Raw genomic sequence first — 111,608 nt, 5'->3', positions numbered from 1 at the left:
TATGCCCGCGAGGATCATGCGGGCGCTTTACCCGCCAAGAGCATCTCGAACCACACGGTGGAACCGCGGACCGTCGGGTCGGTGCCCCACGAGTCGCTCAGCTCCTCGATCAGGCCCAGGCCACGGCCACGGCTGGCGAGGGTGTCGGCGTGCGCCCGGATCACACTGCCTCGGGTGCCGGTGTCGGCGACCGAGACCAGCAGGCGCTCCGCGTTCAGGTCGATCTGCACCTGGGCCGGGGTGCCGGCGTGCAGCAGCGCGTTCGTGGTGAGCTCGCTGGTGCACAGGATCGCCGAACCGATCACCGGCTCCGGCACGCTCCACTCCCGCAGCCGGGCCGTCATCCACTGCCGCACCCGGCTCGGCCCGGTCGGCTCCGCCGCCACCTGCATCGTGGCCGACCGGCTCATCGCCAGGGCGTGCTCGACCGCGAGCACCGCCACGTCGTCGTCGGTGGTGCCCGGCACCGCGGCCGTCGCCAGCGAGCACAGATTGCGCGGATCGCCGCTCGGGGACGCGCCCGCGGCGGTGACCAGCGCGTCCAGGCCGTCGTTGAGCGAGCGGCCCCGCCGCTCCACCACGCCGTCGCTGAACATCAGGATGGTGTCGCCGCGCTCCAGCCGCAGCGTGCCGGTCTGCCAGCGCCCGCCCAGCCCGAGCGGGGCGCCGGGCGGCACCTTCACCAGCTCGGCGGTGGCCGGCTCGCCACCCAGCCCGGCCCGGCGCAGCACCGGCGGCGGATGCCCCGCGCTGGCCATGGTGATCGTGCCGTCCGACGGGTCCAGCACCCCGTAGACGACGGTCACGAAGATCTCCTCGTTGCGTGACTCCGCGCCCAGCGAACCGACCAGCCGGTCCAGCCCGGCCAGCACGCTCGGCGGCGACGGGTCGGTCAGCGCCAGCGCCCGCAGCGCCGCCCGGACCTGGCCCATCACCGCGGCGGCCCGGACATCATGGCCCGCGACGTCGCCGAGGACCATCGCCAGACGGCCGTCGAGCAGGTGGAACGCGTCGTAGAAGTCACCACCGGCCGCGTTGCCGTCGACGCCCACGTCATAGCGGGCGGCGATGCGGAACGTGTCCAGCTCCGGCAGGTGCTCGGGCAGCATGCTGCGCTGCAGCAGCTGCGCGGTGCCGTGCTGAGCCTCGAAACGGCGGGCCCGCTCGGCCGCCTGGGCCACCAACTCGGCCGCGGCCCGCAGCAGCGCGCGCTCGGCGGGCAGCCAGGTGTGCGCGCGCCGGAACCCCACGGTCAGCGCGCCCCGCAGCGACGGCGTGCGCAGCGGCAGCGCGGCCAGCGCCCGCACCCGGGTCTCGTGCCGGTCGGCGGCGACCGCCCGCAGCGGCTCACCGTCGGCCACGAACGTCGCCCGCCCGGACTCGGCCGCCGCCACCGCGGGCGCCGCCGGATCGGCGGGGATCCGCCGCCAGACCGGGGGCAGGCGCTCGTCGGCCTCGTCGAGCATCTCGCCACGGATCCGGCGGACATAGCGATAGGCCAGGCCCTCGTCCACCAGCAGGACGCAATGATCAAGATCGAAAGAGGCCATCGCGTACGTCAGGACGACGCGCGTGACGTCGTCGAGCGTGAGAGCGCCGGCCAGGCGTGCGGTCAGCTCGCCGAGGCTCTGCAACCGGTGCACCACGTGCGTGGTCTCGGCGGCCACCGTCAGGACACCGGCCACCGCGCCCCGCGACGTGCGGATCACCGAGTGACCCCGGGTGTAGAAGGCGGGCTCGGTGCGGCCCGGCGCGAACTGCACCTGACTCTCCGGCTCGAGGATCGCCCGGCCGGTGCGGAACACCTGCTGGATCACGTCGCCCAGACCCGGCTGCTCCCACGCCGTGCCGAACGCCCGCGCGGCCGGCCGGCCCAGCGCCACCGGATGCAGGGCGTCCAGCGCCTCCGCATAGGCGTCGTTGTAGATCACCAGGCAGTCCTCGCCGACCGTGAGCAGCATCGGCACCGGGGAGGCGAGCACCAGCTCCACCGCGGCGCGGACCGCGGGATCCCACCCGGTGATCGGGCCCAGCGAGGTGCCCGACCAGTCGAAGGAGTGCACGAGAGCCGCGCAGCCCATGGCGGTGGGCTGCGCCGCGGCCGCCTGCACGGGTGGCATGGCGGCCGGGAGCGAAACCCTCCCCGATCCGAAACCTGCCGACCCGACCATGCGGAAAGCCTATCCCGAGTGGTCCGTTTGTACGATGCCCCACCGGCCGACCGTCCGGTTATTGACCGTTCTCCGGTATCGCGGTGCGGGACGATCCGAGAATGCTTCGCGCTCAGAATAACCGTACGTGATCCATCGGTCCGCTGGCGGTGGCGGTGCGAGAAGCGGTCGTCAACCTATGGTCGCCGCTGTAGTCGAACCACCGAGCGGCCTCGCAGAGCCCGGACGGATGGAGGAAACCGCCGGTCAGTCGACCTACGGCTGGGTTACCGGAGATGCTGCGGCAGGCGGGGGCGGGCATCCGGGACCGTACCCGCCCGCGCAGTGGTCCGGGCCGTCCCGACCGCCCACCATCACCCGCAGTCATCACATGGGCTTCCGGCACGGCAGCCGTCGACGACTCACGGATACCGGACGGCGGATCTGCGCACCATCGGTACGAGGCGCTCGAAGCCTGGTCCGAATCGGCGGAGACGATCACGATGGCGGCGGTGGAGGCGGCGGGGCCCACCGCGTACGCCCAGCGAACCGGAACCCCGAAACCGCGACACGCGGCACCGCCCGGCGCGGAACCACCTCGCGGCCCCCGGTCCCGCCGCGCACGGACCGCGATGCTGATCGCCGCCGGGATCGCGCTGTCGGCCGCCGGAGTGGCCGCGATGTGGGGCGGCGGCGAACAGCCCGCCCCCGGTGTGCGGGCGACCGCGGCGGCCGGCGCCGGGAACACCACGGCCGTGGAGGTTCCGGCCGGGACACCGCCGGCTGGACCGTGCCCGGTACCGAGAGCGTGACCGTGACCGGCGGCGACGTCGCCGTCAGCCGGTCCGGGAACAGCGTGACGTTCCACTCGTCGGGGATCCTCCCGGCGGCCGGATCGGTGTCCGTCTCCTTCGGCTCGACCCGGCGCCGGTGGAGCCGCCGACCGGATGCCTGCCGCTGGACGACGACGGCATGGTCCCGGCCCGCCTCGACGGTCACGCCGTACCCCTGCTCGGCGATATGCGCCGTCGACGGTCGGCCCTGTTCCTTCCGTACATTTTCATAGGACTAGCTCTGTTAGATCCTGCTGTGTCGTGTTGTGCGTCCGCCGGTGGCCACGGCCCCGCGGAGCGCACTCGCGACCGCTCCGGCGCACGAGAATGTCAGGGGCCCGTGGTAATCCAGAGGTTCTGAGTCGGCGGGCGCCGCGCGCTTCAGGAGGACGGATGACCGGAGACGAACTGAGCCGTGGTCTGAGCGACATGTGGCGGTCGATGCTGCTGTTCCTGCCATCGGCCCTGGCATTCCTCGCGATCCTCCTCGTCGGCTACCTGCTGGCCCGCCTGGCCCGCACGGTCACCGCCAAGACGCTGCGCAGAGTCGGGTTCGAACGGGCCGTCCAGCGCGGACCCGCCGGGCGGCTGCTCAAACCCGGCGCGCCGAGCGTCACCGACGTCTGCGCCCGCCTCGTCTTCTTCGTGGTGCTGCTCTTCACGCTGCAACTCGCCTTCGGGATCTGGGGGCCCAACCCGGCCGGCGACGTGGTGAACGCGCTCATCGCCTGGCTGCCACAGGTCTTCGTCGCCATCGTCATCGTGGTCGTCGCGGCCGCCATCGCCGGTGCCGCCCACGACCTGATCCTGGCCGTGCTGGGCGGCCTCGAGTACGGCCGGGTGCTGGCCAAAGCGGCCGCCGCGGTGATCGTGACGCTGGGCGTGATCGCCGGCCTCGACCAGATCGGCATCGCCACCTCGGTGACCCGGCCACTGCTCATCACCATCCTCGCCACCGTCGCCGGCGTGATCATCGTCGGTGTCGGCGGAGGTCTCATCCGGCCCATGCAGCAGCGCTGGGAGGGATGGCTGGACCGGGCCGCCACCGAGTCGACGGCGATCCGGGAACAGGCGAGGGCGTACACCGAGGAACGCGCCCGTCAAGCGGCCGAGGAGGAGGCGCGGCAGGCCGAGGAGGTCCGCAAGGCGGAGGAAGCGCGGCTCGCGGAAGAGGAACGCCAGGCCGAGGAGGCACGGCGGGTCGAAGAGGCCCGCCGGGCGGAGGAGGCCCGCAAGGCGGAGGAGGCACGGCTCGCCGAGGAGACACGCCAGGCCGAGGAGGCCCAGCGTGCCGAAGAGGCCCGCCGCGCGGACGAAGCCCGCCGGGCCGAAGAGGCACGCCGCGCGGAGGAGCACCGCCGGGCCGAAGAAACCCGCCGCGCCGAGGAAGCTCGTCAGGTCGAGGAGACGCGCCGGGCGGAGGAGGTCCGGGCGGCTGAGGACGCCCGCCGGGCGGAAGAGGATCGTCTGGCCGCCGAGGTACGGGAGGCGGAGGAGGAACGCCGCGTCGAGGACGCCCGTGCGGAGGTCAACCGCCGCCTCGCGGAGGGACGCCGGGTGTCACCGTCCCCGGATGCGCCCGGGGCTGTCACTGCGGCGCCCGGAGCCGGGGGCGCGGGCGGGCCGGATGTCTCCCGTCCTGATGCGGTCGATCCCGGTCCGGCCGGGGGCGATGGCGGAGCTCGCCTGCCCGGGCGTGCTGATGCGGACGACGCCGAAGATCAGGCATGGGAGACGCGGTGGGCCGAGGAGGAACGCCGGGCCCGTGAACAGGACGGGGACGAGACCCAGGTCATCCTCACCCCGGTGCGTGCGGACGACCGGCCGACATTCGTGCCCGGCTTCGGTGACGACCGGCCGACATTCGTGCCCGGCTTCGGTGACGACCGGCCGTCTTTCGTGCCCGGCTTCGACGACGACCGGCCCGCCTTCACTTCCGGGGCCGGTGACGACCGGCCGGCGTCTGTTCCCGGGGCCGGTGAGGACCGGACGACGGAATTCCGGGCCGCCACCGCGGACGACACCATCTTCCTGACCGGCGGCGACGCGGAGACCACTCTTCTCACCCCCGGGGTCCGGCCTCCCTCCCATCCCGCCGCCGACGACGGGTCCGCCCCCACCCACGTGCTGAACGCTCCCGGGAAACCGGAGCCCGCCGGGGGAGAAGGCCCGGCGCCGAGTCCGCGGTCATCCGCCCCGGAGCAGCCCGCGAAGGACGGACAGACTGGTCCGCGCCCGGACCAGCCGGACGAGCCGACGACAACGATCATCACGGTGGGGGCCGCGGGGGATGACGCGCCGGTCAGCCGGGGGCCCGGCCAGGACACCACCGTCGTGATCGACGAGAGCCGAGGAGCCGACGACCCGCGGACGGTGGATGCCGATGAGGCGCCCACTGCCGTGGTCATCGCAGCAGAGCCCGACGGTGACCGCACCGTGCCGACCGTGGCCGGCGCGGGGGACCAGGGTGATCGGGCCGGGGTCGGCGTGGGTGATGTGGGTGACGTGGCGGCTTCGGGCGATCGGGCCGGGGTCGGCGTGGGTGATGTGGGTGACGTGGCGGCTTCGGGCGAACGGGCTGGGGTCGGCGTGGGTGATGTGGGTGACGTGGCGGCTTCGGGCGAACGGACTGGGACCGGCGAGGGTGAGGCGGGCCGGGGCGGACGGGCGGGAGGCGATGTCGCCGAGCTGCGGGATCGCGAGCCAACGGATCGGGCTGAGCTGGCCGCGGGGGATCAGGATGATCCAACCGTGGCCAATGTGGCTGACGCGGTTGATCAGGCCGGCGGCAACGGCGTGGGTGTGGCGAGGGAGGGCCGTCGAGAACCGGGCGGCCGGAAGCGGCCGGCCGGAGATGCGGATCCGGCCGTGGAGAAGCGGCAGGGGACGGCCGGTGAAGGGAACGACCGGTAAGGGGACTGGCAGCAGACGGACGTCCGGCAGGGGATATCGGTGAGGGCCGACCGACAGAGCAGGCCGGTAGGCGACCGCCACGGGCTGACCGGCCGGGTAGGCCGGTAGGTGACCGGCAGGGGCTGACCGGCGAGGTAGGCCGGTAGGTGAGCGGCAGGGGCTGACCGGCGGGGCAGGCCGGTAGGTGAGCGGCAGGGGCTGACCGGCGGGGCAGGCCGGTAGGTGAACGGCAGGGCCTGACCGGCGGAGTAGGCCGGTAGGTGAGCGGTTTGATCGGGCGGTGCGGGCGATGACGAAGGGCCGGCACCGGGAGTCCGGTGCCGGCCCTGAGGGTCGGGATTCGGTTGCGGGGTGGCCGAAGAGCCCGGCCTGGGCTTCGAGGTCGCGGACCCGGGACTGTCACGTCGCGGGCCCGGGACCGGGTGGGTCAGATGGTCAGCGCGGTGCCGGGAGGGAGCTGGCCAGCGTGCAGACGGCGAGGAGACGGCGGAGGACCCAGTCGTTGTCGGACCAGTCGATCGGGCCCTCGGGGGCGGTCCAGCCGTGCTGGAAAGCGGCGTCGCGGACGCCCTCGGCGTAAGCGGCGAGCAGGATCGCGGTCAGCGGGCGGGAGTCGGCGTCGAGGCTGTCCCGGATACCGGCGGCGTGCTGGTCGACGATCGACATCAGGCCGGGGTTCGCCTGGGCGGCGGCGAGACCGGAGACCCCGATGGCGGCGGTCAGGTCGGCGAGCGAGGCGTGGGCGGAGCGCTGAGCTGCACGGGCGGCGGCGTTGCTGAACAGGCCATTCATGAGAAGAACGTTAGGGAGCGCAGGGTGACCGACGGGTCCTTCCACGTTGCAGGCCGGTTGAAGTCGCCAGGGCCGGGAAATTGCTGGTTCGCCAGAGCAAGCGGGCCTGAAGGAGGGGCAGTCCGGTGACGGTCACAGGGCAGGACGATCTCGGGAAGCGGAACGGCCGGCCGGCCGAGGACGGGCCGGACTCGGCGCATCAGCCGCCGGACGGGGTCGACGACGTGACAGTGGAGGCACTGGGGAAGCTGAGTGAGGCGCTGGAGACGGTCGAACGGGTGCGGGGGCATCTCTACAGCGCGCACCAGCTGATCGGGACCGCGGATTTCGCCCTGGACGAGGCCGTGTCGCTGTTCATGCAGGCGGGGCACAGCGAGATGGCGGAGCGGATCCAGCGTGAGCTGATCGGGCGCAACGTCATTCCGGGCCACTGGACGTTCCAGATCGTCGAGGAGTTCGACGACGGGTACTACAGCGAGTTCCGTGAAATGGAACGGGAGGCGCGGGAGCGGCTCGTCGGCGGGCGGCGGCACCTCTACGAGGCGCAGTTGAAGGAACGCCGTCGCACGCACGGCCGCCGCGGCCACGAAGCGCGACCGGACGACCTCGGCTGAGCAGCGGCCAGGAGCACCCGCGACGCCACGCGACGAGATCAACGTCGGCTGGCCTCCGCGGTGCCGTCGACGGGAGAACCGGTGCCGTTGATCAGGGGAAGGCGGGGCGCTGCCGGTGGAGAACGCCCGATTCCGGCGGTGGCGTCGCCGGGAGGCAGGGCCGATCCCGGTCGTCACCGAAGCGTGGCGGCGCGGTGATGGCGAAGCGCCGAGAGGCCTCGGCTGGGGCCTGGTGCGGAATCCTGGCCACGCCGAGAGGGCTGGCCGGGACGGCGCACCATCGGGGCCGCGTCGAAACGGCGCGGTGCGCTGCGGAATGCCGGTGGCGCGGAAAGGGCGTGGTGCGGCAGGGCCCGGGATGCCGGTGGCGCGGAAAGGGGGCGGTGCGCCGCGGAATGCCCGTGGTGCCGAAGGGCGCGCTGCGGCACGCGATGCCGGTGGTGCCGAAGGGGCGCTGAGGCGGCGCGGAGCCGGTGAGCCCAAGGTCGGCTGAGTAGGGACCCGGGAGGTCCCCGGCGGCGATGAGGTGGTGGAGGATTACTCCACGTAGTCGGCCGGTTCGGGCCGGCGACGCTGGGCGTCATCGGCGATGATCACCGTGGCGACCACGAGGGCAACCACGACGGCGAGGAACCAGGAAGCGTCATCAACGAGTTTCGCTGCCAGGGGTGCCTGGAAGGAAGCGAGGAGAAAACCCAGCCACGCGAGGCGGCGTTGACGCTCAGAGAGGAAACCGACAGATCGCACTCGGACAGTCTGGCTCGATATGGACGGATCGCCGTCACCCGTTCGGCCGATTCTCCGTTGTCCGATGGTGCCCTCGGACTTGCGTCTCCACCGCTCAATCGTCGTGGTCGCCGGGCTCGCGGTACTGGCTGCCGGAGGGTTGACGGCTCTTCATATGGTGCCTGAGCCGGTTCCGCCGGTCTCCCCGGTAGCGCTGGCGCCGCGGCCGCCGGAACGGGTCGCCACCGGTCCGCTGCTGAACCGGAAGGTGGCGTGGCTCACTCTCGGTGACGCCGCTAGCCGGGTTCGGGTGAGGTTGGCTCCGCTGCCGGGCCTGCTCTACCGGATCAGCACCGCGCCGGATGCCGGGATCGCCCCGGTGGTGAGCCGGCGTGGCGCCCGGGTGGTGGTGCGGTTGGCGGCGACCGGGGACGCCGGGCTCGACGAGGTGTGGATCGTGCTGAACCGGAACGTCCGCTGGGACATCCGGCTTCCCGCCGGTGCCGGTGAGCAGCATCTGAATCTGCGGGAGGGCCGGGTGCGGCGGGTCGTGGTGGGTTCGGCGGGCCTGTCCCGGCTGTGGTTGCCGGAGCCGCGCGGGACGGTGCCGGTCACGTTCGCCGGTGGGGTCGGCACGGCGACGGTGTCGGTGCGAGGGCGGGCGCCGGTGCGGATCCGGTTCGCGCACGGCGCGGGATCGGTGGAGACGCCGTGGACCGCCAACAACGGCACCGCGGCGGGTGCCGTGCTGCGGGAGCCGGGTTTCCGGCAGGCCGCCGACCGCTACCTCATCCGCGCCCACGGCGGCCTCGGCGCACTGATCATCACCCGGGTCCGGGCCTCCGCCGACGAGTGAGGCGCTGGGAGAGGCGGTCTCCGCCGCCGATCCAGGCACCCGGAAAGGGAGCCGTGTGGTGAAAGGCGAAGCGGCGGGCGCTGAGGTGACCGCCGTGAAAGGCGAGGCCGCGGGCGCTGAGGCGGCCGTGGCGAAGGTGAGGCGGGGGTGCTGGGGTGACCCGCCGTGAAAAGTGAGGCGGGCGCTGAGGTGACCGCGGTGAAAGGCGAGGCTGCCCCGCAAAGGCGACCGTGGTGAAGCAGAGGCGCTGGGGAGAAGAGCGCGGCGGGGTCGGAGCGGGGAGGAGCCGGGCGGGCTGAAGCGGTGAGAGCCGCCTCAGCCCGGAAGCCGGGCTTCGGTCCGGTGTCACGCGGACCGGGCCGTCGTGGTCACGGGACCTCGCGTAGGTCGTACAAGATCAATGGGGTCCGGTGTGTCCGGTGGTCGAAGGCCGCTCGCTTGTCGCAACCGAGGCTTCCTGGCCGCTGTCGTTGTCGCTAGGGTCGTTCTGGCCGTCGGTGTCCCAGCTGGCCATGGCTTGGTTGAGTTGGTCGAGCGGGAGCCGCTCCTCGTCGCGCCACACACCGTCGTTCTCGTGGGAATCGGTCATACCGGGTGGGTACCCGTTCCGGGGAAGCGGAAACGGCCGCCTACGGGCGGCCGTTCCATGAGTGGTGAGAAGGCGGGTTCAGATGCCGGGCCGGCCCACCTGGCCGCGCCAGGCGCCGGTCTCGATCCCGCCGCGGCTCTCGATGAACTCCTTGAACCGGTGCAGGTCGCCCTTGATCTTGCGGTCGATGATGCCCAGCTTGTCCCCGGCGGTCTCGACGATGCCCTGCGGGTCGAAGTCCATCTGGACGGTGACCCTGGTGTGACCGTCGTCGAGCCGGTGGAAGGTGACCACGCCGGCCTGCTTCTCGCCGTCGGTCGCGTGCCAGGCGACCCGCTCGTCGGGCAGCTGTTCGGTGATCTCGGCGTCGAACTCGCGTTTGACGCCGGCGATCTCGGTCTTCCAGTGCATGTGGGTGTCGTCGAGTTGCCGGATCTCGCTGACCCCTTCCATGAATCTGGGGAAGTCCTCGAACTGGGTCCACTGGTTGTACGCGGTGCGAACCGGGACGTTGACGTCAACGAACTCGGTGACCGTGCTCATGCGTTTCTCCCTTCACTCGCGTCCCACACCTGGGCGACGTTCTCGTAGACCGTCCCGTCCGGGAGTGCCGACAGGCGCCGCATCACGTCGTCCGGGGCCTCGAGGGCGCGCGCCGAACGCTCCAGCGCCGCGCGGTCCCCGGGAAACGCGGACAGGCCGATGTAGGTGCCGAAGCGGCTGAACGCCTCGCCGTGCGGGCTGCCGACACCATCCGGCACATCGCGGCCGTAGCCGCCGGGCGGGGCCTCCGCCAGCCGGGGTGACTCCCGGGCCATCTGCTCGTCGAGGATGGCGCCGTGCTTCGTGCTGACCCGTTCCATGATTCGTTGGGTGCCCGGCGGTAGATGTCCTAAACGCCGGGTAGCTTCCCGATGTGGAGACCGTTGACGCGATCGTCGTCGGGGCCGGGCACAACGGTCTCGTGGCGGCGAACATGCTGGCAGACGCAGGTTGGACGGTGCGGGTCCTGGAGGCGGCCCCGCATCCGGGCGGGGCGGTGCGCTCGGGGGAGCTGACCGCGCCGGGTTACCTGTCCGACCTCTTCAGTGCCTTCTATCCCCTGGGGTACGCCTCCCCGGTGCTGAAGTCGCTCGAGCTGAATCTGGAGTGGGCGCATTCCCCGGACGTGTTCACCCATCTGCTCCCGGACGGCCGTGCCGCCACCGTGAGCCGGGACGTGGACCGGACCGCCGCGTCGATGGAGCAGTTCGCGCCGGGCGACGGTGACCGCTGGCGCAACGCTTTCGCGGAGTGGCGGTCGGTGTCGGCGCCGATGCTGGACACGCTGTTCACCCCGTTCCCACCGGTGCGCACCGGGCTCGGCCTCGTCCGGCGGCTGCGCCTGTCCGGGTCGCTGCGCCTGGCCCGGCGTCTCGTGCTGTCGGTGCGGGAGCTGGGTTCGGAGCTGTTCGACGGGGAGGGCGGGGCGCTCGCGCTGGCCGGCTGCGCCCTGCACACCGACCTGTCGCCGGAGGAGGCGGGCGGCGGCGTCTACGGCTGGCTGCTGGCGATGCTCGGGCAGGAGGTGGGCTGGCCGGCGCCGGTCGGCGGGGCGCAGGAGATCACCTCGGCGCTGGTGCGGAGATTCCCCGGGGAGATCGTCTACGAGGCGCCGGTGAGCCGGGTCCTGGTGGCCCGCGGGCGGGCGGTCGGGGTCCGGACGGCGGACGGCCGGGACTGGCGTGCCCGGCGGGCGGTGATCGCCGACGTGCCCGCCCCGGCGCTCTTCCTCGACATGGTCGGCGACCGGTGGCTGCCGCCGCGGATGACCGAGGACCTGGCGCACTTCCGCTGGGACGGGGCGACCGTCAAGGTGGACTGGGCGGTCGGCAGCCGGGTGCCGTGGACGAACCCGGTGGCCGGGCGGGCCGGGACGGTGCATCTGGGCGCCGACCTGAACGGGCTGACCCGCTATGCGGCGCATCTGGCGACCGACGAGGTGCCGCCGGACCCGTTCCTGCTGCTGGGGCAGATGACGACGGCGGATCCGAGCCGGTCGCCGGCGGGGACGGAGTCGATGTGGGCGTACACCCACCTCCCGCACCGCAAGTCGTGGCACGCCGACGAGATCGCCGAGCACGTGGAGCGGATGGAGGCGGTCGTGGAGGCGCACGCGCCCGGGTTCCGGAGCAGGGTGCTGGCCCGGCACGTGTTCGCGCCGGGTGACATGGAGCGGGAGAACCCGTCGCTGGTGGGCGGGGCGCTCGGTGGCGGCACCGCGGCCGCGTACCAGCAGCTGTTCCTCCGGCCGATCCCGGGCCTGGGCCGGCCGGACACCCCGGTCGACCGTCTCTACCTGGGCAGCGCCTCGGCGCATCCGGGCGGTGGTGTGCACGGCGCGCCGGGCGCGAACGCGGCCCGGGCCGCCCTGGCCCGGGACCGCGGTCTCACCGGCGGCCTGTACCGGGCCGCGATCGACGCAGCGAACCGGGCGATCTACCGCTGACGTTCGGCGATGTCGGCGAGCCGCCGCAGCGATTCCACGTTGCGGCGGTGCAGCACCAGGTCGTTGAGCTTGTTCTGGACCCAGCCCAGCGGTCCGTCGGTGAACGACTCCTCGATCACCACCCGGGTCGTGCCGTCGGCGAGCGGGGTCAGCCGGATGTCGACGAGGGCCTCGCCGAGCGGCCACAGTCCGGCCTTCAGCCGCAGCCGCTCGGCGGGGACGCAGTCGAGCACCGTCGACGCGTCGTGCAGCGACAGGGGCCACGGGCCGGCCTTGTGATGGAGTTTCGCGCCGGGCGCCGGCCAGGCCGGCTCGACGTCGCGGATGTGTACGGTGCCGACCACCCAGTCGCTGTAGCTCCAGCCGTCGGCGAGGACGGCGAAGACCCGGTCGGGTGGGGCCTGGACGGTTCTCGACACGATTGCCACGTGAACCGGTTTACCCTGCTCACGCGTCCTGTAACAGGCCATCCATGTTTACGGTTCCGGCTGTAGGGCATTGGTCGGCCCGTACCCCCACCACGGCCCGCTGGAGGAGACCCCGTGCGCATTGCGATGATCTCCGAACCCGACGCTCACGTCGACGACCTTTCGGCGGCGCTGGCCGAGTTGGGGCACGACGTGCGCGTGTACATCCGCCGCGAGGACCCGGACGTCGCCGAGGTCGTGATCACCCCGAGCGGGGTGCACGTGGTGCACGTCGTCGCGGGTCCGGTCCGCCCCATCCCGTCCGATCTGCTGCTGCCGCACATGGGCGAGTTCGCCCGGGTGCTCGGCGAGCAGTGGCGTGACGGCTGGACGCCGGACGTGGTGCACGCCCACTTCTGGACCGGTGGCCTGGCCGCGGTCACCGCCGCCAAGCAGATCGACATCCCGGTCGTGCAGTCGTTCCACGAGCTGGGCGAGGGCGAGGCGATGGCGCCGGGCCCGTCCCGCGCCGGCTACGAGCGCGCCCTGGGCCGGGCCGTCGACCGGGTGGTCGCGCAGACCCAGGACGAGTTGCACGGCCTGGTCCGGATCGGGGTTCCCCGGTCCCGGCTGACGGTCGTGCCGTCCGGCGTCGACAGCGACCGTTTCACCCCGGACGGGCCGTCGGTCGAGCGGGATCCGGAACGTCCCCGCATCCTGTCGGTCGGCAGGCTCGTCGAGCGCAAGGGGTTCGGCGACGTCATCCAGGCCATGCGGTACGTCCCGGGCGCGGAGGTGGTGGTCGTCGGCGGGCCGGCGCCGGATCAGCTGCCGGCCGACCCGGGCGCCCGGTTGCTGCGGTCGATGGCCGAGCAGTTCAAGGTCGCCGACCGGTTCAAGCTGGTCGGCTCGGTGGCGGACCGGGACCTGCCCAGCTGGTACCGCTCGGCGGACGTGCTGGTCGCCAGCCCGTGGGACGAGCAGTCGGCGCTCGAGGCGATGGCCTGCGGCGTCCCCGTGGTCGGGGCGGCCGAGGGCACCCTCACCGAGACCGTGGTCGACGGCCTGACCGGTGACCTGGTGCCGGGCCGGGACCCGCGGGCGCTCGGCGGGGCGCTGCGCAGGCTGATCAACGACAAGGTGCGGCGGTTCACGTACGCGACCGCGGCTCTGGACCGGGCCCGGCAGGCGTATTCGTGGAAGCGGGTGGCGTCCCAGATCGGCTCGGTCTACACGAGCCTGCGGCGCACCCCGGCGACCGCCGAGGAGACGACGGTGTAGGACCCCATCCACCGATCGGTGGATGGGGAGGATCGCCTGCTGTTCGATTCGGGCGCATGCCCCGCCGGGCGACGCTCTATGCATGACAGTCATCGAGGTCCGGAACCTGGCGAAACGGTACGGCGAGACGGTCGCCGTACGCGATGTCTCCTTCAGCGTCGAACCCGGTGAGATCTTCGGCATCCTGGGCCCGAACGGCGCCGGCAAGACCACCACCGTCGAGTGCATCTCCGGGCTGCGCACCCCCGACTCCGGCGCCATCACCGTCCTCGGCCACCGGGCCGGCGACAAGGCGCTCCGCTCCCGGGTCGGCGTTCAGCTCCAGGAGAGCGAGCTCCAGGACAAGCTGACCGTCCGCGAGGCCCTGGAGCTGTACAGCTCGTTCTACCCGAACCCGGCCGACTGGCGCGGGCTGGTCGGCGACCTGGGGCTGACGGCCAAGGTGAAGACCCGGTACGGCAAGCTCTCCGGCGGTCAGAAGCAGCGCCTCTCGATCGCGCTGGCGCTGCTCGGCAACCCGGAGATCGCCATCCTGGACGAGCTGACCACCGGCCTCGATCCGCAGGCCCGCCGGGACACCTGGGACCTGATCTCCGGCATCCGCGACCGTGGGGTCACCCTGCTGCTGGTCACCCACTTCATGGAGGAGGCCGAGCGTCTCTGCGACCGGATCGCGGTGATCGACAAGGGTGAGGTGGTCGCCCTGGACACCCCGGGCGGCCTGGTCCAGCGGGCCGGCGACGAGCAGCGGATCCGGTTCCGCCCGTCGGTGGACTTCGCCGACGAACTGCTCACCGAGCTGCCCGAGGTGCGCGAACTGCGCCGCCAGGGATCCCGGATCGAGGTCGTCGGGTCTGGCAACCTGCTGCACGCCGTCATCTCGGTGCTCGCCCGCGACGGCATCGTCGCCGCCGAGCTCACCTTGGAACAGGCCAGCCTCGATGACGCCTTCGTCCACCTGACCCGCGGGGAGTGATCACCATGTCCGTCTTTCTCAAGCTGACCCTGACCGAACTCAAGATCACCTTCCGCGAACCGGTCTACATCTTCTTCACCCTGCTCTTCCCGGTGCTGCTGATCGCCATCCTCGGCAACGTGCCGACCATGCAGGAGACCCCGCCGGAGCTCGGCGGGCTCCGGCTGATCGACGTCTACGCCGGGCTGGCGCTCGGCCTCGCCATCGGCATCATCGGCCTGCAGGGCCTGCCCTCGGTGCTCGCCACCTACCGGGAACGCGGCATCCTGCGCCGGCTGGCCACCACTCCGGTACGGCCGGGGCTGCTCCTCGGCGCCCAACTGGCGATGAACCTGCTCACCGTGCTGGTGTCGGCCGTTCTCGTGTACACAGTGGCCAATCTCGCCTTCGACGTGCCGATCCCGGAGTCGCCGCTGCTGCTCCTGGTCGCGATCCTGCTCAACTGCTCCGGGGCGTTCGCGGTGGGCCTGCTGCTGGCCGCGGTGGCGCCGTCCGGCAAGACCGCCAACGCGATCGGCACGTTCCTGTTCTTCCCGCTGATGTTCCTGGCCGGGCTGTGGGTGCCGCGCGAGCTGATGCCCGAGTTGCTGCGGCGGCTCGGCGACTTCACCCCGTTCGCGGCCGGGCAGGATCTGATGACCGACGCCCTCGCGGGACAGTCGCCGGCGTTCCTGTCGATTACCGTACTCATCGGATACCTGGTGATCTGCGGGGCCGCCGCGGTGAAGTTCTTCCGCTGGGAGTGACGATGGGGCAGCCGAAGGCGCTGGACGGCATGGGCGGTTACGACTGGGACCTCTGGCGCCCTCTCCTGACGTACGGAACCCTGTTCGGCGCGCTGTTGCTGACGTTCCTGGCCCGCAACGTCGAGGAACTGCCCCAGCAGGGCCTGCCCGTCAGCCTGGCCGTCACCGCGCTCGCCGCCGGCTGGATGGCCTGGTGGATCGACCTCCACCCGGCCTGGGCCGACCGCCGGCCGTTGATGATCGTCTTCCTGGCCGGCTGGCTGGCCATCGGCCTGCTGCTCGTGCTGTGCAGCCCGCTCTTCGGCATCTTCACCTGGACCGGCTACATCTTCGTCGGCTACGCGATGCCCGGCTTCTGGCAGCTGGCCGGGGTGGTCCCGGTCGCCGCGATCAACGCCCTGTCCCAGGTCGGCGGCCCGCAGACGTACGCGGACGACGACGGCCCGGTCATCTACGTGACGGTCCTGGCCGCCAACCTGCTGATCGCCGGGATCATGACCTACGTGAGCGTCCGCGAGGACCAGCGCTCGCAGCGGCGCGAGAACCGCATCGACGCCCTCGCCGAGGCCAACGCGAAACTCGCCGCCGCCCTCCAGGAGAACGCCGGACTGCACGCCCAGCTCCTGGTCCAGGCGCACGAGGCGGGCGTCCTCAACGAGCGGCAGCGGATGGCCGGCGAGATCCACGACGTGCTCGCTCAGGGGTTGACCGGCATCGTCACCCAGCTCGAGGCCGCCGAGTCGCACCCGGTCGAACGCGACCGGCACCTGGCCGCCGCGAAACGCCTCGCCCGGGAGAGCCTCACCGAGGCCCGCCGGTCGGTGCAGGCGCTGCGCCCGCAGCAGCTCGACGAGGCCCGCCTGCCCGAAGCGCTCGACGAGGTCGTGCAGGCCTGGTCCGGCCTGCACGAGGTGCGCGCCGACCTGACCGTCACCGGGACGGTCCGGCCGATGCTGCCGGAGATCGAGACGACGCTGTTGCGGACCGCCCAGGAGGCCCTGGCCAACGTCGCCCGGCATGCCGCGGCCGGCCGGGTCGGGCTGACCCTGTCCTACATGGAGGACGTGATCACGCTGGACGTCCGGGACGACGGCGCCGGCTTCGACCTCGCCACGCCACGAGAGATCACCGAGCAGGGCGGATTCGGACTGCAGGCGATGCGGGAACGCCTCACCCGCATCGCCGGAACCCTCGAGGTGGAATCGGAACCGGGCGCCGGCACCGCGATCTCCGCGTGCGTGCCCGCCCTCGCGATCGGGGGAACCACATGATCAGGATCGTCATCGTCGACGACCACCCGGTGGTACGGGACGGGCTGCGCGGCATGTTCGACGGCGACGACCGCTTCACCGTCCTCGGTGAGGCCGGTGACGGCCGGGAAGCCCTCGCCGTCACCGAGGCCGTCACCCCCGACGTGATCCTGATGGACCTGCGCATGCCGGTCCTGGACGGTGTCAGCACCATCCGCGAACTGCGGTCCCGCGGCAGTTCGGCCCGTGTCCTGGTGCTGACCACCTACGACACCGACAGCGACGTGCTCCCGGCGATCAAGGCCGGCGCCACCGGTTACCTCCTCAAGGACACCCCGCGCGAGGACCTCTTCCGCGCCGTCCTGGCCGCCCACCGCGGGGAGTCGGTGCTGTCCCCGGCCGTCGCCGGCCGGCTGATGGGCCAGCTCCGCTCCCCGGCCAAGGAGCCGCTGAGCCACCGCGAGATCGAGGTGTTGACCCTGATCGCCCGCGGCTGCACCAACCGGGAGACCGCCGGCCGCCTCTTCATCAGCGAGGCCACGGTGAAGACCCACCTGCTGCACGCCTACGCCAAACTCGGCGTCCGCGACCGGGCCTCCGCCGTCGCCACCGCCATCGAGCAGGGGCTGATCCGCCGCGATTAGCCCCTCCCGCGCGGCGCCCCGCGGTACGTGCCGAACGACCACAGGTTGCCCTCCGGGTCGCGGGCCGTGAACTCGCGGGAGCCGTAATCGGTGTCGTTGAGCTTGCGGACGATCTCGGCTCCGGCCGCGGCCGCGCGGTCGTGCAGGGCGTCGACGTCGTCGGTGACCACGTAGGCGCCGAACGCTCCGGGCGGCAGTCGGCTCCACGGGTTCCCGGGGTCGCCGCCTACCGAGCCGATCATGATGCCGCCGCCGGGAGGCCACGACAGTTCGCAGTGGTGGACGATGTCGCCGTCACCGTGCACGACGGTCTCCTCGAAACCGAACACGTCGACGAGGAAACGGATCAGGGCACGGGCGTCGTTCGCGATCACCGTGGGCCACACCTGTGGCGCGGGCGTCGAGATGTCAGTCATGCCTCCCATCGTCGTCGGTGACGGCGGCGAGCGCTTGGACGAAACCGAACTCGTCGGCCAGCCACCGGGACGGGGAACACCCGGCGAACGCCTGGAAGTCGCGGACCAGGTGCGACTGGTCGGCGTACCCGTGCGCGGCGGCCACGTCGGCCAGCCGGACGCCGGGGCGGATCGACCGGCGGGCACGGTCGAACCGGGCCACCCGGGCGGCCTCCTTCGGGCGCAGGCCGACCTCGGCGCGGAACCGGTCGGTGAGATGACGGCCGCTCCAGCCGATCCGGTCGGCGACCGTGCCGATCGGGTACCCCCGGGTCAGCAGATGGAACGCCTGCGAGATCCGATCCGGCGACGGCGAGGTCCGGACCCGCCGGGTCAGAACCCGGTCGAGCAGGGCGAACCGGGCCGGCCAGTCCGGGGCCGCGGACAGGCGCTCCCGGACCTCGGCCACGAACCGGTCGCCGAAGACGGCTGTCGCGTCCACGTCGACGTTGGCGAGCTCGGCGGCGGGCCGGCCGAGCAGGGCCCGGCAGCCGAGCGGATGCACCGCGATCTCCACCCCCGACTGGCTGCCGTCGTGGGTGATCAGCGCGGGCGCCAGATGCAGCCCGCCGAGCAGCGAGTCGAACCGGCCGGGCGCCTGCCGCGGATCCGGGTGGGCGGCGACGACGAGCGGCTCGTCCAAGGTCAGGATGAGGGTCAGATGGAGTGACGGCAGACCCCGGTGCACGGCCGGGGCGAGACCGTGCTGCCGGTACCCGACGTAGGACGCGACGTAAGGACGCAAGCCGGGAGCGGGCGATGCCATCGCGTACTCGTCCATGGCCCCAGTCTGCCCGGAGACCGGGGTGCGAGGATCAGGACATGGCACATGCGGTGGTGGTCGGAGCCGGAATCGGTGGACTGGCGGCGGCGTTGGCGCTCCAGCGGCGCGGCTGGGAGGTGACCGTCTGCGAACGGGCGTCCCGTCTGGAACCGGTCGGCGCCGGTCTCGCGGTCGCCCCCAACGCGTTGCGGGTCCTCGACGCGCTCGGCGTCGGCGAGCGGATCCGCGGACTGTCGGCGTTGCAGGGCGCGGCGGGCATCCGGCGCCCGGACGGCGGCTGGATCTCCCGGACCGACGCGACGAAGGCCGCCGAACGGTACGGCGAGCCGGTCATCCTCGTGCACCGGGCCACCCTGGTCGACGCGCTCACCGACGGCCTGGCGCCGGGCACGCTGCGGCTCGGCCTGCCGGCCGGCGACGTGGACGCGGAGACCGGGACGGTGGGCACGGCGGACGGCCCGCTCACGGCCGACCTGGTGGTCGCGGCCGACGGACTGCATTCAGCGGTACGGGCCACGCTGTTCCCGGCACACCCCGGGCCGGTCTACACCGGAGTGACGAGCTGGCGGATCGTCGTCCCGCACCCGGACGGGACCGTGATCCCGTCGGAGACGTGGGGCGCCGGGCGGGTCTTCGGAACCGCGGTGCTCGGCGACGGCCGGGTCTACTGCTACGCCACCGCGCCCGCCCCGGCCGGTGGCCGGGCCGCCGACGAGAAAGCCGAGATGCTGCGCCTCTTCGGCGACTGGCACGAGCCGATCCCGGCCCTGATCGCCGCGGCGGCCGAGGTGGTCCGCACCGACATCCGCTGCCTCGACGAGCCGCTCCCGCGTTACCACGCCGGGAAGGTCGCCCTGATCGGCGACGCGGCCCACGCGATGACCCCGAACCTGGGGCAGGGCGCCTGCCAGGCCCTCGAGGACGCGTTGGTCCTGGCCCGGCACGCGGACGATCTTCCCGCGTACTCCGCGGCCCGCCTGGCCCGCACCACCGCCGTGGCCCGCGCGTCCCGCCGGATCGCCCGGATGGCCGGCCTGAACGGTCCGCTCGCCGAACGTCTGCGCAACTCCGCGATGTCCCTCGGCGGCCGGCTCGGTCCCGACCTGGTCCTGCGGCAGATGGATCCGATCCTGGGGTGGCGCCCACCCACCTGACAGATCCGGGACCGATGCGGCTGGTCCTCAGTGCTGTCTCCGGGGACGCGAGACGGCACTGAGGACCAGCCGGGGTGGGTCAGCTCGCGAGGGCCTTGGCCAGGTCGTCGCGGAACGTGCGCTCGCTCTCGGTGACGGTCTCGCCGCCGATGCCCAGCAGGCCGCCGGTGGAGGCCGCGCCCACCACCTCGTCGGCGATCTCCACCAGCCAGTGCTTGTAGGTCTCGGCGTCGGCCGGCGAGGCCTTCGCCGCCAGCAGCGCCGACACCTCGGCGGCCCGGCCCACCACGTCCGCGGCGTACCCGGCCGGGTCGCTGGGCTGGATCACCGGCGCCTCCTCACCGATCTCCGGGTCCCCGGCCTCCGCCACCGCGGTCCGCGCGATTGCCGCGACCAGCGGGCTCGCCGACGCGCGGGCGTCCGAGATCCGGTCCAGTCCCGCCGCGCTCTCGGCCCGGGTCTTGCGGGCGCTGTCGGGGCTGGCGGCGCTCGCCGCGGTGAGCACCGACTGCGGCAACCCGGTCAGCAGCCCCCACTCGGCATCGGTGAATCCCAGTTCGGCATAGAGCGGTTGATCCGTCACTCCGCTGTCCTTCCATTCGTTGGCGACAGCATTCTTACCTACCCCTTCCGGCCGCCGTTGCATCCTGTGAAGATCATTCGCCTGTTCGCCGCCTCCGCCGGTCCACGACGTCGCGGGCATTCCGCGCCCGCCGTGGGTGACGAGGCCGGGGGGACGGGTGGGGTGACCGGGACCATCGCATCCGGCCCGCAGCCCGCGCTTCGGCCGTGACCGGGCAGCCACCCCGCGCGGGGGCCACGGGACGGTCCGGTTGCGGTCGTCGCGCTGCCTGGCCCGTACCCCTTCTTCTCACCTGACAGAATGATCGTCGTGCGAGAGGTGGTCGACGGGGTCTTCGAGCTCCGCCTGGGTTATGTCAACGTGCACGTGGTCGTCACCGACGACGGTGTGGTCCTGATCGACACCGGGCTGCCCGGCCGCTCGCCGTTGATCGAGCGCGGCCTGAAGGGCATCGGCCGGGCCCTCGGCGAGGTGACCACGATCCTGGTCACCCACCATCACGCCGATCATGTGGGGAGCCTCGCCGACCTGCGGAGACGAACCGGCGCCCGGGTCGTCGCGCACGCCGCCGAGGTTCCGTGGATCGCCGGTCACATCCCGCCTTCCCCGCCCGTGGGCCGGCTCGCGAAGCTGGCCGCCCGCCTGGTCGGCACGGTCGAGACCACCAAGGTCGACCAGCTGATCACCACCGACGGCGCCGAGCCGCTGCCCGGGTTCACCGCCCTGCACACACCGGGCCACACCCGCGGGCACGTCTCCTACCTGCTGGACCGGGCCGGCGGCATCCTCTTCGCCGGTGACGCCGCCGGCAGCCGCCGCGGCAAGGTCAGCGGCCCGCCGCACATGTTCACCGCCGACCCGGCCCGGGCCGGTCAGAGCCTGGCCCGTCTCGCCGACCTGGAGTTCGACCACGCCGTCTTCGGTCACGGCCGTGCCGTCTCGGGCCTGGCCGTGGAGGCCTTCCGCAGAGCCGTCGCCGGCTGAGACCCGGCCGGTGGCCGGTCAGTCCAGGTGAACGTCGTGCATGTCGGCGAGGGTCAGGCCGTGAGCGCCCAGGAAGGCGACGGCGTCGTCCTCCCGACCGCGGGCCCGCAGGCTCCCGACGACGATCACGCACGCCTCCCAGAACAGGTCGTCCGCCTCGTCGGTGGCCCACGGCCGGGCCAGCGCCTCGGCCTCGGCATGACGGCCCAGCCCGAGCAGCAGGAACGCCTCCCGGATCCGCAGCTCGCCGTGATCACCGGGGTGGCGGCGGGCCCGTTCCAGTGCCTGCTCCAGCCGGCCGCCGTACCCCTCCAGCCGGCACAGCTCGGCCTGCACCGAGCGCAGCGACCGCTCCTCGACCAGGCCGGCGTCGATCAGACCGTCCACCCGGGACACCAGCGCCGGCCAGTCCGCCGGCGGTTGGCCGACCCTGCCGAGAGCGTCCAGCACGGCCCGCGCCTCCGCCCCCCGGTCACCGGCCGCCCGGTGGATGTCGGCGGCCTCCAGCAGCATCGCCACCGGGTCCCGGCGCCCGCTCGTCGTCGCGGCGCGTTCCAGAACGGCGGCGCGAGGTGGCCGAGGCTCCCGCAGGTACGGCGACGCCAGCATCTCGTCGAGCAGGGCGATCGTCTCCTGCTGCTGCCCGGGCACCCGCCCGTACAGCTCCAGCAGCAGGTGACGAGCGGTCATCGCGGTCTCGCCGAGGCCGGCCCGATCCAGGGCGCGCACCGCCGCCTCGGCCGCCTCGGTCGCGTCCTCCCACCGGCCGGCGTCGCGCAACAGGTACGCCACCCGCAGCCGGAGCCGTGCGGTGCCGGCGACGTCGCGTGCCGCGGTGCGCTCGGCGATCTCCCGCACCACGGCGTCGACGGCCGGATGGGCGGTCATTTCCCCTTGCTGATGAACTCGGGATGGTCGAGCAGGAAGGACCGCAACCGGTCCTCCCGGACGGCCTGGAAGAAGCCGGCCGCCTCGGGCAGCAGCCGCTCGCCCTGGTAGCCGCCGCTGTTGATGCCTTCGGCCGGCAGTTTCACGGTGACCATGTCGTCCACGTTCAGGCTTTTCAGCTCGAGCGCCCATTCCACGATGGAGTGGTCGCCGCCGGAGAAGGTGAGCGAGTCGCCGGCCGCCTCCATCACGTCGAGCAGCTTGGCCGGGTTGGTGACCACGTCCCGGCTCATCGCCTGCTTCGCCATCGCCTTGATGAACTGCTGCTGATGCCGCTGCCGGTCGTAGTCGTCCATCGCGGTGCCGGCGTTGCCGTACCGCTGGCGGACGTAGTCGAGGGCCTCCCACGCCTTCAGCTGCACCGGTTTGTCGCTCTTCTGGTAGAACCGCTGCGGCCCGGTGTACGGCCGGGAGCAGTTGTGATGCGTCTGACATCCGGGTTTGCGGTCGCGGGGGCTGCCGTCCGGCTTGAGGTGCTCGGACTTCACGTCCATGTCGATGACCATCTCGACGCCGCCCATCGCCTCGACGATCTTCTTGAAACCGCCGAAGTTGACGATCGCCGCGGCGTCGAACTTCTTGATCCCGGTGACGTTGCCGACGGTCTTCGCCAGCAGCTGGAAGCCCTGCGGGACGCTGTACCTGTTGCCGCCCAGCCGGCTGCCGAGCGACATCGCGGCGTTGATCTTGTCGGTCTGCTCCCCGGTCTTCGACTTGTCGAAGGCCGGGATCTCCACGCGCAGGTCCCGCGGCATGGAGAAGAGGTAGGCGCTGTGCCGGTCCCGCGGGATGTGCGCCACGATGATCGAGTCGGCCAGCGGCGCGGTCTGGTTGTCGCGCGGGTCGATGCCGACCAGCAGCAGGTTCAGCGGGCCGTCGATGTCCGGGTCCGGCTCGGCGGCCACCGCGGCGTTCCCGTTGACGTCGATGTCCTCGAGCAGGGTGTTGTCGGTGACGGCGTCGGTGTACCGGCCGACCAGCGCTCGGCCGGCCACCACCGTGCCGATGCCGGCCAGCAGCAGCACCACCCCGAAGGCCACACACAGCCGAGCCCACAAGGGTGGTCGGCGTTTCCCGGTTTCGGCCACCATGTTCTCCATCCCCCGTACGCCGGTGACGAACGCATGCTGGCACAGCCGTGCCACATACAGTCACTCCTCGATCGAACGATACTGTCCATAGCGGAATCCGGCTCGGCGAAAGATTCGGGCGTATCACCTGTTCGCCCTGTTTCAGCGCTAAGATGACCGCCGATTTCCTATCGCGGCGGATTTTCGGGGGAAGCGTGCGCGCAAGGCTCTGCATGACGACGGCTGTACTGACGATCGCCGCGCTGGCCGGCTGCGGCGCGGACGGCGAGGACCGGGCCGGCACGGTCGGCCAGCCCACCGGGGCCGGCACGGTCGGCCAGTCCACCGGGGCCGCCCCCGCGCAGCCGGGGGCCGGGTCGTATTCGGCCGATCAGGTGAAGGCCGCGCTGCTGACGGTGGCCGACCTGCCGACCGGGTGGAGCGCCGAGCCGGACGACGGCTCCGCGCCCGAGGACGCCTCGGAGAATTACGCCGAGTGCCCGGAGTTCGCCGCCGTGGTCAAGAAGGCCGCCGGAGTGGAGCAGCTCGACGCGGATTTCAAGTCCCCGGCCGGCACCAGCCTGGACGAGACCATCATGACCCTGAATGAGAGCGGCGCCCGGGACCTGGTGGCCGGCTACGCCAAGGGGGTCGCCGCGTGCCCGAAACTGACCACGAAGACCGACGGCGGCACCACCTTCGACATGTACATGACCGCGCTGTCCTTCCCGAAGCTCGCCGACGAGACCGTCGCCCACCGGGTGACCGCGGAGGTCTCCGGCACCACCGTGAACTTGGACATGGTGCTGGTGCGCCGGGGTGGTGTGGTGATCACGCTGGTGCAGACCGCGACCGGCGTGATCGACACGGCGGTGACCGAGGACGTGGCCCGTCGCGCCCTGACGAAGGCCGAGAAGGCGCTGAGCTGACCACCGGCCGCCGGTGATCACGCCGGGACGAGCAGGTTCTGTTCGACCACGACCGGCACCGACAGGGTCTTGTAACCGACCGAGTCGAAGAGGACCGTCATCCGTTCCTCCTCGTAGTTCATCACCATGCCGGTGCCCCACTCGCCGTGGCGGACCTGGCTGTGCACCGGGAACGGGCCCTCCGCCTCGGCGGCGGCGATCTCGTGGGCGGTGCCGTCGGCGCAGTTGTCGCAGTGGCCGCACGGCTTCCTCAGGTCCTCGCCGAAGTAGGCCAGCAGCGTCTCGGTGCGGCACTGCCGGGACTGGGCGAAGGCTCGCATCATGTCGGTGCGCGACTTCACGACGGTCTGCTGACGTTCGTATTCCGCGAGGGCGGCGGCAGCCGCGGCGGCCGGAAGCGGCGCGCGCGCCGGGACCGTCAGCTGGTGACCCGCGCCGGGCCGTACCGCGCCGACCTGTTCCAGCAGGTTGAGGTACTGGCCGAGCTTGCGCGGCCCGAGCCCGGTGGTCTTCTGCAGCGCGGTCTTGCTGGCGGGGCCCTTGTGCAGCTCACCGGCCAGCTCCTGGAGCTCCTCCTCGGACGGCGAGCCGCCCTGGAAGAACCGCTGGATGGCCTCGTCCTCGGAGCGCCAGAGCAGCAGCGCGCGGGCCGGCTCACCGTCGCGGCCGGCGCGGCCGATCTCCTGGAAGTAGCTGTCCGGGGAGTCGGGCAGCGCGACGTGGGCGACCCAGCGGATGTTGGGCTTGTCGATGCCCATGCCGAACGCCGAGGTCGCCACCATGATGTCGACCTTGTCGTCGCTGAACGCCTGATGCCGTTCCTCACGCAGGCCGGCGGCCATGCCACCGTGGTAGAACGAGGCCGGGTAACCGGCGTCGGTGAGGCGCTCGGCGAGTTCCTCGGCGGCGCGCCGGGTGGCGACGTAGATGATGCCGGGCCGCCGCTCCTGGTCCAGCATCGTGGTCAGCTTGCGCCACCGGTAGTTGTCGTCGGGGCAGTACGCGACCTCGAGGAACAGGTTGCGCCGGTCCAGCCCGGACACGTGGATCTCGGGCTTGTTGAGGCGCAGCCGGGCGATGATGTCCTCGCGGACCGGCGGGGACGCGGTGGCGGTCAGCGCCAGGATCGGAGGCCGGCCGATCTGCTTGATCATGTCGCCGAGCGCGAGATAGTCGGGGCGGAAGTCGTGGCCCCAGGCGGAGATGCAGTGCGCCTCGTCGACGGCGACCAGGCCGGGTCTGAGGGCGCGCACCTCGGCCAGCCGTTCCGGGTCGCTGAGCTGTTCCGGGGTGATGAAGAGGAACTCGGCCTCGCCGTTGCGGATCGCCGCGATCGCCTCGCGCTGCTGGGCGGGCGTCTCGGCGGAGCTGACCCGGACCGCGCGGGTCTTCGGGTCGCCGTGCTCGTTGAGGGCGGCGATCTGGTCCTGCTGGAGGGCGAGCAGCGGCGAGACGACCACCGTGGGACCGGGCAGCAGCACCGCCGGGATCTGGTAGATCGCCGACTTCCCGGCGCCGGTCGGCAGCACCACGAGGGCGTCCTTGCGGCGCAGCACCGCGCGCATCGGTTTGAACTGGCCGGGGCGCAGCGAGCGCCAGCCGAAGTGATTGCGGGCGATCCGGCGCAGGCGCGGGCCGTAGATGGGCAGCTTCATCAGAGCTTCGGCAGGATCTCGCGGGAGTACAGGTCGAAGAGACCCTGGTAGTGCGGGCCGGTGTTGGCGACGTAGATCTCGTCGAAGCCGGCGTCCGCGTACTTTTTGATCATCTCGAGGTGCTTCTCCGGGTCGTTGCCGCAGACGAAGCTCTCGGCGATCATGTCCTGGGTGACCAGCTGGGACGCCTGCTCGAAATGCTTCGGCGTGGGCAGCACCTGGGACAGCTCGCCGGGGACGCCGGCGTTGGGCCACCTCTCGTACGCGATCCGCGCGCCCTCCTCGGCGGTCGCCGCGAACGCCGCCTTGAAGCCACCCTGGGCGACCTTGCTCCCGCCGCCCGCCTTCCGGAACCGATCGACCATCTCGCCGTCCGGCATCACGCTGACGTATCCGTCGCCGATCCGGCCGGCGACCTCGATCGCCTTCGGGCCGAAGCCGGACACCAGGATCTCCACCGGCTTCTCCGGCAGCGTGTAGATCCGGGCGTTCTCCACCGTGTAGTGCTTGCCGTGGTGCGAGTAGTTCCCGCCCCGCCACAGGCCACGGATGATCTCGATCGCCTCCTCCAGCATCTCCAGCCGGACGTCGAGCTCGGGCCACGCGTCGCCGAAGATGTGCTCGTTGAGCGCCTCGCCGGTGCCGACACCGAGCCGGAAGCGGCCGCCGGTGAGGACCGCGCTGGTCGCGGCGGCCTGGGCGATCACGGCCGGATGGATGCGCACGGTCGGGCAGGTCACCGCGGTGGTGATCGGCAGACCCGACGCCTGGCTGATCGCGCCGATCATCGACCACACGAAGGCGCTCTGCCCCTGGGCGTCGACCCACGGGTGGTAGTGGTCGGAGATCCACAGGCCCTGGAATCCGGCCCGCTCGGCACCCTTGGCCTGTTCGAGGAGCTCGGCCGGCGAGTACTCCTCGCTGGAGAGGAAATATCCGATACGCATGGCCGCCCCGGTACCCCTATTTGCCTCCGAACATGCGACGGATCGCCCAGATCAGGAAGAGCACGGCGAGCGCCACGCCGAGCAGGCGGACGGCGTGCACCTCGGACCAGTCGATCTCGGTCCAGTCCAGGTCAGCCGCCAGCGGTGGAGTGAGCACGTGCACATCCTAACGAGGTATTCACCCTCAGCTAATAGAAAGGTTTGTTGACTAATCGCGCCGGGGGGTGTGAACATAGGTCGCCGCAAGGGCGACACACGGGAGGTACGGGGGCTCATGTCCAATCACGGCGAATTGCCGGAACTGGCCGCTGCGGTGCTACAGCCGGGCTTCGTCGGCACCTCCGCCCCGGACTGGGTCCGCCGGTGGCTCGGCGCCGGGCTCGGTGGGGTCGCCCTCTTCGCCCGCAACGTGGAATCACCCGCACAGGTGGCCGCGCTGACCGCACAACTGCGGGCCGAGAACCCCGATGTGATCGTGGCCATCGACGAGGAGGCCGGCGACGTCACCCGGTTCGAGTCGCGGCTCGGCAGCTCCCGCCCCGGCAACCTGGCCCTGGGCGCGATCGACGATCCGGAGCTCACCGAGGCGGTCGCCCGGGACCTCGGCCGGGAGCTGGCCGACGCCGGCATCACCCTCGACTACGCCCCGGACGCCGACGTCAACAACAACCCCGGAAACCCGGTCATCGGCGTACGGGCGTTCGGCTCCGAACCGCGACTCGTGGCCCGGCACACCTCCGCCTTCATCCGCGGGCTCCAGGAGTCCGGGGTGGCCGGCTGCGCCAAGCACTTCCCCGGTCACGGCGACACCGCCGTCGACTCGCACCACGACGTTCCGGTGATCGACCGCCGCCGGGCCGACCTGGAAGCCTGCGAGCTGGTCCCGTTCCGCGCGGCGATCGCGGCCGGCGCCCGGGCCGTGATGACCGGCCACCTGCTCGTCCCGGCCTTCGACCCGGTCCTGCCGGCCACCCTGAGCCCGCGCATCCTGACCGGCCTGCTGCGCCAGGAGTTCGGCTTCGACGGCCTGATCGTCACCGACGGCATCGAGATGCAGGGCGTGCGCCGCCGGTACGGCCTGGAGGGCGCCACCGTCCGGGCGCTGGCCGCCGGGGTCGACGCCATCTGCGTCGGCGGCGACCACGCCGACGAGGAGACCGCGATCCGCCTGCGGGACGCCATCGTCGCCGCGGTCCGGTCCGGCGAGCTCTCCGAGGAGCGGCTGCGCGACGCCGTACGCCGGGTCCGTGAGCTGGCCGCCTGGACCACCCGCACGCAGATCGCCACCGGCGCCCGGGCCATCGCCGACGCCGCCGCCACCACCGAGGTGGCGGTCCTGGGCTCCACCATCGGGTTCGCCGCCGCCCGCAAGGCCGTGAAGGTCACCGTCGCCGGCGACGGCCCGCTCCTGCCGATCACCGGGGCGCCGCACGTCGTCGAGTTCGCCCCGCCGCGCAACATCGCCATCGGCAGCGAGACCCCGTGGGGCGTCGGAGACCCGCTCGGCGAGCTGCTGCCCGGAACCTCCACCGTCCGCTTCTCGGCCGGCGACCTGGAGTCGCTCGCCGACCCGGCCGCGCCGGTGCTCGCCGGCGTGGGGGAGCGGCCGCTGGTGCTCGTGGTCCGCGACATCCACCGGCACCCGTGGATCGAGCGGGCCCTGCGCGCGGTCCTCGACGTGCGGCCCGACGCGATCGTCGTCGAGATGGGCATCCCGGTCACCGTCACCGGCGGGGTGCACATCGCCACGCACGGCGCGACCCGGGCGCTGGGCCGCGCCGCCGCCGAACTGATCGCCGGCGTGACCGTCCCGGAACCGGCCCCGCAGCCGATCGCCGCCTAGATCACGACCCGGCTGGTCGTCACCGCTGTCTCCGGCGCATCGAGACGGCGGTGACGGCCGGCCGGGGTCCTCAGTGGGCGACCAGGTCGCCGTACTCGGGGTGTTCGCTGATGAAGTGGGCGAAGAACGGGCACGAGGGGATCACCCGGTCGCCGCGGGAGCGGATCCGGTCGAGGGTCTGGCGGGCCAGTTCGCCGGCCAGGCCGCGGCCGCGCAGCTCCGGGTCGGTCTCGGTGTGCAGGATCTGCACGGCGCCGTCGCGGAGGCGGTAGGTGGCGAGCGCGCCCACCCGGCCGTCCACGACGAGTTCGAAACGGTGCTCGGCGGTGTTCTCCCGAACGGGTTGATCGGTCACGCTCCCAGCTTATGTTTGCTTTCACCCCGTACCGTGAGAAGGGTGTTGATCTCTAAGGCTCCCCGCCGCATCGCCGTCGCTCTCGCCTCCGCCGCCCTCGGTCTCACCCTGCTCACCGGGTGTGGTGACGATGTGAGCTGCGGGCTCGATCAGTGCACCGTGACCATCCAGCGGGAGACGAACGCCAGCGTCGACGTCCTCGGCGTGGAGGCGAAATTCATCTCCGCCGACGACAGCACCGTGACCCTGGAGGTCGCCGGTCAGCAGGTCCAGCTCACCACGGGCCAGCAGCCGGTCGACGTGGGCGGTCTCCAGGTCAGCCTGGAGAGCGTGACGACCGACGCGGTCAAGGTGAAGGTGTCCCAGTGACGCCTCAAGTTTGACGATCGTCGCTCCCGGTCACATTGGGGGGCATGACCTCCGCTGCCTCGAACGTCAAGCACACCGCGTCACGGGCCGCCGACAGCAAGCCCCTGGAGCTCCTGGCTCGGGGCGGCTTCATCGGTTACGGCATCATCCACCTCCTCTTCGCCTGGATCGCGCTGCAGGTCGCCTTCGGTGTCGGCTCCGGTCAGGCGAGTGACCAGTCCGGAGCTCTGCAGACCATCGCGCGGCAGTCGTTCGGCAAGACCCTGCTGATCGTCATCGCCGTCGGCCTGGCCGCCATGGCGATCTGGCAGGCTTTCGAGGCCGCCATCGGGGAGAGCGGCCCGCGGGACCGTACCGCGACGGCCGAGCGGGTCCTGTCCGGCGTCCGCGCCGTCCTCTACGGATACCTCGCCTACATGGCCGTCAAGATCGTGCAGGGCTCGAACGCCTCGATGGGCGACAGCTACGAGAACAAGACGTCCGGTCTGCTGTCCTCGGCCGGCGGCCGGTGGCTGGTCGGCCTGATCGGCCTGGTGGTGGTCGGCATCGGCGTCGGGATGGTGTACTACGGCTGGAAGCGCAAGTTCACCCGGCACCTGAACACCCAGCAGATGCCCGCCGGCACCCGTCAGCCGATCATCAAGCTGGGCGTGGCCGGTTACATTGCCAAGGGTGTCGCGTACACGATCGCCGGTGTCCTCATCGTCACCGCCGCCGTGACCTTCGACCCGAACAAGGCCCGCGGCCTGGACGCGGCCCTGAAGACCCTCGCCGGGTACTCCTGGGGCGTCTGGGTCCTCGGCCTGATCGCCGCCGGGATCGCCGCCTACGGCGTCTACTGCATCGCCCAGGCCCGGTACCGCAAGATCTGACACCGGACCGGGAGCTGGCGGCGGATGTGAGCTTCGTCTGACATCCGCCGCCACCGGTGTGCCCGGGGCGAGTACGGGCAAGGCTTCTCGCCGTGGGAGGTAATCCAGTGTCCAACGCAATGACAGCTCTGCTCGCGGTCGCCGGCGCGGCCGGAGTCGCGATCGTGGTCGTCGAAATCGTCCACTGGGTGATGAAACGGCTCGGCCGCCGGTCCCCGCTCGCCGCCGACCTGGCACGCACCATGCACCGGCCGTTCCTGGCCACGGTCACCCTGCTGGCCGTGCAGCAGGCGGTGCGGATCTGGGCCGGTGACTTCCCCGGCCGGTCCGGCGTGGTGCACGTGCTGGTGCTGCTCTGCATCGCCGCCGGGGCCTGGCTGGTCGGCGCCACCCTGCTGGTGCTGGAGGACATGGCGCTGGCCCGGTGGCGCACCGACGTCCCGGACAATCTGAAGAGCCGGCGGATCAAGACGCAGGTGGTGATGCTGCGCCGGGTGACGGTGGCCGCCATCGTGGTGCTGACCGTCGGCGTCATGCTGATGACGTTCCCGGACATCCGGGCGCTCGGCGCCAGCGTGGTCGCCTCGGCCGGTCTGATCAGCGTGGTCGCGGCCCTGGCCGCGCAGAGCACGCTGGGCAACATGTTCGCCGGGATCCAGCTCGCCTTCAGCGACGCGATAAGGGTCGACGACGTGGTCGTGGTGGAGCAGGAGTGGGGGCGGATCGAGGAGATCACCCTGACGTACGTGGTGGTGCAGATCTGGGACGACCGGCGTCTGATCCTGCCGACCTCGTACTTCACCAGCAAACCGTTCCAGAACTGGACCCGGACCGCGTCGGCGGTGCTCGGCACGGCCGAGATCGACGTCGACTGGGCGACCCCGGTGGAGCCGGTGCGGGCCGAGTTGCAGCGGATCTGCGAGGACACCGACCTGTGGAACGGCAAGGTCTGCGTCCTGCAGGTCATCCAGGCCACCGACGGCCGGATCCGGCTGCGTGCGCTGGTCAGCGCGGACGACGCGGCCGCCCTGTGGGACCTGCGGTGCCTGGTGCGGGAACGGCTGGTCGCGTGGATCTGGGATCACCAGCGAAGCTCGGTGCCGAAGGTCCGTGCCGAGGTCGAGAAGGCCGTCACGCTGCCGTCGCAGCCGGACGGCCACCACGCGCACGACACCCATCCGGACTCGGACGCGGACTCCGACGCGGCGCGCGTCTTCAGCGGCGGACTGGACGGCGACGCCCGTGGGGTGGTCTTCGGCGGTCCGGTTCCGGTTGCGTCGGACAGTAAGGATTGAGCCAGCTCTGATCAGGGCATACCCCGTTCACACGGAAAGGGGGAACATGATGGCCGATGTCTTGAACGGCGTTCCCGCCCGGCCGATCTCCGAGCAGTCCACTGCCGAACTGGTGCAGCGCGCGAGCGAGCAGCTCGGCCGTCTGGTCCGCGACGAGATCACCCTGGCCAAGGCGGAGCTGACGGAGAAGGGTAAGCGTGCCGGTATCGGCGCGGGGCTGTTCGGTGGCGCCGGAGTGCTGGCGTTGTACGGACTGGGTGCGGCGATCGCGACGACGGTCATCGCGTTGGACCTGGTCCTTCCGCTGTGGGCCGCGGCGCTGATCGTCACCGTCGTGCTCTTCGCGGTCGCGGGCGTGCTCGCGCTGCTGGGCAAGAAGCAGGTGAACCGGGCGGTGCCGCCGGAACCCTCGGCCGCGATCGCGAGCGTCAAGGCCGACGTCGACGAAGTGAAGCACGCGGTCAAGGAGCGCAGCCGGGCATGAGCGAACGGAGTGAGTTCATGCGCGGCTCTACCTGCGCTTTTGACGCCCGAGAGGGGGGACAGGCATGACGGACGACAATGTGAATGCTGGAAACAATGGGAATGCGGCGAAGCCGGATCTGACGGCGCTGCGGGCGGACATCCAGCAGACGCGCGCCGAGCTCGGTGAGACGGTGCAGGTGCTGGCCGCGCGGGCGGACGTCAAGGCCCGCGCCCGCGAGCAGGTCGAGGAGACGAAGCAGCGCGCCCGCGAGCAGGTCGAGGAGACGAAGCAGCGGGTCCTGACCCGGGCGGCCACGGTCACCGGGCGGGTTCGTGAGGCGGCGCTCGGCGCCACCGGGCACGTGCGGGAGACGCCGCCGCGCGAGCTGGCCCTGGAGGCCGGTTCCCGGGTGCGGGCGAACCCGTTCCCGCTGGTGCTGGCCTTCGCCGGGATCGCCGCGGTGGCCGGTGTCATCCTGATCATGCGTGGGAGGCGTTGATGGGCAAGCTGCAGAAGGTCGCCCTGAAGCCGGTCAATGTGGCACTGGGCTTCGCGGCGGGTGCGGCCGCCGGTTTCCTCTTCAAGGAGGCGTGGAAGCTGGTCGCCGGCGACGACGACGCGCCGGACGCCGGCGACCCGGATCGTGGCTGGGGCGAGATCCTCGTCGCGGCCGCGTTGCAGGGCGTGATCTTCTCGGTGGTGAAGGCCGCGGTGCACCGTGGCGGCGCCATCACCACGCAGAAACTGACGGGTACCTGGCCCGACTAGATCATCTGGGGCATAGACGAGAGTCTTGCCGGTCCCTCGCTTCGAACGTTGCGAAGCGGGGGACCTTTTCCATATCGGTCACCCATTATCGGATTCCTTCGCGGGGCAGCTTTACGGGCTGATTTTCGGGTACAGTGTGGCCAGTTTTTGCGTACGTGGTTCGCTGCTTCCGGTCGACCCACGCGACGCCAGCCCCACCCGGGAGGGTCGGAAGGCGTCACGAGGGCTGGGCGGAGGGGACGTCCTCTGAAAGGCCGCCTCGCGGTACCGCTGCTCGAAAACGGTCATCGGCCCCGCGCTGCCGCGGTTGGGCGGGCCGGCATTTTCAGAAGGAGAGTTCAGCATGGCGCAAGGAACCGTGAAGTGGTTCAACGCAGACAAGGGCTTCGGCTTCATCACCGTCGACGGCGGGGGTGCTGACGTGTTCGTCCACTTCTCGGCCATCCAGACGAGCGGTTACCGCACTCTGGAGGAGAACCAGCGGGTGGAGTTCGAGATCGCCCAGGGCCAGAAGGGCCCGCAGGCGGAGCAGGTTCGCCCGCTCTGAGACCTTATCTAAGCCGGTCGTGAGACCGGTTCGCCGACCGCCTGGCGGAGGTCGGCCCGACCGTGGCCCCGCAGCCTCATCGAGGATGCGGGGCCTCTTTCGTCTATCGTCCGGCGGAGCGCCGGCGCATGCCGAGCACGATCAGCGCCAGGCCGGCGACGATCAGGACGCCACCGACCACGGCCCATCCGGTCCGGTCGCTCATCAGGCCGTCGCCGATCCGGCCCAGGCCCTGGAGCGTCCACACTCCACCGAGAACCAGAGCCAGCAGACCGAGAGACATGGTGAGCCAGCCTCTCAGCCGCGGTGACTCCGTTTCATTGTTCACCATTTGTCGTGCACCTGTGGGCGAATCAACTCATCGTAGACCGCGGTGATCATTTCCTGGCTTTCCGGCGGGAGCGGGGCGAGGTCCGCGGCGGCCACGTTGGCCCGGGCCTGCTCCGCATTGCGGGCGCCGGGGATCACCACGGTGACGGCGGGCTGGTCGATGATCCAGCGGAGCGCGAACTGCGCCATCGTGGCGCCGGCCGGCACCAGGGGGCGCAGCCGGCGGACCGCTTCCAGGCCGACCCGGAAGTCCACGCCGGAGAAGGTCTCGCCGACGTCGAAGGCCTCGCCGTGCCGGTTGTAGTTGCGGTGGTCGTCGGCGGCGAAGGTGGTGTCCTCGTCGTACCGCCCGGAGAGCAGGCCGCTGGCGAGCGGGACCCGGGCGATGATGCCGACCCCGGCCTCGGCGGCGGCCGGCAGCACCCGCTCCAGCGGCTTGAGCCGGAACGCGTTCAGGATGATCTGGACGCTCGCCACGCCGGGGCGGGCGATCGCGGTGAGCGCCTCGTCGACCCGTTCGACGCTCACCCCGTACGCCGCGATCCGCTTCTCGGCGACCAGGGTGTCGAGCGCGTCGAAGACCTCGTCGCTGCTGAACACCGGGGTCGGCGGGCAGTGCAGCTGCACCAGGTCGAGGGTGTCGACGCCGAGGTTGGCGCGGGAACGGTCGGTCCAGGCCCGGAAGTTGTCCAGGTGGTAGTTCGCCGGCTCCTGCGGCAGCCGACGGCCCATCTTGGTGAAGACCGTCAGGCCGGGGCGGTCCTTGATGAACGAGCCGATGATCTGCTCGCTGCGGCCGTCGCCGTAGACGTCGGCGGTGTCGATGAAGGTGACCCCGGCGTCCACGGCGGCCTGCAGGGTCGCGTGCGCGTCGGCCTCGCTGACGTCGCCCCAGTCCGCGCCGAGCTGCCAGGCGCCGAGACCGACCACTCCGACGCTGCGGCCCAGCTTCCGAAAGCTTCGATTTTCCACATCGTGACACTACCGCCAGGCTGATAGCTTGAAACAAGACGGACGTACGGTTTGGAGGAAGCATGTGGGATCCCGCTGTCTACCGCCGTTTCGGGGCCGAACGCTCCCGCCCCTTCTTCGACCTCGTCCGGCAGATCGGCGCGGAGAACCCGCGCACCGTCGTCGACCTCGGCTGCGGCCCCGGTGAACTGACCCGTACGCTCGCCGATCGCTGGCCGTCCGCGCGGATCACCGGCATCGACTCGTCCCCCGAGATGATCGAGAAGGCGGCCGGCCCCGGGCCGGTCGAGTTCCGGCTCGGCGACATCGCCGACTGGCATCCCGGTCCGGACGTGGACGTGGTGGTCACCAACGCCGCTCTGCAATGGGTCGACGGGCATCCCGCGATGCTGGCCCGCTGGGCCGCCGCGATGCCGGCCGGCGCCTGGATCGCGATGCAGGTCCCCGGCAACTTCGGCAGCCCCGCACACCAGGCCGTGCGGGAGCTGGCGCCGATCGGCCTCGACGGCGACCCGGTGCTCGACGCGGCCGGCTACGCCGAGCTGCTCACCGGGGCGGGCGCGGCGGTCGACGCGTGGGAGACCACCTATCTGCACATGCTGCCCGCCGGCGCGGAGCATCCGGTGCTGCGCTGGCTGGAGGGCACCACGCTGCGGCCGATCCGGGCCGCGCTGGAGGAACGGGAGTGGGCCGCGTTCCGTGCCGAGCTGGCGGCCCGGGTCGCCGCCGACCATCCGGAGCGGCACGGCCTCGTCGCGTTCCCCTTCCGCCGTATCTTCGTGGTGGCCCGCACCCACGGCGTGTGAGGTTCGGGCGTGCACGGCGCCCGAGAGCCACACGCCCGGCAGTGTGTGGGCATGGCGCCCGAGAGCCACACGCTCGAAGTTCAGGAGGAATGTTGACGGATCTGACAGGGTTCATCGCCGGTCTGCCCAAGGCCGAGCTGCACGTGCATCACGTCGGCTCCGCGTCGCCGCGGATCGTCGCCGAGCTGGCCGCCCGGCACGAGGGCAGCTCGCCGGTCCCGGCCGACCCGGCGCAGCTGGCGAAGTATTTCGAGTTCCGCGACTTCGCGCACTTCATCGAGGTCTATCTGAGCGTGGTCGACCTGATCCGCGACGACGAGGACGTGCGGCTGCTCACCTACGAGATCGGGCGGGAGCTGGGCCGGCAGAACGTCCGGTACGCGGAGCTCACCGTCACGCCGTACTCGAGTGTCCGCCGCGGCATCCCGGCGAAGGCGTTCTGCGAGGCGATCGAGGACGCCCGCGCCGGCGCCGCCCGGGACTTCGGCGTCGAGCTGCGGTGGTGTTTCGACATCCCGGGCGAGGCCGGGCTGGCCGCGGCCGAGGAGACGCTGCGGATCGCCCTCGACGACCGGCCCGACGGCCTGATCAGTTTCGGACTGGGTGGGCCGGAGATCGGGGTGCCGCGGCCCCAGTTCAAGCCGTACTTCGACGCCGCCCGCGCGGCCGGCCTGCGCAGCGTCCCGCACGCGGGGGAGACCACCGGCCCGGAGACCGTCTGGGACGCCCTGCGGGAGCTGGGCGCCGAGCGGATCGGCCACGGCATCGCCGCCGCCGGTGACGAGCGGCTGATGGCCCACCTCGCCGAGTACGGCATCCCGCTCGAGGTGTGCCCGACCTCCAACCTGCGCACCCGCGCGGTCGCCGACCTCGACCAGCACCCGATCGCCACGCTGGTGGCCGCCGGGGTGCCGGTCAGTGTCAACTCCGACGACCCGCCGATGTTCGGCACCACTCTGGAGCAGGAGTACGCGGTCGCCGCCCGCCTGCTGGACCTGGACGCGGCCGGGGTCGCCGACCTGGCCCGCGCCGCGGTCCGGCACAGCTTCCACACCGACGGCGGGAAGGCCGCGCTGCTCGCCGAGATCGACGCCTACACCACCGCTCAGGGGTAGAGCGGGTCCTGCCAGCAGGCGACCATCGTCATGGTGCCGATGGTCAGGATGGTCAGCCATCGCACCAGCCGCCGCCGGTTGAACCGGGCCGGATCCTCGTCCGGCTCGGTCTCCGGCCTTCTCAGCAGATCGGGCATTCGCTTCTCTTCCGTCAAGGGCCGCGTCGTCGCCGGCGGCCTCAGTCGGGGACCGCCGTCCAGCTCTGGTGCCGCTGCCCGGTGTCCTCCTGCAGGACCAGCACGCGGTGCGTGCCGAAACGCTGGGCGCCGACCCCGATCACCAGGTCACCGGTGGCGGCGCGGATGGTGAAGCCGTACGCCGAGGCGCGCAGCGTCCAGCGGGTCGCCGGACCGGACGTGCAGTCGCCCTGCACCAGCGGAGCGCCGGAGACCGCCACCCCGCCGAGCGGCGCTACACACCTGTTGCTCGCCTTCGAGACCAGCGTGTACGTGCCGTCCTCGGCCGGCACCAGCTGCCACTGCTGCTGGGTGCCGCCCTCGTCGTTGCCGAGCGTGACCGGGGTGCCGTCGGTGGAGCGGGCCGCGTACAGATCGGCCGCGCCGCCGGTCAGCGAGTTGGTCAGCACGAACCACGAGTTCTGCACCGGGCGGGCCGCCGGGGCGGTCTGCGCGGTCGCCTTGGCGTGGTAGCCGAGTTTGCGGTTACGCACCTCCACCAGGTACCTCGCGTCCGGCTTCAGCCCGATCAGGCGGGCCCGGGTGGACCGGGTGGTGGCCACCGGCTCACCGTCGACCGAGACCTCGTAGTCGGCGTCGTCACCGGCCACGCTCCAGTTCAGCCGGACCGAGCCGCTGGCCGGGTCGCGGATCTCCAGCACGGCCTGCACGCCGTCGTCGGTGACGGCGGGCGGGACGGCCGGAACCGCGTTCCCCTCCTGGTCGCCGGTGCCGGGCCGGGCGGTGGCCGTGGCCGTGGCCGACGGCGCGGCCTGGTGCGCCACCGGCGTGATGTCGACAGGCGGAACCACCGGGGTGGTGCTCGGGTCCGGCGCCGGGACGGCGGAGCTGCTGCCGCTCGGCGAGACGCTGCCGCTCGGCTCCGGGGAGGCCGGGTCGCTCGGGCTGGGGGTGGGGCTGGTCGGCGCCGGCGCCGGGGTGGACGGGCCGGCCGACGGCGGCGCGGACGACGGCGCCCGGGTGGGCACCGCGGCGCCCGGCACGTCGGGGATGTCGTCGCCGCCGTCGCTGCGCAGCAGGAACTCGCTGAGCGCCACGTTCCAGTGGGTGTCCAGGTAGCTCTTCGGCTCCGGGTTGGTGCTGAAGTAGTCGTCGTGACCGCAGTCGAGGCGGATCTCGTTCTTCTTCGGGCACACGTTCTTCACCGGTCTGCCGGTCCGGTCCTGCCCGCAGAGCAGGTCGTACTCGTCGAGGCAGCTGCCGGCGCCGGTGGCGTTCGGCGAGTCGGTGAGGATCGCGCCGAGGCTGTGGGTGAGCTGGTGGGCGGCCATCGTGGCGCTCCAGCAGCCGGCGTCGACCCGGGCGTACGACGGGCCGCCGTTGTTGCGGTTGCCCCGCCCGGGACGGGTGTCGTTGACGTACGTGGAGATGCCGCAGTACAGGTTCGTGTCGGCGAACATCAGGTACTTGCGGTCGGTCCGGTTGTAGCCGAGGCTGCGCAGCGCGTCGACGGTCGCCGCGAACGAGCGCAGCGAGCCGTTCGGCAGTTGCACCTCGACCACGTCGGCCCGGCACTCGGGGGTGGTCACGTACCGGATGTGGCGGGAGCCGCCGGTCTCGCCCGCGCTGGCGTCGTAGATCTGGTCGACCCCGGCGGCCCAGGTCCGGAACGAGTTGAGGAACTGCGTGTACCGGCTCGCCGACGTCGCCTCGTGCAGGTAGAGCAGTTGCACCCGCTTGCCGTTACGCCCGTCGCCGGCACACGCCACGTCGTCCGGCCCGAGGATGAAGTCGGCCTGTCCCGGCGCCGCGTCCGGGATCAGCGCCGGGGCGTCCGCGGTGATCGCGCTGCCGCCCTCGTCCCGGGCGATCTCGGCGTCACCGGGCACGCCGCCCTTCTCCCGCCGAACCACCGGCACCGCGTTGCTGCCGGCGGTCACCGGGGCCACGTCCCGGCGCACCGCCAGGCCGTCCGGCGCCGCGTCGGGGCCGTGCGTGCAGGTCTGGTCGAACAGCTGGTACGCCCCGGCGCAGACCGAGTCGGACGAGGCCAGCCGCAACCCGCTGTAGACCAGCCCCTGCTCGGGGGCGTCGGCCGGGATCGCGGACAGCGCGAAGTCGTCCTGGGCCGGTCCGGCGCCGATCACGCTGGGGCCGAGCACGCCGCCCACACCGAGCAGGGCCAGGCCGAGGGCTACCGGAAGGAGCCGGAAGGTCGCGGAGCGTGTCCGGAGTTGATTCCGTCTGCTCGCCGCGCGGCGCCGTCCTGGCGGCGACCCGCGGAACGTCGGCCGTCGATGGGCGGACACGGCGTCTCCTCGTCGAGCTGGGTAGCGGTGGGAGGGACCCATGGGGTGGCCGCCTCCCACCGCGCGGTGGCTCACCGGTTCGCGGCGATGGGGACGCGCTGCGGGGTGCGATCCGGGAAGCCGGATGGGATCGAAGGGAACCATGCCAGTCCTGCGCCGCCAAAGGAACGTTCTTAAAAAACTTATAAGCCTGGGCTGTTCCGATCGGGGGACAGCGCTCATTGTGGTCCTCGCTGCCACCGTCGCCGTACCGGGTCCCGGTCGCGGGCCGGCCGTCCCCGGCCGACCAGTCCGAACCGGCTCGGCTGCTTCGGGGTGGCGTCCGCGTCGGCCAGCAGCATCACCACGCTCGCCCCGCCCATCGCGGCCCGGTCGATGCTGACCGAGCCGCCGGTGGCCTGGGCCGCCCGGCGGGCGATGTCCAGGCCGAGACCGGTCGAGCCCTGCTGGCTCTGGCCGCGGCGCAGCGCCTGCTCCGGGTCGCCGATGCCGGGCCCGGCGTCGTCGATGCGCAGCGCCACCCAGCCGTCCCGGCGCGACAGCGCCACCTCGAAGGCGGTGCCCTGCGGGGTGTACCGGAACACGTTGCCGAGCACAGCGTCCAGCGCGGCGGCCAGCTCGGCCCGGGCCACCGGCACCGGGATCCGCAGGTGCGCGCCGACCACCCGGTACTGCCGGTCCTGGTCGCCGGCGAGCGCCGACCAGAAGCGCATCCGCTCCCGGACCACCTCGCTGGCGTCGCAGAGCCCTTCCTCGGGCTCCGCGGCGGCCCGGTCGGCGACGGCCTGCCGGGTGGTGTTGATCAGCTGGTTGACCTCGTCCTCCAGGGTCGCGATGGCCTGCCGGATGCGCCGGATGCCGCGCCGGCGGTCCACCTCGTCCTCGGTGAGGTCGATGATCTGGGTGTCGTCGGGGTCGAGCGCCTCGGCGTCCAGCCGCAGCGCGGTCAGCGGGGTCCGCAACCGGTGCGAAAGGTCGGCGACCAGCTCCCGCTCGTCGGTCCGGGAGGTGACCAGGCGGTCGGCCATCCGGTTGAAGGCGTAACCGGCCTCGGCCAGCTCGCGCGGCCCGGACGGCTGCACGCGCACGGCCAGGTCGCCGTTGCCGACCGCGAGCGCGGCGTCGACGAGCCCTCGGGCCGACGACACCGCGCCACGGGCGAGCCGGTCCACGGCCACCACCGAGCCGCCGACGAGGACCACGGCCAGGCCGAGCAGCAGCCACCAGTCGCGGGCGGTGTCGTGGTTGAGCTCCGAGCCCGGCACGAACGCCTCGACGACGAAGGTGCGGTTGCCGACGGTCACCGGCTGCAACCGGACCACGCCGCCGTCGACGTCCTCGATGGTCGGCTCCGGCGCCGTCGCGGCACGGTCGATCAGCTCGGCGCCGGCCCGGCCGCCCGTGGCCGGCGCGATGCCGGGCGTGTGCACGACCGGGATGCCGCCGGCCGCGGCGCGCGCCGCGGTCACACCCCGCTCACCGCCGCCGGCGAAGATGGCGCCGGCCACGGTGGAGGTGCGCTCGGCGGCGGTGGCCAGCGCGGCGTCCCGGTGGTCGTTGCGCAGGCTCCAGCCCAGCGGGACGAGGAAGACCAGCGCGGCGATCGCCGTGGTGGCGGCGGTCGTGTACGCCAGCCGCAACCTCAGTCCGGCGCCACCAACCGGAATCCGACCCCCCGCACGGTGCGCAGGTAGCGGGGCTTCGCCGCGGACTCGCCCAGTTTCCGGCGGAGCCAGTACAAATGCACGTCGATGGTCTGGTCCTCGCCGACCGATGGCTGTCGCCATACCTCCTCCAACAGCTCACGACGGGAAACCACCCGGCCCGGACGGGCGGCGAGGTAGGCCAGCAGGTCGAACTCCTTGCGGGTCAGCGCCAGCGGCTGATCGCCGAGGGTGGCGCTGCGCTCGCCGACGTCGACCCGGAGCTCGCCCACCTCGTGGACGGCGGGTTGCGCGGCGCGGCTGGCCCGGCCGACGCGGCGCAGCACGGTGGCGATCCGGGCGTCCAGGTGGGCGCCGGTGAACGGCTTCACCATGTAGTCGTCGGCGCCGGCCCGCAGCAGCCGCACGACGGTCTGCTCGTCGTCGCGGGCGGTGGCGATGATGATCGGCACGTCGGTGATCCCGCGCAGCATGCGCAGCGCGTCGGAGCCGTCCAGGTCGGGCAGGCCGAGATCGAGCACGACCAGGTCGGGCGTCTCCGCGGCGACCCGCCGGAGGGCCTCCAGGGCGGTGCCGACGGCGTGCACGGCGTGCCCCCGGTCGGCGAGCGATCGGAGCATGGCGCCGCGCACGACATGATCGTCTTCGACGAGCAACACCGTGGCCATGCGAAGACCGTAGCGTCCCGGGAGGGCTGGAACCTAAAGGGTGATCCAGCGAGAGCCTTTAATGACACTGAGTGATGGAATACGATCCGAAGTACCGATGTCTTTCACCCTCTTCCCCGGTACGCGGCTCGCCCTGGCTCTCGACAGCCTCGCCGGCCTCAGCGTCGGCGACGCCCTCGGAGCCCAGTACTTCGTGCCCGGAAACCGCCCGTCCGACCTGCTCGAGGCCCGTGTCCCGAAGCCGCCCTGGGAGTGGACCGACGACACCGAGGAGGCCTGCTGCCTGGTCGGCGCCCTCGCCGAGGGCGACTTCGACCGGGACGGCTTCGCCCGGCTTCTGGCGGACCGGTTCGAGCCCTACCGTGGTTACGGCCCGGGCGCGGTGGTGATGCTCCGCCAGATCCGGGAGGGCCTGCCCTGGCCGATCGCCGCGGCCGCGGCGTTCAACGGGCAGGGCTCCTGCGGCAACGGCGCGGCGATGCGGGCGGCGCCGCTGGGCGCCTGGCATGCGGACTCCCTGGCCCACGCGGCGATCCAGGGGGTACGCGCGGCCGAGGTCACCCACGCGCACCCGGAGGGGATCGCCGGTGGCGTGGCGGTGGCCGTGGCAGCCGCGTTCGCCGCCGCCTCCCGCCTCAACGGGCACCGGCCGGACCGGGGGCGGTTGCTGCGTGCGGTGGCCGGGCACACTCCGGCCGGGGTGGTGCACGACGGCCTGATCGAGGCCGCCGGTCTGAGCACCGTGACGGTTGCCGAGGCGGCCCACCGGCTGGGGTCGGGGGCGCAGGCGACCGCGCAAGACACGGTGCCGTTCGCGCTGTGGGTGGCCGACCGCTTCCTGGACGACTATCCGGCGGCTGTGGCCGCGTGCGTGGTCGCCGGCGGGGACGTGGACACCACCGCGGCGATCGCCGGGGGAGTGGTCGCGGCGTACACCGGCGCCGACGGCATCCCACCGGCCTGGCTCGCCGCCCGGGAGCCGCTCCCGGCGTGGCTGCCCGCGGGTTGATCCGCGGCGTCGACGGACGGCGGAGGTCGACACGCCGGGTGGTGGCGAGGCCGGACCTCATGCGTGTTGATCCGCGGTGTGATGGACGGCTGAGGTCGACACGCTGGTGGAGGACTTGCGCCGGGCGAAACCCGTCGTGGCCCGGCGGATAGCATCAGGACGCTTGCTCACCGTCTGAATGGAGAACACCGTGTCTGCACCCCGTACACCCGCTGTGGCCGACCCCCTAGTCGTCCCGGCCGGGACTACGGCGGCCGACGCGGTGGCCGCCGCCGGGCTCCCGGCGCACGGGCCGAAGGCGATCGTCGTGGTCCGCGAGGCCGACGGCCGGCTGCGTGACCTGGACTGGGCGCCCGCCGCCGACACCGAGGTCACCCCGGTCGCGATCGACACGCCGGACGGTCTCGACGTGCTGCGCCACTCGACCGCGCACGTGCTCGCGCAGGCCGTGCAGGACGTGTTCCCGGAGGCGAAGCTGGGCATCGGCCCGCCGATCCGGGACGGGTTCTACTACGACTTCGACGTGGAGAAGCCGTTCCAGCCGGAGGACCTGACGAAGCTCGAGAAGCGGATGCAGGAGATCGTCAAGGCCGGGCAGACGTTCCGCCGCCGGGAGTACGGCTCGCTCGACGAGGCGAAGACCGAGCTGGCGAAGGAGCCGTTCAAGCTCGAGCTGGTCGACATCAAGGGTGACGTCGACGAGGAGGCCGCCGCCGTCGGGGCGGGCGAGCTGACCCACTACGACAACCTGAACAAGGACGGCGAGCGGGTCTGGGGCGACCTGTGCCGCGGACCGCACCTGCCGTCGACCCGGCTGATCCCGGCGTTCAAGCTGATGCGCTCGGCCGCCGCGTACTGGCGCGGCTCGGAGAAGAACCCGCAGCTCCAGCGGGTCTACGGCACGGCGTGGCCGTCACGCGACGAGCTCAAGGCGTACCTCAACCGGCTTGCCGAGGCCGAGCGCCGGGACCACCGCAAGCTGGGCACCGAGCTGGATCTCTTCTCCTTCCCCGACGAGATCGGGTCGGGTCTGGTGGTGTTCCACCCGAAGGGTGGCGTGATCAAGCGCGAGATGGAGGACTACGTCCGCGCCCGCCACATCGAGGAGGGCTTCCAGTACGTGGGCAGCCCGCACATCACCAAGGAGGGCCTGTTCCACACCTCGGGACACCTGCCCTACTACAAGGACACCATGTTCCCCCCGATGGAGCTGGAGGGGGCGAACTACTACCTCAAGGCGATGAACTGCCCGATGCACAACCTGATCTTCAGGTCGCGCGGGCGGTCCTACCGTGAGCTGCCGATGCGCCTGTTCGAGTTCGGCACGGTGTACCGCTACGAGAAGTCCGGTGTGGTGCACGGCCTGACCCGGGTGCGCGGCCTGACTCAGGACGACTCGCACTCCTACGTCACCGCCGAGCAGGCGCCGGGCGAGATCAAGCACCTGCTGAACTTCGTCCGGTCGCTGCTCGACGACTTCGGCCTGGACGACTACTACCTGGAGCTGTCCACCCGGGACCCGAAGAGCGACAAGTTCATCGGTACGGACGAGCAGTGGGAGAAGGCCACCAAGGTCCTCGCCGACGTGGCCGAGGAGTCCGGGCTCGACCTGGTGCTGGACCCGGGCGGCGCGGCGTTCTACGGCCCGAAGATCAGCGTGCAGGCCCGCGACGCGATCGGCCGGACCTGGCAGATGTCGACCATCCAGTACGACTTCAACCAGCCGGCCCGGTTCGGTCTGGAGTACCAGGCGGCCGACGGCTCCCGGCAGGAGCCGGTGATGATCCACTCGGCGAAGTTCGGGTCGATCGAGCGGTTCTTCGGCGTGCTCGTCGAGCACTACGCGGGCGCGTTCCCGGCCTGGCTGGCGCCGGTGCAGGTGGTCGGCATCCCGATTCGCGACGACCACGCTTCGTACCTCGAGGAATTCGTCACGAAGCTTCGTAAAGCCGGCATCCGGGCCGAGGTGGATCACTCCACCGACCGGATGCAGAAGAAGATCCGGACCGCGCAGCAGCAGAAGATCCCGTTCATGGCGATCGCCGGTGACGACGACGTCAACGGCGGCACCGTGTCGTTCCGCTACCGGGACGGCTCGCAGCGCAACGGCGTCACCATCGACGAGGCCGTCGCGCACGTCGTCGAGATCGTCCGCTCCCGGGTCAACACCGGACCCTCCGCCGCCTGATCCCTTCCGCCGCCGGCCCGCAGCGCGTTTCCCTCAACTCGGGCGCGGATCTTCCGACGTGACGTCGGAGGGCCGTGCGCTGCGCGCCGGCGGATGCGGAGGAACGATGCGGTACCGGATGCCCCCGATGGCCCTGGTGGCCCTCGCCCTGTCCGGGATCCTCGTGCCGGCGCATCTGATCGATGCCGGTGGCTGGGGCTTCCAGTTCTACGCGTACCGGGTGTCGGCGCCGCTGCTGCTGGCCGTGCCGGCCTGGCTGGCCTGGCGGACGTCGCGCCTGGCCACCCGCCCGGGCGCGCGGCGGTTCTCGCTGCTCGCCGCGGCGTCCTGGGGCACGACGGCCGGCGGCTCGCTGATCGCCCTGACGCAGGCGGTGACCACCGGCTCCACCACCTATCCCAGCGGCGACCCGGTGGTCCAGTTCCTCGACCTGGTGGCCCTGAGCCTCGCCCTGGCCGCGCTGCTCAGCGTGCCGGTCCGGTCGCGCTGGTCGGCGAGCAACGTCCGGCTCGGCCTCGACATGGCCGTCGTGATGGTCACCGCGGTGCTGTTCTGCTGGTACTTCGTGGTCCAGCCGCTCCGGGGCGGTGACACCGACGCGTTCCTGACGGCGATGATCCTGATCCGTACCTGCGGGATCCTGGTCGCGGTCTTCGCCGTGGTCCGCCTGCTGCTCGGCGGCGTGGCCGAGATCAGCCGCCTCGCCCTGATGCTCTGGGGCGCCGCCGGGCTCCTGCTCACCGTGGTCAGCGTGGCGCAACGGGCACTGCCCGAGCCGCACCTGCACTACGTGCTGGCACTGTGGGCGCTCTACACGCATCTGCTCACCCGGGTCGCGGTGGCCCAGCATCGCAAGATCACCGGACCCGCCGAGACACGCGCGGCCACGCCCGCGCCGGTGCAGCGGCCGACCAGCATGAGCCCGTACATCGCGGTGGCGCTCACCTACGCGCTGCTCGTCGGCGGCCTGATGCGCGGGCTCGACGCGCGCTCCTGGCCGCTGGTCGCCGGATCGATCCTGCTCACCGCGCTGGTGGTGGCGCGGCAGATCGTCGGCCTGCGGGACAACAGCCGCCTCGTGACGCGCATCGACGCGGGCATGACCGCACTGCGCGAGGCGATGTCCCGGGAACAGACGCTCAACGACCTGGGCACCGGTCTGCTCACCACCAACGACTCCGCCGAGGTGCACCGGCTGGCCGCCGCGGCCGCGGCCACCCTGGTCTCAGGCTGCCCCGGCGCCCGGACGGCGATCGTCCGGGTCACCCCGGAGGACCCGGAGAAGTGGACCGTCCTGCACGCGGCCGGGGCCGGCGCCGAGGTGGTCTCCGGTATCCGCCTGGCCTCCGAATGCGTGCCGGGCGAGCTGCTGACCCGGCTCGCCGACGGGGAGGTGGTCTCCGGACCGGGCCTGGCCGCGCTCGGCCTGACCGGCGTGGACGCTCTCGGCGACCGGCCCGTGACGCTGTTCCCGCTTCTCAACGGTGCCCGCTTCTTCGGGATCATGACCGTGGGCGCGGACCGCGAGCTGCCCGCCGACGTGCTGAAGTCGCTGCAGACGCTGCGCACCCAGGTGTCGCTGGCGCTGGACAGCGTGGCCCTGACCGAGGAGCTGACCCGGCGGGCCATGCACGACATGCTGACCGGGCTGGGCAACCGGGCGCTGCTCTGGGACCGGCTCACCACGGCCCTGGCCCGGGCCCGGCGCAGCGGCCGGCCGATCGGGGTGCTGCTGCTCGACCTCAACGGCTTCAAACCGATCAACGACACGTACGGCCACGACGCCGGGGACCTGGTGCTGAAAGTGGTCGCCGAGCGGCTGCGGACCTGCGTGCGCACCGAGGACACGGTGGCCCGGCTGGGCGGCGACGAGTTCGTCATCCTCGCCGAGGACCTGGCCGACGTGGACGGGGCGCAGGTCGTCGCGGACCGGGTGGTGCAGGCGCTGAACGAGCCGATGACGGTGGACGGGCACGAACTGCGGACCCCGGCGAGCATCGGGATCGCGCTGTCGGACGGCCGCGGCGGGCCGGACGACGTGCTGCGCGAGGCCGACACCGCGATGTACGTGGCCAAACGCCGCGGCGGCGGCTCCCATCACGTGCACGGGATTCTGGAGAATGAGACGGCCGCCGGTACCGCCTAGGATACGGAGCGTGGACGAGCAGGAGCGGGCCGGCGATCCGGACGGACTGGAGCGGCTGTGGACGCCGCACCGGATGACCTACATCTCCGGGGAGGACCGGCCGGAGGGTGGATACGAGAAGCCCGGCGGCTGCCCGTTCTGCCTGGCGCCGGGCCGGCCGGAGGCGGAGTCGCTGGTGGTGGCGCGGGGTGAGCTGGTCTTCGCGGTGCTCAACCTGTACCCGTACAACCCCGGTCACCTGATGGTCTGCCCGTACCGGCACGTCGCCGACTACACCGACCTGACCGAGGCCGAGACGGTCGAGGTGGCGGCGTTCACCCGGACCGCGATGCGGGTGATCCGGGCCACCGGCAACCCGCACGGCTTCAACCTCGGGATGAACCAGGGCGCGGTGGCCGGCGCCGGCATCGCCGCCCACCTGCACCAGCACATCGTGCCCCGGTGGGGCGGCGACGCGAACTTCATGCAGGTGGTCGGCTGGACCAAGGTGCTGCCGCAGTTGCTGTACGAGACCCGCGACCTGCTGATGAAGGCCTGGCCGTCAGCCGCGGGATAGCGCCCGCACCCCGGCGACGATCTCCTCGGCGGACGGGGCCGTCGCCGGGTCGGTGAGCCACTGGGTCACCACCCCGGACATCAGCGCCATCTGGGCCGCGCCGGTGGTCCGCACCACGGTCTCGTCGAGGTCGTCCTCGCGGATGCCGGTGACGAGCGCCGCCATCGCCTTGCGCCCCTCGTGCACCCCGCCGGCGAGCTGGGCGCGCAGCTCCGGGTTGTGCTCGCTCTGGGTCAGCACCTCGACGCTGGCCAGCCAGAGCGGCCGTTCGTCGTGGATCGACCGGATCACCCGCCGCCAGAACCGCAGCATCGGATCGTCGCCCGTGTCGCTGTCGTCCTCGCCGAGCGCCCGGCCGACGGCCTCGCCCCAATCCTGCATGGCGCTCAGCATCGCGGCGGTGAGCAGCGCTTTCGTCGACCCGTAGTGGTAGCCGATGGAGGCCAGGTTGGTGCCGGAGAGGGCGACGATGTCGCGCGCCGTGATGTTCGCGTAGCCCTTCTCGTAGATGGCTCGCTTCGCTCCGACCAGCAGATCTTCCCGGTGCCCCATGCCGCGCATCCTAACTTCTATACAAGTGTATAAGACGTCTGTATAGTTCGACGCATGACGAGTCGAGAGGTCCTGATCTCAGGCGCGGGTGTGGCGGGTCCGGCGCTCGCCTTCTGGCTGACCCGGGCAGGTTTCCGGGTGACCGTCGTCGAGCGGGCCGCCGAGCCGCGTGCCGGTGGCTACAAGGTCGACGTGCGCGGCGCCGCCACGACCGTCCTCACGAGGATGGGGCTGCACGGGGAGGCCAGGGCCCACGACACCGGGATGCGCACGACCACCTATGTGAGCCGGTCCGGTCGCGCCATCGCGTCCCTCCCGGCGAGCCTGCTGATGGGCCGGCGCGGCGACGACCTGGAGATCATGCGCGGCGACCTGGGCCGCATCCTGTTCGACGCCACCAGCGCCGACGCGGACTACCGGTTCGGCGACGCCATCGCCGGCCTGACCGACCGGCCGGGCGGGGTGGAGGTGACCTTCGCGAGCGGCCACACCGGCCGGTTCGACATCGTGGTCGGCGCCGACGGGCTGCACTCGGCCACGCGGCGGCACGCGTTCGGCGATGTCGCGCCGCACCACCTCGGGGCGTACATCGCGATCTGGTCGGCCCCCAACGAGCTGGGCATCGACCGCGAGGAGGTCAACTACGCCGAGCCCGGCAGGCTGACCTTCGCCTATGCACTCGGTGCCGACCGGCCGGCCCGGGTCGGGTTCGTCTTCGCGTCACCAGAGCTGGCCTACGACCGCCGGGACGGGGCCGCCCAGAGACGGCTCGTCCGCGACGCGATGGCGGGCCTCGGCTGGCGCACCGCCGACTTCGCGGCCGCCCTCGGCAGCACGCCCGACTTCTACTTCGACTCCATCAGCCAGGTCGACATGCCGAGCTGGTCGTCCGGGCGGGTGGTGCTGCTCGGCGACGCGGGGTTCTGCCCGTCGCCCGCCTCCGGTCAGGGCACCAGCCTGGCCCTGACCGGAGCCTTCGTGCTCGCCGGCGAGCTGGCGAAGACGGACGGCGAGCACCCCGCCGCCTTCGCCGGCTACGAGCGGGCCATGCGGCCGTACGTCGCCAAGAATCTGGCCTTCGGCCGCAAGATGGTCGGCGACATGGTGCCCGGCAGCCGGCTCGCCATCGCCTTCCGCAACTACGGCATGCGGACCCTGCGGTTCCACCCGCGGAAGGAGAAGGTGATCGACAAGGTCCTCGCCCCGCTGCACGAGGCGGCGAACGCCATCGTCATCTAGCGAGTGCGTGCTCCTTGCGGACGACCTCGGCCAGGTGCGGGGGCATCGGCTCGTGCCGCAGGTAACGGCGGGTGAACGTGCCGGTGCCCGAGGTCAGGGCACGCAGCTCCACGACATAGCGGATCAGCTCCGTCGCCGGCACCTCGGCCCGCACCACGCTGAGCTCGCCGGCGCCACCGGACTCGCTGCCCAGCGGCCGGCCGCGGCGGCCGGAGAGATCGCTCATCACCGCGCCGACGTACGCCTCCGGAACACGGACCTCGATCTCGTCCACCGGCTCCAGCAGGGTGATCTGCCCGCTCTCGGCGGCGGCGCGCAGCGCCAGCGCGCCGGCCGTCTGGAACGCCGCGTCCGAGGAGTCGACACTGTGCGCCTTGCCGTCGTAGAGGGTGACCTTCAGGTCGACCATCGGGTAACCCGAGGCCAGCCCCTTCTCCAGCTGGGCCCGGACGCCCTTCTCCACCGACGGGATGTAGTTGTGCGGCACCGCGCCGCCGACCACCTTGTCGACGAACTGGAAACCCTCGCCGCGGGGCAGCGGCTGGACCTCGATGTCACAGACGGCGTACTGGCCGTGGCCGCCGGACTGCTTCACGTGCCGGCCGTGGCCCTTGGCCGTCGCCCCGAACGTCTCCCGCAGCGCCACCTTGACCGGCTCGGTGTCCAGCTCCACGCCACCGGAACGGAGCCGCTCCAGCACCACGTCGGCGTGCGACTCGCCCATCGTCCAGAGCACCAGCTGATGGGTCTCCGGGTTGCGCTCCAGGCGCAGCGTGGGGTCGCCGGCCACCAACCGGGACAGGTTCTTGGCGAGGGCGTCCTCGTCGGAGCGGGTCTTGGCCACCACCGCGATCGGCAGCAGCGGCTCGGGCATCGTCCACGGCTCCATCAGCAGCGGATCGTCCTTGCCGGACAGGGTGTCACCGGTCTCCGCGCTGCCCGACTTGGTGATCGCGCAGATGTCGCCGGCCACCGCCTGGCCGATCTCCCGCAGCTGGGCGCCGAGCGGGGAGTAGACGTGCGCCACCCGCTCGTCGGCGTCGTGGTCGGGGTGGCCGCGTTCGGCCATCCCGTGGCCGGAGACGTGCAGCGTCTGGTCCGGGCGCAGGGTGCCGGAGAAGACCCGGACCAGCGACACCCGGCCGACGTGCCGGTCGATCGTGGTGCGGACCACCTCGGCCACCAGCGGGCCGTCCGGGTCGCAGGTCAGCGGGGCACGGGGTGAGCCGTCCACGCCGGTGACCACCGGCAGGTCGTGCTCCAACGGCGACGGGAAGCCGCTGACCAGCAGGTCCAGCAGGGCGTCGAGACCGACGCCGGTGTTCGCGCAGACCGGCACGACGGGGTAGAAGTTGCCCTTCGCGACGGCCTTCTCCAGGTCCGGGACGAGCGCCTCGGTGCTGATCAGCTCACCGCCGATGTAGCGGTCCATGAGGGTCTCGTCCTCGCTCTCCGCGATGATGCCCTCGATCAGCGTGTTCCGGTCGTCGGCGATCGGGTTGAGGTGCTCCCGGTCGGCTTCGCGGGCCACCGGGGGATAGCCGTCGGAGTAGTCCAGCACCCGCAGCGTGACCAGGCCGATCAGGCCGGCGACCGACTGGCCGTCGTCGCCGAGCATCGGCTGGAAGACCGGCAGCACGTTGTCGCCGAACGCCTCCTGGCAGTCCTGCAGTGCCTCGTCGTAGTCGGCGCGCGGATGGTCCAGCCGGGTGATGGCGACCGCCCGCGGCATGCCGACCGTGGCGCACTCGTCCCACAGGGCGATCGTGGAGTCGTCCACCCCGTCGACCGCGGAGACGACGAAGAGCGCGGCGTCCGCGGCCCGCAGGCCGGCGCGCAGCTCCCCGACGAAGTCGGCGTAACCGGGGGTGTCCAGCAGGTTGATCTTGACGCCGTCGTGCACGATCGGCGCGCAGGCCAGCGCGACCGAGCGCTGCTGGCGGATCGCGGCCGGATCGTGGTCGGTGACCGTGGTGCCGTCGGCGACCGTGCCCGCCCGGGGAACCGTGCCGGTCGCCGCGAGCAGCGCCTCGGCCAGGGTCGTCTTCCCGGAACCGGAGTGGCCGACCAGCACCACGTTGCGAACTCTGCCGGGGTCTGTCACCGCCGGCGCGCCAGCGCCGGCAAACCCCTTCTCCGAACTCTTCTGCGCCATGCCGAGCGCTCCCGTCGTTTCCCGTTCGTTACGCCGCTGTTCTTTGAATCCAACCCCCGGCACGCTGAAGGCCGCAAGAACCTTCAGCCCTGCAAAGGTGCCGGATGGTGACGATACGGCCACTGCCGGGGCCGGGCCGTACCGCCGCTGGTCGCGCGCCGTTATGGTGGGACGGCCATGGCAAAGATCGTTCAAAGTACGGCCCGCGCCGTCGTCGCGTACGGCGTCGACCCGCTCGCCCGTCTCCTGCTCCGGATCGGCGTGTCCCCCAACGCGGTCACCATCGCCGGTACCGTCGGCGTGCTGATCGGCTCCTGGTTCGGCGCCCGGGGGCATCTCCTCTGGGGCACCGTGATCGTAACCGCGTGCGCCCTCACCGACGTCCTCGACGGCACAATGGCCCGGATGCGGGGTGGGTCCGGCAAGTTCGGCGCGCTCCTCGACTCCTCCATGGACCGGATCGCCGACGGCGCGGTGTTCGGAGCCGTCGTCTACTACCTGGCCACCGAGGGCAACCCGTACAACGGGATGATCGCGGCGCTGATCAGTCTCGTGTTCGGTCAGGTCGTGTCCTACGTCAAGGCCCGTGCCGAGAGTCTCGGGCTGAACGCCGACGTCGGTATCGCCGAGCGCCTGGAGCGGCTGCTCATCGTCGGGGCCGGCGGCCTGCTCGGCGCCGCCGATCAGGAGTGGGGCCTGCCCGCGGCGCTCTGGGTGCTGGCCGTACTCTCCGTCATCACCGCCTTCCAGCGCCTGATCCACGCGGCGCGCAGCGAGAAAGTGCCCGCCGAGTGAAAGACCGCATGATCGAACTGGGTTACGCCGCCGGCTGGCGGCTGGTCCGCGCGCTGCCGCTGCCGGTGGCGAAAGCCGTGTTCCGGGCCGCCGCGGACCGGGCGTACAAGGCGAACGGGCGCGGCACCCAGCGGCTGCGCGGCAACCTGCGGCAGGTCGTCGGCGAGGGCATGCCGGACACCCTGGTACGCGACGCGCTCCGGTCGTACGCGCGGTATTACATGGAGGCGTTCCGTCTTCCGTCACAGAGCCGTGCGGATTTCCTCGACGGGTTCTTCATGGAGCCGGAGAGCTACCGGCAGTTGAAACAGTCGGTCGAGGACGGCACCGGCGCGGTGCTGGCGCTGCCGCATCTGGCCAACTGGGACGTGGCCGGGGCCTGGGTGGCCGCCCACGACTGGCCGATGATCACGGTGGCCGAGCGGCTCAAACCCGAGGCCGTGTACAAGCAGTTCCTGGCGTACCGGGAGAAGCTCGGCATGCACATCCTTCCGCTCACCGGCGGTGAGCGGCCGGCCCTCGAGGTGCTCGCCGAGCATCTGGCCAAGGGCTGGATCGTCCCGCTGCTCGGCGACCGCGACCTGTCCCGCAACGGCGTCGAGGTGGAGTTCTTCGGCGGGCGCACCCGGATGCCGGCCGGCCCCGCCATCCTCGCCATCCGCTCCGGCGCGCCGCTCTTCGCGGTCGATCTCTGGTTCGACGAGCAGCGCACCGTCTCCCGGATGCGCCGGATCGTCCCGCCCGCCGAAGGGCCGCTCGACGAACGGGTCAAGAAGACCACCCAGATGCTCGCCGACGCCTTCGCCGCCGGCATCGCCGACCACCCGCAGGACTGGCACATGCTCCAGAAGGTCTGGCTCTAGGAGGAGCAGCTGTGCGGATCGGGATCGTCTCGCCCTACTCGTTCGACGTCCCCGGCGGTGTGCAGAACCACATCATGGACCTGGCGGAGGCACTGCTCGGCCTCGGTCACGAGGTGAGCGTCCTGGCGCCCGCCGACGACGACGCCGAGCTGCCGGCCTACGTGGTGCCCGCCGGCCGGGCCGTGCCGTTGCCCTACAACGGCTCGGTCGCCCGGATCGCGTTCGGCCCGGTGTCCACCGCCCGGGTCCGCCGCTGGCTGCGCCGCGGCGAGTTCGACGTGCTGCACGTGCACGAGCCGCTGTCGCCGAGCCTGTCGTTCCTGGCGGTGCTGTCGGCGCGCGGGCCGGTCGTGGCCACCTTCCACACCGCGATGACCCGTTCCCGGGCGCTGTCCGGGCTGCAGAACTTCCTGCAACCGGTGATGGAGAAGATCACCGCCCGGATCGCGGTCAGCGAGCTCGCCCGCAAGGTGCAGGTGGAACACCTCGGCGGCGGCGCGGTGGAGATCCCCAACGGGGTCGCGGTCCGCAAGTTCGCCTCGGCTCCGCCGTTGCCGGGATGGCCCGGCGAGGGCGGCGCCCTCGGTTTCCTCGGCCGTTTCACCGAGTCGCGCAAGGGCTTCCCGCTGCTGCGTACGGCGTTCGTGTCGCTGGCCGAGCAGCGGCCCGGCCTGCGGCTGCTGGTGGCCGGTCCGGGTGACCGCGACGAGCTGTACGACGACATCCCCAAGGAGCTACACGACCGGGTGGAGTTCCTCGGCCTGGTCTCCGAACCGGACAAGGCCCGGATGCTGCGCAGCGTCGACGTCTACGTCGCCCCGAACACCGGCGGCGAGAGCTTCGGCATGATCCTCACCGAGGCGATGGCCGCCGGCGCCGCGATCGCCGCCAGCGACCTGGACGCGTTCCGCCGGGTCCTCGACGGCGGCCGCGCCGGGGCTCTCTTCCCTAATGGGGACGCTGACGCGCTGGCCCGGCTGCTGGGCGAGCTGATGGACGATCCGGCCCGTCGGGCCGACCTGTCATCGTGCGCGCGGACCGTCGTCGGCGCGTTCGACTGGCCGAGTGTGGCCAACCGGGTGCTCGAGGTCTACGCGACAGCCATCGAGGCCGCCGACGGTCGGGTTTTCGACGACGAGTGGTCCTCACCACAGGAGCGGTGAACGCCGGGCACTACGATGCCCCGCATGTGGTGGGTGGTGGGAGTCGTCGTGCTGGCCGCGATCTTCTCGGCGTACCTCGGCTGGACCGCCCAACGGGTGGAGCGTCTGCACACGCGGGCGCGGTCGGCCGAGCGCGCCCTGGACGCGCATCTGTTGCGCCGTGCCGCGGCGGCCGCGGTCGTCGCCGAGCAGTCCGAGACGGTCGAGCTGTACGCGGCCGCCCGTCTCGCCCTGGACGCCGAGCCGGGGGAGCGGGAGAGCGCGGAGAACGATCTGACCCGGCAGTTGCAGACGATCAGCCTGGACCCGGCGGACCCGGCGGTGCGGACCCTCGCGGTCACCAGCCGGCGGGTGGTGCTGGCCCGGCAGGTGCACACCGATCTGGTCCGCGACGCGCTGAACGCCCGCCGCCGGGTCTTCGTCCGGCTGTTCCGCCTGGCCCGCCGCTACCCGCGGCCGTACTACTTCGACATCGTCGAGCCGTCCCTGCCGGACATGCCGGCCATCCCGGTGCCCACGCCCGCCCCGCCGGCCGAGGGCGTCCTGCCGGCGCAGGCGGTGTAGACCCCGGCCGGTCTGTGGACCCCGGCTGGTCGTCACTGCTGTATCAGCACCCGCGGAGACAGCAGTGACAGCCGGCCGGAACCGGTCTACCAGCCGCGCTCGGAGAGGCGGTGCGGGACCGGCTCGTCCTCGACGTTGATGCCCACCATGGCCTCGCCGAGACCGCGGGAGACCTTGGCGATCACGTCCGGGTCGTCGTGGAACGTGGTGGCCTTGACGATCGCGGCGGCACGCTGGGCCGGGTTGCCGGACTTGAAGATGCCGGAGCCGACGAAGACGCCCTCGGCGCCCAGCTGCATCATCATCGCGGCGTCGGCGGGGGTGGCGATGCCGCCGGCGGTGAACAGCACCACCGGGAGCCGGCCGGCCTCGGCGACCTCCTTGACCAGCTCGTACGGCGCCTGCAGCTCCTTGGCCGCGACGTACAGCTCGTCCTCCGGCAGCGTCTGCAGGCGGCGGATCTCGGCGCGGATCCTCCGCATGTGGGTGGTGGCGTTGGAGACGTCGCCGGTGCCGGCCTCACCCTTGGACCGGATCATGGCCGCGCCCTCGGTGATCCGGCGCAGCGCCTCGCCCAGGTTGGTGGCGCCGCAGACGAACGGCACGGTGAACTGCCACTTGTCGATGTGGTTGGCGAAGTCGGCCGGGGACAGCACCTCGGACTCGTCGACGTAGTCGACACCGAGCGCCTGCAGCACCTGGGCCTCGACGAAGTGCCCGATCCGGGCCTTGGCCATCACCGGGATCGAGACGGTGCCGATGATGTTCTCGATCATGTCGGGGTCGGACATCCGGGAGATGCCGCCCTGGGCGCGGATGTCGGCCGGGACGCGTTCCAGCGCCATGACCGCGACGGCGCCGGCGTCCTCGGCGATCTTCGCCTGCTCGGCGTTGACCACGTCCATGATCACGCCGCCCTTGAGCATCTCGGCCATGCCGCGCTTGACGCGGGCGGTTCCGACGGCGGGCTGGTTCTCAGACATGGGGATTCGGCTCCTCGTGCGGATTGGCTGATGAACGGGATCCTACGAAGCGGCGATGCGCGCTCCGATAGCCAATCGGCTCCCCGGTGGCCTGCTTTACCTGCTGGTGCGGGCTCCTGCCTATTGTGGGAGCCGTGAACATCGGAGTGCTGGCCCTGCAGGGCGACGTGCGCGAACACCTTTCCGCGCTGGCCGAGTCGGACGTGCTGGCCCGGCCCGTCCGCCGCCCGGAGGAGCTCGCCGACATCGACGGCCTGGTGCTCCCGGGCGGTGAGTCGACGGCGATCAGCAAGCTGGCGGTCACCTTCGGGCTGCTCGACCCGATCCGCAAGCGGATCGCCGACGGCATGCCGGTGTACGGGTCCTGCGCCGGCATGATCCTGCTGGCCACCGATGTGCTGGACGGCCGTCCCGATCAGGAGTCGTTCCAGGGCATCGAGATGACCGTGCGGCGTAACGCGTTCGGCCGGCAGGTCGACTCGTTCGAGGCCCCGGTCGTGATCGACGACATCGACGGCGGGCCGTTCCATGCCGTCTTCATCCGCGCGCCGTGGGTCGAGGAGGTCGGCGGCGACGTGCGGGTGCTGGGCCGCGTGGCCGAGGGTGCCGCCGCCGGTAGGATTGTGGCCGTTCGGCAGGGGAACCTGCTCGCCACGGCTTTCCACCCGGAGCTCACCGGTGACCTCCGTGTCCACCGGTACTTCGTCGAGATGGTCCGTCAGGCCCTTTGATCAAAGCGGAGGTTACGCATGTCCGGCCACTCCAAGTGGGCGACGACCAAGCACAAGAAGGCCGTCATCGACGCCAAGCGCGGCAAGATGTTCGCCAAGCTGATCAAGAACATCGAGGTCGCGGCCCGGACCGGTGGTGGAGATCCGGCTGGTAACCCCACGCTCTACGACGCCATCCAGAAGGCGAAGAAGTCGTCGGTTCCGAACGACAACATCAACAACGCGGTCAAGCGCGGTTCCGGCCTCGAGGCCGGCGGCGCCGACTGGCAGACGATCATGTACGAGGGTTACGGCCCGAACGGCGTGGCCCTGCTCATCGAGTGCCTGACCGACAACCGGAACCGGGCGGCCACCGAGGTGCGCACCCGACTGACCCGCAACGCCGGCACGTTCGCCGACGCCGGCTCGGTCTCGTACCTCTTCAACCGCAAGGGCGTCGTGATCGTCCCGAAGGGCGAGCTGACCGAGGACGACCTGATGCTGGCGGTGCTCGAGGCCGGCGCCGAGGAGATCAACGACCACGGCGACTCGTTCGAGGTGGTCAGCGAGCCGACCGACCTGGTCGCGGTGCGGACGGCCCTGCAGAACGCGGGCATCGACTACGACTCGGCGGAGTCGCCGCTGGTGCCGACGATGTTCGTGCCGGTCGACGAGGAGGCGGCCCGCAAGGTGCTGAAGCTCGTCGACGTCCTGGAGGACTGCGACGACGTCCAGGAGATCTACACCAACGCCGATATCTCCGACGAGGTAATGGCGCTCATTGACGAGTGACAGGTTGATACGGAGCTAGTAGGGTGAAGGGGTGCTGACCGCCATGACTGAGATCAATAGGTCATTGTTCGAGGACCTGGATGTCGATGACCTCATTCACCTGCCCGAAGGCCTCCGCTACGAGCTGCACAGCGGAAACCTTGTCATCATGACGCCGTCCACGTTCTGGCATAAGGACATCTCGGGGCGTCTCTACTACATGCTTCGTGTGGCTGGTCTCCGCGTGTTCCAGGACCCTGGGGTGCGCGGAGTCCGACCGCGAGACTGCCGCCTTCCGGACGTCGGTGTGGTCACGCACCTGCCAGCAGGTGCGACGGACTACTCGAATCTGGAGCCCTCGTTCTACTCGCTGGTAGTCGAAGTCGTCTCGCGAAATTCCCCCAACGGGGAATACACGGATAAGAAGCTCTGGTATGCGGTACATCGCATCCCGGAATACTGGATCGCCGACGAGACCCCGGACCGGTCAGATGATGACGCGGTCGTCACGATCTTCCGGCTGAACGAGTGCCGCGACAAACCGGGCTACACCAAGGTGCGGTCACTCCTGCTGTCGGAGCTCGAGCTGGAGTATCAACGCTAGCTGGAGTATCAACGCTAGAGGGGGTCGGTGCTCAGCCAGGCCATGTATTGGATCATGGTGAGCACCAGGAGCACACTGCCGATCGCATAGGCGAGAGCGCGCCGCCACTGACTGCGAAGGTAAGCGTGCACCCAGGCGATCTCGGCATCCGCCAGGGCGTCCAGGGCGGCTCTGGCCGTACCCTCGAGGACCGCGGCCTTGCGCAGCGCCAAGCTGCCACCCGGAGAGCGGACCGGAACCGCCGGTGACGGTGGCCGCAGCACCCGCACCTCCACGTCGTAGACCTGATCCTCGCGCCACTGTTTCGTGCGCGCCGCCAGGCGCTGCCGCATGTGCGCCTCGGTCTTGCCGAGCCAGCGCAGCCGCCGCCACCGCCCGGCCAGATCGGTGAGCACGTCGCGATAGATCTCCTCGAACACCGGTGCGCCGCCGACCAGGCGATACGCCTCGGCTCGCAGCTGCTGTTGGTGCGACGCGACGAAGGCGACGTAATCCGGTGGCGGCTCGTCGTCCATCGGCGGAATGAGACGCATGGCGGACCTCCCACATCCATCGTCGAGGCGTGTCGGCGGAAGCCGCAAGTCGTACGGGTATTAGGGTGTCGAACACACGTACGCGAGGGGAGACAGTTGGTGCGCGTGCTCGGCATCGACCCGGGGCTGACTCGATGCGGCGTCGGCGTCGTCGAAGGGGTGCCGGGCCGGCTGGGCAGACTCGTCGCCTACACCGTCGTGCGCAGCGAACCGGACGAGGACATCGCCCAGCGCCTGCTCCACCTGGACCGTTCGCTGGCCGCCCTGGTCGCCGAGCACCAGCCGGAGAGTGTCGCCGTCGAGCGGGTGTTCTCCCAGCACAACGCCCGGACCGTGATGGGCACCGCGCAGGCCAGCGGGGTCGCTATCCTGGCCGGCGCCCGGGCCGGGCTGCCGGTGCAGACCTACACTCCGAGTGAGGTGAAGGCGGCGGTCACCGGGTCCGGCACGGCCGACAAGGCGCAGGTCACGTCCATGGTGACCCGGCTGCTGAAACTGGACGCCCCGCCGAAGCCCGCGGACGCCGCCGACGCGATCGCGATCGCCATCTGTCACATCTGGCGCGGGGGCACCCGCGCCCGCCTTCAGGCCGCGGCACAGGCCGCCGCCGTGTCCGCAGCCAGGTCCGCCGCCCGCAGGAGCAGCCGATGATCGCCAGTGTGCGCGGTGTGGTCACCGCGATCCTCCACGACAGCGCCGTGGTCGAGGTGGGCGGTGTCGGCATGCGCGTCCTGTGCACGCCGAACACGCTCGCCGGGCTGCGCGTCGGCGCCGAGGCCCGGCTCGCGACCACCCTGATCGTGCGAGAGGACTCGCTCACCCTGTTCGGCTTCGCCGACGACGACGAGAAACAGCTCTTCGAGCTGCTCCTGACGGCCAACGGGGTGGGTCCGCGGATCGCGCAGGCGGTGCTCGCGGTCCACCAGCCCGATGTGGTACGCCGTGCGCTGGCCGGCTCCGAGGTCGCGGTCCTGACCGCCGTCCCGGGGATCGGCAAGCGTGGCGCCGAGAAGATGATCGTGGAGCTCAAGGACAAGATCGGCCCGCTGGCGGCGGCCGGCAACGGCTCGGCCGGGCTGCTCAACGGCGCCTGGCAGGAGCAGGTCCGGCAGGGTGTGCTCGCCCTCGGGTGGACGGCGGCACAGGCCGATCAGGCGGTCGCCGCGGTCGGCGAGACGATCGACGGTGAGGCGCCGCCCGTTCCGGTGCTGCTGCGCCAGGCGATCCGCCTGCTGGGCAAGACCCGATGACCTCCTCCGAGGGCGACGGTCTCGTGTCGCCGGACGCCTATGACGAGGATCTGGACGCCGAGGCCAGTGTCCGGCCCAAGCGACTGGCCGACTTCATCGCCCAGCACCGGGTCCGCGACCAGCTCGAACTGCTGCTCAAGGCCTCCATGGGCCGGGGCACGCCGCCCGACCACATCCTGCTGTCCGGCCCGCCCGGCCTGGGTAAGACCACCCTGGCCAACATCGTGGCGGCCGAGCTCGGCACCGGGATCCGGACCACCAGCGGCCCGGTGATCGAGCGGTCCGGCGATCTGGCGGCGATCCTGACCGGCCTCGCCCCCGGCGACGTGCTGTTCATCGACGAGATCCACCGGATCGCGAAACCGGCCGAGGAACTGCTCTACAGCGCGATGGAGGACTTCCGGGTCGACGTGGTGGTCGGCAAGGGGCCGGGCGCCACCGCGATCCCGCTCGACGTGGAGCCGTTCACGCTCGTCGGCGCGACCACCCGGGCCGGTCTGCTGTCCGGGCCGATGCGTGACCGGTTCGGTTTCGTCGCGCACCTCGACTTCTACTCCCACGAGGATCTGGACGCGCTGCTGCACCGGTCGGCCCGGATCCTCGGGGTGCGGATCGATCCGGACGGCGCCGCCGAGGTCGCGCGCCGCTCCCGGGGCACCCCCCGGATCGCCAACCGGCTGCTGCGCCGGGTGCGGGACTTCGCCGAGGTGCGCGCGGACGGTGTGATCACCGAGGCGGTCGCCAAGGCGGCGTTGCAGGTGTACGACGTCGACGCGCTCGGCCTGGACCGTCTGGACCGGGCGGTGCTGCGGGCGCTCATCGAGTCGTTCAAGGGTGGGCCGGTCGGGCTGTCCACGCTCGCGGTCGCGGTGGGGGAGCAGTCGGACACCGTGGAGGAGGTGTGCGAGCCGTTCCTGGTGCGGGCGGGGCTGCTGGCCCGGACTCCGCGGGGCCGGGTCGCGACCGAGGCCGGCTGGGCCCACCTGGGGCGGACACCCCCGGCGGACGGGCGTTCCGGGGTGTTCCAAGGCGATCTGTTCGCCCGGGACACATGAGCCCCGACCGGCGCTTTCGCCTCGTCACGGGAGGTCGTGTCCGCGTCCGGCACAGGGTTTTCCCTCGTGATGTGAACGTGACGTGTGCCGCATTCGTTATCTCCAGGTTGACCTATTAGACTCGCCGCCGTTCCATCCGGAATCTGCATATCGCCTCGGCGCCCGCCCACTCGTCGCGCCGCGGCCTACGGAAGGCCTTCTTCGTGGTTCAGGCAGCTGACCAAGCCAGCGGCGGCAATTACTCGTTCCTCATCATCATCGCGCTGCTCTTCGGGTTCATGTACTTCGTGATGATCCGCCCGCAGCAGAAGCAGCGCCGCAAGGCGATGGAGATGCAGAACACGCTCGGTCCGGGCGACGAGATCGTGACGATCGGCGGCCTGCACGGCACCGTTCGCGGAATCGCCGACGACGCGGTGCTCCTGGAGATCGCGCCCGGTGTCGAGGTCCGTTTCGCGCGTCCCGCGATCGCCCGGGTCGTTCAGAAGTTCGATGAGGTCGTTCCGGAGCCTGACGCCGCCCCGCCGGTCGCCGCCGGCGCGGAGGAGACCGCGGCGACATCGCCGGAGAGCCCCGTCACCGAAGTGCGCAAGCAGGACTGATCCGGATTTCCCCCCGCACCGGCCGGCGGTGATCATGCCGGACCGGTGCGTCAGCCCGCCGTTCGACCGTCGACGGCCGGTCACAGACAGATAGCGCCGCGCCGTCGCGCGGCCGGAACACAGGGAGACCAAGAACCGTGGCACGACCACCACAGGGACAGATGCATCCTGGACGCCAGCTAGGCGTGCTCGGTCTGGTCTTCCTCGTCCTGTATCTGGCCGTCTTCTTCGCCGCTGACGCGAAGGGCAGCTGGAAGGACCGGCTGGAGCCGAAGCTCGGCCTCGACCTGATCGGTGGCACGCAGGCCACCTACGTCGCCTCCCAGCTGGGCCAGCCGCCCACGACGGAGGCGATGAAGACCGCCCAGGAGATCATCGAGAGCCGGGTCAACGCGCTCGGCGTCTCCGAGGCCGAGGTGGTCATCCAGGGCCGCGACACCATCGTCGTCTCGCTCGCCGGCAAGGCCGAGGACCAGCTCAAAGACCTGTCGAACGCGGCGAACATGCGGTTCCGGCTGCTCACCGGCGTGACCGGGGACGTGGCCGAGAGCGCGCTCAACCCGACGACCCCGGCCCCGAGCCCGTCGGTCAGCGGCAGCGCCGCCCCGAAGCCGAGCGGCAGCGCCGCGGCCCCGGCCACGAGCGGCAGCGCGGCTCCGAAGGCGTCGGGCACCGCGCCGAAGGCGTCGTCCGCCCCGTCGGCCGGCGGTCAGGGCGGCGGCCAGGTCGCGCCGAGCCCGAGCGTCAGCGGTTCCGCTGCCGCTCCGGCGGCGTCCGCCTCCGCCGCGGCGCCCGCCCCGGCGCCGTCCGCGTCCGCCGCGGCTCCGGCCCCGGTCACGCAGGACGTCAAGGAGCTGCGCGCCGCCATCGAGAAGAAGGTCGGCGCGGCCGCCTGGACCGCCGCCGAGAAGCTGACCGCCCCGGTCGAGCTCGGCACCGACCCGAAGGCCGGCCTGCCGTTCAAGGCGTTCGCCTCGCTGACCGGCGTGGAGGTCAACGCACTCGGCCCGCAGATGCAGTTCAACGTCCCGACGATCAGCTGCGCGCAGCTCGACCAGCGGCCGAACGGCGCCATCGACGCCGTCGACGCCGAGGTCGTCGCCTGCTACAACGGCGCCAAGGTGAAGCTGGACAAGGCGGAGGTCGTCGGTGACGACATCGCCGAGGCGAGCCACCAGCTGGACCAGACGACCAACCAGTGGGTCGTCGCGCTCGACTTCAAGAGCGAGGGGCAGAAGAAGTGGGCGGCGCTGACGCGTAAGGCGTACGAGGCCACCCAGACCGACGCCTGCTTCGTCGCCGCGGGCATGCTCTACGGCGGCACCGCCGAGCACTGCTCGGTGGCCGTGGTGCTGGACAAGACGATCATCTCCGCGCCGACCATCCAGGCCGTGCTCACCGGCCAGTCGCAGATCACCGGCGACTTCAACGCCGCCAGCGCCAAGGAGCTCGCCGACCAGCTGAACTTCGGCGCCATCCCGGTCACCTTCACCGCCGGCCCGGCCCAGACCGTCTCCGCGACCGTCGGCGGCCAGCAGCTGGAGGCGGGTCTGCTCGCCGCGGCGATCGGCCTCGGCCTGGTGGCGATCTACTCGTTCTTCTACTACCGGATGCTCGGTCTGGTGATCTTCCTGAGCCTGGGTCTCTCCGCCCTGCTCACCTTCGGCGCCCTGGTCTTCCTGGGCCGCTCGATCGGCTTCACCCTGACGCTGGCCGGCATCGTCGGCTTCATCGTCTCGCTGGGTGTGGCGGCGGACTCGTTCATCATCTACTTCGAGCGGCTCAAGGACGAGATCCACGAGGGCCGCAGCCCGCGCGCCGCGGTGCCGCGCGCATGGCAGCGGGCCCGGCGCACGATCATTTCAGCGAACGCCATCACGATCATGTGTGCCGTGGTTCTCTACATCGTGTCGATCGGTCAGGTGCAGGGCCTCGCCTTCGCCCTCGGCCTCTCGACCGTGCTGGACCTGCTCGTGGTGTTCCTCTTCCGTCATCCGATCATGACGTTGCTCGCCAGCACGAAGGCGTTCCTGTCGCCGACAGTCAGCGGCCTCGGCCGTGTTCTGCGCCGCAGCCAGACCGAGGAGCCCGTCTCCTCGCGCGTGAAGGAGGCCTGACATGGCCGGTCCCGGGCTTGCCACTCGTCTCTACCAGGGCGAGGCGAACCTCAACGTCGTCGGCCGCCGGAAGATGTGGTTCTCCATCGCGGCCACCTTGGTGATCGTCGCCATCGGCGCGATCCTGATCCGCGGCTTCAACCTGGGCATCGAATTCGCCGGCGGAAGCGAGTTCAACGTGCCCGGGCAGGTGGCGGGTAAGACCCTCACCCAGGAGGAGGTCTCCGGCGCGGTGGCCACCGCGGTGGAGTCGGTCGAGCCGGGCGCCGAGGTCAAGCCGGCCCAGCAGGTCGGTGACGGCGCCGAGGTGAACTTCAAGATCCGCACCGCGGAGCTCACCCCGGACCAGATGCAGCGGGCGAAGGTGGCCCTCGCCGGGGAACTGGGCATGGAAGCCGGCCAGATCAGCGACCAGCAGGTCTCCTCGGCCTGGGGCGGGACGGTCATCAACAAGGCCATCCTCGGCCTGGTGATCTTCCTGGCCCTGGTCACGGCGTACCTGGTCGTCCGGTTCGAGTGGCGGATGGCAGCCGCGGCGTTCGCCTCCCTGCTGCTCGACCTGACGTTCACCGCGGGGATCTATGCGCTGGTCGGGTTCGAGCTCACGCCGTACACGGTGATCGGCTTCCTGACCATCCTCGGTTATTCGCTGTACGACGTGGTGGTCGTCTTCGACAAGGTGCAGGAGAACACCCGCGGTGTCACCGCGGGCAGTTCCCGGACCTATGCCGAGGCGACCAACCTCGCCATCAACCAGACCCTGATGCGTTCGCTGAACACCAGCCTGGTGGCGATGCTGCCGGTCGGCGGCGTGCTGTTCATCGGTGCCGGCCTGCTGGGTGCGGGCACCCTGAAGGACCTGGGCCTGGTGCTCTTCGTCGGTATGGGCATCGGCGTCTACTCGTCGATCTTCTTCGCCGCCCCGGTGCTGAGCTGGCTCAAGGACCGCGAGCCGAAGATCAAGGCGCACAACGCCCGGGTGCTGGCCCGCCGCGCGCAGCGCTCCGAGGACGTGGCCAAGGGCGAGCGGGGCGGCCGGTCGAACATGACCGCCTCGGACGAGGTGCCCGCGTACGCCGGCAGCACCACCCCGCGTCCGGGCGCCCGCCCGGTGCAGAAGCGCAACGTCAACCGGCCCGGGGGCAAGCGCCCCTGACCGTCGTGACGGCTCCACGGCCCGCCACCCGACCGGGGTGGCGGGCCGTCGTCCTCTAGGCTGTCCGCCGTGAGTAGCGAGAACCCGCCGGTGACCGGCGACAGCGGGCCCGAGCTGGCGGCGCTGGTCGCCGGTGGCACCGTCGACGTGCTGGACTTCCCGAAACCGGGCATCGTCTTCAAGGACCTGATGCCGTTCTTCGGTGACGGCCCGGCGTTCCGGAGGGTCGTCGACGGCGTCGTCGCGCACTACGGGCCGGACTCGTTCGATGTGGTGGCCGGGGTCGAGGCGCGCGGGTTCGTGCTGGCGGCCGCGATCGCGTACGCGACCGGCCTCGGGGTCGTCCCGGTCCGTAAGGCCGGCAAGCTGCCGCGGCCCGCCTTCTCCGCCTCGTACGCGCTGGAGTACGGCGAGGCCACCCTGGAGGTGCACGAGGGCGCGTTCACGCCCGGACAGCGGGTTCTGGTGGTCGACGACGTGCTCGCCACCGGTGGCACCGCGGCTGCGACGATCGACCTGGTCGAGCAGGCCGGCGGGGTGGTGGCCGGGTTCACCGTGCTGATGGAGCTGGGTTTCCTGGACGGCCGGGAGCGGCTGGGCGGGCACAAGGTTCACGCGCTCTTGACCGTTTGATCCGTCTTCGATGTCATTCGCCCGGCCGGCCCTGCTCATTCGTAGGTTCGGTCGGGGCAATCAGCAGGGCGGTGCGGGTAGGATGGGCGTTCCAAGGTGACCAAACCTGGTTTTGATCCCGGCGAACTCGCGAGTGGGCCGGGGCCGACAGATCCCGGCGAACTTGTGAGGAGGCCGGTGTCCAGCGACGTCGCCCCTCCGGCGGAGGGCACGGTGCAACCGACCCAGGACCCGGGCGATGTGACGCCCGGCGATCTCGAAAGCACGCAGCCTCTTGCTCCGGCCGATGAGTCGGGCAACGGCTTCGGCGGTCTCGCCAGCGCGCCGACCGGGCGCCGGGTGCGGGCCCGGCTCGCCCGCTTCAACGCCCCGTGGCAGAGCACGCAGGTCAGCGAGGTTCTCGAGCCGCTGATCGCGACCCACCGTGCCAGCCATCCGAAAGCCGACGCCCGCGCCCTGCAGAAGGCGTTCGACGTCGCCGCCCGCTGGCACTCGGGGCAGTATCGCAAGTCCGGCGACCCCTACATCACGCACCCGCTCGCGGTGGCCACCATCCTGGCCAACCTGGGCATGGACACCACGACGCTCGTCGCCGCGCTGCTGCACGACACCATCGAGGACACCGACTACTCGCTGGAGAACATGCGCAACGACTTCGGCGCCGAGGTGGCGCTGCTGGTCGACGGCGTGACGAAACTCGACCGGGTCAAGCTCGGTGACGCGGCCAAGGCGGAGACGATCCGCAAGATGGTCGTGGCGATGGCGAAGGACCCCCGGGTCCTCGTGATCAAGCTGGCCGACCGGCTGCACAACATGCGCACCCTGACCTTCCTGCCCCGTGCCAAACAGGAGCAGAAGGCCAAGGAGACCCTGGAGATCCTGGCCCCGCTGGCGCACCGCCTCGGGATGAACACGATCAAGTGGGAGCTGGAGGACCTGGCCTTCGGCACCCTCTTCCCGAAGCGGTTCGAGGAGATCAACCGCCTGATCGGGGAGCACCAGCCGCAGCGTGAGGCGCTGCTGCGCCAGGTGACCAACCGGGTCCAGCTCGACCTCAAATCGGCGAAGATCAAGGCCGAGGTGACCGGCCGCCCCAAGCACCTCTACTCGATCTACCAGAAGATGATCGTCCGGGGTCGCGACTTCAACGACATCTACGACCTGGTCGGCGTCCGCATCCTGGTCGACACGGTCCGCGACTGCTACGCCGCGCTGGGCGTCATCCACGCGAACTGGCAGCCCGTGCCGGGCCGGTTCAAGGACTACATCGCGATGCCGAAATTCAACATGTACCAGTCGTTGCACACGACGGTCATCGGCCCGACCGGCAAGCCGGTCGAGATGCAGATCCGCACGTTCGCGATGCACCGCACCGCCGAGTTCGGCATCGCCGCGCACTGGAAATACAAGGAGCAGAAGGGCGCGACGATCGTCGGCCCGCCGGCGCACATCGACGAGATGACCTGGCTGCGGCAGCTGCTCGACTGGCAGCGGGAGGCCAGCGACCCGTCCGAGTTCCTGGACGCGTTGCGGTTCGACCTCTCCAGCCAGGAGGTCTACGTCTTCACGCCGAAGGGCGACGTGATCCCGCTGCCGACCGGCTCGACCCCGGTCGACTTCGCCTACGCGGTGCACACCGAGGTCGGGCACAAGTGCATCGGCGCCCGGGTCAACGGCAAGCTCGTGCCCCTGGAGTCCCCGCTGTCCAACGGCGACGTGATCGAGATCTTCACGTCCAAGTCCGCGACGGCCGGCCCCACGCAGGACTGGCTCGGCTTCGTCAAGAGCCCCCGTGCCCGGACGAAGATCCGCCAGTTCTTCAACAAGGAGCGCCGCGAGGAGGCGATCGAGGACGGCAAGGAGGCGATCGTCAAGGCGATGCGCAAGCAGGGCCTGCCCCTGCAGCGCATGCTCACCGGCGAGAACCTGATGACGATCGCCCGCGATCTGCATCTGCCGGACGTCGCCTCGCTCTACGCCGCGGTGGGGGAGAACACCGTCTCCGCCCAGTCGGTCGTGCAGAAACTGGTCGCCGGCTTCGGCGGTGAGGAGGGCGCGGTCGAGGACATCGCCGAGACCGCCGTCGCCACCCGGCCGCCGCGCAACCGCAGCTCCGCGCAGGACCCCGGCGTGGTGGTGAAGGGCGTCTCGGACGTCTGGGTGAAACTGGCCCGCTGCTGCACCCCGGTGCCCGGCGACACCGTGTTCGGGTTCGTCACCCGCTCCGGCGGGGTGAGCGTGCACCGGGAGGACTGCGCCAACGCCGAGGACCTGCGCGATCAGTCCGAGCGGCTGGTCGAGGTGAGCTGGAAACCGACGTCGGCGTCCACCTTCCTGGTCGCCATCCAGGTGGAGGCGCTGGACCGGCACAAGCTGCTGGCCGACGTGACCCGGGTGCTGTCCGAGGAGCGGGTCAACATCCTGTCCGCGACGGTCACCACCACCCGGGACCGGGTGGCGGTCAGCCGGTTCACGTTCGAGATGGCCGATCCGAAACACCTCGGTCACCTGGTTGCGGCGGTCCGCAAGGTCGACGGTGTCTTCGACGCCTACCGGGTCACCTCGGGCGCCTGACACCTACCGACGAGAAAAGGCCCCGGGCGAACCCGGGGCCTTTTCACATGGCGTTCGTTACGCCGGGGTCATCGTCAGGGTCTTGATGTTGACCTCGGTCTTCGGGTGGCCGTCGCCCTGGCTGTTGGCGTTGTCCGAGCCGTCCTTGCCGACCTTCTCCACGATGTCGAGGCCAGAGGTGATCTTGCCGAGGACGGTGTACTGCGGCGGCAGGCTCTCCGCGGAGATGTCCTCCCACACGATGAAGAACTGGCTGCCCGTGGTGGCTTCCATCTGGGTCCGCGCCATCGCGAGGGTGCCCTTCGGGTAGCTCGGGTTCTGGTTGGCCGGGAGGTTCTCCTCGGCGTACATGAAGTTGGGGCCGCCCTGGCCGTCGGTGTCGCGGTAGCCGTTGCCGGTCGCGAACGGGTCACCGCACTGCAGGACCTTGATGCCCTCGGTGGTGAGGCGGTGGCACTTGGTGTTGTCCCAGAACTTCTTGGACGCCAGGTAGTCGAAGGCGGCGACGGTGCACGGCGACTTCGCCTTGTCGACCGCGGCCGTGATCTTGCCCAGGTTCGTGTCGAGCGTCCAGGTCCCGGCGCCGGAGTTCGGCACGGTGGTCGGCGGGGTGCCGCCGGTGTCCTTGACCTTGCCGCCGGTGGCCTCGTCCGACTTGATCCAGTTACAGGTGGCGCCGGCGGCCGCGGTCGCCGTCTCCTTCTTCGGGTTCAGCCACCGGACGAGGACGACCGCGGCGCCCGCGATGACGACGACCGCGAGTGCGGAGCCGATGATCGCCTGCCGTTGCCGGCGCTTACGGGCGGCCGCCGAGCGCTCGGCCATCTCCTTCTCGAGCCGGGCCCGCGCCGCCGCGCGCTGCCGGTCCTTCGTCGACGACACGGTCTCCTCCATGCTGCTTCCTGCCTCTGCGTTCACGACTGGACGCTGGACGACGGGGCGGCGCTCGCCGCGGCCGAGGGGGCCACGCTCGCCGTACCGACGGTCAGGGTCTTGATGGTGATCTTGTCCTTGGGCTTGACCTTGTCGCCGCCCGCGTTCGCCACCACCGGGATCTTGGCGATCGCGGCGACGGTCTCCATGCCGCCGGTGACCTTGCCGAGGATGGAGTAGACCGGCTCGGCGGGGGCGTAGTCCTTGTGGAAGATGAGGAACTGGCTGCCGTTGACGCCCGGCGGGTTGCCGACCACGGCGACCGTGCCCTTCGGGTAGACCACGGCGCCGGTCGCGGCCGCGCTCGGCGATGCCGAAGGCGCCGGAGCGGCCGGGATGTTCTCGTCGTAGTAGCTGTAGGTCGGGCCGCCCTGGCCGGTGCCGCTCGGGTCACCGCAGCGCAGCGCGCCCTCGGCGGTCAGCTCGTGGCACTCGGTGTTGTCGAAGAAACCCTTGCCCGCCAGGTACGAGAAGCTGGCGGCGGCGCACGGCGAACCGGCGACGTCGACGCTCACGACGATCGGCGCGCCCTTGTCGGTGGTGATCGTCATGGTGTCGGTGCCGTCCATCGGGACGTCCTTGGTGGGCGGCGTGCCGGCCTCTTTGAGGGAGGTGTTGTTCGTCGTGCTCAGCGGCGACCACAGGCAGTCGTCGGCGGCGGTGGCTTCCGGGGCGTCCTCGTCGAAGACGCCACCGATCCAGGCGCCACCGAGCGCGACGAGCAGGACCGCGAGCGTGGTCGCGATGCCCGCCGAGATCCGGCGGCGACGGTGCTCACGCTCGGCGCGGCGGGCCTGCTGCCGGTCGTATTTGGCCCGCGCGAGCTTGCGCTGCCGGTCCTTGCTGGAAGCCACCGAACGCCTGTCCTTCCCTGTGCCCCTTTTAATAAGGCCTTGTCTGTCAAGGGGTGCGGCACGCCACACGCCCGCAAGAGTGTACGGGTACCTCCTGAGAAAGTGGCGTGCGGCCGCCCGGCTAGGCTCGTTACGATTTGCGCCCGCTCCAGAGAGGTTGCCACCGTGCTCGTCACCGGCTTTCCGGCCGACGCCTTCGGCACCAATTGCTATGTGGTCGCCACCGGCGTGGGCGAGCAGTGCCTGATCGTCGACCCCGGCATCGGTGTGCTGGACCGGCTCGACGCGACCCTCGCCGAGCACCGGTTGCACCCGGCCGCGGTGCTGCTCACGCACGGCCATCTCGATCACACCTTCTCCGTGGCGCCGGTCTGCGGCGCCCGCGGGATCACCGCCTACGTGCACCCGGCCGACCGGGAGATGCTGGCCGATCCGTCCAAGGGCCTGAGCGCCGACCTGACGTCGCTGTTCGGCGGCCGTCTGGAGTACACGGAGCCGGACGACGTCGCCGAGCTGACCGACGGCGGCGTGCTGAGCATCGCCGGCCTGGAGATCACCGTCGACCATGCGCCGGGCCATACCGGCGGGTCGGTGCTCTTCCGGCTGCCCGGCGCGGGCTCGTCCTGGGAGGCGGAGCAGATCTGCCTCTCCGGTGACGTGCTCTTCGCCGGATCGATCGGCCGCACCGACCTGCCGGGCGGCAGCACGCCGACGATGATGACCAGCCTGCGGGACAAGATCCTGCCGCTGGCCGACGACACCGTCGTGCTCCCCGGCCACGGGCCGGCGACCACCATCGGCCGTGAGCGCGCGTCGAACCCGTACCTGCGGGAGCTGACCGCCGCGCCCGGACGCTTCCTGTAGGAGAAGACACAAAGTGCCCATTTCCGGCTTTCCCGAGTGGCTGCCGTCGCAGCGCATCATCGAGCAGCAGATCCTCGACAGGATCCGGTCCACCTTCGAGCTGTACGGTTACGCCCCGCTCGAGACCCGCGCCGTCGAGCCGCTGGACACCCTGCTGTCCAAGGGTGAGACCTCCAAGGAGGTCTACCTGCTGCACCGCCTTCAGGAGGACGAGAACACCAAGCGCGAGGACCAGCTCGGCCTGCACTTCGACCTGACCGTCCCCTTCGCACGGTTCGTCACCGAGAACCACGGCAAGCTGCAGTTCCCGTTCAAGCGCTACCAGATCCAGAAGGTGTGGCGGGGCGAGCGCCCGCAGGAGGGGCGGTACCGCGAGTTCCTCCAGGCCGACATCGACGTGGTCAACCGGGACACCCTGCCGTTCCACTTCGACACCGAGATGCCGCTGGTGATCGGCGACGTGTTCCGGTCGCTGCCGATCCCGCCGGCCACGATCCTGGTGAACAACCGCAAGATCTGCGAGGGCTTCTACCGCGGGCTGGGCCTGGCCGACACGGCACAGGTGCTGCGTACGGTCGACAAGCTGGACAAGATCGGCCCGGAGAAGGTCGCCGCCGCGCTGATCGAGACGGCCGGCGCCACCGACGCGCAGGCCGGGCAGTGCCTGAGGCTGGCGGAGATCTCGGCGACGGACGCCTCTTTCGTGGACCGAGTCCGTGCCCTCGGTGTCACCGACCCGATGCTCGACGAGGGTCTGGACGAACTCGCCCAGGTGATCGAGGTGGCCAACCAGCACGCTCCCGGCCTGGTCCGGGCGGAGCTCAAGATCGCCCGAGGGCTGGACTACTACACCGGCACGGTCTACGAGACCCTGCTCCAGGGGTACGAGCGGTTCGGCTCGATCACCTCCGGCGGCCGGTACGACAACCTCGCCTCGGTCGGCAACACCCGATTCCCGGGCGTCGGCATCTCCATCGGGGTGTCACGTCTGCTCGGACTGCTCTTCGGGCAGGGCGCGCTGACCGTCTCCCGGTCCGTGCCGACCTGCGTGGTGGTGGCCGTGCCCAGCGACGACCGGCGCCTGGAGTGCGACCGGATCGCGTCGGCGCTGCGCGGGCGGGGCATCCCCACCGAGGTGTCTCCGACGGCGGCGAAGTTCGGCAAGCAGATCCAGTTCGCGGACCGGCGCGGGATCCCGTTCGTCTGGTTCCCGGGGGAGCCCGACACGGTCAAGGACATCCGCTCCGGCGAGCAGGTCGAGGCGGACCCCGAGACCTGGCAGCCGCCGGCCGCCGACCTGCGCCCGGTCGTCTCCGCCGGGTGACCGTGTGTGGTTCGGCCGCTATGCGCGCCCGAACCACACACTGCTGGTTGCGGGGCCGTGTGCGCCCGAGCGGCCTCCGCGCGTGCGGAGTCCGGCCGCTAGGCGCACCCCCACCACGCGCCCTGCTCGTCGGCGTGACCGTGTGCGCCCGAGCGGCCCCTGTGCGTGCGGGAGTCCGGCGGTCATGCGCCCGTACTCCACACGCTGGGATGGGTCGGTGCACCTGCGGGCCAGGCATGGCGATAAGCCGGATGTTTCAGTTTTGTTCCGTTTAACCTCAACGGTGTGGAGGGGCGCGCCGATCCGCCTCGCGGACGGCTTCTGATCATGGGTGGCGCGGCCGGGGACGCGCTGCTCGGCCGGTTCGTCGAGCTGGCCGGAGCGGCCGCGGCCCGGGTCGTGGTCATCGCGACGGCCAGCGGCTCGCCGGAGACGGCCGAGAAGGCGTACCTCGAGAGGTTCCACGCTCTGGGGGCCGGCGAGGTCCGCGCCCTGCGTCTCACCAGCCGCGCCGCGGCCAATGCCCCGGAGGCCGCCGCCGTGCTGCGCAAGGCCACCGGGATCTTCTTCACCGGCGGCGACCAGGAGCGGATCACCGGTGTTCTGGGCGGCACCGCCACCGACGTCCTGCTGCACGAGCTGGTCGATTCCGGCCGGGTGGTGCTCGGCGGGACCAGCGCGGGCGCGGCGATGATGTCCGGCACCATGATCACCGGCGGGGACCGGACCGGCGTGGCCGCGGACAGCGTGCGCATCGGCCCCGGCCTGGAGTTCCTGCCGTGTGTGCTGATCGACCAGCACTTCGCCGAGCGGGGCCGGCTGAACCGGTTGCTCAGCGCGGTCGCCCAATACCCACACGAACTGGGCGTGGGCATCGACGAGGACACCGCCATCCTGACCGGGAACGACGGTTTCGAGGTCCTCGGCAGCGGGGCGGTGACGGTGGTCGACGCCGGCGCCGCCGCCGACATCCGGGTTCCGCCGGCCGGGCCGATCGCGCTCGCCGGAGCCCGGATCCACGTGCTGCCGGCCGGCTGCACCTTCCACCTCACGGGCCGCCGACCCGTCACCGGCCCGCCCGAACCCGAACGGGAACGTGCCGCATGAAGATCGAGAGCCTGCGCCGCCTCCGCGGCCCCAACGTCTATCTCTCCCGGCCCGCGGTGGTCGCCCGGCTGCGCCTGGCGGACCTGACCGGGGTCGAGACCACCGACGTCACCGGCTTCACCGAGCGCCTGCTGCGGGCGGTGCCGGGTTTGGCCGAGCACCACTGCGCGGCGGGCGCGCCCGGCGGGTTCGTCAGCAGGCTGCGCGGCGGCACCTACTTCGGCCACGTCACCGAGCACGTCTGCATCGAGCTGTCCCAGCTCATCGGCCGTGACGTCAGCTTCGGCCGGACCGTCGCCGCCGGCGAGGCCGGGACCTACGACGTGATCATGGAATGCCCGGTCGACGAGTCGCCGGAGTCCACGGTCCCCGGCGAGCTGCTGACCGCCGCGATCGACCTGGTCCGTGAGGTGCACGGCGGATCCGGGCCGTCCACCGGGGTGCTGGCCGAGCGGCTCGCCGGCCTGGCCGCCCTCGCCGAGCGGGAGGCGACCGGCCCCAGCACCCGGGCGATCATCGCCGCCGCCCGGCGCCGCGGCATCCCGGTGGAGCGTTTCGACGACCTCAGCCTGGTCCGGCTCGGCTGGGGCCACCGCCGGCGGCTGGTCTGGGCCGCGATGACCGACCGGACCAGCGCGGTCGGCGTCGACATCGCCGGGGACAAGCACGTCACCCGGCGGCTGCTCGACGAGGCGGGCATCCCGGTCGCCGAGGGCGGCGCCGCCGGCACGGTGGCGGACGCCGTCCGGCTGCTCGGCGAGTTGGGCGGCCCGGTGGTGGTCAAGCCGCGGCACGGCCGGCAGGGGCGCGACGTGGCGCTGCACCTGACCACGCCGGACCAGGTCGCGCGGGCGTTCACCGAGGTCGGCGGGGAGGCGGTGGTCGAACGGCAGCTGGACGGGCGCGACTACCGGGTGCTGGTGGTGGCCGGCGAGGTGGTGGCGGCGGCCGAGCGGGTCGCCGCGCACGTCACCGGGGACGGCCGGGCCACCGTGGCCGACCTGGTCGCCCGGGCCAACGAGGACCCGCGCCGGGGGACCGGCCACTCGCGGGTGCTGACCCGCATCGAGCTGGACGAGACGGCCCTGCGGGTGCTGCGCCGCCAGGGCCGCCGACCCACCTCGGTGCCGGCCGACGGCGAGGTGCTCCGGCTGCGTGACACCGCGAACCTCTCCACCGGCGGCACCAGCCGGGACGTCACCGATCAGGTGCATCCCGACGTGATCCGGCTCTGCCGCCGGGTCGCCGCCCTGATCGGCCTGGACATCGCCGGGATCGACCTGCGGCTGCCGGACGTGGCCGCCCCGGTCCGGCCCGGCGCCGGGCCGGTCACCGCCGGGGTGATCGAGGTCAACGCGGTGCCGGGACTGCGGATGCACCTGTCGCCGGCGCACGGCCGGTCCCGGGACGTGGGCGACGCGATCGTCCGGGCGATGTTCCCCGGCGGCTCGGACGGCCGGATCCCGGCGGTCGCGATCACCGGCACCAACGGCAAGACCACCGTCACCCGGCTGATCGCGCACCTGCTCAGCGGCAGCGGCATGCGGGTCGGCGCGACCAGCACCGACGGCGTCAGCATCGACGGCCGGACGGTCCAGGTCGCCGACGCCACCGGCCCGCGGTCGGCGCAGATGGTGCTCGGCGATCCACAGGTCGAGGTGGCGGTCCTGGAGACGGCCCGGGGCGGGCTGCTGCGGCGCGGGCTCGGGTACGACTGGACCGACGTCGGCGTCGTCACCAACATCACCGCGGATCACCTCGGCCAGGACGGGCTCGCCTCGATCGAGGACCTGGCGCACGTCAAGGCCGTGGTGGCGGAACGGGTCCGGGACGGCGGGACGCTGGTGCTCAACGCCGATGACCCGTGGGTGCGCAGTCTGGCCGACCGGCCCCGGGTGCGGGCCGACCGCAAACGGCTGGTCTGGTTCTCGCTGGACGCCCGGAACCCGGTGCTGACCGAGCATCTGGCCCGCGGCGGGGCGGCGTACGTGCTGGAGGACGGCTGGCTGGTGCAGGCGACCGGGGCGCGCCGGACGCCGCTGATGCGGCTGGCGGACGTGCCGGGGGCGTACGGCGGCGCCGCCCTGCACATGGCCGGCAACGCGCTGGCCGCGATCGCCGCCGCCCGGGCCCTGGGCGCCCGGCCCGAGAGCCTGGCCGAGCGTCTCTCCGAGTTCGACCCGAGTGTGGAGAACCCGGGCCGGGGCACCCTGTTCCGGCTCGGCGACGTCTCGCTCTTCGTGGACTACGGGCACAATCCGGCGGCGCTGGCGGCCACCCTCCGCACGCTGCACCGGTTGTGGGGCCCGGAGCGTTGCGTGGCCGCCGTCACGCTGCCCGGCGACCGCCGTGACGACCTGCTGGCAGCCTCGGCGCAGGTGCTCGCCGACGGGCTGACCCGGGTGGTGCTCTACGAGGACGCCGATCCGCGCGGCCGGGCGCCGGGGGAGGTCTCCACCCTGGTCGAACGGGAGATGCGGGCCCGCCGGCCGCAGTTGACGGCGAAGCGGGCGGTGGGGTTCCGCAGCGCGGTGGCCGAGGCGCTGGGGCTGGCCGCGCCCGGCGAGGTGGTCCTGGCGATCTACGAGTCGTGGGCGCCGATGCGCGCTTACCTGGCCGAGCTCGGGGCGGCGCCGGCCGGCGGGGCGCCGGTGCCGGCCGGCTTCGTGCCGCTGCGGTCGGTGGCGCCCGGGGCGACCCTGCAGGTGTCCCGCCGGCTCACCGGGCTTCCGGCGCGGAGCTGACCACATTGACAGATCATGGACACTCTTGATCTCTCTCCGTAGTGTCAAGGTGACCATCGGTGATCCATTCCATCGTGGACTCACTCGCAAGGTTGACGACGCAAGTTCCGACGAAGCGGGCATTCGGTGGGAGAGGTGGTGACCGGCACGGCGTGGTTTACCCGTGCGAGTGACGGCGACGCCCCCACTGACGGTAATGATCCGCAGGTAGATCGTGGTGTGACGGTTAGAACTACAGACTGATAGGTACTAACATCCTCGCCGTCGATGGGGGATGCTCGGAGTCCGATGGTGGGCCCGACTCGCCCGGGCGGCGGGCGGCATGGCGGTGCGGCCCGGCGTTTTCTCGAAGCGCGCATGTGGGGGCACATGAGCACGGCGGACCTGCCCGGTTCGGGGTTGCTCGCCGGTCGTTACCGACTGGTCGAGCGTCTCGGTGCCGGCGGGATGTCAGTGGTGTGGCGAGCCTTCGACGAAGTCCTCGGGCGCCAGGTCGCGGTGAAGGTGCTGCCGCCCTCGACCAGCGCGGATCCCTCGTTCCGGCGCCGGCTGCGGGCCGAGGCGCAGGCCGCGGCGCGGCTGACGCATCCCAACATCACCAACGTGTACGACTACGGCGAGGCCACCACTGTCGACGGCGAGCCCGTGCCCTACGTCGTGATGGAACTCGTCGACGGCGAGTCCCTGGCGGCCGTCCTGGCCCGGGTGCGGACCCTGCCCTGGCCGACCGCGGTGCGGATCGGCGCCGAGGTGGCGGCCGCGCTGGCGTCGGCGCACGCCCGGGGCATCGTGCACCGCGACGTCACCCCGGCCAACGTGATGCTCACCCCGTCCGGGGCCAAGGTCGTCGACTTCGGCATCTCCGCCCTGATCGGGGAGAACGACACCGACCCCGACGGCAGCCTGATGGGCACCCCGGCCTACCTGGCCCCGGAGCGGCTGGAGGGCGGCCAGGTCAGCCCGGCCACCGATGTGTACGCCGTCGGCCTCCTGATCTACCGGATGATGATCGGCCAGCTGCCGTGGGACGTGGGCACCACCACCGCCCTGCTGCGCGCCCATCAGTACACCGAGCCCGAGCCGCTGCCGCCGGTGGACGGCCTGCCCGCCAAGGTGGGCGCGCTGATCGGCCGCTGCCTGGAGAAACGGCCGTCGGACCGGCCGTCCAGCGCCGAGACGGCGAGCGTGCTGGCCGGTGTGTCGGCCGGCGCGCCCCTGGTCACCTCCGGCTTCGACGCGGACTGGGAGGACGGCGAGGACACCTTCATCCTCCCGTCCGGGTATCCGTACTCGGGGTTCGGCCCGGCGGCCGCCGCCACGGTCGGCCGGGACGGTCCCACTGATCCGGGCGCCGTCCATCCGGTGGTCGCGTCCGCGGTCACCGGGCCGGGCCGCCCGCCGTTGCGGCCGGGCGCCGGCGCGCCCCCGCCCGGCCCGTCCGCCGACCGCCCGCCGAACCGGGCGCGGGTGCGGCTCCGTCGGGTCGCCGTGGTGGCCGGCACGGTCGCCGTGCTCAGCGGCCTGACCTACGGCTGGAACCTGATCGGCAGGTCGGAGACGCCGTCGAAGGCCGCCGCCGCGGCCACGCCCCCCAGCGTGGTCCCGGCGTCCGGGGAATGCGTGATCAGTTACGCGGTCTGGTCGGACACCGGCGGCGACTTCAAGGCGCAGGTGACCCTCGCGAACCGGGACGACATCCCGGTCGCCGGTTGGGACCTGTGGTTCCTGATGCCCGGCGACCAGGTGCTCTCCGGCAACGGAAAGGTCGCGCTGGAACAGGACGACCGGGCGGTCCGGGTCTCCTCGACCGCCGCGATCCAGCCGCAGCGCACCACCACCCTGCAGATCACCGGGCGGTACACCGAGAGCAACACGCCGCCGATGTTCTTCAAGCTCAACGACAAGACCTGCGAGACGTACGTGTCCGGCGAGCCCGGCGAGCCGTCCCGCCCGGTCGAGGTGCTCGACGACGGCAACGCCCGGTTCGGTGACCCGGCCGGCTCCCCGGGCGTCTCGATCGGTCCCGGCGGCGCGGTGCACATCACGCCGACCCCGACACCGCGCCGCAGCTCGTCGAAACCGGTGATCCGGCCGAACCCGGGCACCAGCACGTCGAAGACGACGACCCCGCCGGCCGGTGGCGGTGGCGGCCCGTCGAACTCGATCGACCCGGTCCCGCCGTCGCACCAGCAGTCGACGCCGGTGGAGGGCGGGGGCGGGACCGACCCGACCGGCAACCCGCCGGTCTCGCAGCTGCCGGTGCTCTGCGACGACGGCGCCGCCGGCGAGTGTCCCGCGGACGACGAGTAGATCCTTCCCGTGCCGGGGATGGATAAACGACAGACAGAGTGTCCGGCAGCCGAAATTCCGAAGCCGGAGACCCTTTCGCGGCGCTACGGTGAACTCAGACCGACAGGCGCTTCTGCCTCGATCCGGGCCCCGGATCACGGCACATTGCACGGCGTGGCTGCCGGCCCGGTCGGCACCCGAGTGGATGATGGGCGAGAGCCCGGGTACAAGGTGGTGTCAGCCGAGTTCAAGCAGGTCGTCGACATCGGGGAGTTCGACAGAAATGATCAGCACAGTTAAGGACCTGGCCGCCGAGGCGCTCTTCGTCTCGTACCTGCAGCCGTCCCAGAGCCCCAACCGGGCGGCTCTGGAGGAGGCGATCACCACGATGATCCTGCGGTACGGCAGTGACGGTTGTGCCGCCGGCGTCGCGGTGGAGTTCGGCGATCACCCGGACTGCGCGGTGCAGCGGATGGCATGGGTGCAGGAGGAGCTGGCCGAGGTGCTGGCCCTGCGGGCGCCGGTGCTGCGCTGACGTCCCCTCTCGCTCGAACCCGGTCGTGATCGCGGCCGGGTTCGTGGTTTAAACGCCTCGGTCCGTTCTGGTCCGCCTGGGCCTGAGGTTTTTCATGAAAAAACTCCACAAATACAACCGAGTTCGGCCGCCGCTGCACCTTTCAGCGGCCACTGTTCTTCTCGTCAGCCGGTATTCACCTGCCGGTTAGTACCTGCGAGGAGGACCACGTGACCACCACGACCGAACTCCCCGCCACCATCGGCGTCACCCACGACGCGCCCTCGGCGCGCGACATCGAGGACCTGATCCGCGAGAACATGCCGATGGTTGGCCATCTGGTCCGGGAATTGCTCAACCGGGTGCCCGGCCATGTCCACTCCGACGATCTCTCGTCAGCCGGCTTCGCGGCCCTGCTCGGCGCCGCCCGCTCCTTCGACGTGACCCGGGGCATCCCGTTCCACCGGTTCGCGGCCGTCCGGATCCGGGGCGCCCTGCTGGACGAGTTGCGCGGCCAGGACTGGGCCAGCCGATCGGTGCGGGCCCGGGCCCGGCGCGCCGCCACGGCCCGCCAGGAGCTCACGGCGGCGCTCGGGCGCACCCCCAGTGACGCCGAGGTGGCCGAGATGCTCGGCGTCGGCGTCAACGAGCTGGCCAGCGTCGAGGACGACGTGCAGAAGGCCTCCCTGCTCAGCCTGCAGGGTTTCCCCACCGGGGCGGCCGAGGAGATGGTGCCGGAGACCTCCGACGGGCCGGAGGACCTGCTGCTCAAGCGGGAACGCCTGGGCTATCTGCATCAGGCCATCCAGGCGCTGCCGGAACGCCTGCGCCAGGTGGTGCAGGAGTCGTTCCTTCAGGAGCAGCCGCTCAGCGAGGTGGCGGCCCGGCTCGGTGTCACCGAGTCACGCATCTCGCAGCTGCGCACCGAGGCGCTGCGCCTGCTCCGGGAGGGCCTGAACTCGTCGCTCGCGCCGGAGCTGCTCACCGTCGCGGCCGGCGGACCGCGTACCAGGAAGGGGTGTCTGCAACGGCGGCGCAGCGAGTACTTCGCCAAGGTCGCCCAGCAGGGGAGCCTGCACACCCGGCTGGCACTGACCGACAGTCACGGCGTGCCGATCGCGGTCGCCGCCTGAGAACCGCCCGGGGCGCGGGCCGGCGCGGAGCCGGCCCGCGCCCCTCTCATCGCACGGAGCGGCGCATCGCGACGGCCACCAGCTCGGTCCGCGACCCGGCCGAGAAGTGCGCCCGGAGCTCGACGATCTCGCGTTGCACGGTGCGCTTGCTGGCGGACACCCGGGCGGCGATCTGATGATCGGTGGCCCCTTCGCAGAGGAGCCGCAGAACGTCTCGCTGTCGCTCGGTCAGAATGTCGTTGTCCGGCAAGGACTCTCCCTGGAACGCGTACCTGATCCATCGACTTCCGGCGATACTATACGGCGCGGATGGCGACATCTCGCCAACATGTGACGCAGCCGTTGATCGATCCGTACCGCTGAGGCTAGCTTGAGCCCCGCATCGATGGTCACGCATCCGGTACGGGGAGGCACTATGCGTAAGGTAATGGTCGGGCTCGGCGCCGTGACGCTGGCGTTGACCGGTTCGCTCGTGGTGGCCTCGCCGGCGAGCGCGCTGACCGTCCGGGCCCTCGGCGACTACACCGGCGCCAGCGCGCGGATCCGCCACTCGCAGTACCTCAGCGACCCGGTGATCAACGGTCTCGGCCAGCCCGGCCACCGGACCGAGCACTACTGCCGCGCGTACGGCAGCTCGGTCAGCGGCAACACGTACTGGCAGTACCACACCAACCGGCGGACCAGGGTGACCGGCTACACCTCCGAGACGCTGCTCAACACCCGTACCGCCTGGGCCTGCTGACGGTGCTCCGCCCACGCCGGGCGGCCGTGCTGGCCGCCCTGTTCCTCGTCGCCGGCTGTGACAGCGGCGCTCCGGACACCGCAACGCCGCTGACCCCGCCCAGCATCGCGCCCGCCTCGGCCCTGCCGAAGGTCTCCGCCGGTGCGGCCCGGTCCCTGCCGCTGATGGCCTACCGGTACACCGACGAGGAGTTCGCCGTCCTCGCCCGGGCCGAAGGCCTGCTCGTCCAGCAGTGCATGCGCCGGCTCGGCTTCACCGACCACCAGCCGCCCCCGGCCCCGGCCACCGGCAACGGCTGGACCACCGGGCTTCCGCTCGGCATCGTCGACGCCGAGCACGCCGCCCGGTACGGCTACCACACCCCCGAGTCCCTCGACCAGCCCGCCGGCCCGGACCGCACCAGCACACCCCAGGACCGGATGGAGCTGGCCGTCCTGCTCGGCAAGAGCGAATTCGGCGACATCTCCGGCAAGGGGGTCCCGGAGGGCGGCTGCCAGGGCGAGGCGATCCGCAGACTGAACGAGGGCGGCCCCGAAGCCGACCTGGAACTGGACGGCCGGCTCGGCCAGCAGGCGAGCGAGGCCACCGAGGCCGACCCGCGGGTGACCGAGGCGATGGCCGCCTGGAGCGCCTGCATGGCCGCCGCCGGCCACCACTACCGCACCCCGATGGAGGCGTCCGGGCAGGAGTGGGCGCCCGCCCCCAGCGCGGCCGAACGAGCCGTCGCCACGGCGGACGTGCGCTGCAAGGAGCAGACCCGGCTGGCGGAGATCTGGTTCACCGTGCAGAGCGGCTACGAGAACCAGCTGATCGCCCGGAACCGGGAGGCGCTCGACGCCGGCCGGGCCCAGATCGACAACGAGATCAAGCGGGCCGCCGACCTGCTGGCGTCCGGCGGCTGACATGCCCGCGCGTGCCGCCCTCCCGGCGCTGGCGCTGACGGTGGCCGCCGCCCTGACCGCCTGCGCCGGGACCGAACCGGAGCCACCGGCGCTGCCGGACGACGTCCGGGTCGCGTACGACCGGTTCTGGGCCGCCTGGACCGCGGCCGGCGAGACCTCCGACCCGGACCTGCCGCTGCTGGCCGAACACGTCGCCGAGCCGCTGCTCTCCACCCTGCGCGGCAACCTGGAGGCCACCCGGACCGCGGACCGGGTGACCCGCGGCCGGGTCGGCCACCGCATCGAGGGATGGGAGGCCGACGCGGACGCCCGCCGAATCGTGGACTGCGTCGACCTCGGCGGATGGCTGCTGCACAGCCGATCCACCGGCGCGCTCCAGACCGGCCAGCTGACCGGCGACCGCTCCCAGCTCACCGAGATCGTGCTCCGCCCGTACGACGGGCGGTGGAAGGCCACGAACATGTACATCCTGGCGGACCGGTGCTGAACCCGTCCGCGGCCCGGCGCCGGCTGCTCACCGCCGTCGTCGTGTCGGTGCTCGTCACCGCCGGTGCGCTCGCCGTGTCCACGCGGCTCAAGTCACCGGCCCAGGTCGCCGCCGAAGCCGCGCCGCCACCGCCGTCGGTGCTGACCGAACCGGTCCGGCGGCGGATCCTGACCGCCACCGTGGTGCTGCGCGGCCGGGTCAACGCCGAACAGTCCGTCGACGTGGTGGCCCGCGGCAGCGCCGAAGCGGTGCCGGTGGTCACCGCGGTCCGGGCCGGGTACGGCGCCACCGTCCGGCCCGCCCAGGTGCTGATGGAGATCTCCGGGCGGCCGGTGTTCGCGCTGCCCGGCACCATCCCGGCCTACCGGGACCTGCGGCCCGGCGCGACCGGGCGGGACGTCGCCCAGTTGCAGCGGGCCCTGGACACGCTCGGCTTCGGCAGCGGCGGCGACTCCGACGGCGCCTACGGAGCCGGGACGGAGGCGGCGGTCCGCGAGTTCTACCGGTCCAAGGGATACGAACCACTGCCCGCCGGACCCGAGGACGAGGACCTGCTCCGGCAGGCCGAGACCGCGCTGACCGCCGCCGAACGGGCGCTGCGCGACGCCCGCATCGCCCACCGGACCGCGCCCGCCTCGGTGAAGGCGGCCGCCGCCCTGGCCGTCCAGGACCGGGAGGAGGACCTCGCGGCAGCCGAGGAGGAACGCGACCGGGTCGCCGGGCGGACCGGGCCGATGGTGCCGGCCGGGGAGACGGTGTTCCTCAGCGGATTCCCGGCACGCGTCGACAAGGTGACCGCCACCGTCGGCGCGGAGGCCAAGGACACACTGCTCACCGTCGCGGCCGGGCGGCTGGTGGTGACGGGACGGCTCACGGCGTACCAGAAGGATCTGATCCGCCCCGGGATGCCGGTGGAGATCCTCGCCGAGACCACCGGAACCACCGCCGACGCCGCGGTCAAAGCCGTGGCCGACACACCGGCGCAGCCGGGGCAGGACGGTGAGCCGGGCGCGGCCGCCGAACCCGCCCAGGCCGGCTACGAGATGGTGGTCGCGCCGGCCGGAGCGCTCGACGCCGCCCTCGCCGGAGAAGACGTCCGGCTCACCGTGACAGCCGCGTCCAGCGGCACCGAAGTGCTGGTGGTGCCGCTCGCCGCGGTCTCGGCCGGCGCCGACGGCAAAACCTCGGTGACCGTCGTCGACGGCGACGCCCGAACCCGGGTCGAGGTGACACCGGGCCTGGTCGGGGACGGGTTCGTGCAGGTCACCCCGGTCGGCGGCGCACGGCTCGAGCCCGAACAGACGGTGCTGGTGGGCTCGTGACCGGACCGGTGATCCGATTCACCGGAGTGGGCCGGACCTATCCGGGACCGCCGCCGGTACCCGCGCTGCACCCCTGCGACCTGGTGATCGAGCACGGCGAGATGGTCACCGTGGCGGGCCCGTCCGGCTCCGGCAAATCGACCTTCCTCAACGTGGCCGGGCTGCTCGACCGGCCCACCGAAGGACGATACGAACTGGACGGCGTCGACACCGGCCCGCTGCCCGACCGGGACCGGACCGCGCTGCGCGGCCGCCGGATCGGCTTCGTCTTCCAGTCCTTCCACCTGCTCGCCAACCGCAGCGCCGAGGAGAACGTGGCGCTCGCCATGCTCTACCACCGGGTGCCCGCAGCCGTGCGCCGCGACCGGGCCCGGGACGCGCTCAGCCGAGTCGGCCTGGACCACCGGCGGACCGCCCTGCCGCGCACCATGTCCGGCGGCGAACGCCAGCGGGTGGCGATCGCCCGCGCCCTGGTCACCCGGCCCAGCCTGCTGCTCTGCGACGAACCGACCGGGGCCCTCGACACCGCGACCGCCGAGACCGTGCTGGAGACACTGTCCGGCCTGCACGCCGAGGGGCTGACGATCGTGGTGATCACCCACGATCCGGTGGTGGCGGCACGCGGCTCACGCACCATCCGGATCGTCGACGGGGTGGTGTCGTGACGATCTCGCGTCCTACCCGGATCGGCCGGGTGGTGTCGTGACGATCTCGCGTCCCACCTGGATCGACGGGGTGCTGTCGTGATCGTCGAGCCCACCAGGCTCAGCGTCCGTGACCTGATCGCCGAGGCGCTGGCCGGCATCCTGCAACGGCCCGGCCGGTCCCTGCTCACCTGCCTCGGCACGGTCCTCGGCGTGGGAGCGTTCGTGGCCGTGCTCGGGCTCACCGCGACCGCGTCCGGGCAGATCGGCAGCCGGTTCGACGCCCTCGCGGCCACCGAGGTGACCGTCGAGGACGCGGGCGTTCAGGACCCGAGCCTGGCGTCCACCCCGTTCCCGGACGACGCCGAGTCCCGGCTCGCCCGCGTGCACGGAGTCGTCGGTGGCGGCGTCTGGTGGCCGGTCCCCGGCGCCGGGGTGCGGGCCGCCCCGGTCGGCGCGGCCGCCGCCGGGCAGCCGATCCCGGTGCTGGCCGTCACCCCCGGGCTGTTCACCGCGGTCACCCCGCGGATGACGGCCGGGCGTACCTTCGACGCCTACCACCAGCAGGCCGGGGCACGGGTCGCCGTGCTCGGCGCGGGCATCGCCCGGCAACTCGGCATCGGTTCGCTGGCGGCCCGCCCCGCCGTGTTCATCGGTGACGTGCCGTACAGCGTGATCGGCATCGTCGACGCCGTCGAACGGATGCCGGCCCTGCTGGTGTCGGTGATCATCCCGGCCGGTTCGGCGCCCGCCATCGGCGCGGAACCCGGCGAGGAACGCCCCCGCATGCTGATCGCCACCGAGGCCGGCGCGGCCCGCCAGGTCGCCGCCGAGGTCCCGCTCGCCCTGCGCCCCGACGCGCCGGACATGCTCACCGCCGTCGCCCCGCCCGACCCGCGCGCCCTCCGCGACCAGGTCGACGGCGATCTCGGCGTGCTCCTGCTGATGCTCGCCGGGGTGTGCCTGGTGATCGGCGCGGTCGGCATCGCCAACACCACACTGGTCGCCGTCCTGGAACGGGTCGGCGAGATCGGCCTGCGCCGCTCCGTCGGCGCCCGCGGCGTGCACATCGCCGCCCAGTTCCTCGCCGAGTCGGCGGCGCTCGGCACCCTCGGCGGCCTGTTCGGCTGCAGCCTCGGCGTGGTCACCGTGGTCGCGACCGCGGGAGTTCGGGGCTGGACCCCGATCGCGGAACCGCTGGCGATCGCCCTGGCCCCCCTGATCGGCCTGGCCACCGGCGTGCTGGCAGGCGCCTACCCGGCGTACCGCGCGGCACGGATCGAGCCGGTGGAAGCGCTGCGCCGCTGACCCAGGCCTACCCGGCTTGCGACCAACCCTTCGCTGGTACGCCACGGGCTCGCGGTCTACCCGGCTTGCGGCCAACCCTTCGGTGGTACGCCGAGGCGCTTGCCGGGCTGCCGGTCACCGCAGCGGCGGTATGCCGTCATGGTCATGCCGCGACCCCGGCCGGGAGCGTCGTCCGGCAGAGCGGGTCGAGCACTGCCTGCACCGCCCGGATGTCGGTGCCGACCGCCGTCGCGAGCGAGCCCGGTCCGGCCAGCGGCATCACGGCCGCGCCCGCTCCGGGAACGCCCGGTTCGAGAAGGTCCGCCCCCGCCGCCACCAGTGTCCCGATGGCCCGGCCCTCGCCCAGCACCGCAGCGCCGTCCCAGCCCGGCGCGCCCGGGCCGACCGTGAGTTCGTGCCGGTAGAGGGTGACGCCGCCGTACCGGATCACGGTGTCCGCCCGGACCGCCCCGGAAGGCTCGTCGTGCCGCCCGCAGACCAGGTCGTCGCGCCACAGCAGCGAGCCGCCCTCGGCCACGTCCACCCTGGTCACCACCACGTGCTCGCAGCCGGCTGCGGCGATCAGCGGCTCCGGGAGCCAGCGCAGCGAACCACCGGCGGCAACCGTGGCGGTTACCGTCAGCACCGACGCCGGGGCCGGCCGTCCGGGCAGCGCCAGCGACGCCGCCACGCTGAGCATCTCCAGCCGGGCGCCCGGCCCGACCTCCACGTCCAGCCGCAGCACGTCCCCGCGCAACGGTCCGGCCGCCCCGCCGACCAGGTGAACCGTCACCCCGCCGTCGTGCTGTCGCGGTCCGGTCCGGCGAAGCAGCAGTGGCGACTCCCCGCGCAGCACCGCCAGCCGGGTTCCGCCGCGCCCGTCAGCCTCGGCGACGACCCGTGCCTCTGCCCGCATCAGTGCACCCCCGCCAACCGGAAGCCGCCGCGGTTACCGCTAGCGCCGCTGGTGGTGACCGCGGCGGCATCGCCGGCGGTGTTGCCGTTGGCGGGGTTGCTGCTAATGGCGTTGGTGGTAGTCGTGGCGGGATTGCCGGCGGTGTGGCCGTTGGCGGGGTTACTGCTAGTGGCGTTGGTGGTAGTCGTGGCGGCATCGTCGACGGCGCTGCCACCAGCGGGGTTACTGCTAGCTGCGCTGCCACCCGCGGTGCTGCCACCCGCGGCGCTGCGACGAGCGGCGATACCGCTAGTCGCGCTCTCACCCGCGGTGTCATCGCTGGCAGGGCTGCTATCAGTCCTGCCGGCGGTGACGAGGCTGCCGCCACTGCCGGCACACTGGGCGGCCGGTCGGATCCGGTGGGCCGGGGATACCGGTAGTGGCGGGGGCAGGTCAGGCGCCGAGGGCGGCGGGAACGGGTCAGGCACCGGCGGGGGTGGTGCGGGCCGCGACCAGGCCGCGGATCCAGTCGGCGACCGGGGTGGCCAACTTGTCCTCGGCCAGGGACAGGAACACCGTCGGCAGGTCGTGGCGGCGGGCCCTGGCGTCGCGGTCCATCACCGACAGGTCGGCGCCGACGAGCGGGGCCAGGTCGGTCTTGTTGATCACGAGGAGATCGGCGGTGGTCACGCCGGGGCCGCCCTTGCGGGGCACCTTGTCGCCGCCGGCCACGTCGACCACGAAGATCTGCTGGTCGATCAGGCCCTTGCTGAACGTGGCGGTCAGGTTGTCGCCGCCACTCTCGACCAGCACCAGGTCCAGCGGCCCGAGGGTGGCTTCGAGGTCCTCGACGGCGTCCAGGTTGGCCGAGATGTCGTCGCGGATGGCGGTGTGCGGGCAGCAGCCGGTCTCCACCGCGCGTACCCGTTCCTCCGGCAGCACGCCGTTGCGGAGCAGGAAGTCGGCGTCCTCGGTGGTGTAGATGTCGTTGGTGACCACCGCCAGGCGCAGTTCCTCGCCGAGGGCCCGGCACAGCGACGCGACGAGCGCGGTCTTGCCGGAGCCGACCGGGCCGCCGATGCCGATGCGCAGCGCGCGCGGCCCGGTGTGCAGTGGGGCGTGCGGGTCGACGCCCGGTTCGGGGTGCGTGTGCGGAACCTCGTCAGGGCCGTGTTCGTGCAGTTCAGGATGCAAAGAGACGCACCTCCCAGGTGGCGTGGTGCTCGGCGCCGATGTCGAGCAGGGGAGCGCCCGCGGCCGGCAGGTCGTCGACCGGGTCGCTGGACCGTTCCGCGGCGGCTGCCGCGATCCGGTCACAATCAGGGGCGAGCCGCGCCAGCAGCGCGTGCACCGCGTACGGATCAAGACCGAGAAGCCGGACCGCCGCACTCGCCGAGCCGGTGATCGTGCCGTGTACCGCGGCGACCGCGGCCTCGGCGGGCGTCAGCCCGGCAGCCGCGGCCAGTGCGCCGAGCGCGACCGGCTGATGGGGTGCACGCCCGACGTCGGGGATCGGCCACATCGCCCGGCCGGCCCGCAGCAGCGCCCGGCCCTGAGCACGGGACGCCTTCCGCAGCGCCGGCGAGGGGGTCCGGGCGTCGAGACCGGCGTCGAGTTCGGCGCACCGGTGGACGTCACCGCAGGCCGCCGCCGCGAACGCCGCCGACACCAGCCCGCCGGTGGCGAGTCTTCCGCGCAGGAAACCGTCCAGCCCACCGACGTCACGGACCCGCCCGGCGGCGATCTGCGGTTCCAGCCCGCCGGAGTGCGCGTGCCCGCCGGAGGGCAGCCGCCCGTCCGCGAGCAGCAACAACGTGGCCAGGCTCATCTAGAAGAGGAAGTAGCGCTGGGCCATCGGGAGCACGTCGACCGGGTCGGGTTCGATGACCTGGCCGTCGATGCGCACCTCGAAGGTGTCGGCTTTGACCTCGATGTGCGGCATCGCGTCGTTGAGGGTCATGTCGGCTTTGCCCACCGAGCGGGTGTCGGCCACCGGCACCAGTGCCCGTTTGACGCCGATCCGGTCGTTGAGCAGGGCGTCGATGGCCGCCGGGGCGACGAAGGCGAGGGAGGTCTGTGCCGGCACCACGCCGTACGAGCCGAACATCGGCCGCGGCAGCATCGGCTGCGGGGTGGGGATCGAGGCGTTCGCGTCGCCCATCTGCGCGTAGGCGATCATGCCGCCCTTGAGGACCAGCGCCGGGCGGACCCCGAAGAACGCCGGATCCCAGAGGACCAGGTCGGCGAGTTTGCCGGGCTCGACCGAGCCGACCTGTTCGGCCATGCCGTGTGCGGTCGCCGGGCAGATCGTGTACTTCGCGACGTAGCGTTTGGCGCGGTTGTTGTCCGCCGCGGTGTCGCCGGGCAGGGATCCGACGCGGGCCTTCATCACGTGCGCGGTCTGCCAGGTACGGGTGACCACCTCACCGACCCGCCCCATCGCCTGCGAGTCCGACCCGATCATCGAGATCGCCCCGAGATCGTGCAGGTAGTCCTCGGCGGCCATGGTCGACGGCCGGATCCGGCTCTCGGCGAACGCCAGGTCCTCCGGCACCGCCGAGTTCAGATGGTGGCAGACCATCAGCATGTCGAGGTGCTCGCTGAGGGTGTTGCGGGTGTACGGCCGGGTCGGGTTCGTCGACGACGGCAGGATGTTCGGCTGTGACGCCACGGTGATGATGTCCGGCGCGTGGCCGCCGCCCGCGCCCTCGGTGTGGTAGGCGTGGATCGACCGCCCGGCGATGGCCCGCAGCGTCTCCTCGACGAACCCGGCCTCGTTCAGCGTGTCGGTGTGGATCGCCACCTGCACCCCGGAGGCGTCGCACACCTTGAGGCAGGCGTCGATCGCCGCGGGCGTGGTGCCCCAGTCCTCGTGCAGTTTGAACCCGCCGGCGCCGCCGCGCAGCTGTTCCCACATGGACTCGGCGGACATCGTGTTGCCTTTGCCGAGCAGCAGCACGTTGATCGGCCAGGTGTCGAGGGACTCCAGCATGCGGGCGAGGTGCCAGGCGTTCGGGGTGACGGTGGTGGCCTTGGTGCCCTCGGCCGGGCCGGTGCCGCCGCCGATGATCGTGGTGATGCCGGCGGCGAGCGCGGTGTCCAGGATCGTGGGGCTGATCAGGTGCACGTGGCTGTCGATCGCGCCGGCCGTGAGGATCTTGCCGTTGCCGGCGATGATCTCGGTGCCCGCGCCGATGACCAGGCCGGGGTGCACGCCGTCCATGGTGTCCGGGTTGCCGGCCTTGCCGATGGCGACGATCCGGCCGTCGCGGATGCCGACGTCGGCCTTGACGATGCCCCAGTGGTCGAGCACCACCACGCCGGTGATGACGGTGTCCGGGGTGCCCTCGGCGCGGGTGGCGCGGGACTGGCCCATGGACTCGCGGATCACCTTGCCGCCGCCGAAGACGACCTCGTCGCCGGGGACGGGACCGGCGCTGCGGTCCTCCTCGATCTCGATCAGCAGGTTGGTGTCGGCGAGCCGGATCCGGTCACCCTTGGTGGGCCCGAGGAGCGCCGCATAGCGGCGCCGATCCAGGAACGTCATCGGGGACTCCCGTTGTGCTCGCCCTCGCCGGTGTCCTCGTCGAGGGAACCGGCCGGCTCGATGTCGGTGGGGTCGTGCGCGGGCGGCGCAGGGTTCCTGTCGAGCGGGCCGGCGGCCAGGCCGCGCAGGCCCGGCACGATGCGGTTGCCGGTGAACGCGACGAGCGTGACGTCCCGCGGGATGCCGGGCTCGAACCGCACGGACGTGCCGGCCGGGATGGCGAGCCGGTGCCCCCAGGCGGCCTCGCGGTCGAAGTCGAGGGCGGCGTTCGACTCGGCGAAGTGGAAGTGCGAGCCGACCTGCACGGGCCGGTCGCCGGTGTTGCGGACGGTCAGCGCGCACGTCGTACGCCCGGCGTTGATCTCGATGTCGCCGTCGCCGAAGAGGATCTCGCCGGGGATCACGAGATCGGCCCGTGCACGGTGACGAGCTTGGTGCCGTCCGGGAAGGTGGCTTCGACCTGCACCTCGGCCAGCATCTCGGGCACCCCCTCCAGAACGTCGTCGCGGGTGAGCACCCGGCGGCCGGAGTCCATCAGCTCGGCGACGGTCCGGCCGTCCCGGGCGCCTTCCAGCAGGAAGGCGGTGATGATCGCGGTGGCCTCGGGATAGTTGAGCTTCAGGCCGCGATCGCGGCGGCGCTGGGCGACGTCGGCGGCGACGTGGATGAGCAGGCGTTCCTGCTCGTGCTGGCTGAGGAACAAAAGGGACCTCCTGATCGCGCCCGGGAATGCTCTCAGGGGGAAGTTTCGGGCGTGTAACCCCTCTGTGATCAAAACACTCTTGCGGCGACTCCGTCGATCAAAAGCTCCACGGCCAGGGCGAAACCGGTGTCGTCGGCGCCCATCGGGCGGTGCATCGTCCCGTTGACCTCGGTGTGCAGCAGCCCGCCGACCAGCGCGACCAGGACCGCGCCGGTGCGCTCGAACTCGGGCTCGGGCAGACCGGCGCCGCGCAGCACGGTGGCACCGGTTCGTCCAGGAGGCCCTCGCCGAGCAGGGCGACGCGGTGTGGGAGTTCCTCGATCAGGGCGGGCACATCTACCTGTGCGGAGACGGCGCCCGGATGGCGCCCGCCGTCCGCACCGAGTTGTACGCCATCCTCCGCCGCCACACCGGCGCCACCGCCGAACAGGCCGAGGCGTGGCTGCGCTCCCTGGAAGCGGCCGGCCGCTACCAGCAGGACGTCTTCGCCTGACCCTCTCCGCCGGGCCGCCTAGCTGGGCGGGGGACCCGAGCCGCCCGGATCCTCGCCGCCGGGCGGCTCCACCGGCTCGCTGTCGGAGGTGGAGTCACCCGGATCGGGTTCCTCCGGGGTGCGGCTCGACGTGCGGGTGCGGGTGCGGGCCGGCGGCGGATTCTTCCGGGCCGTGGTGGTGGCGGCGGGAGCCGGGCGCGTCGGAGACGGCGTCACCGAGTCCGACGGGGCCGCCGACGGGGCCGCCGACGGGATGACCGGTGGCGGAACCGAGAACCAGCCGAACGGATCCGCCAGACCGATCGCCGCGCCCGTCCCGGTCAGCAGCACCAGCACCGTGACCAGCAGCGCGACCCAGCGTGCCGGATGCCGCGGCGTACCGGCGAACGGCGCCGCAGGCGGCGGGCCCGGAGGCTGCCACGGCCGCGGCACGGGGACCGGCGACCGGCGCGGGATCGGCGCGGTGACCACCTCCGTGGCCAGCGGAACCGCGTCACCGGACTCGGCGCCGCCCGCATCCGAGGCGGCCGCCGCCATCGCCGCCGCCGAGGGCGGGCGGTCCGCCGGATCCTTGGCGAGAGCGCGTTCCACCAGGGCGCGGACCGCCGGGGGCACGGTCGCGGGCAGGGGGGCCGGCTCCTCGGTGAGGTGCCGCAACGCGATGGCGACCGCGTCGCCGCCGGTGAACGGGGGCTGCCCGGTGAGGCAGTGGTAGGCGACGGCGCCGAGCGCGTACAGGTCGGTGGCCGGGCCGATGGTCTGCTTGGACACCTGCTCGGGAGCCATGTAGCAGGCGGTGCCGATGATGTTGTGGGCGCCGGTCAGGGTCTCCGACGTCGTCGATCGGGCCACCCCGAAGTCGACGAGCACCACGTTGCCGTCCGGCTCGATGATCAGATTGCCCGGGGTGACGTCGCGGTGCACGATCCCGGCCTGGTGCGCGGCGTGCAACGCCCGGGCCGCCTGCGCCACCACCGACATCGTCTCCGCCGGGGACAGCGGCCCGCGCTCCTCCAGCCGCCGCTTCAGGGACTCGCCGTCGATCCGGGCCATCACCAGGTAGGCGCCGGCCGGGGTGGTGCCGTAGTCGTACACCGCGGCGATCCCGGGATGCCGCAACGCCGCCATGGTCCGCGCCTCGTGCTCGAACCGCCGCTGGAAACTGGTCTCCGCAGCCGGCCCGGCGCGCAGCACCTTCACCGCGACGGTGCGTCCCAGCACGGTGTCCGTACCGCGCCAGACCTCGCCCATGCCACCGGAGGCGATCAGCTCGTCCAGCCGGTATCGCCCGCCCAGCGACTCTCCCGCATCGGGCATGCCCGCAGCTTACGACGCATCCGCCGCATTCGATGCCCGCCGTCACCCGCCGCGGCGGCGCCCCGTCCTGCACCACGCCGATCACTTCCGGTCCGCCGGGCTTCTCTCACCCTTCGGCGGTACGGGCCACGCACCGTCCCGTGCCTCCCCGCAGCCGCGGCACGCGCCCCCTCACCACCGTCCCCCGGTGCCACTCATGCATGCCCCGCACGGCTACCCCCACGGCTGCGGCGGCGTGTGCGTGCGGTCGTCTCCCGGTGCCACTGATGTTTGCTTCGTGCGGTTACCCCTGCGGTTGTGGCGGGCGTCCGGGCACGGCCGTCCTCCGGTGCCAGTCCTGCATGCCCCGCACGGTCACCCCTCGGGTGGTTGTCAGTGCTGACTCGGAAGTCGGCCATCACCGGAGCTCATGCCTTGATCGAAAACGTTATGTCAGCCGCGCCCAGCTTTCACGCACGGCACGGGCGTCGCAAGGACACGGACGGCTGTCTCAGCGCCGCGGAGACAGCACTGACAACCAGCCGGATGAACCGCACCCCCGCATCTTCCCCAGCGGCGAGGCGGTCAGCCGTTTTCGTTATCGTTCGTCCCGTTATCGTCGGATCCGCCGGTCTCCTCGCCGCCCGGTGTCGGGTCCGTCGCAGGCGGCGCCGTGGTGGCTCCACCGCCGCCTGTCTCACCGCCGCCGGTCTCGCTGTCACCCGTCTCACCGTCACCCGTCTCGCCGCCTCCGGTCTCCCCGCCGGGTTGGCCGCCGGTCTGGCCGCCCGTCTCTCCGCCGGCCGGAGTGGCCGCCGTCTCGGCCGGCCGCGTCGCTGCCGGACCGCCCGTGCGGGTCGGCTTCGTCTGCGTGCGCTGCGTGTTCGCCGGTTGATCCGGGTCGCCGGCCGGTTGGCCGGCTCTCTTCCCGCCGGTGGCCGGCGGCCCGGAGACGGCCGGTGCGGCCGGGGCGCCGGGTGTCGGAGCCGGGTCACTCGAGAACGCTCCGAGCGCGGCGGCGACGCCCAGCCCACCCAGTCCGAGCACGGCGACCGCCACCAGCAGCAGAACCGGCAACCGACGGCGTCGCCGGCCGGCTCCCGCTGTATCCGGCGCCACGAGTTCCGGTGCCGCCGGCTCGGCGGCACCGCCCACACCTGCTCGGGCCGCGCCTGTTCCGGTCGCGCCTGTTCCAGCGGTGGGCGCTCCGGCGGTGGGCGCTCCGGCGGTGTCGGCCGTCGCGCGGTCCGGCGCCCATATCGCCGTTCGTCCCGGTGATGCGGTCGGACGCGGCGGCGTTGCGGCCGCCGCGACGGCAGCGGAGGCCGCGTCCTTCGGGATGGCCCTGGTCGCCGCCGGGCCGTCACCGTCCGCCGCGGGAGTGGAGGCCGAGTCGCGGGTCTCCGCCGGGCCCCCGCCGACCGTGCTCGACCCGGCTTGATCAGGAGAGTGAGGGCCCGCAGCGGTGGCATACCCGACGTCTGACGCCGGTTCCGGTGAGAGGCCGGTGGCGCCCGGGCCGGAAGTGGCTGCCCCGACCGCGGAGCCGTTTGAGGGGGTGAGGCTTCCATCGGCCGGGGAGCCGTTCGAGGGTGGAAGGGTTCCGGCGGGCGGGAAGCTGTCGGAGTCGTCGGCCATGGGGACTCCGGCGATGCCGAACCAGGGCGCGTCTGCCCTGGTGGCGGCCAGTCCCTCCGCGGTGGCGCCGTTCGCTGCCGTGTTGCCGCCGGCAGGAGTGGCCCCGCTGCCGGCGGGGGTGGCGTCCGTGCCGGTGGAGCCGGTGCCGGAGACGGCCGCGTCGGCGGCGTCGGCCATCGCGCCCGCGGAGGCGAAACGCGCCGCCGGGTTCTTGGACAGCGCGGTCCGGACCAGGTCGCGTACCGGGGCCGGGATGTCGGCCGGCAGCGGTGGCGGTTCGTCCTCGATGTGCTGCAGGGCAACCGCGATCGGGTTGTCGCCCTGGAACGGTGGATGTCCGGCGAGGCAGTGGTAGGCCAGAGCGCCGAGCGCGTAGACGTCCGCGGCCGGTCCGGTCTGTTGCCGGGTGACCTGCTCGGGTGCGATGTAGAGGGCGGTGCCGACGACCTCCCGCGCGCCGGTGACCGTGCCGGAGTGCGCGGAGCGGGCCACTCCGAAGTCGACGAGGACGACCGTACCGTCCGGTTCGACGAGGAGGTTGCCGGGTTTGACGTCGCGGTGCACGATCCCGGCGGCGTGTGCGGCCTCCAGGGCGCGGGCGGCCTGCGCGACGACCGACATGGTCTCGTCGGGGGTGAGCCGGCCCCGCCCGGCCAGGACCTGGTTCAGCGGCCGCCCGTCGACTCGGGCCATGACCAGGTAGGCGTCCTCGTTCCCGGTGCTGCCGAAGTCGTAGACGGCGACCACACCGGAGTGCCGCAGCGCGGCGAGGGCGCGGGCCTCGTGCCGGAACCGGCGCTGGAATCCGGGGTCGGTGGCCCGGTCGGCGAGCAGGGTCTTGACCGCGACGGCCCGGCCGAGCACGGTGTCCGTCGCCTGCCAGACCTCGCCCATACCGCCGGCGGCGATGCGATCGTCCAGCCGGTACCGTCCACCGAGCAGCTCTCCGGGAGAAGACATGGATGTTGCTCTACCCCGGAGAGTGCCCGGTTACCCGCCGCCTCAGAACGGTGTGCCCGGCTCGGCGCCAGGCGAAGGGACTCAGGCGCCGGTGTAGAGGACGGCGTCGATCTCGATGTCGAAGCCGACCAGGGCCACCGGGATGGTGGTGCGGACCGGGAGGTGCTCGCCCTTGATGTATTCGCGGTAGATCTCGTTCATCGCCGGGAAGTCGTCGAAGTCGCGCAGGTACACACCGATCTTGACGGCGTCGTCCAGGCTGGAGCCGGCCGCCTCGGCGACCGCGGCCAGGTTGCGGAACGCCGCGTGCGCCTGTTCGGCGAAGCCGCCGGTCACCCAGGTGCCGTCCGGCAGTGCGGGGACCGCCCCGGCCAGGTAGATGGTGTCGCCGGCGACGACGGCGTGCGAGTACGGGCCACCGGGCGGCGCCGCCTTGTCGGTCATCACGGCACGCTTGGGCATGGGGTCTCTCCTCGGTTCGCTGTTTCGGAAAGGTTCACTGTCTCGGGAACTGTTCGGCCAGGCCGTCCGCCTCCACCAGGGGTGCGGCGAGCAGGGCACGGATGTCGCGCTCGCGCCGGGTCAGGGCGGCGCGCTGGGCGTCGGTGAGCGGGATCCACGGGGCCGGTGGGGCGGGCAGCCGCGGCGGGAGGGGACGGCCGGCGACGTAGGTGGCCTCGTTGACCAGCCGGACCGGCGAGGTGCGGGTCTGCCGGTGCGCGTCGACGACGGTGAGCGGCTCCGCCCGTACCTCGAAGATCGCGAAATCGGCGGGGTCGCCGACCGTGAGCGTGCCGCCGGGCAGATCCAGTGCCCGCGCCGGGTGTGTGGTGACCGCCGCGATCACCTCGGGCAGCGGCACGCCGACGGCGAGCAGTTTCGCCATCGTGGTGGGCAGGTCGAAGACCGGCCCGTGCAGGGAGCGGGCGTGCAGGTCGGTGGAGACGGTGTAGGGCCGCAGCCCGGCGTCGAGTTGCGCTTCGAGGACGTCGAAGGCGAATCCGCCGGAGCCGTGACCCAGGTCGAGCAGCACGCCCCGGTCGGCTGCGGCGCGGACCGCCGGGCCGAGCGGGGCGGCGATGCCGCTGGCGCAGTGGGTGACCAGGTCGCCGGGCCGGAGCAGGTCGAGGACGTCGTCGAGGGTGGGCGGCGCGGTACCGATGTGGACCATCACCGGCACACCGCAGGTTTCGGCGGCGGCCAGCCCGCGCCGCAGCGGCTCGACCCCGTTGGCACCGACCGTCTCCCGGTCGATGCGTACCTTGATGCCGTGGAACAGGTCCCGGTTGGCCTGGATCGCGTCGACGGCCAGAGGCACGTCGCAGTTGGCCAGGTCGCGGCTCTCCCCGGTGCGCCCGGCGAGCCCGACGGCGGAGATGTTGAGCAGCGCCCGTACCCGCACCGACGTGGTCTGGGCGACCCGGCGCAGCCCGGCGACCGTGTAGGCGCCCGCGGATCCGGCGTCGACCCAGGTGGTGACGCCGGAGTACCAGGCGACCGGGTCGGGGTCGATGCCCCAGTAGCCGGGTCCGACGTGGGTGTGCACGTCGATCAGGCCGGGGGTGATCAGGTGGCCGGTGACGTCGATGATCCGGTGCGCGTCGCGGGGCAGGTCCGGCCCGGCCGCGGCGATGCGGCCGCCCCGGACCGCGATGTCGCCGGGCTCCGCGCCGGTCAGCAGCAGGTCCCAGGTCATCGGGCGGTCTCCAGGGCGCCGGCGATGGTCAGCCGGTAGAGGCGGGTGGGGCGGCCTTTGCGGTGTTCCTGCGCGCTGCCGGTCTCCTCGACCAGGTCGGCCGCGGTGAGTTTGCGGATCAGGCGGCGCCCGCTGGGGTCGGTGATGCCGAGGGTGCGGGCGAGTTCGCCGGGGGAGAGCGGGCGGCCCGCCAGGCTCTTCTCGATGGCGGCGAGCCGGGACAGGGTGGCCGCGCTGAGGCCGGCCCGGGCGGCGAGGTGCTCCAGGCCGCCGTGTTCCCGGTACGAGTAGGCGAGCGGCACCCCGGTCGCCCCCATCGGCCCGATCGTCATCCCGTCGGCGGTGAACAGGTAGGCGCCGGGGTCGTCGTCCTGTTCGGCCCGGGCCGCGGCCCGTTCGGCGAGGGTGACGCTGAGCCGGGCCGATCCGCCGATGCCGAATCCGGCGACCGCCCGGACCCCGAGGGTGTCGCGGGCCTCGGCGAGCACCGGCAGTCCCACCCACTGGTGGGTGACGGTCTCGAAGAGGGCGGCGGGGGCGAAGACCAGCACCCCGCGGCTGCCGCGATGGTCGATCCAGGCCTCGGCGAACTCGGGGGTGTTGAGCAGCAGGTGTTGCAGGCCGACCCGGGCGCGGTCCAGGTCGGCACCGGCTTCCGGGCGCCCGACCAGGAACAGGCCGGCCGCGAAGCGTTGCCCGTCGGCCCGTTTGTTGCGGATCCGCAGGGCGAGCTCGTGCAGGTCGGCGCGGATGGTGCCGGGGGTGGCGAGGGCGTGCAGGACCGCGGTCTGCCCGTCGAGGGCGGCGGCGACGCCCATCCGGACGCTGATCACGTACGGCGCGCCGGTGCGGGCCAGTTGCTCGCGGTGGAAGTCGACGACCTCGCTGATCGGCTGGTCCGCCTCGAACGGCAGCGCGGCGATCGCGGTCCGGTCCAGGCCGAGCGCGGCGGCCACCTCGTCGACGGTCTCGCCGGCGAACGTGTCGACGCTGACCGGGGTGGCGGGCCAGCCGTTGCCGCGGGCCCGGGCCCAGGCCAGCGCCAGGTCGAGGGCGGCCGAGCGGGTGACGGTGAACGGCAGGTCGGCGGGGATCAGGTCGCGGGCCCGGGCGTACGGCACCAGACCGAGCAGCAGGCCGTCGGGCCGGTGCTCGCGCAGCAGGCCGGCGACCCGGTCGCGGATCTCGTCCTCCCGCTCGTAGACCGCCCAGGCGAACTCGACGCCGGTGAGGGTGCGTGCCGCGTCCTCGAACCGGGCCCGGTGACCGGCGTGCAGCACCAATCCGATCACCATCTCGCCCGCCCCGTTCTCAAGTGGTTCGTTATTCGCCGTCGTAGCGTGTCCGACCCGTGGCCGCCCGGTCAAGTCACGTTCCTGTTTCCGGCGTTAAAACGGAGATTCGAGGGTTGACGACGGCCTGGTGAGGGCCGCACGCTAGGGCGCACTGAAACGAACTATTAACGAACCTAGTTCGTATGGAGTGTGCACATGAGACTGCGACTCGCGGCAGCCGCCGCCCTCGCTGTGACGATGACCGCCTGCGCCCCTTCCACGTCGGCCCCGGCCACCACCGCCTCCGGCGGCGGCCCGACGACCGGCGCCCTCAAGGTCTGGCTCTTCGACGAGCCCAACCGGGCGCCGAAGGAGGCCGTGGTCAAGGAGGCGATCACCGAGTTCACCGCGGCCCACCCGGAGACCTCGGTCGAGGTGCAGTACATCCCGGTGGACACCCGCAGCGAGCGGTTCAAGGGCGCCTTCAACGACCCGGCCAGCGCGCCGGACGTCGTCGAGTACGGCAACACCGACCTGCCCGAGTACGCGGTCGCCGGCGGTCTCGCCGACGTCGGCCCGGTCGTCTCCGGCTGGTCCGAGGGCGCCGACCTGGCCGCCGACGCCAAGGCCAGTGCCACCTACCAGGGCACCCTGCTCGGCGTGCCCTGGTACCTCGGCGTCCGGGCGCTCTACTACCGCACCGACGTGTTCACCGAGCTCGGCCTGAAGCCGCCGGCCACCCTCGCCGAGCTGGCCACCACGGCGAAGACGGTCCGGGCGCGCAAGCCGGAGATGTTCGGGGTCGCGGTCGGCGGCAAGTACACCTTCGGGGCGCTGCCGTTCGTCTGGGCCAACGGCGGCGACATCACCTCGATCGACTCGGCGCAGTCGCGGGCCGGGCTGACCGCGTACACCGGCCTGATCGCCGCGGACAACTGCCCGCCGCAGAACTGCGCCGACCTGACCGGCGGCAAGACCGTCGAGCTGTTCGCCAGCGGCAAGGCGGCGATGGGCATCCTCGGCAACTTCAACCGGGCGGCCGTCGACGCGGGCGCCGCGAAGGGTGAGTACGCGGTCGTGCCGCTGCCCGGTCTCACCGCGGGCTCGGTCGCGCCGGCGTTCGCGGGCGGCAACAACCTCGGCATCATGAAGAACGCCCAGCGCCCGGCCCTGGCCGCCGACTTCCTGACGCTGCTGGCCGGCAAGAAGTACCAGACGAAGATGTACGACGCGATGGGCAACCTGCCGACCCTGAAGTCCGCCAGCGCCGAGGTCGCCGCCAAGGACGCCTTCGTCAAGCCGTTCATCGACACCATCGACGCCGGTACGAGGTTCGTCCCGCTGGACCCGGGCTGGGGCAAGATCGACGCCTCGGCGGTGCTGCCCACGATGATCCAGAAGGTGGCGACCGGCAAGGCGACCGTCGACGAGGCCACCACCGAGGCCGCCAAGCTGATCGACGAGGCCCTCAAGAAGTGAGCCGAGTACGCACCCGGGCACCGCTGTGGCTGCTCCTGCCGGCCGCGGTGGTGCTCGGCGGTCTCTTCCTCTACCCGATGTACCAGCTCGGCCTGCTCTCCGTGCTGGACTTCACCCAGGCACAGGTCAGCGGCGGCCGGCCGACCCGGTTCGTCGGCGCGGAGAACTACACCCGGCTGTTCGGCGACGACCGGTTCTGGTCGGTGCTGGGCGCGACGGTGCTGTTCGCCGCCGCCTGCGTGCTCGCCACCCTGGCCGTCGGCGCCGGGCTCGCGGTGCTGCTGACCAGGGTGAGCCGGATCCCGCGGCTGCTGCTGTCGCTGGCCGCGCTGGCCGCCTGGGCGGTGCCGGCCGTGTCCGGCTCGACCACCTGGATGTTCCTGTTCGACACCGACCTCGGTTTCGTCAACCAGCTGTTCGGCATCGAGGGCTTCAACTGGATGTACGACAGGTACACCGCGTTCGGCCTGGTCGGCGCGGTGGTGGTGTGGGCGTCCTTCCCGTTCGTGATGGTCACCCTGTACGCCGGCATCGAGGCGATCCCGAAGTCGGTGCTGGAGGCCGCCGCCCTGGACGGGTCGGGCGCCTGGCGCACCTTCTGGCGGATCATGGTGCCGATGCTGCGGCCGGTCCTGGCGATCGTGGTCATCCAGTCGATCATCTGGGACTTCAAGGTGTTCACCCAGATCTACGTGATGACCCACGGCGGTGGCCTGGCCGGTCAGAACCTCACCCTCAACGTGTACGCCTACCAGCAGGCCTTCGCCTCCAGCGAGTACGGCCGCGGCGCCGCGATCGGCGTGGTCATGATGCTGATCCTGCTGGCCGTCACGCTCGTCTACCTCAGGGCCCTGCGCCGATCGGGGGAACAACTGTGAGAGCCGGCCGCCGGCTGCTCGACGCGGCAGCCGTGGTGATCGCCCTGATCACCGTCTTCCCGATCTACTGGATGGTCCTGGCCGCGGTGAAACCGGCCGGGGAGATCCAGTCCCTGGACCAGAAGCCGTGGACGCTCGCGCCGTCGCTGGACGCCTTCCGCCGGGTCCTGGCCGTCAACGACTTCGGCCGTTACCTGCTCAACAGCGTCCTGGTCGCGCTGGCCGTGGTGCTGATCAGCGGGCTGATCGCGTTCCTGGCCGCGGTCGCGCTGACCCGGTTCAGGTTCCGGTTCCGCACCACCATCCTGGTCACCTTCCTGATCGCCCAGATGGTGCCGATCGAGGCGCTCACCATCCCGCTGTTCTTCCTGGTCCGCGACGTCGGCACGGTGGTGCCCGGGATCGGCCTGAACACCCTCGGGTCGCTGGTGCTGGTGCACACCGCGTTCACCCTGCCGTTCGCGATCTGGATGCTGCGCGGCTTCGTGCAGGCGATCCCCGACGAGCTCGACGAGGCGGCCCAGCTGGACGGGGCGGGCCGGTTCACCGTGCTGTGGCGGATCCTGCTGCCGCTGGTCGCCCCGGGACTTGCCGCCACCAGCGTGTTCTCCTTCATCCACGCGTGGAACGACTTCCTGTTCGCGCGTACCTTCATCATCAGCGAAGCCGACCTCCAGACCCTGCCGATGGCGCTGCTGGTCTTCTTCAAACCCGACGAGAACGACTGGGGTGCGATCATGGCGGCGTCGACGCTGATGACCGTACCGGTGCTGATCTTCTTCCTGGTGGTGCGCCGGCGCCTGGTGGCCGGCCTCGGCGGGGCGGTGAAGGATTGATCCCCAAACCCCTTGCGGTGGTACGCGCGGAGCACGGCACCGTGCCGGTCCGGCCCGGCGACGAGCACGCCCGGATCGATCCGTCCCTGCCCCGGGAGGGCTACGTCCTGGACTGCACGTCCGACCGGGTGGAGCTGGCCGGCGGTTCCGAGGCCGGGCTCTTCTACGGCAGGCAGACCCTGCGCCGCCTGCTGCCGGTGGACGCCGTCGAGGGCGAGGTCGAGCGGGTGCGGATCGAGGACGCGCCCCGGTTCGGCTGGCGGGGCGTGCTGCTCGACGTGGCCCGCCACTTCATGCCGGTGCACGACGTGCTGCGCTTCGTCGACCTGCTCGCCTTCCACAAGCTGAACGTGCTGCACCTGCACCTGACCGACGACCAGGGCTGGCGCATCGAGGTGCCGGGGTGGCCGCGCCTGACCGAGGTGGGCTCCTGGCGTGCCGAGAGCATGCTCGGCTCCCGGATCCACGGCCGGTACGACGGCCGCCCGCACGGCGGCTTCTACACCACCGCCGACCTGCGCCGCATCGTCTCCTACGCGGCCGACCGGCACATCACGGTGGTGCCCGAGGTGGACATGCCCGGGCACATGCAGGCGGCGATCGCGGCGTACCCGGAACTCGGCAACGGATTCGCCGGTCCGGTGCGGACCGGCTGGGGCATCTCCGAGCACGTGCTCAACCTGACACCCGCCACCCTGGACTTCTGCCGGCAGGTCCTCGACCACGTCTGCGACGTCTTCGGCTCCGAGCTGATCGGCATCGGCGGTGACGAGTGCCCCACCGTGGAATGGCCCGGCGGCCGGGAGCTGCAGGCCGCGTTCACCGCCGAGATGGCCGCGCACCTGGCGACCCGGGGCCGCCGGGTCTACGGCTGGGACGAGATCCTGGCCGGTGGCGCCCCGCCCGGCGCGGTGATCGCCGCCTGGCGCGGCACCGAACCGGCGCTGATCGCCGCCCGGGTCGGCCATCAGGTCGTCGCGTGCCCCGACGTGCGGCTCTACCTCGACTACCGGCAGTCCGACCACCCGGACGAGCCGACGCCGGTCGGCACCCTGCTCACCCTCCGGGACGTCCACGACTACGAGCCGCCCGCCGACCCGCTCGTCCTCGGCGCGCAGGCGAACATCTGGACCGAGCACATGGAGTCGCTGCGGCGGGTCGAATACATGGCGTTCCCCCGGCTGTGCGCGTTCGCCGAGGTGATGTGGGGACCGGCCGAGCGTGACTTCGCCGACTTCTCCGCCCGGCTGTCGGACCATCTGGCACGCCTGGACGCGCTCGGCGTCAACTACCGGCCGCTGTCCGGGCCGCGGCCGTGGGACGCCCGGCCGGACGCGCCGGGCCATCCCCGTACCCTCGACGATCGTCTCGCCGAACTCCGCGAGATGACCGCGGACCTGCGGTGACGCTAACCGGGCAGCAGCGGCTCCAGCCGCAGGGCCAGACGCAACGGGCGGCCGGTGACCGCGCCGTCGCCCTCGAACGTCCACACCTCGGACAGCACCGCCTGCACGAAACCCCACGCCAGCACCCGCTCGTACGGCATGCCGAGCCCGTCGGCGAGCTGCTCGATCCGGGCCGCCGCGAAAGCGAGGACGGTGTCGTCGGTGCCCTCCGGGTCCGGGTTGTAGAGCAGCGCGCCGATCTCGTACCCCGGATCGCCGATCACCCCGTGCGGGTCGATCGCCAGCCACGGCTCCCGCTCCGCGGACAGCACGTTGTCGTGGTGCAGGTCGCCGTGCAGCACCACCCGCCCGGTCGCCGTCGCGCACAGCTCCTCGAACAGGCCGGCGGCCCGTTGCACCAGGTGGCGGGGGATCGGGTCGTCGCCCGGGAAGCGCACCAGATGGTCACGGAACGAGCGGATCCGGCCGGACAGCTCGGGCAGCGCCACCCCGGCGGGCGCCGGCCGGTGCAGCCGGCGCACCACGGCGATCAGGGCGGCGGTCGCGTCGGCATCCCGGTGCGGCACGAGGCCGCGCAGCTGCTCGCCCGGCCGGGCCTCCTCCAGCAGCAGCGCGCCGCGGGCGTCGTCGCGGGCCAGCACCCTGATCGCCCCGTGCCCGGCGAAGCACTCCAGCGCGGTCGCCTCGTCCGCCAGATGGCCGGCCTCCGGAACGCCGAGCTTGAGCACCGCCGTCGTGCCGTCCGCCCGGCGCACCCGGCCCACCCAGTTCATGCTCAGCGGCAGGGACCCGGCCGGCTCCAGCTCCCAGTCGCGCATCACCTCCGCGGTGACCAGCGGCAACCGGGCGAGCCAGCGGCGGCCGTCGTCACCCCAGCAGTTCTCGACGGTCCGCGTGAAGGTGTCCGGCAGCATGACGTCCGTTATAGAGAATCCGCCTGAGAAGAGAGGTGCCGGTGTGACCATCGACTGGCGTAGCAAGGGATTCTGGCAGCCCTCCGGTTCGCGGAGCGTGGCCGAGATCGCCGCCGAGCGCCCGAGCATCTTCGGCGGCGGGTTCACCTGGCCGCTGCTGACCGTGCGGCAGGCCGCGGTGGAGGCGAACATCGCCACCATGGCCGCGTACTCCCGGCGGCACGGCTTCGACTTCGCGCCGCACGCCAAGACCACGATGGCGCCGGCGCTGCTCGACGCGCAGATGCGGGCCGGGGCGTGGGGCATGACCGTGGCCACGCCCAACCAGGCGCTGGTGATGCGGCGGCTCGGCATCGAACGGGTGCTGATCGCCAACGAGATCCTCGACCCGGCCGCGCTGCGCTGGCTGGCGGACGAGAGCGCCGCCGGCTGGGAGGTCTACTTCCAGGCCGACTCGGTCGCCGGAGTGCGGGCGGCGGCGGCGACCGGCGGGCCGCTGCGGATCCTGGTCGAGCTGGGGCACGCGGGTGGGCGTACCGGGGTGCGGGGCCTGGACCAGCTGGAGACGGTGGCGCGGGCCGTCGCCGCGGCGCCCGGCCTCGAACTGGCCGGGGTCACCGGGTACGAGGGCCAGCTCCACGACCAGCAGGACGTGGACGCCTTCCTGGACGAACTGGTCGCCGGAGTGACCCGGCTGGCCGATGCCGGGCTCCTGCCACCGGCGCCGATCGTGTCGGCCGGCGGCAGCGCGTGGTTCGACCGGGTCGCCGAGCGGTTCGCCGGCCTGACCAGCCCGGCACGGCTGATCCTGCGCAGCGGCGCCTCGGTCACCCACGACGACGGGTTCTACCGGGAGAAGACCCCGTTCCTGCGGGTGCCGGGGGAGGGGCCGCTCGCGGCGGCGCTGGAGATCTGGGCCCAGGTGCTGTCCACGCCGGAGCCCGGGCTCGCGCTCGCCGGGATGGGCAAGCGGGACGCGCCGTTCGACGAAGGGCTGCCGGTGCCGATGGAGATCCGCCGCGGGGACGGGACGGTCGAGGCGGCCACCGGGCTGTCGGTGACCAGACTGAACGATCACCACACGTACCTGGCCGTCGACGGCGCCGATCTGGGGCCGGGGGATCTGATCCGGTTCGGCATCTCGCACCCCTGCACCGCCTTCGACAAATGGCGGGACATCCCGGTGGTCGACGAGGACCGGCACGTCGTGGACGTGCTGCACACCTACTTCTGAGGCGGCTCGACCAGCAGCCGGGCGTACTCCGCCATCGACCGCCGGTACTGCGGCAGGTGGCGGGCCGGCGCGCCGACCGCGACGGAGACCGCCTCCCGCTCCCGGCCCACGTCGGTCAGGGCCAGGGCCGGCACGGTCTACACCGCGTCGTCCAGGTGGTCGGAGCCGGTGGCCGGCTCGGCTCCCCTTCCGCTGTGCTCACCACGGAAGCCTCGCAGACCCGCGGTGGCGCCGGAAAGCGGATGTGGTGATCGACTGCCTCCTGCCAGACTGCCGGCCGTGAAGACGATGACGTTGTGGCGGCCGACCGGGCCGAAGGAGCTCGCCCTGGTCGAGGAGAGCGGCTGGCGGCGGTGGCCGCCACGGCTGCCGGACCAGCCGATCTTCTACCCGGTCCTCAACGAGGAGTACGCGACCATGATCGCCCGGGACTGGAACGTCCCGGCGTCCGGCATGGGATACGTGACGCGGTTCGAGGTCGACGCCGCGTTCGCCGAGCGGTACCCGGTACGGCAGGCCGGAGGCGACTCCATCCTGGAACTGTGGGTCCCGGCCGAGGAGCTCGAGGAGTTCAACGACCACATCGTCGGCACGATCGAGGTGGTCGCGGAGTTCCGCTGAGCCGGGTGCCCCGGGCGGGGGATGGCCTGCTGGATCAATCCTGTCTACGTTGATTGAGCGCCTCATCCGCTGCGCCCCTGGAGTCCGTCATGTCGGTTTTCCCTGGTGCCCCCGGCGCCGCCTCGCCCCTGCCCCAGCGCCGTCCCGGTGCTCCGCCGGGCCCGCCCCGGCAGGGTTCGGGTGCTCCGCCGGTCCTGACCCGGCAGGAGGGCCCGACCGAACCGCTCGGCGCGCTCCTGCCGGCCGGCGCGCCGGTCGCCGGGCCACCCGCGGAGGACGACCGCGAACCGGACGGCGCCGCCCCGCCGCGCCGGGCCGGGGTGACGGCGGCGGTGCTGATCAGTGTTCTCGCGCTGCTCACCGCCGCGGCGGCCGGGCTGTTCTCCTGGCGTACGTTCCAGACGGTCAGGGCGGTCGCCCCGGCCCCCTCGGTCCCGGCCCCGGCGCCGGAACGGGCCCGGCCACTCGAACCGGTCACCTATCCGGTCTCCTATGCCAAGGAGTCACTGCGGCTCGATCCGGCCTGTGCCGCGGTCGTACACCTGGATCTGGACGAACCCCGGGCCGACGCCGCCGAGAACGTCGCGGACCTCCGTTACGAGAGCCGTTGCGGCAGCATGCCGCCCCGATGGAGCCTGGGCGCCGGAGCCGCCGGCGGCAGCCGCCAGGCCGGCGCCGACAGCGACGCGCAAGCGTGCGAACGGGCCATCCGCACCAGCCCGCTCGGGCGTGGACTCGAGGTGGAGGTCACGAAGGGCACCGCGCTCTGCGTGCTCACCGCCGCCGAGCCGGCCGAACTGGTGCTCGTGGAGATCGTCGACGTCGGCGGCTCCGGCGCCGCGGGCCTGCGCGCGACCTCATGGCGGGTGCTGCGGTAGGGAGAAGTAGAGAGCGGTGACTTGGGCGCGCGGCGCTCCTGACAGAATGTCGGGTGCGCCCCGCGAACCCTGTTAGGAGACGTTTCCGTGATCCGTACCCATGACGCCGGCACTCTGCGCGCGAGCGACGCCGGCACGACGGTGACGCTCGCCGGGTGGGTCGCGCGCCGGCGCGACCACGGCGGTGTCATCTTCGTCGACCTCCGTGACGCCTCCGGCGTGGTGCAGGTCGTGTTCCGCGAGGAGGACGCGCACGCGCTGCGCAACGAGTTCTGCGTGAAGGTCGTCGGCGAGGTCAGCGCCCGCCCGGCCGGCAACGAGAACCCGGAGCTGGCCACCGGCGCGATCGAGGTGGTCGCCAGCGAGCTGACCGTGCTGTCCGAGGCGGCCCCGCTGCCGCTGCCGGTCGACGACACGATCACCGCCTCCGACGACCTCCGGCTCAAGTACCGCTACCTGGACCTGCGCCGCTCCGGCCCGGCGAAGGCGCTGCGCTTGCGCAGCCGCGCCAACCAGATCGCCCGCGAGATCCTGCACGCCCACGACTTCAACGAGATCGAGACGCCGACGCTGACGCGCTCGACGCCGGAGGGCGCCCGCGACTTCCTGGTCCCGGTCCGCCTCCAGCCCGGCACCTGGTACGCGCTGCCCCAGTCCCCGCAGCTGTTCAAGCAGCTGCTGATGGTCGCCGGCATGGAGCGGTACTACCAGATCGCCCGCTGCTACCGCGACGAGGACTTCCGCGCCGACCGCCAGCCGGAGTTCACCCAGCTCGACATCGAGATGTCGTTCGTCACCCAGGACGACGTCATCGCGCTCGGCGAGGAGATCGTCGCGAAGCTGTGGAGCGAGCTCGCCGACTACCAGGTGCAGCTGCCGATCCCGCGGATCACCTGGACCGACGCGATGAACCGCTACGGCTCCGACAAGCCCGACCTGCGGTACGGCGTCGAGCTGGTCGAGCTGACCGAGTACCTCCGCGGCACCGCGTTCCGGGTGTTCGCCGGCGCGATCGACGCCGGAGGCTACGTCGGCGCGGTCGTCATGCCGGGCGGCGCCTCGCAGACCCGCAAGGAGCTCGACGGCTGGCAGGACTGGGCCAAGGCCCGGGGCGCCCGCGGTCTCGCCTACGTGGTCCTCGACGCGGAGACCGGCGAGCCCAAGGGCCCGGTCGCGAAGAACCTGTCGCCGGAGCACCTGTCCGGCCTGGCCGACCAGGTCGGCGCCAAGCCCGGCGACGCGGTCTTCTTCGCCGCCGCCACCGAGCGCCGCGAGGCGCAGGAGCTGCTCGGCGCGGCCCGGATCGAGATCGCCAAGCGGGCCAAGCTGATCGACGAGTCGGCCTGGGCGTTCTGCTGGGTCGTCGACGCCCCGATGTTCGAGAAGACCGAAGACGGTGGCTGGCACGCGGTGCACCACCCGTTCACGTCGCCGAACGAGGAGTGGGAGAGCCGCTTCGAGGAGGCGCCCGACCAGGCCCTCGCGTACGCGTACGACATCGTCGTCAACGGCAACGAGATCGGCGGCGGCTCCGTCCGTATCCACCGCGGCGACGTGCAGAGCCGGGTCTTCGACCTGCTCGGCATCTCCACGGAGGAGGCCGAGGACAAGTTCGGCTTCCTGCTCGAGGCGTTCAAGTACGGCCCGCCGCCGCACGCCGGCATCGCGCTCGGCTGGGACCGCACCTGCATGCTGCTCAGCGGCAACGAGTCGATCCGTGAGGTCATCGCGTTCCCGAAGACCCGCGGCGGTTTCGACCCGCTGACCACCGCGCCGACCCCGATCACCGCACAGCAGCGGCTCGAGGCCGGTATCGACGCCAAGCCGAAGGCCACCGCCGGCACGCCCGGCACTGACGGCCAGGCCGCCCCGGTGCAGCACTCGAACTGACGTCGGCCCGCCGCGAAGGCCGGTTTCCGCCGAACGCTCCCGGAAACCGGCCTTCGGCGTTTCAGAACGACGGGCATTCGGGTATCAGCGAGTTCACAGGCTCTCAGATACCCCCCGGAGGAATTGATGCTCGCCATCGCCGCTGCCGTGATCTTCGGCATCTCGCTTCTCATCGACCTGCTCAACACCAACTTCGGCGCCCCCGTGCTGTTCAACGTCCCGACCCTGACGACGATCGGCCTGCTGCTCCTGGCCCTGTACCTGGCCGGTGTCGGCAGCGGCCCGCGCGCCGGGGCGGGCACCGGCTCCTCCGGCCGCCGCTTCTACGGCCGCCGTCCCGGCCGCGGCTGACCCGAGCGGCCGCCGGCCGCCAGCCTCCGGCCTCTCCGGCCCGACCCCGCCCCGGGTCGGGCCGGAGGTCGTTTCGGACACGCTGCGTGAGGCCGTAGTGGCTGCTCGGGAGCTTTCCACAGGGTGACAGGTGGCGTTTCGGATCATGCTCGACAGGCCGGTACTGTCGGTCGTGATGGATACGGAAGGGCTCTTCTCCCTCGCGCCGCCGGACGCGTCTCCCGCCGCGCCGGACGCGCGGGCCGCCGGATTCGGCCGGCCCGCCGACGACGCCCCGCTGCCGGTTCGGATGCGGCCCGCCTCGCTGGACGAGCTGATCGGGCAGGAGCATCTGCTCGCCCCCGGCGCCCCGCTGCGCCAGCTCGTCACCGGTTCCAGCCCGATGTCGGTGATCCTCTGGGGCCCGCCCGGCACCGGCAAGACCACCATCGCGCACCTGGTCGCCAACGCCACCGATCGCAAGTTCGTCGCCATGTCCGCACTCACCGCCGGCGTCAAGGACGTCCGCGCCGTGATCGACACCGCGCGGCGCGAGCGGCGTTACGGGGGCCCGCCCACCGTCCTGTTCATCGACGAGGTGCACCGCTTCAGCAAGACCCAGCAGGACTCGCTGCTCGCCGCCGTCGAGGACCGGACCGTGACCTTGCTCGCGGCCACCACGGAGAACCCGTACTTCTCGGTCATCTCGCCCCTGCTCTCCCGCTGCGTGCTGCTCACCCTCCAATCCCTCGGCGAGGACCAGGTCCGCCGGCTCATCCGGCGCGCCGTCACCGACGAGCGCGGGCTGGGCGGCGCGGTCACGCTTTCCCCCGACGCCGAGGACCATCTGGTACGGCTGGCGTCCGGCGACGTCCGTAAGGCCCTCACCGCCCTCGAGGCCGCGGCCGGCTCCGCGCTCGCCCAGAACGCGCCCGAGATCGACCTCGCCACCGCCGAGAAGGCGGTCGACGTCGCCGCTGTCCGCTACGACCGGGACGGCGACGCCCACTACGACGTGATCAGCGCGTTCATCAAGAGCATGCGCGGCAGCGATCCCGACGCGGCCCTGCACTACCTGGCCCGGATGCTCGTCGCCGGCGAGGACCCGCGGTTCATCGCCCGGCGCATCGTGATCTTCGCGAGCGAGGACGTCGGCATGGCCGACCCGCAAGCACTGCTGGTGGCGAGCGCCGCCGCCCAGGCCGTGCAGAACGTGGGCCTGCCCGAAGCCGGTCTCAACCTCGCCCAGGCCGTCGTGCACCTGGCCACCGCCCCCAAGTCCAACAGCGTCACCACGGCCCTCGCCGAGGCGATGGCCGACGTGCGGGCCGGTCGCGGTGGCGCGGTGCCGCCCCACCTGCGGGACGCGCACTATCCGGGGTCGAAAGGGCTCGGTCACGGGCGGGGATATCGCTACCCCCACGACGATCCGCGGGGTGTGGTGCGCCAGCAGTACGTTCCGGACGATCTCGTCGGCACCGACTACTACCGGCCGACCGATCACGGTGCGGAGCGGGCGGTGGCGGAGCGGGTGCCGCGGTTGCGGCGGATCGTGCGGGGTTCCGGCCCCTCGTCCCGCCCTTCGTCGGCCACCTCTTCCTCCTCGGCCGCCCCCGGGGTGGCTGCCGGCGGTGCTTCCGCGGGTGGAGCCGGTGCGGCTGGGGGCGCGGTGGGCCTTCCGGGTGCGGTCGGCGGCGATTCTCCGAGCGGATCCGGTACGGCCGGAGGCGGCGCTGTGGACGCCGTGGACCGGGCCGGCAGCGCCTCCTCCTCGAACGGATCCGGGGCGCCGGGCGAGCCTTCCGCGGCGGATAGTGGGGAATTCAATTCGGGCCCGGTGAGCAGGGGAGTCACCGCTTCGGCGGGGGTGCCGGACCGCGCGGCGGGTGGTGCTCGGGCCGCGGATGAGTCACAGTCGTCGGCGGACTCGAAACCGGCGGCCGGGCAATCGGTTGCAGCACGTCACGAAGACGTGGCGGAAAGTGTTGAAGGTTCCGGTCGTGCGGAGAGCGCTGCCGGTGCCGGGTCGGAATCGGCCGGCGGTGGCGCGGCGGAGCGGTCTCCGGAACCGCGCGCCGTGCGGCACGAGGCAGGGACGGCCGGGCGGAGCCCGGATGCGGCCGGTGCCGAGGGTGATGACGAGAGCGGCGACAGCGCCGGAGAGGAACAGCGGTGACAGGGCGGGGTTCCGATCGGCCCGACGACGACGCCGGTCCGCGCGAAGGGCAGGGCGGTAAGAACCGCCGGCGCTTCGGGCGCGGGGGCCGCGCCGAGCAGCCGGTTGCTCCCGTGGAGGTGCCGCAGGAGGAGACCGGCTGGCTCGACGATCTGCGTACGGCGAAACACGACCGTGGCGCGATCGGCCCCGGCGCCCTTCCCGGCGAGGCCCGCAGCAGCAAGTCCGGCCGGGCCGCGCCCGGACCGGACGACGTTCCCGACGAGGACTTCGCCTTTCCCGGCGGCCAGGACGACTTCGCCGCAGCACCCGGCCGCGGTGACGGCGACCCCACCGGTGGCCGGCCGAACGGCGGACCGGGACCGGCGTCCCGGTCCGGTCCGGTTCCGCGGGGCGCCGCCCCTGGCCAGATCCCTCCGGCGGCAGCGCCGTCCGGACCGGTGCCGCCGGGCCGGGATGGGCAGCGTCCGGTTCCCGGGGCGGCCGGTCCCGCGGGGCAGCGTTCCGGGCCGGTCGGCCCGGGCGGTCCCGGACAGGTTCCCCCGGCGATGCCGGCCGGCCCCGGTCAGGGCGCACCGGCCACCCGGGGGGCCGTCGGTCCTCCCGGTCAGGTGCCTCCGGGTCAGCGTGCCGGCGCCCCTGCTCAGTCTTCCGCCGGTCAGCGTGCCGGTGCGGTTCCGCCCGGGCAGATGCCGTCGGGGTCGGTCCCGCCCGGTCGGATGCCCGGCGGTCCGGGCGGCGGTGCGAGCGCGCCTGGTCAGATGCCGCCGGGTCCGCGTGGTGGCGTGGCGCCGGCCGGACAGGCGCCGCCCGGCGGGATGCGGCCCGGTCAGGTGCCGCCTGGTGTCGTTCCCGGCGGTCAGCGTGCCGGTGCGGTGCCGCCCGGTCAGAATGCGGTAGGCCCGGTCGCGGGCGGCACGATGCCCCCGGGCCGGGGGCCCACAGGCGCGGTTCCGCACGGCCAGACCCCGCCGGGGCCCGGTGGTCCCGGGCGGATGCCGCCCGGCGGCGTTCCGGGCCAGGTTCCCCCGGCTGGTGTTCCTGGGCAGATGCCGCGGGGCGGTGTGCCGGGTCAGATGCCTCAAGGCCCTGCTTCGGGCCAGGTCCCTTCGGGTGGTCCTCCCGGGCAGATGCCGCGAGGTGGGGCCCCGGGTCAGATGCCCCAGGGTCCTGGAACGGGGCAGATTCCCCCGGGTGGTGCCCCGGGGCAGATGCCGCGGGCCACGGTTCCGGGACAGGTGTCGCCGGCTGCCGCATCGCGTCAGATGCCGCCGGAGGCTCGGCCGGTTCAGACCCCGCCGGGAACGGTTCCCGGGCAGATCTCGTCTCGTGCCGCGCAGCGTCAGGTGCCTCCGGGCGCTGGACCCGGCCCGATTCCGCCGGGTGCGATGCCGCCCGGTCAGGTTGCTCCGGGAACCGGCGTGCCCGGTCAGATGCCGCCCGGCGCGCGCCGCAACGGGCCTCAGCAGGGTGGACGGGCCGTCGTCGGCCCCGAAACGGGCGGCGGACGTCGTCAGATCGATCCGGCTCCGTCCGGGCAGACGTTCCCCGGGCAGGCGCCGGGGGCGGCCGGGGGCGTCCCGCTCTCCGGCAACCCGCCGGAACTGCCGGGAGCCCGGTCCATGCCGCCCGGCGTGCGGGGCGCGGCAGCGACCGCGGGACCGGTTTCGTCGGGGGCCCGCCCGGTCTCGCCCGATGCACGCTCAGCAGGACCGGGCATCCGGCCCACCTCGCCGGCCGGTCCCGCCCGCGACCGTTTCCGTCCGGCCGACCCGGTATCCCCGGGCCGTCCCGACGCCGTTCATCGGTC

Annotated in this window: 109 protein-coding genes and 1 pseudogene; 67 read left to right on the top strand and 43 right to left on the bottom strand. The window is 72.1% G+C overall.

Going from position 1 to position 111,608, the window contains the following annotated elements; genetic code table 11:
• Nucleotides 1-14 precede the first annotated feature (14 nt).
• The gene (locus tag Aut01nite_RS08175) at nucleotides 15-2,120 is read right to left on the bottom strand and encodes an ATP-binding SpoIIE family protein phosphatase (RefSeq protein ID WP_236642746.1); all 2,106 of its coding nucleotides are present in this window, start codon (nucleotides 2,118-2,120) and stop codon (nucleotides 15-17) included.
• A gap of 533 nt (nucleotides 2,121-2,653) precedes the next feature.
• Here Aut01nite_RS08175 and Aut01nite_RS08170 point away from each other — a divergent pair.
• Entirely contained in the window at nucleotides 2,654-2,962 is a 309-nt protein-coding gene (locus tag Aut01nite_RS08170; protein ID WP_043525981.1) for a hypothetical protein, read from the top strand.
• Between the two features lie 414 nt (nucleotides 2,963-3,376).
• On the top strand, nucleotides 3,377-5,896 hold the full coding sequence (locus Aut01nite_RS08165) for a mechanosensitive ion channel family protein (protein ID WP_052163839.1): 2,520 nt from the start codon (nucleotides 3,377-3,379) through the stop codon (nucleotides 5,894-5,896).
• Between the two features lie 435 nt (nucleotides 5,897-6,331).
• Here Aut01nite_RS08165 and Aut01nite_RS08160 read toward each other — a convergent pair whose 3' ends face one another.
• Nucleotides 6,332-6,688: a DUF6401 family natural product biosynthesis protein gene (locus Aut01nite_RS08160; RefSeq protein ID WP_043525979.1), complete on the bottom strand. Its 357-nt coding sequence runs from the start codon at nucleotides 6,686-6,688 to the stop codon at nucleotides 6,332-6,334.
• Nucleotides 6,689-6,912: 224 nt separating this feature from the next.
• Here Aut01nite_RS08160 and Aut01nite_RS08155 point away from each other — a divergent pair, with 224 nt between their 5' ends.
• Complete coding sequence (locus tag Aut01nite_RS08155) at nucleotides 6,913-7,302, top strand: hypothetical protein (protein WP_152628758.1); 390 nt, start codon at nucleotides 6,913-6,915, stop codon at nucleotides 7,300-7,302.
• Nucleotides 7,303-7,839: 537 nt separating this feature from the next.
• Here Aut01nite_RS08155 and Aut01nite_RS08150 read toward each other — a convergent pair.
• The gene (locus Aut01nite_RS08150) at nucleotides 7,840-8,049 is read right to left on the bottom strand and encodes a hypothetical protein (protein ID WP_043525976.1); all 210 of its coding nucleotides are present in this window, start codon (nucleotides 8,047-8,049) and stop codon (nucleotides 7,840-7,842) included.
• 289 nt (nucleotides 8,050-8,338) lie between these two features.
• Here Aut01nite_RS08150 and Aut01nite_RS08145 point away from each other — a divergent pair, with 289 nt between their 5' ends.
• Entirely contained in the window at nucleotides 8,339-8,884 is a 546-nt protein-coding gene (locus tag Aut01nite_RS08145; RefSeq protein WP_236642745.1) for a hypothetical protein, read from the top strand.
• A gap of 397 nt (nucleotides 8,885-9,281) precedes the next feature.
• On the opposite strand, the gene Aut01nite_RS08140 is transcribed toward Aut01nite_RS08145, so the two are convergent.
• From Aut01nite_RS08140 to Aut01nite_RS08130, 3 genes are all read right to left on the bottom strand, one after another.
• Nucleotides 9,282-9,473, bottom strand: a complete 192-nt coding sequence (locus Aut01nite_RS08140) for a hypothetical protein (RefSeq protein WP_043525973.1) — start codon at nucleotides 9,471-9,473, stop codon at nucleotides 9,282-9,284.
• Nucleotides 9,474-9,551: 78 nt separating this feature from the next.
• Nucleotides 9,552-10,016: an SRPBCC family protein gene (locus Aut01nite_RS08135; RefSeq protein ID WP_043525971.1), complete on the bottom strand. Its 465-nt coding sequence runs from the start codon at nucleotides 10,014-10,016 to the stop codon at nucleotides 9,552-9,554.
• Nucleotides 10,013-10,336, bottom strand: a complete 324-nt coding sequence (locus Aut01nite_RS08130) for a DUF2795 domain-containing protein (protein WP_043525969.1) — start codon at nucleotides 10,334-10,336, stop codon at nucleotides 10,013-10,015. Before Aut01nite_RS08130 ends, Aut01nite_RS08135 begins: the two co-directional genes overlap by 4 nt.
• A gap of 53 nt (nucleotides 10,337-10,389) precedes the next feature.
• On the opposite strand from Aut01nite_RS08130, the gene Aut01nite_RS08125 reads away from it, so the two are divergent.
• A complete protein-coding gene (locus Aut01nite_RS08125; RefSeq protein ID WP_043525968.1) occupies nucleotides 10,390-11,961 on the top strand; it encodes a phytoene desaturase family protein in 1,572 nt (523 codons plus the stop codon).
• On the opposite strand, the gene Aut01nite_RS08120 is transcribed toward Aut01nite_RS08125, so the two are convergent.
• Nucleotides 11,952-12,380, bottom strand: a complete 429-nt coding sequence (locus Aut01nite_RS08120) for an SRPBCC family protein (RefSeq protein WP_307837475.1) — start codon at nucleotides 12,378-12,380, stop codon at nucleotides 11,952-11,954. The genes Aut01nite_RS08125 and Aut01nite_RS08120 overlap by 10 nt on opposite strands.
• Before the next feature lie 123 nt (nucleotides 12,381-12,503).
• On the opposite strand from Aut01nite_RS08120, the gene Aut01nite_RS08115 reads away from it, so the two are divergent.
• The 5 genes from Aut01nite_RS08115 (at nucleotide 12,504) to Aut01nite_RS08095 (ending at nucleotide 17,265) form a co-directional block, all read left to right on the top strand.
• The gene (locus Aut01nite_RS08115; protein ID WP_043525964.1) at nucleotides 12,504-13,649 is read left to right on the top strand and encodes a glycosyltransferase; all 1,146 of its coding nucleotides are present in this window, start codon (nucleotides 12,504-12,506) and stop codon (nucleotides 13,647-13,649) included.
• An 82-nt stretch (nucleotides 13,650-13,731) separates the two neighbouring features.
• Nucleotides 13,732-14,625, top strand: a complete 894-nt coding sequence (locus Aut01nite_RS08110; protein WP_043525963.1) for an ABC transporter ATP-binding protein — start codon at nucleotides 13,732-13,734, stop codon at nucleotides 14,623-14,625.
• 5 nt (nucleotides 14,626-14,630) lie between these two features.
• Entirely contained in the window at nucleotides 14,631-15,371 is a 741-nt protein-coding gene (locus Aut01nite_RS08105; RefSeq protein ID WP_043526104.1) for an ABC transporter permease, read from the top strand.
• A gap of 2 nt (nucleotides 15,372-15,373) precedes the next feature.
• Nucleotides 15,374-16,642: a sensor histidine kinase gene (locus Aut01nite_RS08100; RefSeq protein ID WP_043525960.1), complete on the top strand. Its 1,269-nt coding sequence runs from the start codon at nucleotides 15,374-15,376 to the stop codon at nucleotides 16,640-16,642.
• Nucleotides 16,639-17,265, top strand: a complete 627-nt coding sequence (locus tag Aut01nite_RS08095) for a response regulator (RefSeq protein WP_043525958.1) — start codon at nucleotides 16,639-16,641, stop codon at nucleotides 17,263-17,265. The genes Aut01nite_RS08100 and Aut01nite_RS08095 overlap by 4 nt, the downstream gene beginning before the upstream one ends.
• On the opposite strand, the gene Aut01nite_RS08090 is transcribed toward Aut01nite_RS08095, so the two are convergent.
• Nucleotides 17,262-17,681: a VOC family protein gene (locus tag Aut01nite_RS08090; RefSeq protein ID WP_152628752.1), complete on the bottom strand. Its 420-nt coding sequence runs from the start codon at nucleotides 17,679-17,681 to the stop codon at nucleotides 17,262-17,264. The two genes, Aut01nite_RS08095 and Aut01nite_RS08090, sit on opposite strands and share 4 nt — an antisense overlap.
• Nucleotides 17,674-18,501 (bottom strand): AraC family transcriptional regulator, encoded by an 828-nt coding sequence (locus Aut01nite_RS08085; RefSeq protein ID WP_043525956.1) that lies wholly within the window; start codon nucleotides 18,499-18,501, stop codon nucleotides 17,674-17,676. Before Aut01nite_RS08085 ends, Aut01nite_RS08090 begins: the two co-directional genes overlap by 8 nt.
• A gap of 41 nt (nucleotides 18,502-18,542) precedes the next feature.
• On the opposite strand from Aut01nite_RS08085, the gene Aut01nite_RS08080 reads away from it, so the two are divergent.
• Nucleotides 18,543-19,658, top strand: coding sequence for an FAD-dependent oxidoreductase (locus Aut01nite_RS08080; protein ID WP_043525954.1), 1,116 nt, complete (start codon nucleotides 18,543-18,545; stop codon nucleotides 19,656-19,658).
• A 79-nt stretch (nucleotides 19,659-19,737) separates the two neighbouring features.
• Here the strand turns inward: Aut01nite_RS08080 and Aut01nite_RS08075 are convergent, their stop codons facing one another.
• A complete protein-coding gene (locus tag Aut01nite_RS08075; protein WP_043525953.1) occupies nucleotides 19,738-20,241 on the bottom strand; it encodes a hypothetical protein in 504 nt (167 codons plus the stop codon).
• A gap of 300 nt (nucleotides 20,242-20,541) precedes the next feature.
• On the opposite strand from Aut01nite_RS08075, the gene Aut01nite_RS08070 reads away from it, so the two are divergent.
• Nucleotides 20,542-21,225 (top strand): MBL fold metallo-hydrolase, encoded by a 684-nt coding sequence (locus Aut01nite_RS08070; RefSeq protein WP_052163838.1) that lies wholly within the window; start codon nucleotides 20,542-20,544, stop codon nucleotides 21,223-21,225.
• An 18-nt stretch (nucleotides 21,226-21,243) separates the two neighbouring features.
• Here Aut01nite_RS08070 and Aut01nite_RS08065 read toward each other — a convergent pair whose 3' ends face one another.
• Nucleotides 21,244-22,113, bottom strand: coding sequence for a hypothetical protein (locus tag Aut01nite_RS08065; RefSeq protein ID WP_043525950.1), 870 nt, complete (start codon nucleotides 22,111-22,113; stop codon nucleotides 21,244-21,246).
• Nucleotides 22,110-23,273: an LCP family protein gene (locus Aut01nite_RS08060; protein ID WP_052163852.1), complete on the bottom strand. Its 1,164-nt coding sequence runs from the start codon at nucleotides 23,271-23,273 to the stop codon at nucleotides 22,110-22,112. The genes Aut01nite_RS08065 and Aut01nite_RS08060 overlap by 4 nt, the downstream gene beginning before the upstream one ends.
• Nucleotides 23,274-23,476: 203 nt before the next feature.
• Between Aut01nite_RS08060 and Aut01nite_RS08055 the strand changes: the two genes are divergently transcribed.
• On the top strand, nucleotides 23,477-24,172 hold the full coding sequence (locus Aut01nite_RS08055; protein WP_043525947.1) for a hypothetical protein: 696 nt from the start codon (nucleotides 23,477-23,479) through the stop codon (nucleotides 24,170-24,172).
• Nucleotides 24,173-24,189: 17 nt separating this feature from the next.
• On the opposite strand, the gene Aut01nite_RS08050 is transcribed toward Aut01nite_RS08055, so the two are convergent.
• Genes Aut01nite_RS08050 through Aut01nite_RS08040 form a run of 3 tightly spaced genes read right to left on the bottom strand, consistent with a single transcriptional unit; the run spans nucleotide 24,190 to nucleotide 26,931 of the window.
• On the bottom strand, nucleotides 24,190-25,827 hold the full coding sequence (locus Aut01nite_RS08050) for a RecQ family ATP-dependent DNA helicase (protein ID WP_043525945.1): 1,638 nt from the start codon (nucleotides 25,825-25,827) through the stop codon (nucleotides 24,190-24,192).
• Nucleotides 25,827-26,774, bottom strand: coding sequence for a TIGR03557 family F420-dependent LLM class oxidoreductase (locus tag Aut01nite_RS08045; protein ID WP_043525943.1), 948 nt, complete (start codon nucleotides 26,772-26,774; stop codon nucleotides 25,827-25,829). Before Aut01nite_RS08045 ends, Aut01nite_RS08050 begins: the two co-directional genes overlap by 1 nt.
• Before the next feature lie 16 nt (nucleotides 26,775-26,790).
• Nucleotides 26,791-26,931 carry a hypothetical protein gene (locus tag Aut01nite_RS08040; RefSeq protein WP_173476690.1) on the bottom strand — a complete coding sequence of 47 codons (141 nt, stop codon included), beginning with the start codon at nucleotides 26,929-26,931 and terminating at the stop codon, nucleotides 26,791-26,793.
• 117 nt (nucleotides 26,932-27,048) lie between these two features.
• On the opposite strand from Aut01nite_RS08040, the gene Aut01nite_RS08035 reads away from it, so the two are divergent.
• Nucleotides 27,049-28,617, top strand: a complete 1,569-nt coding sequence (locus tag Aut01nite_RS08035) for a glycoside hydrolase family 3 protein (protein ID WP_043525941.1) — start codon at nucleotides 27,049-27,051, stop codon at nucleotides 28,615-28,617.
• A gap of 70 nt (nucleotides 28,618-28,687) precedes the next feature.
• Here the strand turns inward: Aut01nite_RS08035 and Aut01nite_RS08030 are convergent, their stop codons facing one another.
• The gene (locus tag Aut01nite_RS08030; RefSeq protein ID WP_043525940.1) at nucleotides 28,688-28,972 is read right to left on the bottom strand and encodes a GNAT family N-acetyltransferase; all 285 of its coding nucleotides are present in this window, start codon (nucleotides 28,970-28,972) and stop codon (nucleotides 28,688-28,690) included.
• A 42-nt stretch (nucleotides 28,973-29,014) separates the two neighbouring features.
• Between Aut01nite_RS08030 and Aut01nite_RS08025 the strand changes: the two genes are divergently transcribed.
• The 7 genes from Aut01nite_RS08025 (at nucleotide 29,015) to Aut01nite_RS07995 (ending at nucleotide 33,289) form a co-directional block, all read left to right on the top strand.
• On the top strand, nucleotides 29,015-29,341 hold the full coding sequence (locus Aut01nite_RS08025; protein ID WP_083999110.1) for a hypothetical protein: 327 nt from the start codon (nucleotides 29,015-29,017) through the stop codon (nucleotides 29,339-29,341).
• Nucleotides 29,342-29,385: 44 nt separating this feature from the next.
• Entirely contained in the window at nucleotides 29,386-30,213 is an 828-nt protein-coding gene (locus tag Aut01nite_RS08020; protein ID WP_043525936.1) for a DUF1206 domain-containing protein, read from the top strand.
• 119 nt (nucleotides 30,214-30,332) lie between these two features.
• A complete protein-coding gene (locus Aut01nite_RS08015) occupies nucleotides 30,333-31,508 on the top strand; it encodes a mechanosensitive ion channel family protein (protein WP_083999108.1) in 1,176 nt (391 codons plus the stop codon).
• Nucleotides 31,509-31,557: 49 nt separating this feature from the next.
• A complete protein-coding gene (locus Aut01nite_RS08010) occupies nucleotides 31,558-31,992 on the top strand; it encodes a phage holin family protein (RefSeq protein WP_043526100.1) in 435 nt (144 codons plus the stop codon).
• Nucleotides 31,993-32,056: 64 nt separating this feature from the next.
• Complete coding sequence (locus Aut01nite_RS08005; RefSeq protein ID WP_043525932.1) at nucleotides 32,057-32,473, top strand: DUF3618 domain-containing protein; 417 nt, start codon at nucleotides 32,057-32,059, stop codon at nucleotides 32,471-32,473.
• A complete protein-coding gene (locus tag Aut01nite_RS08000) occupies nucleotides 32,470-32,742 on the top strand; it encodes a DUF4235 domain-containing protein (RefSeq protein WP_043525930.1) in 273 nt (90 codons plus the stop codon). Before Aut01nite_RS08005 ends, Aut01nite_RS08000 begins: the two co-directional genes overlap by 4 nt.
• Before the next feature lie 343 nt (nucleotides 32,743-33,085).
• Nucleotides 33,086-33,289 carry a cold-shock protein gene (locus Aut01nite_RS07995; RefSeq protein WP_011905669.1) on the top strand — a complete coding sequence of 68 codons (204 nt, stop codon included), beginning with the start codon at nucleotides 33,086-33,088 and terminating at the stop codon, nucleotides 33,287-33,289.
• A 103-nt stretch (nucleotides 33,290-33,392) separates the two neighbouring features.
• Here Aut01nite_RS07995 and Aut01nite_RS07990 read toward each other — a convergent pair whose 3' ends face one another.
• Nucleotides 33,393-33,572 carry a hypothetical protein gene (locus tag Aut01nite_RS07990; RefSeq protein ID WP_373871456.1) on the bottom strand — a complete coding sequence of 60 codons (180 nt, stop codon included), beginning with the start codon at nucleotides 33,570-33,572 and terminating at the stop codon, nucleotides 33,393-33,395.
• Between the two features lie 41 nt (nucleotides 33,573-33,613).
• A complete protein-coding gene (locus tag Aut01nite_RS07985; protein ID WP_043525926.1) occupies nucleotides 33,614-34,591 on the bottom strand; it encodes an aldo/keto reductase in 978 nt (325 codons plus the stop codon).
• 62 nt (nucleotides 34,592-34,653) lie between these two features.
• On the opposite strand from Aut01nite_RS07985, the gene Aut01nite_RS07980 reads away from it, so the two are divergent.
• Nucleotides 34,654-35,397 carry a methyltransferase domain-containing protein gene (locus Aut01nite_RS07980; protein WP_043525924.1) on the top strand — a complete coding sequence of 248 codons (744 nt, stop codon included), beginning with the start codon at nucleotides 34,654-34,656 and terminating at the stop codon, nucleotides 35,395-35,397.
• Nucleotides 35,398-35,489: 92 nt separating this feature from the next.
• On the top strand, nucleotides 35,490-36,512 hold the full coding sequence (locus Aut01nite_RS07975) for an adenosine deaminase (protein ID WP_043526098.1): 1,023 nt from the start codon (nucleotides 35,490-35,492) through the stop codon (nucleotides 36,510-36,512).
• On the opposite strand, the gene Aut01nite_RS07970 is transcribed toward Aut01nite_RS07975, so the two are convergent.
• The 4 genes from Aut01nite_RS07970 to Aut01nite_RS07955 form a co-directional block, all read right to left on the bottom strand.
• Complete coding sequence (locus Aut01nite_RS07970; protein ID WP_173476688.1) at nucleotides 36,503-36,649, bottom strand: hypothetical protein; 147 nt, start codon at nucleotides 36,647-36,649, stop codon at nucleotides 36,503-36,505. The genes Aut01nite_RS07975 and Aut01nite_RS07970 overlap by 10 nt on opposite strands.
• A 41-nt stretch (nucleotides 36,650-36,690) precedes the next feature.
• Complete coding sequence (locus Aut01nite_RS07965) at nucleotides 36,691-38,958, bottom strand: RICIN domain-containing protein (protein ID WP_043525922.1); 2,268 nt, start codon at nucleotides 38,956-38,958, stop codon at nucleotides 36,691-36,693.
• Nucleotides 38,959-39,176: 218 nt separating this feature from the next.
• Nucleotides 39,177-40,598 carry a HAMP domain-containing sensor histidine kinase gene (locus Aut01nite_RS07960; protein WP_173476687.1) on the bottom strand — a complete coding sequence of 474 codons (1,422 nt, stop codon included), beginning with the start codon at nucleotides 40,596-40,598 and terminating at the stop codon, nucleotides 39,177-39,179.
• Between the two features lie 2 nt (nucleotides 40,599-40,600).
• On the bottom strand, nucleotides 40,601-41,290 hold the full coding sequence (locus tag Aut01nite_RS07955; protein ID WP_043525920.1) for a response regulator transcription factor: 690 nt from the start codon (nucleotides 41,288-41,290) through the stop codon (nucleotides 40,601-40,603).
• A gap of 97 nt (nucleotides 41,291-41,387) precedes the next feature.
• Between Aut01nite_RS07955 and Aut01nite_RS07950 the strand changes: the two genes are divergently transcribed.
• From Aut01nite_RS07950 to Aut01nite_RS07935, 4 genes are all read left to right on the top strand, one after another.
• Nucleotides 41,388-42,299 carry an ADP-ribosylglycohydrolase family protein gene (locus Aut01nite_RS07950; protein ID WP_043525918.1) on the top strand — a complete coding sequence of 304 codons (912 nt, stop codon included), beginning with the start codon at nucleotides 41,388-41,390 and terminating at the stop codon, nucleotides 42,297-42,299.
• Nucleotides 42,300-42,489: 190 nt separating this feature from the next.
• Nucleotides 42,490-44,487, top strand: coding sequence for a threonine--tRNA ligase (gene thrS / locus Aut01nite_RS07945; RefSeq protein WP_173476686.1), 1,998 nt, complete (start codon nucleotides 42,490-42,492; stop codon nucleotides 44,485-44,487).
• Nucleotides 44,488-44,593: 106 nt separating this feature from the next.
• On the top strand, nucleotides 44,594-46,633 hold the full coding sequence (locus Aut01nite_RS07940; RefSeq protein ID WP_052163836.1) for a GGDEF domain-containing protein: 2,040 nt from the start codon (nucleotides 44,594-44,596) through the stop codon (nucleotides 46,631-46,633).
• 73 nt (nucleotides 46,634-46,706) lie between these two features.
• Nucleotides 46,707-47,189, top strand: coding sequence for an HIT family protein (locus Aut01nite_RS07935; protein WP_236642754.1), 483 nt, complete (start codon nucleotides 46,707-46,709; stop codon nucleotides 47,187-47,189).
• Here Aut01nite_RS07935 and Aut01nite_RS07930 read toward each other — a convergent pair.
• Nucleotides 47,175-47,741, bottom strand: a complete 567-nt coding sequence (locus Aut01nite_RS07930) for a TetR/AcrR family transcriptional regulator (protein WP_043525912.1) — start codon at nucleotides 47,739-47,741, stop codon at nucleotides 47,175-47,177. The genes Aut01nite_RS07935 and Aut01nite_RS07930 overlap by 15 nt on opposite strands.
• A gap of 54 nt (nucleotides 47,742-47,795) precedes the next feature.
• Here Aut01nite_RS07930 and Aut01nite_RS07925 point away from each other — a divergent pair, with 54 nt between their 5' ends.
• Entirely contained in the window at nucleotides 47,796-48,980 is a 1,185-nt protein-coding gene (locus tag Aut01nite_RS07925) for an FAD-dependent monooxygenase (RefSeq protein ID WP_043525910.1), read from the top strand.
• On the opposite strand, the gene Aut01nite_RS07920 is transcribed toward Aut01nite_RS07925, so the two are convergent.
• Nucleotides 48,973-51,135 (bottom strand): elongation factor G-like protein EF-G2, encoded by a 2,163-nt coding sequence (locus Aut01nite_RS07920; protein ID WP_043525908.1) that lies wholly within the window; start codon nucleotides 51,133-51,135, stop codon nucleotides 48,973-48,975. The genes Aut01nite_RS07925 and Aut01nite_RS07920 overlap by 8 nt on opposite strands.
• Nucleotides 51,136-51,312: 177 nt before the next feature.
• Between Aut01nite_RS07920 and pgsA the strand changes: the two genes are divergently transcribed.
• The 4 genes from pgsA to Aut01nite_RS07905 are packed head-to-tail and all read left to right on the top strand — an operon-like array spanning nucleotide 51,313 to nucleotide 54,520.
• Nucleotides 51,313-51,930 (top strand): phosphatidylinositol phosphate synthase, encoded by a 618-nt coding sequence (gene pgsA, locus Aut01nite_RS43305; protein ID WP_239124596.1) that lies wholly within the window; start codon nucleotides 51,313-51,315, stop codon nucleotides 51,928-51,930.
• Nucleotides 51,931-51,938: 8 nt separating this feature from the next.
• Nucleotides 51,939-52,793: a phosphatidylinositol mannoside acyltransferase gene (locus Aut01nite_RS43300; protein WP_043526094.1), complete on the top strand. Its 855-nt coding sequence runs from the start codon at nucleotides 51,939-51,941 to the stop codon at nucleotides 52,791-52,793.
• Nucleotides 52,794-52,804: 11 nt separating this feature from the next.
• Nucleotides 52,805-53,956 carry a glycosyltransferase family 4 protein gene (locus tag Aut01nite_RS07910; RefSeq protein ID WP_043525907.1) on the top strand — a complete coding sequence of 384 codons (1,152 nt, stop codon included), beginning with the start codon at nucleotides 52,805-52,807 and terminating at the stop codon, nucleotides 53,954-53,956.
• A gap of 15 nt (nucleotides 53,957-53,971) precedes the next feature.
• Nucleotides 53,972-54,520 carry a hypothetical protein gene (locus Aut01nite_RS07905; RefSeq protein ID WP_043525905.1) on the top strand — a complete coding sequence of 183 codons (549 nt, stop codon included), beginning with the start codon at nucleotides 53,972-53,974 and terminating at the stop codon, nucleotides 54,518-54,520.
• A gap of 86 nt (nucleotides 54,521-54,606) precedes the next feature.
• On the opposite strand, the gene pdxS is transcribed toward Aut01nite_RS07905, so the two are convergent.
• Nucleotides 54,607-55,503: a pyridoxal 5'-phosphate synthase lyase subunit PdxS gene (gene pdxS / locus Aut01nite_RS07900; RefSeq protein ID WP_043525903.1), complete on the bottom strand. Its 897-nt coding sequence runs from the start codon at nucleotides 55,501-55,503 to the stop codon at nucleotides 54,607-54,609.
• A 134-nt stretch (nucleotides 55,504-55,637) separates the two neighbouring features.
• Between pdxS and pdxT the strand changes: the two genes are divergently transcribed.
• Genes pdxT through Aut01nite_RS07885 form a run of 3 tightly spaced genes read left to right on the top strand, consistent with a single transcriptional unit; the run spans nucleotide 55,638 to nucleotide 57,588 of the window.
• On the top strand, nucleotides 55,638-56,234 hold the full coding sequence (gene pdxT / locus Aut01nite_RS07895) for a pyridoxal 5'-phosphate synthase glutaminase subunit PdxT (RefSeq protein WP_083999102.1): 597 nt from the start codon (nucleotides 55,638-55,640) through the stop codon (nucleotides 56,232-56,234).
• Nucleotides 56,235-56,252: 18 nt separating this feature from the next.
• Entirely contained in the window at nucleotides 56,253-57,005 is a 753-nt protein-coding gene (locus Aut01nite_RS07890; protein WP_204037471.1) for a YebC/PmpR family DNA-binding transcriptional regulator, read from the top strand.
• Nucleotides 57,006-57,036: 31 nt separating this feature from the next.
• On the top strand, nucleotides 57,037-57,588 hold the full coding sequence (locus Aut01nite_RS07885; RefSeq protein ID WP_236642908.1) for a Uma2 family endonuclease: 552 nt from the start codon (nucleotides 57,037-57,039) through the stop codon (nucleotides 57,586-57,588).
• A gap of 14 nt (nucleotides 57,589-57,602) precedes the next feature.
• Here the strand turns inward: Aut01nite_RS07885 and Aut01nite_RS07880 are convergent, their stop codons facing one another.
• On the bottom strand, nucleotides 57,603-58,121 hold the full coding sequence (locus Aut01nite_RS07880; RefSeq protein ID WP_043528586.1) for a hypothetical protein: 519 nt from the start codon (nucleotides 58,119-58,121) through the stop codon (nucleotides 57,603-57,605).
• 99 nt (nucleotides 58,122-58,220) lie between these two features.
• On the opposite strand from Aut01nite_RS07880, the gene ruvC reads away from it, so the two are divergent.
• The 8 genes from ruvC (at nucleotide 58,221) to Aut01nite_RS07840 (ending at nucleotide 67,508) form a co-directional block, all read left to right on the top strand.
• A complete protein-coding gene (ruvC, locus tag Aut01nite_RS07875) occupies nucleotides 58,221-58,772 on the top strand; it encodes a crossover junction endodeoxyribonuclease RuvC (protein ID WP_043528584.1) in 552 nt (183 codons plus the stop codon).
• The gene (ruvA, locus tag Aut01nite_RS07870; RefSeq protein ID WP_043528583.1) at nucleotides 58,769-59,371 is read left to right on the top strand and encodes a Holliday junction branch migration protein RuvA; all 603 of its coding nucleotides are present in this window, start codon (nucleotides 58,769-58,771) and stop codon (nucleotides 59,369-59,371) included. The genes ruvC and ruvA overlap by 4 nt, the downstream gene beginning before the upstream one ends.
• On the top strand, nucleotides 59,368-60,426 hold the full coding sequence (ruvB, locus tag Aut01nite_RS07865; RefSeq protein ID WP_043528581.1) for a Holliday junction branch migration DNA helicase RuvB: 1,059 nt from the start codon (nucleotides 59,368-59,370) through the stop codon (nucleotides 60,424-60,426). The genes ruvA and ruvB overlap by 4 nt, the downstream gene beginning before the upstream one ends.
• Before the next feature lie 203 nt (nucleotides 60,427-60,629).
• Entirely contained in the window at nucleotides 60,630-61,028 is a 399-nt protein-coding gene (gene yajC, locus Aut01nite_RS07860; protein WP_043528579.1) for a preprotein translocase subunit YajC, read from the top strand.
• Nucleotides 61,029-61,189: 161 nt separating this feature from the next.
• Nucleotides 61,190-63,145, top strand: a complete 1,956-nt coding sequence (gene secD / locus Aut01nite_RS07855; RefSeq protein ID WP_043528578.1) for a protein translocase subunit SecD — start codon at nucleotides 61,190-61,192, stop codon at nucleotides 63,143-63,145.
• Between the two features lies 1 nt (nucleotide 63,146).
• The gene (gene secF, locus Aut01nite_RS07850; RefSeq protein ID WP_043528576.1) at nucleotides 63,147-64,301 is read left to right on the top strand and encodes a protein translocase subunit SecF; all 1,155 of its coding nucleotides are present in this window, start codon (nucleotides 63,147-63,149) and stop codon (nucleotides 64,299-64,301) included.
• 69 nt (nucleotides 64,302-64,370) lie between these two features.
• Nucleotides 64,371-64,934: an adenine phosphoribosyltransferase gene (locus tag Aut01nite_RS07845; protein ID WP_043528574.1), complete on the top strand. Its 564-nt coding sequence runs from the start codon at nucleotides 64,371-64,373 to the stop codon at nucleotides 64,932-64,934.
• Nucleotides 64,935-65,111: 177 nt separating this feature from the next.
• Entirely contained in the window at nucleotides 65,112-67,508 is a 2,397-nt protein-coding gene (locus Aut01nite_RS07840; RefSeq protein WP_043528572.1) for a RelA/SpoT family protein, read from the top strand.
• 57 nt (nucleotides 67,509-67,565) lie between these two features.
• Here Aut01nite_RS07840 and Aut01nite_RS07835 read toward each other — a convergent pair whose 3' ends face one another.
• Nucleotides 67,566-68,402: a peptidylprolyl isomerase gene (locus Aut01nite_RS07835; RefSeq protein WP_043528571.1), complete on the bottom strand. Its 837-nt coding sequence runs from the start codon at nucleotides 68,400-68,402 to the stop codon at nucleotides 67,566-67,568.
• 20 nt (nucleotides 68,403-68,422) lie between these two features.
• On the bottom strand, nucleotides 68,423-69,295 hold the full coding sequence (locus Aut01nite_RS07830) for a peptidylprolyl isomerase (RefSeq protein ID WP_043528569.1): 873 nt from the start codon (nucleotides 69,293-69,295) through the stop codon (nucleotides 68,423-68,425).
• Between the two features lie 165 nt (nucleotides 69,296-69,460).
• Between Aut01nite_RS07830 and Aut01nite_RS07825 the strand changes: the two genes are divergently transcribed.
• The 7 genes from Aut01nite_RS07825 to Aut01nite_RS07795 all read left to right on the top strand — a co-directional run bounded on the left by Aut01nite_RS07825 (nucleotide 69,461) and on the right by Aut01nite_RS07795 (nucleotide 79,270).
• A complete protein-coding gene (locus Aut01nite_RS07825) occupies nucleotides 69,461-70,159 on the top strand; it encodes an MBL fold metallo-hydrolase (protein ID WP_043528567.1) in 699 nt (232 codons plus the stop codon).
• Nucleotides 70,160-70,172: 13 nt separating this feature from the next.
• A complete protein-coding gene (hisS, locus tag Aut01nite_RS07820; protein WP_043528565.1) occupies nucleotides 70,173-71,483 on the top strand; it encodes a histidine--tRNA ligase in 1,311 nt (436 codons plus the stop codon).
• A 285-nt stretch (nucleotides 71,484-71,768) separates the two neighbouring features.
• Nucleotides 71,769-72,590 (top strand): cyanophycinase, encoded by an 822-nt coding sequence (locus tag Aut01nite_RS07815; RefSeq protein WP_236642907.1) that lies wholly within the window; start codon nucleotides 71,769-71,771, stop codon nucleotides 72,588-72,590.
• Entirely contained in the window at nucleotides 72,587-75,334 is a 2,748-nt protein-coding gene (gene cphA, locus Aut01nite_RS07810) for a cyanophycin synthetase (RefSeq protein ID WP_043528562.1), read from the top strand. Before Aut01nite_RS07815 ends, cphA begins: the two co-directional genes overlap by 4 nt.
• 369 nt (nucleotides 75,335-75,703) lie before the next feature.
• Complete coding sequence (locus tag Aut01nite_RS07805; RefSeq protein ID WP_052164145.1) at nucleotides 75,704-77,644, top strand: serine/threonine-protein kinase; 1,941 nt, start codon at nucleotides 75,704-75,706, stop codon at nucleotides 77,642-77,644.
• Nucleotides 77,645-77,906: 262 nt separating this feature from the next.
• Nucleotides 77,907-78,158, top strand: coding sequence for a hypothetical protein (locus Aut01nite_RS07800; RefSeq protein ID WP_043528561.1), 252 nt, complete (start codon nucleotides 77,907-77,909; stop codon nucleotides 78,156-78,158).
• Nucleotides 78,159-78,367: 209 nt separating this feature from the next.
• Nucleotides 78,368-79,270, top strand: coding sequence for a sigma-70 family RNA polymerase sigma factor (locus Aut01nite_RS07795; protein ID WP_043528559.1), 903 nt, complete (start codon nucleotides 78,368-78,370; stop codon nucleotides 79,268-79,270).
• A gap of 46 nt (nucleotides 79,271-79,316) precedes the next feature.
• Here the strand turns inward: Aut01nite_RS07795 and Aut01nite_RS07790 are convergent, their stop codons facing one another.
• Nucleotides 79,317-79,520 (bottom strand): response regulator transcription factor, encoded by a 204-nt coding sequence (locus tag Aut01nite_RS07790; protein ID WP_043528557.1) that lies wholly within the window; start codon nucleotides 79,518-79,520, stop codon nucleotides 79,317-79,319.
• 165 nt (nucleotides 79,521-79,685) lie between these two features.
• Here Aut01nite_RS07790 and Aut01nite_RS07785 point away from each other — a divergent pair, with 165 nt between their 5' ends.
• The 6 genes from Aut01nite_RS07785 (at nucleotide 79,686) to Aut01nite_RS07760 (ending at nucleotide 84,675) form a co-directional block, all read left to right on the top strand.
• Complete coding sequence (locus Aut01nite_RS07785; protein WP_152628899.1) at nucleotides 79,686-80,012, top strand: hypothetical protein; 327 nt, start codon at nucleotides 79,686-79,688, stop codon at nucleotides 80,010-80,012.
• A 2-nt stretch (nucleotides 80,013-80,014) separates the two neighbouring features.
• Complete coding sequence (locus Aut01nite_RS07780; protein WP_052164144.1) at nucleotides 80,015-80,914, top strand: hypothetical protein; 900 nt, start codon at nucleotides 80,015-80,017, stop codon at nucleotides 80,912-80,914.
• Nucleotide 80,915: 1 nt separating this feature from the next.
• Nucleotides 80,916-81,401, top strand: coding sequence for a hypothetical protein (locus Aut01nite_RS07775; protein ID WP_043528554.1), 486 nt, complete (start codon nucleotides 80,916-80,918; stop codon nucleotides 81,399-81,401).
• Nucleotides 81,395-82,723, top strand: a complete 1,329-nt coding sequence (locus tag Aut01nite_RS07770) for a peptidoglycan-binding protein (protein ID WP_052164143.1) — start codon at nucleotides 81,395-81,397, stop codon at nucleotides 82,721-82,723. The genes Aut01nite_RS07775 and Aut01nite_RS07770 overlap by 7 nt, the downstream gene beginning before the upstream one ends.
• Complete coding sequence (locus Aut01nite_RS07765; RefSeq protein WP_043528552.1) at nucleotides 82,720-83,388, top strand: ABC transporter ATP-binding protein; 669 nt, start codon at nucleotides 82,720-82,722, stop codon at nucleotides 83,386-83,388. Before Aut01nite_RS07770 ends, Aut01nite_RS07765 begins: the two co-directional genes overlap by 4 nt.
• Nucleotides 83,389-83,466: 78 nt before the next feature.
• Complete coding sequence (locus tag Aut01nite_RS07760) at nucleotides 83,467-84,675, top strand: ABC transporter permease (RefSeq protein WP_043528551.1); 1,209 nt, start codon at nucleotides 83,467-83,469, stop codon at nucleotides 84,673-84,675.
• Nucleotides 84,676-84,817: 142 nt separating this feature from the next.
• Here Aut01nite_RS07760 and Aut01nite_RS07755 read toward each other — a convergent pair whose 3' ends face one another.
• The 7 genes from Aut01nite_RS07755 to Aut01nite_RS07725 form a co-directional block, all read right to left on the bottom strand.
• Nucleotides 84,818-85,570 carry an urease accessory protein UreD gene (locus Aut01nite_RS07755; RefSeq protein WP_043528549.1) on the bottom strand — a complete coding sequence of 251 codons (753 nt, stop codon included), beginning with the start codon at nucleotides 85,568-85,570 and terminating at the stop codon, nucleotides 84,818-84,820.
• A gap of 459 nt (nucleotides 85,571-86,029) precedes the next feature.
• Entirely contained in the window at nucleotides 86,030-86,743 is a 714-nt protein-coding gene (gene ureG / locus Aut01nite_RS07750; RefSeq protein WP_043528548.1) for an urease accessory protein UreG, read from the bottom strand.
• Nucleotides 86,733-87,377, bottom strand: a complete 645-nt coding sequence (locus tag Aut01nite_RS07745) for an urease accessory protein UreF (protein WP_043528546.1) — start codon at nucleotides 87,375-87,377, stop codon at nucleotides 86,733-86,735. Before Aut01nite_RS07745 ends, ureG begins: the two co-directional genes overlap by 11 nt.
• On the bottom strand, nucleotides 87,378-89,096 hold the full coding sequence (locus Aut01nite_RS07740; RefSeq protein WP_043528545.1) for an urease subunit alpha: 1,719 nt from the start codon (nucleotides 89,094-89,096) through the stop codon (nucleotides 87,378-87,380). It lies immediately after the preceding gene.
• Nucleotides 89,093-89,500 carry an urease subunit beta gene (locus tag Aut01nite_RS07735; RefSeq protein ID WP_043528543.1) on the bottom strand — a complete coding sequence of 136 codons (408 nt, stop codon included), beginning with the start codon at nucleotides 89,498-89,500 and terminating at the stop codon, nucleotides 89,093-89,095. Before Aut01nite_RS07735 ends, Aut01nite_RS07740 begins: the two co-directional genes overlap by 4 nt.
• Nucleotides 89,497-89,799, bottom strand: a complete 303-nt coding sequence (locus Aut01nite_RS07730) for an urease subunit gamma (protein WP_043528541.1) — start codon at nucleotides 89,797-89,799, stop codon at nucleotides 89,497-89,499. The genes Aut01nite_RS07735 and Aut01nite_RS07730 overlap by 4 nt, the downstream gene beginning before the upstream one ends.
• Before the next feature lie 68 nt (nucleotides 89,800-89,867).
• Nucleotides 89,868-90,056 (bottom strand): hypothetical protein, encoded by a 189-nt coding sequence (locus tag Aut01nite_RS07725; RefSeq protein WP_043528540.1) that lies wholly within the window; start codon nucleotides 90,054-90,056, stop codon nucleotides 89,868-89,870.
• Nucleotides 90,057-90,103: 47 nt separating this feature from the next.
• On the opposite strand from Aut01nite_RS07725, the gene Aut01nite_RS07720 reads away from it, so the two are divergent.
• Complete coding sequence (locus tag Aut01nite_RS07720; RefSeq protein WP_043528538.1) at nucleotides 90,104-90,292, top strand: hypothetical protein; 189 nt, start codon at nucleotides 90,104-90,106, stop codon at nucleotides 90,290-90,292.
• Between the two features lie 18 nt (nucleotides 90,293-90,310).
• Here the strand turns inward: Aut01nite_RS07720 and Aut01nite_RS07715 are convergent, their stop codons facing one another.
• From Aut01nite_RS07715 to Aut01nite_RS07695, 5 genes are all read right to left on the bottom strand, one after another.
• Nucleotides 90,311-91,609 carry a serine/threonine-protein kinase gene (locus tag Aut01nite_RS07715; RefSeq protein WP_052164141.1) on the bottom strand — a complete coding sequence of 433 codons (1,299 nt, stop codon included), beginning with the start codon at nucleotides 91,607-91,609 and terminating at the stop codon, nucleotides 90,311-90,313.
• Nucleotides 91,610-92,173: 564 nt separating this feature from the next.
• Nucleotides 92,174-94,186 (bottom strand): serine/threonine-protein kinase, encoded by a 2,013-nt coding sequence (locus Aut01nite_RS07710; protein ID WP_204037470.1) that lies wholly within the window; start codon nucleotides 94,184-94,186, stop codon nucleotides 92,174-92,176.
• Between the two features lie 81 nt (nucleotides 94,187-94,267).
• Nucleotides 94,268-94,648 (bottom strand): RidA family protein, encoded by a 381-nt coding sequence (locus tag Aut01nite_RS07705; protein WP_043528537.1) that lies wholly within the window; start codon nucleotides 94,646-94,648, stop codon nucleotides 94,268-94,270.
• A gap of 34 nt (nucleotides 94,649-94,682) precedes the next feature.
• Nucleotides 94,683-95,882 (bottom strand): amidohydrolase family protein, encoded by a 1,200-nt coding sequence (locus Aut01nite_RS07700; protein ID WP_043528535.1) that lies wholly within the window; start codon nucleotides 95,880-95,882, stop codon nucleotides 94,683-94,685.
• Entirely contained in the window at nucleotides 95,879-97,177 is a 1,299-nt protein-coding gene (locus Aut01nite_RS07695; RefSeq protein ID WP_043528533.1) for a helix-turn-helix domain-containing protein, read from the bottom strand. The genes Aut01nite_RS07700 and Aut01nite_RS07695 overlap by 4 nt, the downstream gene beginning before the upstream one ends.
• Before the next feature lie 195 nt (nucleotides 97,178-97,372).
• On the opposite strand from Aut01nite_RS07695, the gene Aut01nite_RS07690 reads away from it, so the two are divergent.
• From Aut01nite_RS07690 to Aut01nite_RS07675, 4 genes are read left to right on the top strand one after another with little or no spacing between them, the layout of a single operon-like run.
• Nucleotides 97,373-98,635 (top strand): extracellular solute-binding protein, encoded by a 1,263-nt coding sequence (locus tag Aut01nite_RS07690; protein WP_043528531.1) that lies wholly within the window; start codon nucleotides 97,373-97,375, stop codon nucleotides 98,633-98,635.
• Nucleotides 98,632-99,513: a carbohydrate ABC transporter permease gene (locus tag Aut01nite_RS07685; protein ID WP_043528530.1), complete on the top strand. Its 882-nt coding sequence runs from the start codon at nucleotides 98,632-98,634 to the stop codon at nucleotides 99,511-99,513. Before Aut01nite_RS07690 ends, Aut01nite_RS07685 begins: the two co-directional genes overlap by 4 nt.
• On the top strand, nucleotides 99,510-100,349 hold the full coding sequence (locus Aut01nite_RS07680; RefSeq protein WP_083999485.1) for a carbohydrate ABC transporter permease: 840 nt from the start codon (nucleotides 99,510-99,512) through the stop codon (nucleotides 100,347-100,349). Before Aut01nite_RS07685 ends, Aut01nite_RS07680 begins: the two co-directional genes overlap by 4 nt.
• The gene (locus Aut01nite_RS07675) at nucleotides 100,346-101,755 is read left to right on the top strand and encodes a beta-N-acetylhexosaminidase (protein WP_204037469.1); all 1,410 of its coding nucleotides are present in this window, start codon (nucleotides 100,346-100,348) and stop codon (nucleotides 101,753-101,755) included. The genes Aut01nite_RS07680 and Aut01nite_RS07675 overlap by 4 nt, the downstream gene beginning before the upstream one ends.
• A gap of 2 nt (nucleotides 101,756-101,757) precedes the next feature.
• Here Aut01nite_RS07675 and Aut01nite_RS07670 read toward each other — a convergent pair whose 3' ends face one another.
• Nucleotides 101,758-102,669: an aminoglycoside phosphotransferase family protein gene (locus Aut01nite_RS07670; protein ID WP_052164140.1), complete on the bottom strand. Its 912-nt coding sequence runs from the start codon at nucleotides 102,667-102,669 to the stop codon at nucleotides 101,758-101,760.
• 43 nt (nucleotides 102,670-102,712) lie between these two features.
• Between Aut01nite_RS07670 and Aut01nite_RS07665 the strand changes: the two genes are divergently transcribed.
• A complete protein-coding gene (locus Aut01nite_RS07665; RefSeq protein WP_043528527.1) occupies nucleotides 102,713-103,903 on the top strand; it encodes an alanine racemase in 1,191 nt (396 codons plus the stop codon).
• On the opposite strand, the gene Aut01nite_RS43295 is transcribed toward Aut01nite_RS07665, so the two are convergent.
• A complete protein-coding gene (locus Aut01nite_RS43295) occupies nucleotides 103,894-104,037 on the bottom strand; it encodes a tetratricopeptide repeat protein (RefSeq protein WP_236642905.1) in 144 nt (47 codons plus the stop codon). The two genes, Aut01nite_RS07665 and Aut01nite_RS43295, sit on opposite strands and share 10 nt — an antisense overlap.
• Nucleotides 104,038-104,191: 154 nt before the next feature.
• Between Aut01nite_RS43295 and Aut01nite_RS07655 the strand changes: the two genes are divergently transcribed.
• The 5 genes and pseudogenes from Aut01nite_RS07655 to Aut01nite_RS07635 form a co-directional block, all read left to right on the top strand.
• Nucleotides 104,192-104,524: a hypothetical protein gene (locus Aut01nite_RS07655; RefSeq protein WP_043528604.1), complete on the top strand. Its 333-nt coding sequence runs from the start codon at nucleotides 104,192-104,194 to the stop codon at nucleotides 104,522-104,524.
• Nucleotides 104,525-104,613: 89 nt separating this feature from the next.
• The gene (locus Aut01nite_RS07650; protein WP_052164138.1) at nucleotides 104,614-105,402 is read left to right on the top strand and encodes a hypothetical protein; all 789 of its coding nucleotides are present in this window, start codon (nucleotides 104,614-104,616) and stop codon (nucleotides 105,400-105,402) included.
• Nucleotides 105,403-105,489: 87 nt separating this feature from the next.
• A complete protein-coding gene (gene aspS / locus Aut01nite_RS07645; RefSeq protein ID WP_043528525.1) occupies nucleotides 105,490-107,292 on the top strand; it encodes an aspartate--tRNA ligase in 1,803 nt (600 codons plus the stop codon).
• A gap of 126 nt (nucleotides 107,293-107,418) precedes the next feature.
• A complete protein-coding gene (locus Aut01nite_RS07640) occupies nucleotides 107,419-107,643 on the top strand; it encodes a hypothetical protein (RefSeq protein WP_043528524.1) in 225 nt (74 codons plus the stop codon).
• A 175-nt stretch (nucleotides 107,644-107,818) separates the two neighbouring features.
• Nucleotides 107,819-109,193: pseudogene (locus Aut01nite_RS07635) on the top strand (replication-associated recombination protein A); the annotation flags it as partial.
• Nucleotides 109,194-111,608 lie beyond the last annotated feature (2,415 nt).

Origin of the sequence: Actinoplanes utahensis (assembly GCF_016862455.1) — a bacterium.
GTDB lineage: Bacteria > Actinomycetota > Actinomycetes > Mycobacteriales > Micromonosporaceae > Actinoplanes > Actinoplanes utahensis.
The sequence above is the reverse complement of the archived record's forward strand: the minus strand, read 5'-3'. Positions and strand labels throughout refer to the sequence as shown.

Excerpts from the sequence above, each read along its gene's own strand:
- cphA (WP_043528562.1), top strand. The coding sequence starts at position 72,587 with ATGAAGATCGAGAGCCTGCGCCGCCTCCGCGGCCCCAACGTCTATCTC.
- Aut01nite_RS07925 (WP_043525910.1), top strand. The coding sequence starts at position 47,796 with ATGACGAGTCGAGAGGTCCTGATCTCAGGCGCGGGTGTGGCGGGTCCG.
- Aut01nite_RS08010 (WP_043526100.1), top strand. The coding sequence starts at position 31,558 with ATGGCCGATGTCTTGAACGGCGTTCCCGCCCGGCCGATCTCCGAGCAG.
- Aut01nite_RS07970 (WP_173476688.1), bottom strand. The coding sequence starts at position 36,649 with ATGCCCGATCTGCTGAGAAGGCCGGAGACCGAGCCGGACGAGGATCCG.
- Aut01nite_RS08130 (WP_043525969.1), bottom strand. The coding sequence starts at position 10,336 with ATGGAACGGGTCAGCACGAAGCACGGCGCCATCCTCGACGAGCAGATG.
- Aut01nite_RS08085 (WP_043525956.1), bottom strand. The coding sequence starts at position 18,501 with ATGGACGAGTACGCGATGGCATCGCCCGCTCCCGGCTTGCGTCCTTAC.
- secF (WP_043528576.1), top strand. The coding sequence starts at position 63,147 with ATGGCCGGTCCCGGGCTTGCCACTCGTCTCTACCAGGGCGAGGCGAAC.
- Aut01nite_RS07930 (WP_043525912.1), bottom strand. The coding sequence starts at position 47,741 with ATGGGGCACCGGGAAGATCTGCTGGTCGGAGCGAAGCGAGCCATCTAC.
- Aut01nite_RS08070 (WP_052163838.1), top strand. The coding sequence starts at position 20,542 with ATGATCGTCGTGCGAGAGGTGGTCGACGGGGTCTTCGAGCTCCGCCTG.
- Aut01nite_RS07690 (WP_043528531.1), top strand. The coding sequence starts at position 97,373 with ATGAGACTGCGACTCGCGGCAGCCGCCGCCCTCGCTGTGACGATGACC.
- Aut01nite_RS07890 (WP_204037471.1), top strand. The coding sequence starts at position 56,253 with ATGTCCGGCCACTCCAAGTGGGCGACGACCAAGCACAAGAAGGCCGTC.
- Aut01nite_RS07655 (WP_043528604.1), top strand. The coding sequence starts at position 104,192 with ATGACGTTGTGGCGGCCGACCGGGCCGAAGGAGCTCGCCCTGGTCGAG.
- Aut01nite_RS08080 (WP_043525954.1), top strand. The coding sequence starts at position 18,543 with ATGGCACATGCGGTGGTGGTCGGAGCCGGAATCGGTGGACTGGCGGCG.
- Aut01nite_RS07955 (WP_043525920.1), bottom strand. The coding sequence starts at position 41,290 with ATGGCCACGGTGTTGCTCGTCGAAGACGATCATGTCGTGCGCGGCGCC.
- Aut01nite_RS07755 (WP_043528549.1), bottom strand. The coding sequence starts at position 85,570 with ATGCGGGCAGAGGCACGGGTCGTCGCCGAGGCTGACGGGCGCGGCGGA.
- Aut01nite_RS08135 (WP_043525971.1), bottom strand. The coding sequence starts at position 10,016 with ATGAGCACGGTCACCGAGTTCGTTGACGTCAACGTCCCGGTTCGCACC.
- Aut01nite_RS07785 (WP_152628899.1), top strand. The coding sequence starts at position 79,686 with ATGCGTAAGGTAATGGTCGGGCTCGGCGCCGTGACGCTGGCGTTGACC.
- Aut01nite_RS07980 (WP_043525924.1), top strand. The coding sequence starts at position 34,654 with ATGTGGGATCCCGCTGTCTACCGCCGTTTCGGGGCCGAACGCTCCCGC.
- pdxS (WP_043525903.1), bottom strand. The coding sequence starts at position 55,503 with ATGTCTGAGAACCAGCCCGCCGTCGGAACCGCCCGCGTCAAGCGCGGC.
- Aut01nite_RS07835 (WP_043528571.1), bottom strand. The coding sequence starts at position 68,402 with ATGGAGGAGACCGTGTCGTCGACGAAGGACCGGCAGCGCGCGGCGGCG.
- Aut01nite_RS07950 (WP_043525918.1), top strand. The coding sequence starts at position 41,388 with ATGTCTTTCACCCTCTTCCCCGGTACGCGGCTCGCCCTGGCTCTCGAC.
- Aut01nite_RS43300 (WP_043526094.1), top strand. The coding sequence starts at position 51,939 with ATGATCGAACTGGGTTACGCCGCCGGCTGGCGGCTGGTCCGCGCGCTG.
- ruvA (WP_043528583.1), top strand. The coding sequence starts at position 58,769 with ATGATCGCCAGTGTGCGCGGTGTGGTCACCGCGATCCTCCACGACAGC.
- Aut01nite_RS07880 (WP_043528586.1), bottom strand. The coding sequence starts at position 58,121 with ATGCGTCTCATTCCGCCGATGGACGACGAGCCGCCACCGGATTACGTC.
- pgsA (WP_239124596.1), top strand. The coding sequence starts at position 51,313 with ATGGCAAAGATCGTTCAAAGTACGGCCCGCGCCGTCGTCGCGTACGGC.
- Aut01nite_RS07740 (WP_043528545.1), bottom strand. The coding sequence starts at position 89,096 with ATGACGTTCCTGGATCGGCGCCGCTATGCGGCGCTCCTCGGGCCCACC.
- Aut01nite_RS08015 (WP_083999108.1), top strand. The coding sequence starts at position 30,333 with ATGACAGCTCTGCTCGCGGTCGCCGGCGCGGCCGGAGTCGCGATCGTG.
- Aut01nite_RS07920 (WP_043525908.1), bottom strand. The coding sequence starts at position 51,135 with ATGGCGCAGAAGAGTTCGGAGAAGGGGTTTGCCGGCGCTGGCGCGCCG.
- Aut01nite_RS08175 (WP_236642746.1), bottom strand. The coding sequence starts at position 2,120 with ATGCCACCCGTGCAGGCGGCCGCGGCGCAGCCCACCGCCATGGGCTGC.
- Aut01nite_RS07995 (WP_011905669.1), top strand. The coding sequence starts at position 33,086 with ATGGCGCAAGGAACCGTGAAGTGGTTCAACGCAGACAAGGGCTTCGGC.
- Aut01nite_RS08100 (WP_043525960.1), top strand. The coding sequence starts at position 15,374 with ATGGGGCAGCCGAAGGCGCTGGACGGCATGGGCGGTTACGACTGGGAC.
- Aut01nite_RS07805 (WP_052164145.1), top strand. The coding sequence starts at position 75,704 with ATGAGCACGGCGGACCTGCCCGGTTCGGGGTTGCTCGCCGGTCGTTAC.
- Aut01nite_RS08110 (WP_043525963.1), top strand. The coding sequence starts at position 13,732 with ATGACAGTCATCGAGGTCCGGAACCTGGCGAAACGGTACGGCGAGACG.
- Aut01nite_RS07935 (WP_236642754.1), top strand. The coding sequence starts at position 46,707 with ATGACCTACATCTCCGGGGAGGACCGGCCGGAGGGTGGATACGAGAAG.
- Aut01nite_RS07990 (WP_373871456.1), bottom strand. The coding sequence starts at position 33,572 with ATGTCTCTCGGTCTGCTGGCTCTGGTTCTCGGTGGAGTGTGGACGCTC.
- Aut01nite_RS08160 (WP_043525979.1), bottom strand. The coding sequence starts at position 6,688 with ATGAATGGCCTGTTCAGCAACGCCGCCGCCCGTGCAGCTCAGCGCTCC.
- Aut01nite_RS08055 (WP_043525947.1), top strand. The coding sequence starts at position 23,477 with ATGACGACGGCTGTACTGACGATCGCCGCGCTGGCCGGCTGCGGCGCG.
- Aut01nite_RS07650 (WP_052164138.1), top strand. The coding sequence starts at position 104,614 with ATGTCGGTTTTCCCTGGTGCCCCCGGCGCCGCCTCGCCCCTGCCCCAG.
- Aut01nite_RS07705 (WP_043528537.1), bottom strand. The coding sequence starts at position 94,648 with ATGCCCAAGCGTGCCGTGATGACCGACAAGGCGGCGCCGCCCGGTGGC.
- Aut01nite_RS08095 (WP_043525958.1), top strand. The coding sequence starts at position 16,639 with ATGATCAGGATCGTCATCGTCGACGACCACCCGGTGGTACGGGACGGG.
- Aut01nite_RS08060 (WP_052163852.1), bottom strand. The coding sequence starts at position 23,273 with ATGGAGAACATGGTGGCCGAAACCGGGAAACGCCGACCACCCTTGTGG.
- Aut01nite_RS07745 (WP_043528546.1), bottom strand. The coding sequence starts at position 87,377 with ATGAGCCTGGCCACGTTGTTGCTGCTCGCGGACGGGCGGCTGCCCTCC.
- Aut01nite_RS08165 (WP_052163839.1), top strand. The coding sequence starts at position 3,377 with ATGACCGGAGACGAACTGAGCCGTGGTCTGAGCGACATGTGGCGGTCG.
- Aut01nite_RS08005 (WP_043525932.1), top strand. The coding sequence starts at position 32,057 with ATGACGGACGACAATGTGAATGCTGGAAACAATGGGAATGCGGCGAAG.
- Aut01nite_RS07670 (WP_052164140.1), bottom strand. The coding sequence starts at position 102,669 with ATGCTGCCGGACACCTTCACGCGGACCGTCGAGAACTGCTGGGGTGAC.
- Aut01nite_RS08020 (WP_043525936.1), top strand. The coding sequence starts at position 29,386 with ATGACCTCCGCTGCCTCGAACGTCAAGCACACCGCGTCACGGGCCGCC.
- Aut01nite_RS08170 (WP_043525981.1), top strand. The coding sequence starts at position 2,654 with ATGGCGGCGGTGGAGGCGGCGGGGCCCACCGCGTACGCCCAGCGAACC.
- Aut01nite_RS08065 (WP_043525950.1), bottom strand. The coding sequence starts at position 22,113 with ATGACCGCCCATCCGGCCGTCGACGCCGTGGTGCGGGAGATCGCCGAG.
- Aut01nite_RS07695 (WP_043528533.1), bottom strand. The coding sequence starts at position 97,177 with ATGGTGATCGGATTGGTGCTGCACGCCGGTCACCGGGCCCGGTTCGAG.
- Aut01nite_RS08050 (WP_043525945.1), bottom strand. The coding sequence starts at position 25,827 with ATGAAGCTGCCCATCTACGGCCCGCGCCTGCGCCGGATCGCCCGCAAT.
- Aut01nite_RS08045 (WP_043525943.1), bottom strand. The coding sequence starts at position 26,774 with ATGCGTATCGGATATTTCCTCTCCAGCGAGGAGTACTCGCCGGCCGAG.
- Aut01nite_RS07700 (WP_043528535.1), bottom strand. The coding sequence starts at position 95,882 with ATGACCTGGGACCTGCTGCTGACCGGCGCGGAGCCCGGCGACATCGCG.
- Aut01nite_RS07710 (WP_204037470.1), bottom strand. The coding sequence starts at position 94,186 with ATGTCTTCTCCCGGAGAGCTGCTCGGTGGACGGTACCGGCTGGACGAT.
- Aut01nite_RS07775 (WP_043528554.1), top strand. The coding sequence starts at position 80,916 with ATGCCCGCGCGTGCCGCCCTCCCGGCGCTGGCGCTGACGGTGGCCGCC.
- Aut01nite_RS07640 (WP_043528524.1), top strand. The coding sequence starts at position 107,419 with ATGCTCGCCATCGCCGCTGCCGTGATCTTCGGCATCTCGCTTCTCATC.
- Aut01nite_RS08105 (WP_043526104.1), top strand. The coding sequence starts at position 14,631 with ATGTCCGTCTTTCTCAAGCTGACCCTGACCGAACTCAAGATCACCTTC.
- Aut01nite_RS07715 (WP_052164141.1), bottom strand. The coding sequence starts at position 91,609 with ATGCCCGATGCGGGAGAGTCGCTGGGCGGGCGATACCGGCTGGACGAG.
- ruvB (WP_043528581.1), top strand. The coding sequence starts at position 59,368 with ATGACCTCCTCCGAGGGCGACGGTCTCGTGTCGCCGGACGCCTATGAC.
- Aut01nite_RS08140 (WP_043525973.1), bottom strand. The coding sequence starts at position 9,473 with ATGACCGATTCCCACGAGAACGACGGTGTGTGGCGCGACGAGGAGCGG.
- Aut01nite_RS07940 (WP_052163836.1), top strand. The coding sequence starts at position 44,594 with ATGCGGTACCGGATGCCCCCGATGGCCCTGGTGGCCCTCGCCCTGTCC.
- Aut01nite_RS08035 (WP_043525941.1), top strand. The coding sequence starts at position 27,049 with ATGTCCAATCACGGCGAATTGCCGGAACTGGCCGCTGCGGTGCTACAG.
- secD (WP_043528578.1), top strand. The coding sequence starts at position 61,190 with ATGCATCCTGGACGCCAGCTAGGCGTGCTCGGTCTGGTCTTCCTCGTC.
- Aut01nite_RS08090 (WP_152628752.1), bottom strand. The coding sequence starts at position 17,681 with ATGACTGACATCTCGACGCCCGCGCCACAGGTGTGGCCCACGGTGATC.
- Aut01nite_RS07800 (WP_043528561.1), top strand. The coding sequence starts at position 77,907 with ATGATCAGCACAGTTAAGGACCTGGCCGCCGAGGCGCTCTTCGTCTCG.
- Aut01nite_RS07905 (WP_043525905.1), top strand. The coding sequence starts at position 53,972 with ATGCCCCGCATGTGGTGGGTGGTGGGAGTCGTCGTGCTGGCCGCGATC.